Below are 115,343 nucleotides of genomic sequence, written 5' to 3' on the forward strand. Positions count from 1 at the left end.
ACGACGATATGGGAAAGCGGGCCTTCAACGCTACGGGTTCCATGGGTTGTCCTATGCCTTCCTGATGAAAGAACTGGCCAGAGTCGGAAATCCAGGCGAAGCGAGCGGACGTCTTATCCTTGCCCATTTGGGAAACGGTGCCAGCATGGCAGCGGTCAAGGAGGGTCAGCCTGTCGATACGACGATGGGATTCACCCCTGCCTCCGGCCTGCCGATGAGCCGTCGGTCTGGAGATCTCGATCCTGGGCTGATCTCGTACTTGGCGCAGACAGAAGGCATGACCGTGGAGCGATTCCACAAGATGGTCAATGCCGAATCAGGCCTGCTGGGCATCTCCGAACTGAGTTCCGATATGCGAGACCTTCTTGCACAGGAGCACGGGGATCCACGCGCCGCTGAAGCGGTCGAGTTGTTCTGTTATCACGTCAAAAAGGCGATCGGCGCGTTGGCTGCGTCATTGGGTGGATTGGACACCTTGGTCTTTACGGCCGGGATCGGAGAGCATGCGCCTGTTATTCGTGCACGCATCTGCATCGGTTTGGAATTTCTTGGAGTCGCTTTCGATGAAGATCGCAATGAAGCCGGTGCGCCCGTTATTTCTACCACCGACAGCAGGGTGACGGTCCGTGTGATGCATACGGATGAAGAATGCGAGATTGCGCAGTCTGTTGTGCATGTGCTCAATTCAATCCCCAATGGGTAAAGGAGACATGGTGCAGAAACGAACAAAAATGATCAGCCCGGATGTGCTCAGGAAAACGGATGCGTACTGGCGAGCGGCCAATTATCTGTCGGTCGGCCAGATCTACCTCTACGACAATCCTTTGCTCAGGAAACCGCTCACCCGCGCCCATATCAAACCTCGTCTGCTCGGCCATTGGGGCACTACGCCAGGTTTGAATTTCATCTATGTGCATTTGAATCGGATCATCAAGGAGCATGATCTCAATATGCTCTATATCGCCGGGCCTGGACATGGTGGACCCGGGCTTGTCGCGAATGCCTACCTTGAAGGGACCTACAGCGATGTGTATCCGGAGATTTCGCAGGACGAACCGGGCCTGAAGCGACTCTTCAAGCAATTCTCATTTCCTGGCGGTATTCCCAGCCACGTGGCACCCGAAACGCCCGGTTCGATCCACGAGGGCGGCGAGCTGGGGTATTCCCTGTCTCACGCCTATGGGGCGGTGTTCGACAATCCGGATCTGATTGCGGCCTGCGTGATCGGTGACGGTGAAGCAGAAACTGGTCCGCTGGCGACCAGCTGGCATTCCAACAAATTCCTTAATCCGATCACTGACGGTGTGGTTCTGCCCATCCTGCACCTGAATGGGTACAAGATCGCGAATCCGACCGTTCTAGCCAGGATCAGCGACAGTGAGCTGGAACAGCTCTTCCGCGGGTACGGCTATCGTCCCTATGTTGTCGAAGGCAGAGACCCCGTCGCCATGCATCGGCTTATGGCGACAACGCTCGATGCGATTGTGCAGGATCTCACACACATCAAAGCAGCTGCCCATCGGACCGGGACCAACAAGCGGCCGATTTGGCCGATGATCGTGCTTCGGACGCCCAAGGGATGGACCTGTCCGAAGCAGATTGACGGCAAGCGGACGGAAGATTACTGGCGATCTCATCAAGTGCCGATGGGCGACATGGATAAACCGGCTCATATCAAGATTCTTGAACAATGGATGAAGAGCTATAAGCCGGAGGAGCTGTTCGATCAAGTCGGCCGATTCAAACCGGATCTGGCTGAGTTGGCGCCCAAGGGGAACCGGCGCATGAGTGCTAATCCCCATGCGAACGGCGGTCTGCTTTTGAAGGATTTGCGTTTGCCGGATTTCCGTCGCTACGCCGTCACGGTGAAGAAACCGGGTGCTGTCGAGGCCGAGGCGACGCGTATGATGGGGGCATTTCTCAGAGAGACGATGAACCTCAACGGAGAGCGTCGGAACTTTCGTCTGTTCAGTCCTGACGAGAACAACTCCAATCGTTGGCAAGATGTTCTGGATGTCACCAACCGCGCCTGGATGGCGGAGCGCTATCCGTATGATGACCACTTGGCCTCGGATGGTCGGGTGATGGAGATGCTGAGCGAGCATCAATGCCAAGGGTGGCTGGAGGGCTATCTGTTGACGGGCCGACACGGCTTCTTTTCCTGTTACGAAGCTTTCATCCACATTATCGACTCGATGTTCAACCAACATGCCAAGTGGCTCAAGGTCTGCAACCATATCCCCTGGCGACGGCCGATTGCCTCGTTGAATTATTTATTGTCTTCCCATGTCTGGCGACAAGACCACAATGGGTTCAGCCATCAAGATCCCGGGTTCATCGATCATGTGGTGAATAAGAAGGCCGAAGTGATTCGTGTCTACCTTCCACCCGATGCCAATACCCTGCTGTCCGTCACCGACCATTGCCTGCGCAGTCGCAACCATGTGAACGTGATCGTGGCGGGCAAGCAGTCGGCGCCGCAATGGCTCGACATGGACGCCGCCGTGAAACACTGCACCGCCGGTATCGGGATCTGGGAATGGGCCAGCAACGATCGAAACGGCGAGCCGGATGTGGTCATGGCTTGTTGCGGCGATGTTCCCACGATGGAGACATTGGCTGCCGTGTCCTTACTAGGGACGTATCTGCCGGATGTGAAGGTCCGGGTCGTCAATGTAGTGGATCTCATGAGACTGCAGCCGCAGACCGAACACCCGAACGGATTGTCCGACAAGGATTTCGATGCTTTGTTCACGATCGACAAACCCATCATCTTTGCCTTTCACGGCTATCCTTGGCTGATTCACCGATTGACCTATCGGCGAACGAATCACAAGAACCTGCATGTGCGGGGATACAAGGAAGAAGGGACAACGACGACGCCTTTCGATATGGCGGTCATGAACGATCTCGATCGGTTTCACCTCGTCGCTGATGTCATCGACCGTATCGGCCTACGTGGCTCGCAGGCCGACTATACCAGGCAGGCCCTCCGTGACAAACGCATCGAACATAAACAGTACATCGCCGAACATGGGGAAGACATGCCGGAGATCAGGCAGTGGAAGTGGATGGGGAGCGGGACGGCGAGGCGGAAGGCACGGGCATAGTCGGGTGTTGGTTCATGTGACTTCCTCTTCCCATGTTCCATCGTCATCCACGCGAGCTCGCATCGTGAGAAAAAGGAAGTGTCACTTTCGGAAACTCACGTCTGCGGGAGCTCCACCCGTAGATTCGCCTCATGCCACCGTTTTACGAGGACATAGGTACACGTCTGATCAAGTCGCCCAGCGTATGCCTGGCTGACTTTCGTTCACGCACCGGGATTGGTTTTGACGAGTCCCTGCCGGTATCCCCTATGCGATCCGCCTCCTCTGCTCGCATCAAAAACATGTGAATTTCGATTTAAAGTATGCTATCGAAGGAGCCTTCAGAACGCTGAACGGGGCTCGGACGAGCGTGATGAAGGAGGGTGAAAAGACATGGGCCGGCTAGTCTCGAGGTATGTATGGAGTGTGGGAGTAGGGTGTCTGGTTCTTCTGCTTGCTGGCCACGCGTGTGGGGATGAGCCAGATCCTAAGAATTCCGATGCGAGTCAGGTGCACGCCGTGATCGACTGTCGGTATGATCACCATGACGAGGGGGAGACGAGCGAAGCCTTCCCGTCCGACGACGTCTTCCGCCCCTTGATGGCGGATCCGAAGCAACCGCAGTTCTTTGCCATTTGGCAACAATCTCGTCCGCGAGCGGGAGGTTCATCCTTTAGTCTCGGGTCGGTGGCCATCGGAGAGAACTTCGGCTTTTACACGAAGCGGAAAGGCTGCAACGGATGGCAAGTGGGGTTGCTCACCGGTGTCTTTGCGCAGTTCAACTTGGATGAGAGGAACGCGGCATTGATCAACACGGATTTTAACGTGGGGATCCCGCTCACCTGGCGCTCGGGGAATTGGTCGGCGAGGCTTCGCTACTATCACCAAAGCAGTCATCTCGGCGACGAATTTTTGGGCCTTCACCCGGAAATCAAGCCGTCGAGTTTCATCTTGGAGGAGGCGGAAGGGATTCTGTCTTATGACTACCGATGGCTTCGCCTGTATGGAGGAGCGGCGGTGCTCGTCCACCGCGAGCCATCGACGATCGACCGCACCCGAGTCCAATGGGGATTCGAGGCACGGGCGCCGTCGATGCGGACCAGAATCTTGGAGCCGTTCCTCAACCGCTTGGTCGTGACGCCCGTGATATCGGGGGATTTCAAATCACATGAGGAACTGAGCTGGATCATCAACACCAACGTCCTCGGCGGATTCGAATGGTCTCGCACGGGGTCGCGCCGGCGTTTTCGAATCATGGCGACCTATTTCCATGGCCATAATCCGTACGGGCAATTTTATAATCAAAAGATCGAGTCGATCGGCGTTGGGGCGTATTTCATGTTTTAGCCCAATGCGGGTCGGCGTCCATATTTGATTGGAGCAGTGCCATGAACAATAAAGTTTCTTTCTCTATCTGGTATGTGCTGTTGGCCATGATGGCCGTGGTGCTTGTGCATGACCTCATTCATGCGCTCAATAAGGTCGAAGAACTTCCCTACAGCGAATTTAAAAAACTGGTGACGGACGGCAAGATCGCTGAAGTCTCGGTTGCGAGCCATGTGCTGACCGGAAAACTGAAACCCGAGGGTGAGTCGAAAGAGCAGAAATCTTTTGCCACCGTGCGGGTTGAGGATCCGGACTTGGTTCGTGAACTGAATCAACATGGCGTCACCTTTACCGGTGTGATCGAATCCACCTTTTGGCGCGATGTGCTGTCGTGGGTGGTCCCGGTTGCGCTGTTCGTTGGAATTTGGTTCTTCATCCTGAAGCGATTCGGACAGGCTCAGGGAGGGTTCATGCAGGTCGGCCAATCCAAGGCCAAGATCTACATGGAGAAGGACATCAAAGTGACGTTCGCAGACGTCGCCGGTGTGGATGAGGCCAAAGAAGAACTGCGTGAAGTGATTGAGTTTCTCAAGACGCCGGAGAAGTTCACCAAGCTCGGCGGCAAGATTCCCAAGGGGATCCTCCTCGTCGGTCCGCCCGGGACCGGCAAGACCTTGCTTGCACGTGCCGTAGCTGGTGAGGCAGAGGTACCGTTCTTCAGCATCAGTGGGTCGGAGTTTGTCGAGATGTTTGTGGGGGTGGGCGCGGCGCGGGTGCGTGATCTGTTCGAACAGGCCAAGGGCAAAGCGCCCTGCATCATCTTCATCGACGAGTTGGACGCCCTTGGGAAGGCTCGGGGCGTGGGTCCTATGGCGCATGAAGAGCGCGAGCAAACGCTCAACCAACTGTTGGTCGAAATGGACGGCTTCGATCCTCGAGTCGGCGTGATCCTCATGGCTGCGACGAATCGTCCGGAAATCCTTGATCCCGCATTGTTGCGCGCAGGGCGCTTTGATCGCCATGTCACCGTGGATCGCCCGGACAAAAAGGGGCGTCTGGATGTGCTCCGTGTGCACGCCAAGAAGGTGGCCTTGAGCCAGGAGGCCGATTTGGAACAGATTGCCGCCATGACCCCTGGTTTCTCAGGGGCCGACTTGGCGAACGTGATCAACGAAGCGGCATTGTTGGCAGTCCGACGTAGTAAGGATCAGGTGGGGCTCCCTGAACTCCAAGAGGCTGTGGAGCGGGTCATCGCAGGATTGGAAAAGAAGAATCGGGTCCTGAACAAGATGGAAAAGGAACGGGTCGCCTATCACGAAACCGGTCATGCGCTGGTGGCCCTTTCCATTCCCGGCTCCGACCAGGTGCAGAAGATTTCTATTATTCCTCGGGGTGTCGCAGCGCTCGGATACACGTTGCAGCTGCCAACAGAAGACCGGTTTCTGATGACGAAATCGGAATTGGAGAATAAAGTGGCGGTGTTACTCGGTGGGCGGATTGCCGAAGAAACGATTTTCGGTGAGGCCTCCACGGGAGCACAGAACGATCTCGTCAAAGCCACTGACATTGCCAAAAGCATGGTGAAAGCATACGGCATGAGCGAGAAACTCGGCACGATTACACTCGAACGAGAGCGACAGGCACAGTTCCTCCAGTTGCCTGTTGCGTCTGAAAAAGGTGACTATTCCGAAGCGACCGCCCGTGAAATTGATTGCGAAGTGCGTCGGATCGTCGATGAGCAGTATGGACGTGTCCGACAATTGCTGGAAGACAAGAAGGCCATGCTGCAACAAGGGGCCGCGCTGTTGTTGGAGCGCGAAGTGATTACGGGCGCGGAGTTGAGGGCCATCATGGAGAATGCCTGACCCGAACAAGAGGACTTCTCCTCTCCGCAGTTGACGCTGCTTGTCACGGACTTCATACTGAATTGTCCTAGGTCGTTGAATCACCCGATGGAGTCACGTGGAGCGACAGGCAACCATCTCCGTGGAAGATAATGTCGTCTACTGCCGAGGTGCGTGGACGCTTCCGAACTTGTCTCATCTCGAGCAGAGGGGGCGAACCATTCGATGGCCGGATACGTCAACCGTCCTCTACGATGCCGGTGAAGTGACCGCCATGGATACCGGTGGCGCGCTGATGTTGCAGCGTTACATCGACGGTGTACCGCACAGAGGGCAACAGACATCGCTCCAAGGGTTAAAACCTGAATTTGAACAGCTGCTCCAGAAACTAAAGGGTCAGTCGATTCAGGCCGGCCGTGACGCGGTCGCCCGTGGTAACGTGAGGTGGGCCGAGCGTCTTCTCCGTGCTATCCAGTCTCGGCAATCCTCCGCTGTTCGCGCTCTGGCCTTCATCGGAGAAAGTACGCTTGCCCTTTGCCGATCTATCGCACGACCTCAATCTATTCGGTGGAAATCACTGATGCGGTTCGTGGAACTGGATGGTGTGCGAGCTCTGCCGATCACCGGTCTCTTAACGTTCCTTGTCGGTGTCGTCATCGCCTATCAGGGCGCGGAACAATTGCGAAAGTTCGGCACGAACATCTTTATCGTGGATCTGGTCGGCATCTCGCTGTTGCGTGAAATCGCGCCGTTGATCGTCGCGATTCTTATCGCCGGCCGTTCGGGGTCCGCCTATACGGCTGAGATCGGGACCATGAAAGTCACGGAAGAACTCGATGCGGTGCGGACGCTCGGCATCTCGCCGATGAATCTGCTTGTGCTGCCGCGAGCGCTTGGCCTGATCATTGCCCTCCCTCTGCTCACTGTGTACGCGGATGCCGTAGGAGTATTCGGGGGCATGTTGATTGCCCTGGGAGAGCTCAATGTGAGTTTCGTTGAGTTTGTCTCTCGATTCGAGGAAGCCGTTCCTGTGCGACATTTGCTCATCGGATTGGGGAAGGCGCCATTCTTTGCCGCGCTCATCGCTTTGGTGGGGTGCTATCAAGGGTTTCAGATCAGGGGCGGTGTGGACGATGTCGGCCGACGCACCACCATTAGTGTCGTGCAGGGTATTTTTCTGGTGATTGTGTTCGATGCGATTTGTAGTATCCTGCTGAATTGGTGGGACCTCTAGCATGAGGATGGTGCAAAAGCCTTCCAGCTTTGTTCTCGTATCATTCAGCACCTCAACGTATCAACCGCGTACGCCTTGGTTTTTTGCCCACTGCGGCCTTGCTGGACAGACTCTTTCATCATCCACTGAGATTCTACGCTTCAACAGATGCAGATCGCGTGTGAGAGGGAGCTTTTGATGCCGTTGGCCACGAACATAGAGACGTCGATCATTGACGTGAGCCACGTCTCGACCAAGTTCGGACAGGCGGTGGTGCACGAGGACATCAGTCTGTCCATTCATCGGGGCGAAATTTTTGCGATTGCCGGAGGCAACGGGTCCGGCAAGACGACGTTGCTGCGAGAGATCATTGGTCTCATCGCGCCGTCAGCCGGAACGATTCGATTGTTTGGGGTAGACAGTCGCCGATTGGAAGCGGGCGATGGCCATCCGATCCACCGCCGATTCGGGGTGATGTTCCAGCAAGGGGGGCTGTTCAGTTCCCTCACGTTGGCTGAAAACGTCGCGGTGCCGTTGCGCGAGCATACGACGCTGAGTGAGGCCCTGATTCGTGATATTGTAGCGGCCAAGATTGCGATGGTGGAACTCCCGCCGGGGAGTGCTGGGAAATATCCTAACGAGCTCAGCGGCGGCATGAGGAGGCGGGCCGCGCTTGCTCGAGCGCTCGTCATGGACCCTGAATTATTGTTCCTCGACGAGCCGACGGCAGGGCTCGATCCGATCATCGCGGCGGGATTCGATGATCTGGTACTCTCCCTAAAGAAGCTCCTTGGGCTGACGGTGGTCATGGTGACGCACGATCTCGATTCGCTCTGGCAGATCACGAATCGAGTGACGGTTCTGGGTCAAAGGAAAGTGCTGGGAGTCGGAACGATGCAGGAACTCTTTCAATCAGATGATCCATACATCCGTCAATACTTTCAAGGCGAACGTGGACGCGCGGCACGCGAACAGGCGGTACGAAACGGTGAAAGGTGTGAAGCGTGACGCGTATCGCGTGGGGTAAGTCGGCGAAGAGTTCCGAGTTCCACGTTTCGGGTTTCTGGTATCGATATCTCGAAACGTGAAACTCGGAACCGGCAACCCAAAATCGAGATACCAAGAAGGCCTCTAGATGGAACCAAAGGTCAACTACATTCTCGTCGGTTTGTTCGTGGCGTTTCTGGGAGCGATGATCCTCGCTGGGATTTTATGGCTGGGAAAGAGCGACTATCGAGGGTCGTACGACCGGTACGAGGCCTATATGACGGAATCAGTTGCAGGGCTCAGTGTCGATTCCAGTGTGAAATATCGCGGGGTCGATGTGGGTCGGGTGAAGACCATTACGTTGCGTCCTGACAATCCAGAGGAAGTCCTGTTGACGCTGGACATCGTGCGAGGCACGCCGGTGAAGACCGATACCATTGCCGTACTAGAAACGCAGGGGCTAACCGGGCTTGCCACCATCAATTTGACCGGGGGAAGCCGTGAGGCTCCTTCGCTGCAGGCCCAAGCAGGGCAGACATATCCGGTGATCAGGACGGGCCCATCATTATTTGCCCGGTTGGACAAAACGGCCTCCCGTCTCCTTTCGGAAGAGGGGCTGGCCCAACTGTTGGCTGATCTCGATCTGGCGGCCAAAGGAGTGGCGAAAGTACTGGATGAAGACAATCGCACCACGCTGACGAAGACCATCAAGGATCTTGCGGATGTCGCTCAGACCATTGCCAGCCACAAGACCCAGATCGAGCAAAGCTTAAACGGCGCAGCCAGGAGCGCTGAGAATTTGGCCAGACTGACGACTTCGCTGAATGCCCAGGTTCCTCCCTTGCTCGCGGGGATCACCAAGAGCGTGAGCGCCATGGATGTGGCGACCGAGGAGCTTGCAAAGACCACGAAGACCGTGGGGGCGGTTGTCAGTGAAGCCCGCCCAGAGCTGCAGCAATTCACCAAGCGAACTCTGCCGGAAGCCGGTCAATTGGTGACGGAGCTGAGACAGCTCACCAGTACGTTAACGCGCGTGGCGCGGGAGTTGGAGCGAGAGCCAAGCTCGCTGGTGTTTGGACGAAAGACCCCTTCGCGAGGACCTGGGGAATGAGCCGGTTGAGGAACGGGAAGCTGTGAAGGGGGCAATGATTTCTCGTCGGGCCGTCCATGCGAGCTGTGTGTTATTGGTGCTGGTTACGAGTGGCTGCATCTCATTTCGCGGTGGATCTGAAGCGGCCCATACCTATCAACTGAGTCGTGAGGGAGGGCAGAGAGAGATTCATGCTGCCGACGGGGATAGTTCTGTCGTTCAGCTCAGTCCTCCGCAAGCCGAGCCGGGATTTGAAACCCCTCGGATGGTCTATCTTAAACGACCCTATGAGTTGGAATATTTCGCCACGAATCAATGGGCTGATACGCCAGCGAATATGTTTGCGCCTCTGTTGGCTCAGAGTTTGAGCCAGAGCGGTCTCTGGCGCGATGTCGTTCTCTTGCCAAGCATACTGCCAGGCGATTATCGACTCGATGTCTACGGGTTTGCCCTGCAGCAGGAGTTTCTTCAGCAGCCGAGTCGCGTCAGAGTGACGGCACTGGCTCAGTTGGTGGATCTCAAACAGTCGACGATTCTGGGGATGCAGCGATTTGAAGCCATCGAACCTGCACCGAGTGAGAACGCCTATGGTGGCGTGGTCGCCGCCAATCGGGCGGTGGCTGTGCTGCTTGATCAGATCACGACATGGCTCGGAGAATGTCTTCGACACTCGCCCGCCTGCCGTCGATAGCTTTGGCGCTGGCAACACAACGGAGGGATGGCTCCAGGCCTGTTACTCCCCTTGTCTCACGACGTCTAAATTCTGCGCGGCTACTGCAGCGTCCCATCCTTTTCCACAAGCGAGCAGACATACGCGAAGTGGTTCTGTGAATTGAGAACCCAAGCGGACCAGAATATTCCTGTTAAGTTCATTCTGGCCAAGGATGACCTCGCAATCGGATAACCCTCGGAGACCGATTCCCTGGGCCTTCAGCACCGCCTCCTTCGCGACCCAGTAACGGAAAAACATCGTTGCGCGCTGTTCTCTCGGTGCCTGCATGATCACGGCATGTTCGGAAGGAGCAAAGTAGCGTTCGGATAAGTTCGCAACATCGACTTCCGAACGAACCCATTCAAGGTCGATTCCGATCTCCTGGGCCTTCGTGACAGCAATGAGTGCACGGTTATGGGAATGAGACAAATTGAAGGTAATCATGGAATGCTCCGGTGCGGCCTTCTTGAGGAAAGGCTTGCCTGTCTCCGTACATCCCAGCGATACCACACATGGGCTGACTCCGAGGCATCGGCCTAGGACTGCTCTGAGGGCTCCATGAGCCAGGATGTAGTGCTGTCGGTCTTGCTCTCGAATCAACCGAATCGCACGGTGGCGCTCTGCTTCATCCAGCCACGAGAAACATCGCGCGACAGACCGTGACGACCCCTCAAGTTCAACGCCCCACAGATGAACCGCATGTCGCTCAAGGGTGATGGGATTCTCGAGTCGGGTGCCAGTGAGATGGTCTATCGACTGGAATGAGATCAGCACGTTGGAGTCCTAACAGGTTGTGGAAAACTGGGCTGTTGGCGACAAGGTAGCTGGAATGTTCCATGCAGCATACACCACAGTAACTTGAGGATGTCCCCAAAGGCCATCCAGCAAGGCCACAGCGAGCGAAGAGGCGAGACGTACATTTCGGTACGTTGAGCCTCTGGTCGCTGCGAGAACGCCGCTGGCGGACTTTTTCAGCATTCTGCAAAAGTTGCCTTCATCTTCACGGCATCATCAATGAAGGCGAGAACGTTATGCAGTCCTATCCGGCTGATGTCGCTGTGATAAGTATGGGGCACCTCAGGCCGTAGGTCAAAACTCTTTCGTGATCTCACTATCCTGTTTCAAGTATGCTTCGGTCTCTCAGTGTTCCCCTTGATGGTCTCACGGGCAGCCTTGTCCCTCGGCTTCTCGACATCGCTCAAGGTGAGCGTGAGCCTGGTTGAAGGGGCGATGGAGATCGGGCCTTTGAACGCTTCGTCAAGCTCAGAGCCGGCTTGTTGAAATGGTATGAGCCGTCATGAGTGATGCAAGTTACTCCTGTGATGCATCAGGGTAATGAGGTCAGTGGGTATGATGGAGATGGATCGTAAGAGAGATGGTTTTCAGGGAAGGGGTACTGTCAATCGAGTGTTGTGACAACATGAAGGCGGCTTGGAAAACGGGGATCAGTTTCGGATTGACATCAGGGGTCATTACCACCCTTGGGTTGATGGTCGGACTACACTCCGGCACGCATTCGCGCGCGATCGTGATCGGTGGCATTCTGACGATCGCTATTGCTGATGCCTTATCGGATGCGCTGGGTATTCATGTATCCGAAGAGTCCAAGAATACCGGCCCGACCAAGCAGATTTGGGAAGCTACGCTTGCCACATTCGCCGCGAAGTTTCTGGTGTCCGTCACGTTTGTAGTTCCCGTCATCGTTGGTCCGTTGGAGCAAGCGATTGTCATCAGCGTCGTTTGGGGACTATTCTTACTCACAGTTCTCAGCTTTTTCGTCGCTCGAGCACAAGGGATTGCTCCCTGGAGGGTCATCGGTGAGCATCTCTTCATTGCCCTGTGCGTCATTGTGCTGACACATGTGATCGGCGATTGGGTGAACAAGATGGTGGGAGCGGAATAACGGAGGTATGAGCCAGTGACGAGGCGCCCTCGGACGTTGAGATGGCTGGTGGTCTCCTTCGTGTGCCCTTTATTCATGATGCTCAGCCAATCAACGTGGGGGGCAGGCGAGGACGTGCCGCCTGAAATCGGTCGGCCGCATCGTGTCGTGCTACATCTGAATTTTGGTGATGAAAAAGTCCAACGTGGTGTGCTCAATAACATCAAGAATCTCTATCAGGAGTTTTCGCCGCAGAGTCTCACGGTCGAGCTGGTCGTGCATGGGGCTGGGCTTCCACTTCTCATTAAAAAGGGTACGCTCTTCAGCTGCGGAGCTGACTGAACTCCGGCAAGCTTACGGTGTGAATTACACTGCTTGTTCGAACACCATGAAGACCATGCATGAAGGTGACAAGAGAAGATTTGATCAATGAAGTCGGCGACACAGTGTCGGTAATGGTTCGATTGATGGAACGACAGGAGCAAGGGCGGGCCTATATCAAAGCCATGAAGAAGCTGACGGGTGTGAGCTGATAGCGAGACAAAAAGGAGGACGAATGGAATCAAAAAGTAAGGCCTATCTGTATCAGACCTCGGTGAAGTGGACGGAACAGCGCAAGGGCATGATCTCGTGCGCAGGGAAACCAGATGTGGAGGTGGCGACCCCGCCGGAATTCAAGGGGCATGAGAACATCTGGTCTCCCGAAGACCTCTTCGTCGCGTCCGCCAACGTCTGTTTGATGACGACGTTTCTCGCCGTCGCGGAACGAGCCGGCCTTGCCTTTTCCTCATACGAGAGTACGGCGGAAGGACAGCTGGAGTTAGTGGAGGGAAAATTCCAATTCACAGCGATCACTATCCGGCCTTCCATTACCTTGAAGCTTGGCGGTGATGCAGCCAAAGCGAAGGAATTGATCGAGAAAGCAGAACGCAATTGTCTTATTTCCAACTCGATGAAGGCGGAAATGATCTTGGAGCCGGTCATACGTTAGCAGACTGTCGAACAATAAGTCTGAGACCTTTAAACTTCAGCAGGTCAGCCATGACGTGCAGCTGATCACACTGCAGTTCGTTACCCTCCATCGGAGAAGGCACGCGGCTCGTGTCCCTGAAGAGAGATATCCGATAGCGTGTCCTCAGCCATGCGATCGAATCTTCCCTCCATCAGTCCTCACATGCTCCACGACTTTACCGTCTTCCAACTTGATGACCTGGTTTCCAAGATGGAAATACCGATCGTCATGAGTAATAACGATCACCGTTTTCCCTCGCGAGCGCAGGTCAGGAAGCAACGTCTTGTAAAAGACTTCCTTGTACTGCGGATCTTGATCCGCCGCCCACTCGTCAAACACGTAGATCGAGCGATCCTCCAGATAAGCCGATACCAGGGCCAACCGCTTTCGTTGCCCCTGTGAAAGGTCGAGGGTCGAAAAGGTGCGATCGGATACGGTGACTTTCTGATCCAAATGCAGCAATTGCAAGTAATGGGACATGAGCTTCTCTACCCGAGTATCAGAGTGACCGAGAAGCTTTTTGAAGAGGTAGAAGTCCGAGAATATAATCGAGAAGTGCTCACGGTACCATTCCCGATTGTCGTCGGTGATTATCGTACCGCCCAATTTTATGTCTCCCCTCGACGGCTGATACAATCCAGCAAGCACTTTCACAAGCGTTGATTTCCCACTTCCATTCCCTCCAATGACGAACACCAATTCACCAGGGGACAGCTCAAAACTGATCGGACCGAGCTTGAAGGGTGTTTCGGCGCCATCGCTCTTGGGGTAAGAAAACTCGACGTCGTTCCATTGCACGATGGGAGGGATTCCAGGATTTTGATCGACTATGTTCGTCGCCTGGAGGTTGTTGAGATCACCATCCAGTGAGATACCCAGGCGTTCGATATTTTCCAAGGCCACTTGGCCTCTCTCGAGAGTGGGTGCTATGTCAAGGACGCTCGAGATAGGACCCATCACATAGAGAACGGCCACGATGTAGCCTGTCAGGGCCTCAGGAGAATTAGTCTCGAACGATGGGAATAGAAATATGAGATAACCTATGAGGAAGTAGAACGAAACCTGGGTCCAGACTCCGAGGAGAGCTCGGATTCGCCTCTCTTTCAGATTGGTTTCTCGATAGTACTCTGCCGCTCCTCGCACTTCCTGATTAATAAACTCATTCCGCCGTGCCTGATTCATCATCAGTTCCTTCAAGCCATCAGTAAGAGCGCGAAAACGTTGAAACAGTTCGGCTCTGGCCTCTCGAGCTGCTTCAATGATCCTGCGGGTACTGGTGTGTAACCACTGATGTCCGAGGAGACTGATGATGGCGACTCCGGCCACCCCGAGAAATACACTCCAGGACAACCAGGCAAGGAAGATCCCGCATCCCAACACCAGAGCAAGATTCATGAGGAAACTCGGAAAGCATTGGATAGACCAGGTCACCCAACTGACGTCATCCGTCAATGTGACAAGAATATTGGCAGGCCCTCGTTCCTCGGAACGACGCAACGGTGCCCGCACGATCTTCGCGCAGAGCGACAGCGAAAGGTCCAAGATGGTGTCCTGCGCGAATCGGACGAGCAGTATTTGGGACACAACGCTCGCTATGATCTTGCCGGCAACAAGGCCAACAAACCCCAGTACGAAAAGGAGAGAATGATCAGAGGGATGATGAAGTACATGATTGATGAGCGCCAAGACTCCAGCACTCAAGAACCCGGACAGCATACCGACAGAGACCATGATCCAGGCCATGGATCTCGACCGCTGCGCGACAAAGCGGAGAAGGCGTCCAAATCGCATCACCCACTTGCCTCACTTTCATCAGAGGAGATTGGAAGTACACACCTAAATTGCTTCGGCTAAAGGATTTGGTTTGTTTTGAGTATCCTCGCCAAGGAAAGAGAGGAGATGTTTTGTCACTTCCTCAACATGTGGTGTGACGAGGAGCTGCCCTGAATTGATGGCTGCAATCTGCACCATCTTGCTTCCTTCGCCGCCAAACTCTGTCCAAACATGTCGGGTGTCCGTCACCGTTTGAGCGACATACCGATTTGACGCCACGAAGTTGAGAATCCGCCCAGGGTATTTGCGGACGTCATAGCGAGCCACAGCCTGGAGCGTGGATCGGGTCACTCGCTCGTCGTGGAATTCGACCATCAGCTCATTGTTATCACGGTTGGGTCGCGATAACGACATGAGTTTCTTGTAGTAATGCTGAAACACCGGAATCCAGTCTTTGGTCGGCAAACGGCTGAGCGCGAGGAGCGTGCGTATTCCCCGCCACAATACAAACAGCGGAAGCCCAGCCATCATCGGCAGTCGAATGCGATGTGGACGATACGTGGATGGATGCCAGGTATCCATCACTACCAGTGTGACAGGCTGCCCTTGTTCCAGGAGTTGCTGAGCCATTTCATACGCGATCAACCCACCCGTACAGCTCCCCAGGACGGTATAGGGGCCAGTTGGGCGGACGCGACGGATCTGTTCAACATAATGACTCGCCATCTCCGGTATCGAGGTGAAGGGCGCTTCTTTCCCATCCAATCCTCGTGCCTGTAACCCATAGGTAGGTTGATCCGGCCCCAATAATTTTGCCAACTGAGCAAAGACCAAGACATTACCCACTACTCCGGGCACCATGAATATCGGTGCCGCGACTCCGTTCGGCTGAATCGCGACCAGCGATTGCCATGGCGGCGTCCAGTGGTCCTGCGATAGTACCGACGCGAATTCTGCAATGGTCGGTGCTTGAAACAGCATGGCGAGCGGAAGGCGTCTTCCATACACTTGTTCAAGAAGATAGAAGAGGCGAGCCGCTTTGAGTGAATGGCCCCCAAGATCAAAGAAGTTGTCGTGGATCCCGACTTTTGAGACATCGAGTACGTGTTGCCACAAGGCCGTGAGTTGGATTTCGACTTGGTTACGGGGGCTACTGTGGCCTAGTTCATCTGAGAACGAGGAGGTTGGAGATGGTAATGCTTTCCGATCGATCTTGTTGTTGGCCGTCAGGGGCATGGCATTCAGAAAGACAAAGAAAGAAGGCACCATATAATCTGGAATCTCGGATCGCAGAAACGAACGCAGTTCCGCTTGACTTGGAACGGGTCCCTCTTGGCAGACGACATAGGCCGCTAGCTGCTTAATCCCTTGGCGGTCTTCCCACGCGATGACTGCCGCCTGGCGGATGGAGGGGTGGCGGTTCAGCGCAACCTCAATCTCGCCCAATTCGATCCTGAATCCTCTAATCTTGACCTGGTTATCGATTCGACCGAGATGCACGATATGTCCATCGGACCGATACCGAGCCAGGTCTCCCGTTCGATACAGTTTTGCGAGAGGCCCCGGGGAAAAGGGATGAGGGATGAACCGCTCCTGTGTCAACTCAGGCCTACCTCGATAGCCACGGGCCAACCCATGACCACCGATATAGAGCTCCCCGGACACTCCGATAGGAACAGGCTGGAGGAATTGATCCAAGATATATACGTCTGTGTTGGCGATCGGTCTCCCAATGGTGATCTCCTGATCGGTCCGTCCGATTTTCTCGATCGTGGACCAAATCGTCGTTTCAGTCGGACCATACATGTTCCACACGGCCAGGCTTCGATCCAACAATGATGTCGCCAGATCAGGGGGAAGTCCTTCTCCTCCGCAGAGTACCGTCACGTTTTTACCGCCCAGCCATCCCGCCTCGATCAACATGCGCCATGTGGCGGGTGTCGCTTGCATGATTGTCGGCTGTACCGACTCACAGAGGCTCCGTAGCTCTCGTCCGTCCGTTGCTGCGGCTCGACGGGCAATCTCGACACGGGCCCCCACCAACAACGGAACATAGAGTTCCAGGCCGAAGATATCGAAAGAGATGGTCGTCACGGAGAGCAGGACATCTTGAGCGGTACACCCTGGCTCGTGCAGCATCGACCATAAGAAATTCACCAACGCCTGGTGTGGAATTTCCACACCTTTGGGATGTCCAGTCGATCCTGATGTATATAGGACGTACGCCAAATCTTGCGGCGTGGCGATGGGGGCAAGATTGTGGCTGGACTCTTGCGCGATGCGTTTCTCTTCGCGGTCAAGGCACAGCAAAGGAGAAACGTGCCCATCAAACCGATCGGATAGCTTGCTCGTGGTCAGCACGACGGCGACTGATGCATCCTGGACCATAAACCGAAGGCGATCTCGCGGAAATTCGGGATCGAGAGGGACGTAGGCCGCACCGGTTTTCAACACGGCCAGTAACGCGACAACCATCTCCAGGGATCGATCGAGACCAATACCCACCGTCGCCCCAGGCTTAGCACCCCGCGTTTGAAGATGGCGTGCCAGCTGATTAGCCCAGGCATTAAGTTGACCGTACTGCAATACCGTCTGTCCCATTGAGACAGCTACGGAGTCAGGCGTCTTCTCGGCTTGAGTTTCGAACAACTGAGGAAAACACTCAGACTTCGGATACTCTCGTTGCGTACGGTTCCAAGCCAGTAGCATCTGTCGGCGTTCGGCCGCCGTCACTGTTGGCAGCTCAGACAGTTTGCAATGGGGATTGGCCAATGCGTGCTGGAGCAGAATCTTATACTGTCCCAACATCCGTTCGGCGGTCTGAGGCTCAAAGAGGTCGGTATTGAACGTGAGGTAGGCTTTTCGGGAGAACTCTGTCTCGATCGTCAAGCTTAGGTCGAATTGTGCGGCCTGGGTCTCCACCTCGAATGGGACCCAGCTCAACCCCTGGATGTGAATCTCCCTGATCGGCGCATTGGGGACGTTGAAGAGGACCTGCACCAGGGGGGCAGAGCTCTGGTCGCGAGAGGAGTGCATCATCTCGACCAACTTGTCGAATGGAAAGTCCTGATTGGCATAGGCTTCGAGCGCTGTATCACGCACCTGTGCCATCAATTCGATGAACGTCGGATTGCCGGAGAGGTCGGTACGCATGATGAGCGTATTGACAAAGGAGCCGATGATCGACTCGATCTCGGATTGAGTTCGGTTGGCGATAGGCGAGCCTACGGCGACATCGGTTTGGCCGGAATAGCGACTCAAGAGAATCTGGAAACAGGTCAACAGGGTCATGAACACCGTCGCATTGTGTTCCGCGCTGAATTGTTTTAGTCGTTCGATCAACGATGCGGGCAACTCCAGCATGCGATGGGAGCCGGTAAAGGTCTGCGTCGCAGGTCGTGGATGATCCGTCGGCAACGAAAGCTTGGAAAGCCCTGCCAGCTTCTTCTGCCAATAATCCGATTGCATGCGGAGCCGGTCATCGGTCAGACAACGGCGCTGCCATACCGCATAGTCTATGTACTGAAGGGCGATCGGTTTCGCTAAAGGAACGTCTCCTCGGCAAAACGCATTGTAGAAGAGGGCGAACTCATAGCCGATGATTCCGAACGACCATTGGTCTCCGATGATATGATGCATCGTGAGCACCAACACATGATCATCGGGCTCGATCTCAATCAGAAAGAACCGTGCGAGAGGACCTTGCTCAAGATTAAACGGCCGATTCGCTTCCTGCTCGACGAGCCCAGCTGCCCGCTGCTGGCGTTCTGCTGACGGGAGATGCGTGAGGTCCACTTCGACCCAATGAGGTGGGCGAAAGGGCTGAATGATTTGGACAGGCCCCTCACCCTTCATCGTAAACGTCGTTCGAAATACGTCATGTCGGCTACAGATGGCGTCGATCGCCCTCCGGACCGCCGCTTTGTTCAGTCGTCCCATCTGCCGCGAGGCAAACGACATGTTATAGGCCGGACTCTCAGGAGCTAGCTGATACATAAGCCACATGCGTTGCTGAGAATAGGACAGGGGGATTGGTTGATCTCTAGGCACCGGAATGATCGGTGGCAGTGCGGGTGACCGCCGTTCCTTTTGGCACAATCGCATCACTTCTTCGGCTAGTGCTGAGATCGTTGGTCGCTCAAAGAGCGAGGAGAGAGGCAGATCAATCTCGAAGAGCTCGCGTATCCGGGAGACGAGCTGGGTCGCCAGCAGCGAGTGGCCTCCCTGTTCGAAGAAATTGTCGTGGATGCTCGCCTTCGGGACTTCAAGCACAGACTTCCAGAGCTCGGCCAACGCCTCCTCTACACGATTCCTGGGAGCGATCGTTGCTGCCGCTTGACCGGTCATGTCTTTAGGCGCGGGAAGCGCGTGTCGATTCACTTTGCCGGTGGGACCGAGCGGCATCGCGTCGAGCCACAAAATGACGGATGGAACCATATAATACGGCAATCGCTCGACAAGATACCTCCGAACCTGTTCAATCTGTTTTCTGAGCGACGACTCCCCGGCGACATAGCCCACTAACCGAGGTTGGTTTGGTCTATCCTGGCGAAGCAGTACCACGGCGTGATGGACCCCCGGAAAGTTACTCAATACAGATTCGATTTCTCCCGGTTCGATCCGAGCGCCGTGCAGCTTGACCTGTTCGTCTATACGTCTAAGGATTTCCACATTACCATCGGTGCGATATCTAGCGAGGTCACCGGTCCGATACAGCCTGGTATTGGCCACGTAGGGATTCGTCAGAAACCGTTCTTTGGTCAACTGCGGCTGGTTGACATAGCCGCGGGCCAGGCACTCTCCCGCGATATGGAGTTCTCCCGGGACGTTGATCGGCATCGGCTGCAGACGCTCGTCCAGGACATAGAGCTGCATATGATCGATGGGTTTCCCGATCGGGACTCGGGCCCCTGTTTCTTCGCGCGTCGTTTGATACACACTGCACCAGGCCGCGGCTTCCGCCGGTCCATACTCGTTGTAGAGCGTGGCACGAGGTAGGAGCTGGTAATGTCGTCGGAGGAGTTCAAGGGCCAGGCTTTCTCCGGCCGTAACGACCAGACGGAGCGATTCCAACTGAGTACTCGATGCCTCACCAAGGACGGCCTGATACAAAGAAGGGGCCCACATGATATGTGAGATCCGATGGCGCTCGATGAGTGCTGCAAGCTCCGTTGGGTCGCGATACGCAGTTTGCAATGGGATGATCAATTGTCCACCCTGCAGCAAGGTCCAGAATATTCCCGTCACAGATCCGTCGAAATCCAGAGAGAAGGTCAGCAAGAACCGGGAGACTGGTTCCGAATAGTACTGCAGCCTGGCATTAAGAGAGGTCACCAGACTGCTCTGAGTGACGGCGACACCCTTCGGTCGTCCCGTCGAATCCGAGGTATAGATGATATAGGCCAGTTGATCCGGGGAGATGGGCAGTGCGAGGTTTTCCTCTTCTGGTCCACCCACGGCTGCTATCGCGAGGGTGTCCACATCACAGATTTGTCCGCGGTAGCTCTGTAGGCGGTTACGAAGGTGTGTCTGCGTGACGACGATGGACACGTGCGCATCTTCCAGCATGAGCTGAAGACGATGGCTGGGAAAGGATGGATCCAGGGGAACATACCCTCCTCCGGCTTTGAGAATGCCCAAGAGGCCTACTACGGCATCCACCGAATGTTCAGCACAGAGACCCACCGGACAATCTGCATCAACTCCTAATTTCCGAAGCGCGTAAGCGACTCGGTTCGCTCGACGGTTCAAGTCTTGATAACTGATGGACTGTTCTCCGCAGGAAACGGCGGGCGCATAGGGAGTACGTTCAACCTGCGCTTCGAAGAGTGCATGGATACCCGAGGGCGTGGGAGGTGCCTCGTTCCACGTCAGGTGAATGTTTCGCCTCTCCTCGACGGTCAGCAAGGAAAGCTGGTCAAGACGGGCCTCAGGTTTCTTGAGAAATTCTTCCAGAAGAACCTCAAGCTGGCCCAACATGCGGTCGATTGTCGCGTCGGCAAAAATCGTCGAATCATAGAGAAAAGCTAAGTCCAACTCGCCTGCCTTGTTGACCACGATCAAAGCAAGCTCGAACTCGGACGCCGTCGGCTCCCATGGAAGCGGGGTGATCTCAAGATCTTTGAAGCTGAACGTGGACAATGGGTCGTCTTCGCTCACGATCATCGCATTGAACAGTGGGGACAGTGACCTCTCACGCTGTAGCGACAGTGCCTCAATCACTTCTTCGAACGGGAGATCCTGATGGTCATAGGCCTCTCCCACTACACGGCGGATCTTCGTCAACAGCTCCTGTACGGTCTGCCCATCAGAAAATTGAGCCCGCAATGCCACGGTATTGACGCAATATCCCATCATCCCTTCGAGTTCTCTCCGGCGCCGACAGGACACGATCGATCCAATCACTACATCCGGCTCACGTGTATAGCGATGGAGCCACGTCGCAAAGACGGCGTACACAACCATGAACGTCGTGAGGTTCTGGTGTCGGCAGAAAAGAGCGAGGCGGGCGAGAAGGTCCGAAGGCAGCGATCGTGACCGCAGGTTTCCCTCGAAGGTGCGCGCCTGCAATCGCGGACGATCAGCCGGGAGTTCAGCGGGAGGGATGGCTCCGTTCAACTGCCGGGTCCAGTAGGTTCGATCGACTTCACGAAGGCCTTGACCAAGTCTGGTTCTCTGCCAATCGGCATAGTCCCTGTACTGAAGCGCCACTGTAGGAAGTCTGGCCTCTTGACCATTGGCACCGGCTTCCCAGAGAAGGGCGAGTTCCTTCCAGAATATACGGAGCGTCCATCCATCTGCGACAAGACGGTGAAAGGTGAGCGACAGGATGTGTACGTTCTGCTCAATTGTCAGCACAGTCAGCCTGAATAGGGGACCTTGTCGTAGGTTAAATGGCCGGCTCCTCTCCGCTCGTAGGAATTGCCGCACCTGAAGATTCTGCTCCGCGGGATCCAATCCTAGGAAAGTGTTCCGTTCGACCATTACGATCGGCTCAGAAGATACTTCCGCAAATCCCTCACCTCGATCCGATCCGAAGCGAGTTCGAAGAATTTCGTGGCGACGGGCGATTTCCTGTACGGATCGCTCCAATACATCAGGGCTGACTAATCCCCGCATACGCACCGCCATGGAAATGTGATTGATGGCGCTCCCTGGATATATCTGCTCCAGGAGCCACAGCCGTTGCTGTGCGTAGCTGAGGAAATCCCTAGATTGTCTTGGGCAGGCAGAAGAGGGTGGGACGAGTAACATCCTTGCTGTCCCGTTACCACTTGCGCGTGCGTCTTGCTCTGTGTCCGAGCCCGCATTATCTGGATTCGTGCGTAGCTCACCGATCCGAGCAGCCAGAGCGGACAATATCGGATACTCAAATAGCGTGCTCAGGGGTAGTTCGACTTCGAATGTCCCGAGAATGCGCGCGACACTCTGTGCCGCGAGCAGCGAATTGCCTCCGAGTGTAAAGAAGTTTGCATGGCGATGCGGAGGATCACATCCAAGCACCTCTTGCCAGATATCCGCCAATCTTTTCTCGACGATGGTTTGTGGGCTCTCGTTCGGTAACCCATCGTCATCAGATTGCGGACTCTGGGGCAGCGTGCTCGATGCGACGACAGTGAGGTGGCCGGACTCAAAAGCTATTCGACAGGCGCCCCGCTGAATTTTTCCACTGGAGGTTCTTGGAATTGTACCGGCTCGTATGAGCACGACCGTGTGGACTTCCAGTTCATGCTCGTCAGCCAATGCACGACGGATGGAGCCAATCACGTCCGGCAGGTCTGGTTCTGCCACCTGAGGCTCGATCTCATAAACCAGCACCACCCGCTCGCCGGTTTTGCCTTCCACTGAGAAGGCCGCTCCACCTCCACGCCTCACGCCGGGATGCGCCGATTCGGCTGTCCATTCCAAATCATGGGGATAGTAGTTACGTCCTCGCACAATGATCAGGTCTTTGAGCCGTCCGGTGAGGAACAACTCTTTGCGATGGATGAATCCCAGATCGCCGGTCCGTAAAAAGGGACCCTCCCCCGACCCAGCGAGCGTAGCCGCAAATGTAGCGTCGGTATCTTCTGGCTTGCCCCAGTAGCCGGCACCGACTCCGGTTCCGGCCACCCACACTTCTCCCACAACATCCGACTGACACTCGACGAGTGTCGTCGGATTCACAATCCGTACACGAGTCGCCTCGACAGGTTCTCCACAACCGACCAAGGTTCGAGTTCCCAGTCCCGATGAGTGAGCCTCTTTGACGATTGAACCGGTCAATGCGTCAGTCTCAACGTGCAAGAAACTTGGCTCCGCTCCGGCACGCTTCATTGTCACCAAGAGTGTGGCTTCCGCAAGTCCATATCCAGGGGTAAACGCCGTCCGCCGGAATCCCTGTGGGCCAAATGTGTCGAAAAATCGCCGGACCGTACCAGGATGAATGGGTTCGGCACCGCAACTGGCGACCATCCAGGTGCTCAAGTCGGCCCGCCACTCTTTCTGTTGTCGCACGGCTCTAAGGCAAGCTTCATAGGAAAAATTCGGTCCACCGCTGTGGCTGATCCCAAACCGAGCTACTGCTTCGAGCCAACGTAACGGCCGTCTGAGAAATGTAACCGGTGACATCAGATACGCCGGAATGCCGGCGTAGAAGGGAGCGAGGATACCGTGTACCAACCCATAGTCGTGGAAATACGGCAACCAGCAAAGAGACCGACTCTTGTCGGTTACGTTCCCGGCAAGACTCATGGCCTTGCAATGAGCGAGAACGTTGGCGTGACTAATCATGACGCCACGTGGAGTGGCGGTCGATCCGGACGTATATTGCAGATAGGCAAGGGCGGTATTCGTAGAACGTAACAGCTCATCCGAATCAGCCTGCTCGTAGGGATGATCAGTCGCCATCCACTTGATCTGAGCAATCTTCTTCTCGATCGACAGCTCAGATGCCTGGGCCTCGATGGTTGAGGTCGTGAGTACAAGCGATGCCCGCGCATCGTCAATGATGGAACGGAGTCGCGGTAGGCTATGTTTGTGCCTGACGAGATCAGGGAGGGGTGCAGGGACTGCCACGAGACCGGCACAGATGCATGCCCAAAACGCACATGCGGCATCAAACCCCTGTGGGTAGAGCAGAAGAGCTCTGGTTCCTTGTGGGACCTCCCGTGCGAGCTGGCCCGCAAGCGACTGCACCGTGCGTTCGAGTTGCGCATAGGTCAGTTGATGCTCAAGTTCGAGGTTATCGCGAATGAGAGCATAGGCGAGCTCATTCGGCCGTTGCCGACATCGAAACCGGAAGAGGTCATGAAGGTTGTGAATCGTCCGGAGGGAAAGTTTAGACATGGATATCAGACATGGACTGTCCCTGAACATCTACGGATAACCGTTATCGGCTATCCGTCTGCCTATGAGTACAAAAGTAGGATGTTTGGTCATCATTGGAAAGAAATTCTCACATTCCGACCGGATCGATAGGTACCATCCATCATGCCCGAATAATGGATCATTGCAAGGCATCGCACAGTCAGAGCCGTGCGATATTGCACGGATCGTATTATATACAACAAAGAAAGACGTTTGTAGCATCCTGGGTCACTGGGCGATAACACCTGTGGTATTTGTCACCAGTTCAGTTTCCCGTTTCCAGAGTCATATTAGTGAAAGTCATGTAAGTCTTTGAATAATAATGATAATTATATCTCAATGCGTAGGGAGAAAATGGCACACTCATCGCAAGGCTTCATCGTCCAAGAGGGTAAGGCATGGCTACCATGGGACGGATGGCGCTGTTGTGGGGAGTGCTAGTTTGGACATCGGCAGTGGGATTCAGCCATCTTGGAATCAAAGAGTTTACGACTTCAACCAAGGGTGGTGATGCAGTCACCGGACGGGAGATCTACGTCAACACCTGCATCCTCTGTCATGGAATCGACGGGAAAGGTGTACGAGGACTACAGTTCGTTCCGCCTCCGGCAGACCTCACAACGCTTGCCGTTCAGAGTCGGCTGGATGGGACGTTGTTTCGGCGAATTCACGACGGCAAACCGAACACGGTTATGGGTGCTTGGAAACATGCGCTCTCGGACGAAGAAATCTGGGATGTGTTGGCTTATGTGCGCACATTTAGGATCGAGTCTCCTGGGCAACCATAAAGATGAATCCAATAGCTGGAAGGTGTCTCATATAGGCCAGTTACGGAAAGAGGATAGTTGTCCTTAGATTGAGATGAGGAGGGATTGACGTGACATGTAACGTGGGGGGAATCGAACGACCAATACGTATTGGAGCGGGGGTACTGGCGATAATGGCCGGCCTCTTTGCGGGGCTTTCGGGTGCGATGTCAGGAATAGTGCTTGCGGTGGGGGTGATTCTATTGCTGACCGGGGCAGTGGGGTATTGCCCGCTGTTCACATTGCTGGGGATTAATACCTGCTCTCCTGTGTCCAGCTCCAAGAAATGAGGTGGAATCGATGAGCCGACTGGTTGCCGCCGGGGCCGTGCTGGTGTGTACGCTGGTCGGGGTGATCAGTTGTGTCCCGCCTCCACGGGTGACGGGGAGTGAGGAGGGGACTGGTCGCTCAAGCACGGCGTCGCCGGTCGACGCGTTATTTGCTCCGCCGTCGCCTGAAACGATTCCCGGTAATTTGAGGGGCGAGCAGATTCGCTTGGGCTACGAGATGGTAGTCAATACACAAGTGTACGGAAAACGGTATATCGGCAATGCGCTCAACTGCACGAATTGTCATTTGGACGGAGGGCTTAACCCGAATGCTGCATCATTCGTCGGCATCAGTACACTCTATCCGCAATATCGTGAGCGAGCCGGCCGTCAGATGACATTGGCCGATCAGATCAACGAGTGTTTCGAACGCAGTATGAATGGGAAGCCTCTTCCGCCAGACAGTGTGAAACTGACGGGTATCGTGGCCTACATCGAATGGCTTTCGCAGAATATGCCCTCCGGTAGCACAGTGCCGTGGCGAGGTATCCCGCGCCTGACTTCGACTCATCAACCGGACCCTATCAATGGCAAGAAGGTCTTTGAGAAAAAATGTGTCTTCTGCCATGGTTCCGACGGACAAGGCACCATGGCGGCGCCGCCCGTGTGGGGACCGCGTTCATACAATATTGGCGCTGGAATGGCGCGGGTCAGCGTGGCGGCTGCCTTTATCAAGGCCAACATGCCGAGAGGTTGGGGGTGGACGGTGACGGACGATGAAGCTCTCGACGCGGCGGCCTATATGAATACGCAGCCTCGACCTGACTTTCCCGACAAGATTCATGATTGGCCGAAGGGGGGTAAGCCGGCGGACGCACCCTATTGATACGAACGAGAGGCGTGAAGCGTAAGGGAGAAGGATTTCAAGTTTCACGGTTCAGGTTTTTGGTTTCTGCACAACTTGAAATCTGGAATTCCATACGGTCGGTTTCTAATTTCGAGAGCGGCCCGATGAAACTTACAGCGACCTTTCACGGCGGGACACGGTACGACATTGTGAGCGGGAAGCATCGAATCATCACCGACCAGCCGGTCGAGGATGGAGGGCAGGATGCCGGTATGGGGCCTGTAGAGCTCTATGTAGGGTCCGTCGCAAGTTGTGTTGCATACTTCGTCGGACAATTCTGCGGGCGACACGGTATCGCCCGAGACGGCTTGTCTGTCGAGGCGGAATGGGCGATGGCGGAGGGGCCACATCGTGTTGGCCGTGTCGACATTGCGATTCATCTTCCCCACCGCATCACGGCAGATCAACGGGAGCGACTGCTGAAGGTCGCCCACGGGTGTACGGTGCATCAGTCGATCTCCGTGACGCCGAATATTGGGATCAAGTTAAACCCGCATTCACACCAGAGAAACCATGATTTGTGAGGCGGGAAGCGATACTCAGTCGGACCAGTAAGTACGACAGCTGATCCATTGCATCGATCGTTGGCCAATACACTTCACGAACAACAAAAGACGGAGGGTTGCAACATGGCGACATTCATTATCTCGGGTAGCCGAGGAACCGACGACCCTACCATGGCAACCTTGCCCTTGATGGCCGCCAAGACAGCAAAAGAGCAAGGACACGATGTGGTGTTGTGGCTCTGGAACGAAGCGGTGACGTTGGGGCGGAAGGGCGTGGGGGATCATGTCATCGGCGTGAATTTGACGCCACTGAAAGATCTGCTTGCCGCAGTCCAGGCGGCTGGTGTGCAGATCTGGGTCTGTGGGGCCTGTGCGGTGGCTCGTCAGGTCAATGCGGCGGATCTGGTGGCTGGTGCTTCTATCAAAGGCATGCCGGACTATATCAAGGCCGTGGCAGAGCGAGATCGGAACGTGATGTTTTGATTCTTTGGGCCAAGGAGGTTTCTCATGGCAGCGAGTGGAGAATCGTCAAGGAAGTCACGAGATCGCAAGGAGCAAGCGGATTCAGAGGACATCGACGACCTCGTGCCGTCCGCATCCGGTACCGATGCAAGCGAGTTGGAGACGATTCCCACGAAGGTGCCGAGGGAGGGAGACGGGTACCGGGTTCCGCGCAGCACCTTGATCTCTCAGGGGCTCGGACGCATCGGTGACCCAGGCTATGCCTTGACGGCGGATGATCTTCGAAGGGTCAATACAAGAAAAGGGTTTCTGAAACTCCTTGCAAACAAAGCCGTCGATATCGAGGAAGTGCGCAAGACCCTGCTATACGAACAGGACTTACGACAGTTGCAGGTTGAATTGGTCAGGCTGCAGCGATGGATTCAGAGCAACGGGGAGCGCATCGCTATTTTGGTCGAAGGACGGGATGCGGCTGGAAAAGGCGGTACGATCCGACGGTTCACCGAGCATCTGAATCCTCGCGCGATGCGAGTCGTGGCGCTGCCGAAGCCGACCGATGCAGAACGGGGCCAGTGGTATTTCCAACGCTATATTCACCAGCTGCCGAACAGAGGTGAAATCGTGTTCTTCGACCGGAGTTGGTACAACCGCGCTGTGGTCGAGCCGGTGATGGGATTCTGTACAAAAAAAGAGCACCAGCGATTTCTTCAGCAGGTTCCGGAATTCGAGCACATGCTCTATGAAGACGGGGTCACCATCATCAAGTTCTGGTTCTCCATCTCCAAGGATGAACAAGCCAGGCGATTTGAAGCGAGGCGGCAGAATCCGCTCAAGCAGTGGAAGCTGAGTCCGGTCGATGAAAAAGCGCAGGAACTGTGGGACGCCTATACCCGTTGCAAAGAGGAAATGTTCAGCAAAACGCACTCGACCTTTAGCCCCTGGATCATCGTGCAAGCGAACGACAAGCAGGCTGCGCGACTGGAAAGCTTGCGGTATGTCCTGAATCTGCTGCCGTACAAAGGAAAGGACGAAGCTCAGATCAGGTTGACACCTGATCCGAACGTCATTACTCGATTCCACCGCAAGATGGTGGAGCTGGATCTCTAACGCCTGAAAGACAGTTGTGGTATGACCGAAAGGGACTCTGGAATGAAGATGAGACTGTTCGCGTTCATCGCCGTCGTGATGTGTGTTGAGATCACGGCTTGGGCTGCGGAGCGGCACATGATGCAACCAGTCGTACCTGCCGATAAATTGGCTGAAGCAAGAGCGCTGAGGAATCCCTTGGCTCACTCTTCCGAGGTGATTGAGCAGGGCAAGTCGGTCTACAACGGCAAGGGTGGCTGTGTCACCTGCCATGGAATAGATGGAGACGGCAAAGGGCCGGGAGCTGTCAGTATGAATCCCGCGCCGCGTAACTTTCAGCATCATGGTTTTTGGCGCCATCGTACCGAAGGGGAAGTCTTCTGGGCCATCAAATATGGTTCACCTGGGACCGCTATGATTGCATTCGGTTCGGTCTTGTCCGACGAGGAGATCTGGGCTCTTATTCAATATGAGCGCACCTTCGCGGGAAAACACGGACCGGGCATGATGGGGCATGGAGAGGGTATGGGACCCATGATGGGTTCGGATGGCGGTATGGGGGGGAGAGGCGGAATGGGGCATCGAGGACGAAGAGGTGGATCGGATGAATAATGGCCTAGGTGTGTAACGGCGGTGCCGGACAATGCAGACGTCGGAGCTATCAACAACCATCAATGGGGAGGAAGTGCGATGACCACGTTGGTGAGGCCAGGAGTTCCTGTCGGAGGGTTCAAGACTGTCGGGCAGATACGTGCGACGAACCGGCTTGTGTTTCGTCGTGATCAGAATGCCATGGGAATTGCGGTTGAGCTGCTGAGCACCCACACGCCGGGTGCACCGATTGTCGACGAAGGGGGCGACTTTGTCGGCTTTATCAGCGAGTTCGATATTCTTCGGGCGCTGGAGGCGGGGAAGGATCTCAACTGTCTGAAGGCCGAAGATGTGATGGCCAAAGAGCGTATCGCCGTGACCGATGAGACAAGTGTCGATGAGGCGGTGAAGCTCATGGAGGATAAGCGGCTCCTGAGCCTACCGGTGAGAAAGAATGGGAAGGTTACGTACTCGATCACACGCCATGATCTCTTGAGGGCCTGGATTGGGCTGGGAGTGTCCATCGAAGATCAAGCTGGCTGAAGCCGCAGGCTCCCGGTCATTTACGTTGGTTGCTCGCGGGTAGCGAAGGGCGGAAGGGAGCATGCCTTCTAAAAATCGAGATGACCTCGGTCGCACGTATCATGGGTCTAACGCTGGAGGTACTGGTCATGACGAAGTTGAAGAGCCTATGGATCGCTGGAGTTGGGGGAGCCGCGTTGATCGTCGCGATGACCGCGTTCCCGAGTTTTGTGGCCGAGGGCCAGGCGATGATGATGCATGGTGGCCACGATCAGGCTGAAGAGGAGGACCATGGGGGGCACTATCTCAAACATCTGCTGAAACATGCCAAGGAGATCGGCCTGACGGCAGAGCAAATCGGCAAGCTGAAATCCGTGCAATTGGATTTCAAGCGAACAGAGGCTCGGTTGGAAGCTGATACGAAAGTCGCCAAGCTCGAACTGCAGGCCTTGTTGGAAGATGAGAAGACGGATCTCAATACAATACAAGCGAAAGTCGATCAACTGAAGAAAGCGGAAGCGGCTTGTCTCTTCACGGCCATCAAAAGTAAGCGCAACGCCATGGTCATCCTGACTCCAGATCAACGAGAAAAAGAACGTGCTGTCCATGAGCAAATGATGAGTGGTGGTCAGCATGGGGCTGGAGGTGGAGGGATGGGCCATGGTGGGATGATGGGTGGCATGATGGGATCCATGGGAAGTGGCAGTCATGGACAGAGCAGCGGTGATCATGGGAGTGGAGGAGCCGGCGGAGGGCAACAACATCAACATTGATGCTTGGGGTAGCTTGGTGGTGCCGAGATGTTCTGTGAGAAGAGAAGGGTATACATGCATGGACGTATTCTGATGAGTATTCTGGTAGTCGCCTTGACTGCCTCGTGGGCTCTGGCTCAGAGCCACTCTGGAAACACGAAGAGCGGGGAGCGAATCTTCCAACAGCACTGTGCTGGTTGTCACGGAGCTACTGGCGATGGGCTTGGGCCTGAGATCAAGGAATTGATCGTGCCTCCGGCAAATTTCCGTGCCGTGAAGTCACGGACCAAGACCGATATGGACCTCTATCTCGCGATCAAACAGGGAGTGCTCTTCAGTCCGATGCATGGGTGGGCGGATCGGTTGTCCGAGCAAGAGATTCGTGATGTCCTCAACTATATTCGTATGTTGGCTCCTTTCCACCCTCTCGGATAGCTCTGGTCCATCTCTGCCCCCGAACGTAACGTTGGTCAGCGAGGCGGAGTCGTCGTCGTGAGATCTTATGTTTGGGGGTGGTATTCCGACTGGTTCGTTTAGTAAGCTGTGGCCGTTGTGCCGTGACGAGCCTCGTCCGGCATCACGCGGTGGCATAAACGAACCATGTGTTATCCAGGGAGGGTCGACCATGACGACTCGTAACGATGAGGATTCAGGATTGGCGGTGGCGCTGGCATTTCTCGGCGGAGCCATGATGGGGATCATGACGGGGTTTCTTTTGGCTCCAAGGTCCGGCGAGGACACGCGGCGAGAGCTCAAAGGCTATGCAAGAAAGACGGAAGACGACGTGATTGAGAAAGCCAAAGAGGCTCGGGCGGCGCTTGATGACGTCATTAACCGGGGCCGACAATTCGTCGATGAACGCCGGGCTGATGTTGAAGCGGCGTTGCAAGCCGGCAAAGACGCGATACGAGAGCGGAGAGAGCGATAAGCGCGTCGGTTCTTCGGAATGGGCGAGAACGAAATAGAATGACGGTGTCGGTGCGGGTACGACGGGGGAATCTATGAGCGAGCACAACACGATCACGGCATTGTACGCGGAGGATCATGACCGGCTGGATGAATTGTTCAAGACCTTTCAGGCATCGAAACGATCGGATTTTGCCAAGGCGAAGGACGCGTTCAAGGAGTTCAAAGTCGGGCTCCAGCGGCATATCATCTGGGAAGAGGAGCTGCTGTTTCCAATGTGGGAAGAGAAAACCGGGATGATTGAAGACGGGCCGACACCCGTAATGCGATTTGAGCATGAACAGATCAGGCAGCTGCTGGACGCGATTTATCGGAAAGTGGAGAGTCAGGATCTCAATAGTGATCAAGAGGAGCAGTTGCTGCTTAACCTCTTGGGTTCTCACAATCGGAAGGAAGAGCGGGCGCTCTATCCTGCCATTGATAACGTCACCAATGCGGACGAGCGCACCACGATCTTCAACACCATGAAGACGATTCCGGAAGATCGGTACAATGCCTGCTGCAGTGGGCACTGATGGGTTATATGAACCCGGGCTGTCTTGTTTGTTCAGGCTATCTGGTTTGGTGTATTGATTGACTCAGGGAAACAAAGTGGTCGATGCAACAAGAGAGACCAAGCAAACCAAATGAAGAAGAAAGCCTGGTTAAACGTAGTCAGTGTCCTGCTCGCGGGTTGGGTGGGAATGGAGACAGCGCCCCTAGCCGATGACGCCTGGGCAGAACCTTTGTCCAGCCAACCGAGCGGGAAACTAAAGGGTAATATCCTGCGGGGGCGAGACATCTTCAACGGGAAGGGGGTCTGCTACTACTGTCACGGTGTCGACGGGTATTTGTATCGCCTACCTCGCCTGGAAGCCGATACCGCCAAGCTCATCGCGAAGCTGAATCCGCCCCCCTCGGATTTGCGCAACCCCGACGTGTTACATTTGAAAACCAATCAGGAACGAGCCCGCGCCATCCGAGAAGGCCATCCCGGCACCGGCATGTTTCCTGACACCACCATGACCGACCAAGACCTCGCCGACACGTTGCTCTACCTCGCCCTCATCAGAAAAGACCCGCATCCGGAGCAGTAGACCCTGGTCAGAGATTCATTTCACCTATTTCACCGCAGGTGTGGATAACAAGGCTCTGTGTGGACGGGGCAATGGATCTGGCCCATTCGGTTTCATTTGTGCAGGAGTGGGTATTGTCTAGAAACGGAGGCTAACTTATATTACGTGGCCATGAATATTTATTATATTCTTGCCGTTGCTTTTGGAGCAGCGGCTTTATTCTGCGGGTACAAGGGCTCCACCATAGACTCACAGAATAGTGCTGAAGACGCCAAACGCAATGCTCAGCAGCAGACGGAATAAATTGAAGGTCAGCTTAAAGATTTAGGCAATAAGATTCAGGCACTTCATTCTAGCTCGATCCCATCCGACGCTGAAAAAGACGTAAGGCAGGTCCAGAACGAATACAATTTCATCGCTGAAGCGCGTTTTATGGAAATCTGCCTATAGAGGTGGAGCAACACAAAGGTCGTAGTGCTACCAAGACAATTCAGCAACTTGAAACAACGCGCCAAGTTGAGTCGCACGTTCATAGGTTAGAGGCAGTTGTCAAAGACCTTGTATCAGTCTTCAATACCAGGAACCCGAGCAAGCCCATAACGCTTAGGTTCTCAGAATTCCCGGTCGATCTCTTCGATTCTGATGCAAGGGGAAATATCAAACTCTATTGTCGTTCGCTCCAGATTCTCACTGAGCCATCCGTTTCGTGTGGTATCCGGACGGGACGCCTGCTCTAGAATTCACTCGGCTTATATCTCAAGATAATCCTGGGAAAGACAGGGAGTTCTTCATAACGAATGATTCTATTCGGCTCATACTATGGGTGGGAATTTTAGGCCGTCATTAAATCAGAGCATCTCAGAAGATCTAAAACACCGTGTCACGAAAGATATTCCACAAGCCGCGGTGCCGATGGAGAATTTCGATCAAACAGCAAAGGCAATACTTGAAACTGTAATCAAGCACCAACTTTTTCAGCAATCGATCAAACGGTGATTGATTAGGTGGTCATATTCAGGGAGCTGACGCCTCTCTGGGTACTCACCTCTCATCTCATCTGGTAAGTCTGTTAACCACTCGTATCCTCGCATCCACGATTCGGCAGCCTTGGCCTGGCGGAAGGGCGAAGATCGGGTTTAGATCGATCTCGCTAATTTCTGGAATCTCTTCGACAAGGCGGGAGATCCGCAACAAGGTTTCTTCCAGAGCTTCTAGATCGGCCGGTGGTTGGCCTCGATAGCCGGTCAGCAGCCGATAGCCCTTGATTGCCCGGATCATTTCTGTGGCGTCACGGTCGGTGAGCGGCGTGATGCGGAACTGCACATCGCCGAGAATCTCGACGTGAATCCCTCCGAGGCCAAACGCGATCAAGGGTCCGAATAGGGGGTCCTCAGTAACCCCGATCATGACTTCCACACCACCGGTAACCATCGATTGCACGAGCACACCCTCCATGGCGTCGAGCTGGTTGGCTTCCATGAGTCGCGTTTTAATCGAGTCGAATGCCTTGCGCACCGCTTGTTCGTCCCTGAGATTCAGTTGCACTCCGCCGATTTCGGTCTTGTGCACGATCTGATGAGAGGCTAGTTTGACAGCAACCGGATAGCCGGCGCGACGAGCCAAAACGCCAGCTTCATAAGCTGTCTTCGCCACTCCACCTGGCTGAACGGGGATCTTCATCGCGCTCAGGACGTTCCTAGTTTCGTCCGTCGTCAACCAACCGACGCCGCGTTGAGATAGTGCAGTGGAACAAGTCGTTCGTACGGCGGCAAGATTGAGATCGTCGAAGTCGGGCACCATGCCGGTCGGCTGTCGGCGCCACTCCGCGTACATCATCGTTTTACCGAGCACGAGGGCGGGGGTCTCCGGCAATTGGTAAGCGGGGATAGTCTCTGTTTGAGAGTGAAACGTTCGGTCGCGATCACCTTCGGCCATCCAGCTGATGAACACGGGCTTGGCCTTGGCGCCCGCGTTTCGACCATTTTTAATTCCAGACATGATGCCGCGAGCGATATCGGCTGTGTCCGTGACGGTCACAGCCATATACAGAATGATCAACGCGTCGATCTCATTCGCCAGAAGGAGGGTTTCGATTCCCTTGGCGTATTGATCCGGTGTGGCGGAAGCGATCAAATCGACGGGATTGATTAGCGCGGCGGCCGACGGAAGAAAGGGAGCGAGCGAGGCCTTGGTGTGGGAGGACAATTCCGGAACCACCAACTCGTATTGCTCGCACGCATCGGTACAGAGAACGGCCGGCCCTCCCGCGTTCGTGATGATTCCGACTCGCCGTCCGAGTGGGAGAGGTTGATTCGAGAGACCGGCTGCCACGCTGAGCAATTCGTCGAGTGATTCGGCACGAATGACGCCGGCTTGATGAAACAACGCATCGACGGCCGCATCGCTGGCTGCCAGCGCGGCTGTATGAGAACTGGCCGCTCGTCGCCCCGATTGTGATCGTCCAGCTTTGACCGCGACGATCGGTTTACGGCGACTCACGCGCCGCGCGATGCGGGCGAATTTTCGAGGATTGCCCAGGGACTCCATGTAGAGGAGGATGACATTGGTGGATGGGTCTTCTTCCCAATATTGCAACAGATCGTTGGTGGATACATCGGCCTTGTTCCCCACACTCACAAAGGAAGAAATGCCCACATGAAACCGGTGTGCGCCGGCAAGAGTCGCAACCCCGATGGCGCCGCTTTGCGACGACATGGCCGCGCGACCTCGAGGAGGAAAATGCGCGGTGAAGGTGGCATTTAGTTGCACGTGAGGGTCCGTGTTCAAGATTCCGAAACAATTGGGCCCGATCATGCGCATACCGTATTGCCGGATCTTACCAACCAGCCGTTTTTGGTGCTCCGCCCCTTCGGTTCCCACTTCGGCAAAGCCTGCCGTAATGACCACCAATGCCCGGATACCTTTACCCGCGCACTCATCGACGACGGACAACATGTGTTCTCGCGGTACGGCGATGATGGCGAGATCCACTGACTCAGGGATCGCATGGATTGACGGATGAACAGGGACGCCGGCGATCTCAGAGGCATACGGGTTGACCGGATAGATGGCACCCTGAAATTGATTGGTTCGAAGTGCATCGAGGAGCCGATAGCCGATGCTCTTGAGATCGCGCGATGCACCGACCACTGCCACGGATTGTGGGTGAAAAAAAGGCCGGAGTGATGCGGTGGTAGCGAGCCGTTCTCGAACCTCGACACGGGTGACCGTCGTTTCCGTCGGAATCAACGACAGCTCCACTTCCATGTCTTCGCCTTCGTACGCTTCATGGGAAGTAAACCCCGATTCTCGGAAGACTTCGCGCATGGCCAGATTATCGGCATGAGTGACCGCCCACAGGTGAGTAAAGCTGTGTCGAATAGCGATCAGAGCCAGTCGTTCCAGCAACAGCGTCCCCAGGCCTTTGCCATGGAATTCGTCGTCCACCGCCATGGCCACCTCGGCGGTGTGTATATCCTTCGCCCAGTAGGAGCCCACAGCAATAACGCGCTGCCGCCCTTCCCATGTTCGTGTCACGAGCAGCGTGAGTTGCGAACGAGGATCGGAAGAATCACACAAACCGGCGACGGCGTCAGCCGACGGTATGCTTTCCGAGAAAAACCGGTGACGTCTGGATTCGGGTGACAAGCGGCTGACGAACTGCTGCAGTAGTGTCGCATCAGCCGGTTTGGCCGGTCGGATGGCGGCGGTCGACCCGTCCCGCATGATGAGCGAGCCGGACTCGGTGTGGTCGATCTCCAGCTGTGGAATATAGTGGGGACGGACCAGTCTCATTGTATGCCTATGCTCCAGACCATGAAACTATCATCCAGAGTGCATATCCAGTTATACAACTCGAGAGAACCATAGTATTCCGCGATCGGCAACTGTTGCATCGTGAGGATCTGTTGTAGAGAATGCGGGGAGCCCGGCGCTACAGAACAGCTCAATCATATTGAGATGCCGGAGAGGACACGATCGCTCTCATGCCGTTGTCAGCCGAAAGCATTCGGACGTCACCGAGCACTAGCTGCTGAGGTCCTGCGGCGAGACCGACCTAATGTAGGACAACACATCCAGCATTTGCTGATCCGTCAGCTTCCCTCGAAAGCCGTGCATGGGGCTGAACAGCACGCCGTTCGAGATAGCCACCAGGAGTTCCCAATCGGTCTTGGAACGACTTTTGGGGGATTGGAGATTGGCCGGCGGGATGACTAAGTCCTTGCTGTCTGGACCGTTCCCGTCGAGTTTGACCCCATGACAACGGAGACACTGTTGCTCGTACACGTGTTGCCCAGCCTTCGCATCCCCTCGGATCACTTGAGCGAAGACCACAGAAGTTGAGACGGAAATGAGTGCCATCGCGAGGATCAGTATCGTCTTCATCTTCAATCCTTTCACCGTAGGACCAGTACCGGACAGGTAACATGATGCACGACCGCGTGGGAGACGCTCCCTAAGAGGAAGCGGGAGATTCCTTTGCGCCCGTGAGAGGTCACGACCACCAAATCCTTATCCTTCGCCTCCTGTTCGATCACGGCGGCGGGATTCCCCTGGACGACCTTTGTCGTCACTGTATGTTGAGCGCTCACAAGTTTGCCCGCAGTCGATTGCACGAGTTCCCCCGCGTAATGTTGCACATCCTCCACCCAGGCACTGATTTCCGGTCCGGCATAGGGCTCATTGACTCCGATCGGGACGACGGCGTGGAGCACCAGCAGTTCAACGGGATTGGCGAATGGATGCTGCGTGAGCCATCGGACGACACGGTCGGCGTCGTCTCGATCCTCAATGGCGACGAGCACCCGTTGAGCCTTGCGGGAGGCTCCCTTGAGGATTAACGTCGGACGGGAGCTGTGCATGAGTACCCGATGGGAGACGCTGCCAAGAACGACTTCGGACAGACGGCTTCGCCCTCGGGCACCAATCACGACCAGATCGGCCGAGAGGGTACTCGCGCTATCGAGGATGAGCTGAGCGGGATTGCCGATTTCATTGACTTTCCTGATCGGTGTGATCTCCGCCGGGACCATGGCCGCAGCGCGCTCCAGCAATTGACGACCCGACTCGACCATCGCATGGCGGAAATCATCGTACCCTTGCACGTTACCGGCTTGGGCCACGAACGGATGCTCGAGAATCCCTAATTCGATGCCGTGGATCAACGTGACATCGGTGGGATGATACAGTTGAAACGTCTGGGCAACTGCAGCGAACGCCTGATCTGACCAATCGACGCCGATGACGACTCTCATCTTGTGACCTTTCCCATCCGATCTTTACAATAACGGATGTGGTGCCGTCCCGAACGGAAGCACGCGCGGTGATTCACCGAGATTGCCACGAAGACGCCACGCTCCCTCTTCGCGGACGAGGTAATGTATTTCTTCATACCAACTGTCGATGGGGACATAGAGACCACTGGTTTTCGATCTCGCCCGGAGATGGCCGGTACAGGTGGCCTCCAGCACTGCATCGCGACCCGCTCCGACCGTGGTCATTTTTGTGAAGAGGTTGTAGTGAGGGGAATACATAGCCATGACCTTGTCGAGGTCGTGGGCCTTGATGGCCTCCTCCGCCTGCTCAAAGGTGCTGAGCACGGCTGTGAGCGTTGGCTGGTCGACTTCGATGACTGAACCGGTTGGAGGAACGACGATTTTTGCCTCGGCTGTTCCCATACCCGCAAGGAAGGCGACGGTGACTGTCAGATGGGTGATGGTCCATGCTGTTGTGCCTCTCACGATTGTGTTACCTCCTTCCGGTATCGATGCGCTTCGAGAACATGAGACTAATCTATTTCATCTCGTCCATGTGACGCGCACAAAATCTTCATCCTTGTCGTAATGCAACTCCAGCTCACCGTGATAGGCGTGCTTCAGGGCTTCACCGATGCGTCTCGGTAAATGGCTGTCAGTCGTGGAAATAACGAGGCCTTCGGGCTTGGTTTCGATCGACATGATTCGAGACAGAGGGTGTTCATGCTTTTCTGTTTCTTCCTCATTCTTCACCAGGCCGATCACTTGTTCAGGTTGCTCATCCTTAAAGGAGCCTTTGAGGGTAACGAGGCCCTTCGGGTACTTGTCGCGGATTCTCATGCAAGCCGGGCAGATGATCTCATCAGCGTCCGCCGGTTTCGTGCCCCAAGTCCACCGTCCCTTATGAAACAAGGCCCCGCATTCGGTACAGACCGTCGGTTCCGTGAGTTTTCCACGCAGCTTATAGGTATCGTGCTGATACTCCTGGACGGTCCGATCGTGTCGAGCTCCCAGACTCGCCGGTGTCTTGGTCTTCGCGGTCATGCGTGCTCCTTTAGTGTGGCGGTGAGGCCGTTGCAGATGGCGCCCGTTCCTTCCATGCCAACAGCGATTCATCCGCCAAATTTAAATACTCCACCACATCGTGATCGCTGACCTGCGCAAAGTCGATATAGTGATTGCCTACGGCCCAGAACGGTTCTGGTGTAGCCAGGACGACTAACTCATCCACCTGTCGGCGGGCTTCTTGGATGGTGTCCGGTGGGCCAACCGGAATGGCGCCGATCAAGCGACCTGGCTTGAAGTGTCTGATAGATTGGGCGGATGCAAAGAATGTGGACCCGGTCGCGATTCCATCATCCACGAGGATCACGATGCGGTCTGTGAGTGTGGGAAGATGTCGGCCCTGACGATAGAGAGCCTGCCGTCGGGCGATCTCTTGTTGTTGGACATGCACCATAGCCTCGATGTCCTTGGGAGAAAACCCATAGGCTGCCATAGCCGAAGAGTTCAGATGGACGGCTCCTCTTTCCCCCACTGCACCCAATGCGAATTCAGAGTTGTCCGGCGCGCCCAGCTTTCTGGTGATGAAGACGTCCAGCGGGAGGTGCAGTCCCAAACTAAGTTGGTATCCAACTGCCACCCCTCCACGAGGGAGTGCCAGAATGAGCGCTGCTGGGTCTTCACGGTACTGGATCAGTCGGTCAACGAGCCGTCGACCGGCCTCTTCACGATTCCTGAACATCTCACAAGCCTTTGTGTGTCCGGTTCAACCAATCAACCTTTCAATCTATGCAAGACCGCTCGTCATGCCGATACCGATCAGAAACATCGCCATGAAGATCAGCATCAGCATGAGCAGCAGATGATGGTGCGGCTCGCCTTCTTTGTGATCCCAATGGACGTCCCACGGAATCTCAAGGTAACGGGGATGGCGAAACATGGCGTCCTCCTTATCCGAACAAGGCTCAAGGGGATATCACGATCGAGTCATCAGCAGTAAAGAATTGTCTCTTAGCCTCAACCTGAGCCTCGCCCTCTCCCTTTACGACACCTTGACTTCGATCGCTTTGGGTTTGGCCTTTTCAGACTTTGGTAAATGGACTTTCAACACGCCGTCCTTGTACTCGGCATTGACCTTGGACCCGTCGGCATCTTCGGGGAGGGTAAAGCTCCGCATGAAACTGCCATAGGCTCGCTCGACGCGGTGATATTTTTTGCCTTTTTCTTCCTTCTCGTATTTCCGCTCGCCACTGATTGCAAGCACATCGTCATGGACATTGATCTTGATCTCTTCCTTCTTCATCTCGGGAAGTTCCGCCTTGATGACGTATTCCTTCTCATCTTCTGAAATATCCACCAACGGCGCCCATTCAGCAACCGAGATGGACTCCTTCTTATCGGTGCTGGCTGGACTTGGTGTACGCCCGAAGTAGCTTGAGAGTCGTTTCTCCATCTCTTCGAGTTCCTTGAAAGGATTCCATCGTGTCGTCGGTTCCCATCGTGTCAACGCGCTCATGACCAGTGCCTCCTTGTGAATGATATGGGCTATTGAATCTCCTCTATACCCAGCTCTGTGCATCGACGGTGCCAAAATGGTCGGAAGGGACATCGGCAGACTCTCTCTCAAAAAATACAGGGAGTTTGATCGCTGTGGATGGCAGCCGTAAAAAGGCAAGCAATTGAACTGTGGCATTACGGGGCAGTGGCATCTAAGAGGCTGTCGCCCCTTTCGCCATCCTGGAGAGCGAGATCTCAGAAAAATGAGTGCCCCCTCTGCCGAATCCTTTTTCAGTCCGGTGGCTCGGCCATCAGATCGGCACTAAAACTCTGAAGAGCATCGTCACGAGCGCTGCAAAGTTTGCTGGCATCAGGCCCTTCGTCAGTGGCATGGCCGTAACGGCGTCAAAAACTTAACAGCGCACGACATTCTGATCCGCAGTCCGTCCATGCGCGGAGTCGCCGAGGAGGTACCAGGCGCCTACAAGGATGTCAGCGAGGTGGTGGACGCGGCGGATGGCGCGAAGCTGACGAAGAGGGTAGCCAGGCCGGAACCGCTCGTGTATGTCAAGGGGTAAAAAGTGCGTGCCTCCTTGATGAGGTAAAGAAGTTGGAGGCTGTTTTCCTGACGAGTCACACGGCCGCTTAATGCTGTGGTGATGACAATGTCCTCAATACGTACGGAAGAGACTGGTACAGAGGGCGACGACTCTGGACGTTCCGATCCTAGGCGTTTTTCTAGTCATGCATGCCCGTATTACTGGAGCATCACTCATCCAGCTGTTCGGCGGTTTGGTGCTCTTGTTTGGTCTCTGTGATAAGGCCTACAATTGCGACCTCGCTCATGGCATCGAAAATTACCAAGAAAAATCCACAACAACCACGCGCTCGCGTGCGAAACCTCATCGCTTCTCCGCGGCGTAGTGCCGTATCGTTGTCCGAAGAAGAGCTGTTTGCCAAGGCATTCCGTTTGAGTCCCCATCCAATCGGCATCACCGAGCTGGAGTCGGGGCATTGTCTTGAAGTCAACGATGCGTGCTTAGAGATCTTTGGGTTCCGACGCGACGAAGTGGTGGGCCACACGACGTTGATACTGGGGATTTGGCCTGATCCTCAAGAGCGGGTCCGCTTCATCGATCGGCTGAAATCCGAAGGGACGGTTCGGAATCTCGAAGTCTCCATGCGGATGAAAAACGGGAACCTGCGCCAGTTTCTCATCTCGACAGAATTGATCGCTCTCAATGGGAAGCAGTGCCTGCTGACCATGGGTAACGACATCACCGAGCGGAAGCAGGCGGAAGAAGCATTGCGTCAGAGTGAAGAACGGTGGCAGCTCGCCGCAACAGGGACAACTGATGGGATATGGGACTGGGACGTTGCTGGGCATACTGTGTTCTTATCCGCGCGGTGGAAGCAGGTGCGTGGCTACTGCGAAGCAGAGATCGGTGTGGATGAGACTGAATGGTCGTCTCGGATCCATCCGGAAGACCTCTCACGGGTGATGGCAACGGTGCAATCCTATTTCAACAAGGAGATCCCCACGTTTGAATGCGAATACCGTACAAGGCGCAAGGACGGAACTTATTACTGGGTCAACGACCGCGGGGTTGCCGTCTGGGACGCACAAGGTCGAGTGGTGCGCATGGTGGGATCTGAAACGGACATCACCGAACGCAAGCGGGCCGAGGCGGAGTTGCGGCACAGCGAAGAGCAATTTCGGACGGTCGTGGAGTCGGTTCCGAACGGAATCCTCTCGGTGGATGGTGGGGGTCGGATCGTCCTTGTCAATGGGCAGATCGAGCGACAGTTCGGCTATCGCCGAGAGGAACTCATCGGCCACCCTGTCGAAATGCTGCTGCCTGGGCGCATTCGCAAGGACCATGCCGGTTTGCGGGAAACGTATCAAGAGGCTCCGGAATTCAGATCAATGGGCCGCGGGCGCGACCTCTATGGGCTGCGCAAGGATGGAAGCGAGCTTCCCATCGAAATTGGGCTGTGTCCGGTCGAGACGATCTCAGGGACGATGGTGCTTGCCTCGGTCGTGGACATTACCGAACGCAAGCAGCGTGAGCATGCCCTCGCCGAGCAGCGCCGCCTGTACAAGACGGTCACCGACAATGCGGTGCTCGCGCTGTTCATCATGGACGATCGCCAGCAATGTGTGTTCATGAATCCCGCCGCCGAGGCTCTCACTGGCTTCGCATTAGCGGAGGTCATCGGGCGCCCGCTGCATGATGTCGTTCACCACACCCGTCCTGACGGTTCGCATTATCCTCTGCGTGAGTGCCCGATCGATCAGGCTTTTCCGAAGAACGATCTCGAGCAGGGCGAAGAGGTATTCGTCCACAAAGACGGCCACTTTTACCATGTCGCCTTTACGGCCAGCCCGATTCGCAATGAACTCGGCCAGCCGGTCGGCACAGTCATCGAGGTGCAGGACATCACCGAGCGCAAGCGGGCGGAGAGTGCCCTGCGCGAAAGCGAGGAACGGCTGCGGTTGTTCGTCGAGTACGCGCCCGCGGCTATCGCCATGTTCGACGAGGAGATGAAATATCTCGCGGTGAGTCGGCGGTTTCTGAACGATTATCACGTCGCGGAATCGGATGTGATCGGGCGGTCACATTACGACGTGTTCCCCGACATTCCCGACCGTTGGCGTGAATACCATCGGCGCGGTTTGCAGGGCGAGGTGTTGCGGGAGCAGGAGGATCGGTTCGAGCGGGCCGACGGTACGATTCAGTGGCTGCATTGGGAGATTCATCCCTGGTATGGCCACGGCGGCGGAGTCGGCGGCATTTTGATCTTTGCGGAAGACATCACCGAGCGCAAGCGGGTAGAAGAGGCGCTGGAGCAAAGCCGGGAGGACTTGGACCGAGCCCAAGAGGTCGGACAGATCGGCTGGTGGCGACTCGATACCAGGCGGAACGTCCTCACGTGGTCCGACGAAAATCATCGCATCTTCGGCGTGCAGAAAGGGACGCCGTTGAGCTACGAGAGTTTTCTGGCCGTCGTCCATCCCGATGACCGGGAGGATGTGGACAGGCAATGGCAGGCGGGGCTGCGGGGTGAGCCGTACGACATCGAACACCGTATCGTGGTGGAAGGGCAGGTCAAATGGGTGCGCGAGAAGGCCTATCTGGAATTCAACAAGGCCGGCGCGCTCTTGGGCGGCTTCGGCATCACCGAGGACATCACGCAGCGCAAAGAGGCCGAAGCGGCGTTGCAGGAGAGCGAAGAACGCTTCCGCACTATGGCTCAGGCGGTTCCCAGCTTTCTCTTCGAGACCGATGCGGCGGGCTGGAATGTCTGGACCAGCGAGGGCTGGTGTCGGTTCACCGGGCAGACGCCGGAGCAAGTCGCCGGGCATGGCTGGGCTAATGCGCTGCATCCTGACGATCGAGCGGCAAATATCGATCGTTGGGTGCAATGTATGAAGGATGGCGTACCCTTCGAGGCGCAGCAACGGTTGCGGCGCACCGACGGGACCTATGCATGGGTCATTGCCCGGGCGTTGCCGGTGCGCGACGACCAAGGAACGATCCGTCGTTGGGTCGGGTCGGTCACGAATGTGGATGACATTGTGCTCGCGCGGGAGGCGCTGCGCGAACGCGAAGAACGTTTGCGTTATCACGTGAGCAATGCCGGTCTGGCCGTCATCGAGTGGGACGTGCAATGGCAGGTCACCCGCTGGGAAGGCGAAGCCGAACGGATGTTCGGCTGGACCGCCCAGGAGATGCTTGGCAAGCGACTGCCTGATTTGAAGCTAGTTTATGGCGACGATATTGCCCGCGTGCAGCAGGTGATGGCGCAACTGAGGGACGGCGTCACGCGCACGCTGGTGTCCCACAATCGGAACTACACAAAGAGCGGCGGCGTCATCCATTGTATCTGGCACAACTCCGTGTTGCTGGGCGGCGAGGGCCGCCTGTCTTCCGTGCTGTCGCTGGTGCAGGACAATACGGCACAGGTCGAAGCTGAAGCGGCGCTGCACGAACTCAACCAAACACTTGAGCAGCGCGTCACTGAGCGCACGAGGGCGTTACGAAAAGGCGAGGAGCGGTTTCGCACATTTCTCGGTAATGCGCCGAATGTTACGTTCATGAAGTCCTCTGATGGACGGTATCTGTATGTAAATCGCCGATTTGAGGAGGCATTCCAACTCGAGCAGAACGAGATAGTCGGCAAGACGGATATGGAGCTGTTCTCGCGAGAACAGGCTGAGCAGTTTCATAACCATGATCGCGCTGTATTCGATGCAGGAAAAGCCGTGGAATTCGAGGAGACAGCGCTCTACGCCGACGGTCGCCATACGAATATCGTCCTCAAGTTTCCCGTGCGAGATGGAGCGGGGCACGTCTACGCGATTGGAGGAATCGTCACCGATATTACCGATCGCAAAAAGATCGAGCTGGCGTTGCAGCAGAACCAGCGGGTCCTCCAAGAACAACGACAAGAACTGCAACGGCTCACCGAACAATTGTTCACGGCTCAGGACGGCGAACGCCAGCGGATCGCGCGCGATTTGCACGATGACTTCAGCCAGCGGCTGGCTGCACTGGTGCTCGATGTGGCGGCACTCCAACGGCATCCGCCGCTCTTGCCTGAGGTGCTCGGTAAAACCTTGGAACCGGTTCGAGCAGAATTGACGCAGCTCTCGAACGATCTCCACACCTTAGCTTACCAGCTGCACCCGTCCTTGTTGAAACATGCGGGGCTGCAGGCGGCCATCGAGGACCATATCGACAAGGCGATCGAGCGGACGGGACTCAGTATCACCTTGAAAACCAACGACCTTCCCGCTTCGATCCCGCTTGATTGGTCCACCTCCCTCTTTCGCGTGTTCCAGGAGAGTCTTCAGAATGTCGTGAAGCATGCGAAGGCCACAGAGGTGTTGGTCAGGCTGAGCGGCTCGTCGAGAGGGATCGGCCTCTCCGTGGTCGACAACGGCAAGGGATTCGATGCGCGCGACAAGAGCGGTCGTCAGAAGGGGATAGGGTTGATCAGCATGCAGGAGAGGCTGCGGTTGATGAACGGATTTCTCAACATCCATTCCAGGCCGGCGGATGGGACCAAGGTCTGTGCCTGGATTCCATTCCAGGAGAAGACACCGTGACGCGTCCTCGTATCTTGATGGCGGATGACCATTCGCTCGTGCTGGCCGGCCTCCGAAGACTGGTTGAGGAGGAAGGGGACGTGGTCGGCACCGTCGAAGACGGACGGGCCTTGATCGAGGCAGCGCAAAGGCTGCGGCCGGACCTCATTCTCTTGGACATTTCCATGCCACTGCTCAATGGCCTGGACGCAGCTAGACAACTCACGAAACTGGTGCCGGACAGCAAGATGATTTTCTTGACCATGCATGCCACCCCCACCTATGTGACTGAGGCCTTTAAGGCCGGGGCTGTAGGCTACTTGGTTAAACAGTCCGCGGAGGCGGAGCTCAAGCAGGCCATCCAGGCGGTCCTGAAGGGTCAGCACTATATGACGCCGTCGGTGACCAAGGATACGTTGGGGACGAAGCTCCATCCATCCGAGGGTCCTGCGTGTAAACGGCCTGTGACCACCCTCACCGAGCGTCAGCGGGAAGTATTGCAACTCATCGCGGAGGGGAAAGGCACCAGGGCGATCGCCTCCATGTTGCATATCTCCATCAAGACCGTGGAATTCCATCGGACCAGGATCATGGAGGAGCTGAATCTTCATTCGACTGCTGAGCTCACCAGATATGCCGTCAGTGAGGGCTTGGTGAGTCTCTGAACAGTCCCATCGTTTGTTCGTCGCCTGGTTTGGTCACGCACTCCAGTAATATTTCGTCACGTATCTAGGCTTTGCCTAGTATTTCTCTGCGATTCGTTCACCTACGATGCGCCGCATGGGATGTGAACTTCACACAGGGGGAGGTGTCCTATGGTATTCCCGGCCATCATTGTGCGTGTCCACCATGCGTTAGAGCAGCTCGGCACCGATTGTTCCATGGAAGAGCTGGTAACCCTCTGTCCGGAACTCACGTGGAACCAAGTGTTCCTCGCGATCGATTACTTGAGTCGAAACGGGCAGATTCACGTGACACTGGATGGCGACAGGACCTATAGGGTGCAAGCCCATCACGCCGACACTTTCTCGGCTTCCTCAGCGGTGCCGGCGTCTTTGTAAACATTCTGAAAATTTCGCTCTGGACTAGGGAATTCCTAGGTCTGCCCAAAGTAGGAATAGTGCTAGAGTTCAGCTTCCACACAGTCTCACGAGAGATGTAGCCGGAGTATCTCGATGGAAAAATGTCAACACGTGTCAAGAGACGAACATTCGACGATCGAAGAAGCGGAGGTGTCTATGGAAGCCCACATGATTCAGGAAACTGGTCGGAGACCCAGTAGCACCACCTTGCACGCGTTCTGCACTCACCAACGGGTCATCGATGACGTCCTGACCAAGGGCGGCAAACGGACCGGCAAGGTTCGATGCCTTGAATGCGGGACCATCTTCGACGATCCCTACATGGGGCTGAGGTGAATGTGACCTGTGTGCGCTGGATCCTTGTTTCGCTTGGTGGTGCCTCTCTCAAAGACATCATTTTTAAGAGTTTAGTGTCGTCGTTTCAATTTGGTGACCCTGAATGGCATTCAAACTGCCCCCCAAACATCCCCGTTCCAAAGCGAAGCGAAGGACTGATGAACCAGAAGGGAGAGAGTCATGAAAGTTATCATTCGTTCTCCAGGTGGCCAGCTTGAAGAAGTGGTTCTTGAATGCCCCGGCTTGACCTGGAACCAGGTCTTCTGTGAGCTGGACCGTATGAGCCGAGCAGGACAAGTCCAACTGACGATGAAAGGTCCTGGCCACTACGCGGTATCACACTCAACATCATGCACCTCCCTCATATAACGATCAAGGAAGGAGAGATGGGGTAATGAAGCCACTCGTCGCGGATAAGTCACGCAGGAAGAAGCACTCTGAATCTATTCAAGGTCGGGAGCCGGCTGTGCTCCGGAAGGAATCGATTCATAGCCAACCAGTTTCGCCTCCTGATGATATACAAGCTCGTATCTCCGACCATGCCTATGAACTCTACGCCGAACGTGGCTATCGACAGGGGTATGCGCTCGAGGATTGGCTGGAGGCGGAGCGAGCGATCCGCGGTCCCGAACGCAATGCGTAGCAACGTCTGGCTCGGTTGTGCTGTTTGGGCTATCCAGAATAAGAAGGGAGTGTCCATGAAACAACGAGTGGCTACCATGTTCGGGGTTATCATATTGTTGGTGGTCGGAACCCTCACTGTCGGAGGAACAACCTACAGTGACAGGAAAGAGAAGATCGGCAAAGCTGAGATGGCCGCCGCTGCCAAGGTGACGATTGAGCAGTCTATTAAGACCACATCGGAGAAAGCTTCGGGCAAGATCATCAAAGCCGAACTGGAAAAGGAACATAACAAGCTGGTCTGGGAAGTCGAGGTCGTGACGGTAGAGAACAAGACGATGCAGATGAGCTCTTCCCGTCTTGTCTGAAAAGGGGAGAGTCCGCACCATGGCGAATGGGCATGACTACCGATGAAGTAGACGGTTTGACCCGAAGGCGGTTGATTAGTCGTGGTGCAGTAATTGAAGGACGGCGAGGGATCGTGCCTCGATCTCGTAGGGCTCGCCTCCTTTGATGGGACGGACCTTCTTAAGATGGAAACTACTCGCAGACGTGTCGAGTAAGGGCCGCCAGCGGACACCGCGCTTGTGTGCCGGAAGGGTAAAGGGAAGCGGTGTATGGTGGGCGTTGAGCAGAATCAGGAGCGTATCGTCGATGATGGGCCGGCCCTTTTCATCGGTTTCGGCGATCGCATCGCCGGCCAGACGCAAGGCAAGTGATTGGGCATACCCGGCGTCCCAGTCCTTATCGGTCATCTCTTTCCCGTCCGGCCGGAACCAGGCCAGATCTTTGACTTCCGATCCGCGAAGGCGTCGGCCTTGAAAAAACCGCCGGCGTCGCAGGACCGGGTGTTCCTTGCGGAAGGCAATCATGCTGCGAACGAAAGTCAGTAGATCGCGCTGAGCCTGGTCCAACGTCCAGTCGTACCAACTGATCTCGTTATCTTGGCAGTAGGCGTTGTTGTTGCCTTGTTGCGTCCGACCGATCTCGTCACCTCCGCAGATCATCGGCACACCTTGTGAGAGTAAGAGCAGCACCATGAGGTTCCGCTTTTGGCGCTCGCGGAGTTCGATGACGGCCGGATCGTTCGTCGGGCCTTCCACATCGCAATTCCAACTGAGATTATCTTCGGTCCCGTCACGGTTGTTCTCGAGATTGGCCTCATTGTGTTTGGAGTTGTAGGAGACCAGATCGTGCAACGTGAATCCGTCGTGCGCCGTGACGAAGTTCACGCTGGCAAACGGACGCCTGCCGCTTCCTTCGTAGAGATCGCTGCTGCCCGTCAGTCGGTAGGCCAGCTCGGCCATCTGCCCCCCGTCCCCTTTGACATAGCGCCGGATGGTATCCCGATATTTCCCGTTCCACTCGGCCCAACCGACGGGGAAATTACCGACCTGGTAGCCGCCCTCGCCGACGTCCCAGGGTTCGGCGATCAGTTTGACTTGGGACAAGATAGGATCCTGATGGAGGATGTCGAAGAAGGCGCTCAGCCGGTCGACCTCGTGCAGCTCCCGCGCCAGCGCTGAGGCAAGGTCGAAGCGAAAGCCGTCGACATGCATGTCCATCACCCAGTATCGCAGGCTGTCCATGATGAGTTGGAGGGTGCGTGGGTGTCTGACGTTCAGCGTGTTTCCACAACCGGTGTAGTCCATGTAATGCCGTGCGTCACCCGGTACCAGCTTGTAATACGAAGCGTTGTCGATGCCGCGAAAGCACAGGGTCGGGCCGAGATGATTGCCTTCGGCGGTGTGGTTGTAGACGACGTCCAGAATGACTTCGATCCCCGCGCTGTGGAGGGTTTTGACCATCGTTTTGAACTCGCGCACATAATGTCCTTGGACGGGAGAGACCGCATACCGGATATCCGGCGCAAAAAATCCCAGAGTGTTATAGCCCCAATAATTCGTCAGTCCGCGATCCGAGAGCTGCCGGTCGCGGACAAAGTGGTGTATCGGCAGGAGCTCGACCGCCGTAATGCCGAGGTCAACCAAATAGTCGAGCATGGCCGGAGTGGTCAGGGCTGCATAGGTTCCGCGCATGTGTTCCGGGACATCTGGGTGTCGGGCGCTTATGCTCTTGACGTGGAGCTCGTAAATAATGGTTTTGTCCCAGGGCGTTTTGAGCCGGTGATCGCCTCCCCACGTGAAGGCCGTATCGATGACGACGCACTTGGGCATATTCGCCACGTTGTCTCGGTCATCAAGAGAGAGATCGCCATCGGGGTCGCCGATTCGGTAACCGAACATGGCGTCCGTCCATCCGATGCTACCGGCGATGGATTTGGAATAGGGATCGATGAGCAGTTTGTTGGGATTGAACCGATGTCCTTCCTCGGGCTCGTAGGGGCCGTGTACGCGATAGCCATAGTGTTGGCCAGGCCAGAGCCCCGGCACATACACATGCCAGACCTGGTCGGTGCGTTCCTCGAGGCGAATTCGATGGGATTCCTTCGGAGCGTCCGGCCCGTCAAACAGACACAGTTCCACCGCCGTCGCGTTCTCGGAAAAGAGCGCGAAGTTGATACCCTCTCCGTCCCACGTCGCACCCAGGGGATAGGGATGACCGGGCCAGGTTCGTAGAGATTGTCCTGCCACCATGGCGTTTCCCCCTTTCCGTCCGATAGCGCGACCTCACCTTAACGATCGTCGCGTGTTTGCGCAAGTCGGGCTCCATGTGGAAGCTTGAAGAAGCAATCTACCAGTGACATAGAGCATTTCATTCAGGCAGACTGTGAACGAGGTTACGGGGTGAATACGCACGCTGACAAGACCTGGCGATTGGATCTCGGCGCGAACTGCGTCGGTTCATCGGCTGTGCGGTTTCGCGTGTGGGCTCCCCGCGTAAACCAGGTTTCCGTGCACGTACTCAATCAAGAAGGTCATGATCCGCTTCCGATGGAGTCGCGGGGGCAAGGTTATTTTGATCTCACGGTCGAGGGTGTTCGAGCAGGCGATCGCTATCGCTATGTCTTGGACGGCGACAAGGTTCGGCCAGATCCGGCATCCCGGTTCCAACCGGACGGTGTCCACAAGGCTTCCGCCGTGGTCGATCCCGACGCATTCGACTGGACGGATCGTGGATGGACAGGACCCGTGCTCAAAGATCTGATCATCTACGAACTCCACACGGGGACGTTTACACAGACCGGCACGTTCGAGGCGATCATCCCTTACCTGGAGTATCTCAAGCAGGACGTGGGGATCACGGCCATCGAACTCATGCCTGTCGCGCAGTTTCCAGGCACACGGAACTGGGGCTATGACGGGACCTACCTATATGCACCCCATTCAACCTATGGCGGGCCGCAGGGGCTCAAGACGCTTGTCAATGCCTGCCATGTCGCCGGGCTGGCGGTCATCTTGGACGTGGTCTATAACCATCTTGGTCCCGAAGGAAATTATTTGGCCGACTTCGGTCCTTACTTCACCGATCGCTATCGCACGCCCTGGGGTCATGCAATCAACTACGACGGATCAGACAGCGACGAAGTCCGGCACTTCATGATCAGCAATGCGTTGTATTGGGTGACCGAATACCACATCGATGCGCTTCGGTTGGATGCGATCCATGGGATGTACGATTTCAGCGCCACCCATATTCTCCAAGACTTGGCCGAGGCGGTGCACGATCAAGGGGGGCGGCTCGGGCGACGGATCTTCGTGACCGCAGAAAGCGCGCTGAATGACACGCGGGTCATCACGCCTCCAGGGCAGGGCGGGCATGGACTCGACGGACAATGGAACGATGACTTCCACCACGCGCTCCGGACCGTACTGACGAAGGAGCGGGCCGGGTATTATCAAGATTACGAAGGACTGAAGCCTCTGGCGACGGCGATGCAGGAGGGGTTTGTCTATACCGGTCAGCATTCACGGTATCACAGGCGTCGTCATGGGAACTCGTCGAAAGGCTGCGCGCCATCCCGATTCATCGTGTTCACACAAAACCATGACCAGATTGGAAATCGGGCGTTCGGTGATCGCCTGAGCACCCAGGTGCCCTTCGAGGCGCTCAAGGTCGCGGCCGCAGCCGTCCTGCTGTCCCCCAATATTCCGCTCCTCTTCATGGGGGAAGAGTCAGGCGAGACCGCGCCGTTCCTCTACTTCATCGACCATGGTGACCCGGGGTTGGTCGAAGCGGTGCGCCGCGGACGGCGGGCGGAGTTTGCGTCGTTTGCGTGGGAGGGAGAGATTCCGGATCCTCAAGACCCGCTCACTTGTGAACGATCGCGAGTTCACATCGACGGTCCGTTGGATCCTCGTCGAGCTGCCCAGCTGAGGTGGACCAGACGGTTGATTGAGCTTCGGACTGCGATACCATCGCTGGGAACCGGGGGCAGCCCATCCGAACACCACGTCAGGGCCTACGAACAGGATCAGGTATTGGTCATCCATCGCCGGGGGGACCGAGGACCGGACGCCCTGTTGATCTTGAGCTTCAACGGCGAACGGACGTCAGTTCTCCTGCGAGAACCGGTGGGAGACTGGCGTCTTCGGCTGGAGTCAACGGGAACGGAGTTCGACGGTGGCGGGCGGGAACGTCTTCAGCAGAGGCTGGTTATCGCGTCGGAGGGCGTGACTCTCCCTCTTCCGGCCTATGCCGTTGCGGTGTTCCTGCGGGAGGCTTGATCCCTTCATCATTATGACTGATACGTTCTCAATGGAGCCTCGCGTGCCGGTGTCCACGTACCGGGTGCAGCTCAATCGAGCCTTTCCGTTCAAAGCGGCGACCGCGATCGTTCCGTATCTATCTGCCTTGGGTATTACGGACTGCTATACCTCGCCTTATCTGAAGGCGACACCCGGTAGTGAGCATGGCTACGATGTGGTGGATCCCACCATGCTGAATCCCGAACTCGGCACTGAAGACGAGTATCGAGAATTCATCCGCGCGCTGCACGCACACGAGATGGGCCACATCCTCGACGTCGTGCCGAACCACATGGGGATCGGACGGTCAGCGAATGCCTGGTGGTTGGACGTGCTTGAGAACGGGCCAAGCTCGAGCTTTGCGCATCTGTTCGATATCGACTGGCATCCGGTCAAACGAGAATTGGAGAACAAGGTGCTCCTGCCGATCCTCGGTGATCTCTACGGAACGGTCCTGGAGAATCAGGAAATTGTCCTCGTCTATGAGGAGGGACGGTTCTTCATCAAATACTATGACCATCGGCTGCCTGTGGGGCCGAAGTCCTCGGCGATGATGCTTACGCATCGGCTCGATGAACTGATCAACGAGGCGGGGGCCTCGTCCCCCCATGTGCAAGAGTTGCAAAGCATCGTGACGGCGATGCGCAATCTTCCCTCAAGTACTGAAACTGATCCCCAACGTGTGGAGGAACGGAACCGGGAGCGAGATATCATCAGGCAGCGCCTCGCCACCTTGGTGCGGGACGGCGAGACCGTCGCGAGATTTCTCGACGACAACGTCCGGATCTTCAACGGGACAAAGGACGATCCGCGCAGTTTTGATCTGCTCGATGCCTTGCTCAACGACCAGGTGTATCGACTGGCCGACTGGCGGGTGGCGGCGGAAGAAATTAATTACCGGCGGTTCTTCGACGTCAACGAGTTGGCCGCCGTCCGGATGGAGAATGATGCGATGCTCCAGGCGTCGCATGTCTTGGTATTTCGGCTCGTGAAAGAAGGTGCGGCAACGGGGCTGCGTATTGATCACGTGGACGGCCTTTCCGATCCGGGCCGGTATCTCCATGAATGGCAGGCCTGGGCTCAACGCGAGTTGGGCCACCCGCTGTTCGTGGTGGTCGAAAAGATTCTCGGCAAGGACGAGCCGCTGCCCGAGAGCTGGCCCGTCTCCGGCACGACCGGCTACGATTTTCTGAACCTGTTGAACGGTCTCTTCGTGCAGACGACCCACGAGCGAGCCATGGACGAGACCTATGTCCGGTTCATCCGCCGCCGTATCTCGTTCGAAGACCTCGTCTATGAATCGAAGAAGCTGATCATGCAGGCCTCGATGGCCAGTGAAATCAATGTCCTTGGACACCAATTGAACCTGCTTTCCGAACGCGATCGTCGATCGCGTGATTTCACGCTGAACAGCCTCACGAATGCCATCCGTCAGATCATCGCCTGCTTCCCTGTGTACCGGACCTATATCACGGAGGGGCCGGAGCCTCTGTTGGATCGAGATCGCGCCTATATCCGTCTCGCCGTGGCTAGGGCCAAGCGACGAAACGCCGCTCTCAGCGGGCGTGTCTTCGACTTCGTCCGGTCCTTGTTGCTGAAGGAATGGGATGAGCGAACCAGTCAGGAGCGTCACGAACAGCTCCGGTTCGTGATGAAGTTCCAACAGATGACCAGTCCCGTGACGGCGAAGGGACTAGAGGACACAGCATTCTACCTGTACAACCGGCTGGCGTCGTTGAACGAGGTCGGGGGCAATCCGGAACGGTTCGGCGTCACGCTCGCGACCTTTCACAAGGACCTGCGGGAGCGCCAGGCGCGCTGGCCGTTTTCCCTCTCGGCCACCTCTACGCACGATACCAAGCGGAGCGAGGATGCGCGGGCACGTATCAACGTGTTGTCGGAGATCCCCAGAGAGTGGCGGGCCTGCGTGAACCGCTGGGCCAAACTCACCCGGAGGGACAAGATCGACGTGGAGGGACAACTGGTTCCTGATCGTAACGAGGAGTATTTGTTTTACCAGACACTCGTCGGTGTGTGGCCTCTGATGTCTCTGGATCATGCGCAGTACCGTACATTCTGCGAGAGGATTCAGGAATACATGAACAAGGTACTGAGGGAAGGCAAGACTCACACGAGTTGGGTCAATCCCGACCAAGGCTACGAAGAAGCGATGCGGCAATTTGTCGAATCGATTCTCGACCGGACCAGGCCCAATGCCTTTCTTGACGAATTCCTTCCCTTCCAGCAGCGGGTTGCGCACTGGGGGATGTGGAATGCGTTGTCCCAAGTCGTGCTCAAGACGACGGCTCCCGGCGTTCCGGATTTCTATCAAGGCTCGGAACTCTGGGATTTCAGCCTCGTTGATCCAGACAATCGTCGACCGGTAGACTATGACGTGCGCACGACTCTTGCGCAAACACTCCGGCGCGCACTCGCAGAATGCGGACCGGATCTGCGACCATTGGCTCGAACCCTGCTCGCTGAGCGTCTCGACGGAAGGATCAAACTGTACACAACAATGAGAGCTCTGAACTTCCGTCGGGAGAACCGCGCACTTTTTCATGATGGCGAATACATTCCGCTCGATGGGCGCGGGACCAAGCAAGAGCATTGCTGTGCCTTTGCCCGTCTTCACTTGGAGCAAGCCGTGGTGACGGTCGTTCCACGACTGATAGGATCACTGACCAACGATGCCATGACACCACCGGTCGGTTTGGATGTGTGGGGAGACACCTATGTGACCGTGCCATCCTGGAGATCGGATTCGACCTATCGTAATCTCTTCACCGGAGAAACGTTGTCGACTCAGACCGTCGGAGATCGCCAAATGTTGCCCATGGCGGAGGTATTGCGCGAATTTCCCGTCGCCCTGTTGGAACGCTTGACGTAGGAGAGAAGGAATCGCCATGCAACGTATTTTCACGGGAGATGTGGCAGTGATGCAGACGTGATCTTCCCGCCTTGTACGGGAAGGGGGCGTTCGTACGATGACACGGACATCCGTCAGGCAATGAGCAGGGATCGTGGCTGACGATAATCATCAAGTCTTCCCACTAGCTCACCTCCAACGATTGCTTGATGCGTTGAGCACGAAGGGGTATCGAATTGTCGGCCCCACAGTACGGGACGGGTCCGTGGTGTGGGAGACGATCCGGTTTGTGCTGGATCTGCCGATCGGCTGGCGCGATCAGCAAGAACCTGGTCGCTATCGGCTGGAACAGACCGGCTCCCAGGAAATTTTCGGGGTCGTCCATGGACCCCAATCGCTGAAGCCCTTCGTCTTTGCGCCGCGTGAGCCGTTGCTTCACATCGAACGGGCAGAAGGCGGATTTTCCGCACAGCCTCGCCTTCCTCAATCGGAAAAGATTGCGATCATTGGCGCTCGCGCTTGTGATCTTGCTGGGTTGGCCATTCAAGATCGGATTTTTCTCCACGGCGAGTATCGCGACACCTGCTATGCGGCCCGCCGCGAGGGGCTGTTCGTGATCGCGGTGAATTGCACCAGGGCGCTACCGACCTGTTTTTGCGCATCCATGGACACGGGCCCTCGCGCCAAGAACGGCTTCGATCTCACTCTGACGGAAATCGACGACCATCTACTGGTCGAAGCTGGAAGCGAGGCCGGGTCCGATCTTCTTTCTACTCTCTCTTTGTCTCCTGCTATACACAAAGCAATCGATGAAGCAGCAGCGCGCGTGGACGCGTGTGCACAAAGCCAAGTCCGCCGGCTGGATCATATTTGCTTGCCGCAGGCGCTCTATGATGCCCATGAGCATCCGAGATGGGACGACGTGGCGGCACGCTGTTTGGCCTGTGCGAATTGCACGATGGTTTGCCCGACCTGTTTCTGTCATACGGTCGAGGAGATACCGGATCTCACCCGGCAGCAGACCGAGCATGCCAGATTATGGGATTCCTGTTTCACGCAGGAGCACGGCTATATCCATGGGAAAAATATCCGTCCCACGATCAAGGATCGCTACCGTTTGTGGTTGACACATAAGCTGGCCTCGTGGATCGATCAATTCGGAACGTCCGGCTGCGTCGGCTGTGGTCGATGTATCACCTGGTGTCCGGTCGGGATCGATCTGACCGAAGAGCTGTCGGTGTTGCTGAAGCCGGGTGAACAGCAGTCAGCCATCAACCGTCAGGAAGAGGCGTCCGGCGAGTAGCATGACAGGGAGCAAATGATCAATCCTTACCTGATACATCCGGCCACCATCATAGAGAAGATCCGGGAAGCTGACGACATTCACACCTACCGGCTTCGGCTGAATGATGAAGAAACCCGTCGCAATTTTCGTTTCACCGCCGGGCAGTTCAACATGGTGTATCTGTTTGGTGTCGGGGAGGTGGCGATCTCAATCGTCTCAGACCCGGAGGAGCCGGAGAGGCTTGACCATACCATCAGATCTGTGGGGCGAGTGACCTCCGCGATCGCACAACGGCAAGTCGGTGAGGTTCTGGGAATCCGCGGTCCGTTTGGGAAGGGTTGGCCGCTGGAGGAAGCACGCGGCCATGACGTCGTCATCGTGACCGGCGGCCTGGGTTGTGCTCCAGTGGTGGGGGCGATCGACTATATGTTTCGGCGGCGTCGGCACTATGGTTCCGTCAAGATCATCCATGGTGTGAAGACATCGCGAGACTTGCTCTTTCATGAACGATTCGAGGCCTGGGGAAAACAGTCCGACACGGAAGTTCTGCTGGCCAGCAACCAACGGGATGAGGCCTGGCGTTACCATGTCGGCGTGGTGACGGACCTGTTCGAGTGTGTGACGCTGGATCCAGCGAAGACCATGGTTCTAATGTGTGGCCCCGAGATCATGATGCGCCTGGGTGTGCCGATCTTGATGAGACGCGGAATTCGAGCAACAGCCATTCATGTCTCACTGGAGCGACACATGGAGTGCGGAATCGGCCTCTGCGGCCATTGTCAGATGGGTCCGTATTTTCTGTGCAAAGACGGGCCGGTTATGCGCTACGACCGTATCGAGCCATGGTTAGGACGGGTGGGAGTGTAGTTTGTAAATCGTGAACCGTTTCGAGTTTCTGATTTCACGGCAGAGAGAGAAACCAGAAACGCGCAACTCGCAACACGAAACTTGTGGCCGAAGTGCAGGAGGAGGAACAGGTTGCCAAAGCGTGACGCGGAGAAAACTCGGCCCAAGCTTGGCGTCTTCAAATTCGCCTCCTGCGATGGCTGCCAGCTCAGCCTCCTGAATCTGGAGGACGAGCTACTTATCTTGGGCCAAACGTTGGATATTGCCTATTTCCCGGAAGCCTCCAGCATGATGAGTCCAGGCCCGTACGATCTTGCGCTGGTCGAGGGGTCGATCACCACGGAGGAGGATGCGCGTCGCATTCGGTCTGTGCGGAAGCAGGCCAAGGTTTTGGTCACGATCGGCGCTTGTGCGACAGCCGGCGGTATTCAAGCTCTGCGTAACTGGGGCGATGTGGAATCGTTCAAGCAGGCGGTGTATCCCAGCCCACAGTATGTTCAGAGCCTTAATACCTCCACCCCGATCGCGGAACACGTGTGTGTGGATTTCGAACTGTGGGGCTGTCCGATCAATAAAGACCAACTGCTTCGCGTCATTACCGATCTGGTGGCCGGAGTTCAGCCTCATGTCCCGACTGACAGTGTGTGCCTGGAATGCAAGCGGCGCGGGAATGTCTGCGTGATAGTGGCCAAGGGCATACCCTGTTTGGGGCCTGTGACGCGGAGCGGCTGTGGCGCTATCTGTCCCAGCATGGGACGGGATTGCTATGGCTGTTTCGGTCCAACATCGGGAATGCGGGCAGGGCCGGGCATTCCACCCAACACGGCCTCGCTTGCAAGCCACTTCCATAACGGGCTGCAACTGATTCCGGTCGAAGTTCTGCGGAGGTTTCGCGGCATCAATGGCCATGCGGAATCCTTCAAGCGTGAAAGTGAAGTGTGGGAGACAAAGAAGTAAGACCAGTGGGAAATCTGTTCAGGTAGTAGCCAAAACAGGCCAGCGCAGCAAGAGTCTAGTGACCATCTGCCCATGTTCAGAAGGGAGATCTACATGAAAACGAAGAACGGTACCCATTTCACGGCGATCGATCTCGGTTCTCTGTCGCAGCTGGAGCAATACAAATTTCAACACCCGATGTTGCCACGAGAAACTGAAGGCAAGATATTTCTGAACCGGTTACTGGGCTTGACGAGCGGTGAAATCTCCATCAATAAATTGCCCCCACGGACGTCAATGCCCTTCTACCACAAGCACCGTTTGAACGAAGAAATCTATGTCTTCTTGAAAGGTGAGGGAGAATTCCAGATTGATGGCAAGGTGCTACCGATTAGTGAGGGAACTGTCATTAGAGTGGCACAGAACGGAGAGCGCTGTTGGCGAAATATCTCTGAGACAGAAAGTCTGTACTACATCGTCATTCAAGCTCGCGCTGGCACTTATGACGGGTATGCCGTCGAGGATGGTGTAGGTGTTCAGAAGCGAGTGAGTTGGGTTGCAAAAGAGCCGGCCTAACTGATGAGTCAGGTAAGATCGACTGCAAAAGGATGTGCCGTAATGGCGTTTCACCAAGTTCTTCAAGGCGCGTGAAACACTAGATATCCTCTGAGACGTCTGTGGAGTAATCGAAGTGGAAGAGGAGAAACGTCGGACCCGGACTATTGCTATCGGGACGATCGCACGCGTGGAGGGCGAGGGCGCGCTTCGTGTCACCGTGAAAGACGGAACTGTCCAGGACGTGGAGCTTAGGATCTTCGAGCCGCCTCGGTTCTTTGAGGCCTTCTTGCAAGGGCGGCACTACGACGAAGTGTCGGACATCGTCGCGCGGATCTGCGGCATCTGCCCGGTTGCCTATCAGATGAGCGCCGTCCACGCCCTCGAACGGATTTTCGGCCTGCGCATCGACGGGCCGCTACGGGATTTGCGGCGGCTGATCTACTGCGGAGAGTGGATCGAAAGCCATGCGCTGCATATCTTCATGCTGCAGGCCCCGGACTTTCTTGGCTATGAGAGCGGCATCGCGATGGCGAAAGATCACGCAGCCGTCGTGACCCGTGGCTTGCGGATCAAGAAGGCCGGCAATGCGATCATGACGTTGCTGGGCGGCCGCTCCGTGCATCCAGTGTCGGTCAAAGTCGGCGGCTTCTCGCGGGTGCCGTTGCAGAGCGAACTGAGAGGATTAAGAGACGAACTCTTATGGGCACGCGATGCGGCGGGGGAAACTGTGCGTTGGGTTGCAGGGTTTAAATACCCGGAGTTTACTCCGGACTCTACATGTGTGGCACTGCGCCATTCCGATGAGTATCCGTTCAACGAAGGACGGATTGTGGCCGGCACCGGCCTGGATATTCCGGTTGACGAGTTCGAACGGCATTTCTCCGAGCATCAGGTCGCCTACTCCAACGCGCTGCATTGCACGTTGCAAGGTGCGCCCTATCTGGTTGGGCCGTTGGCCCGTGTGAACCTGAACCACAATCGACTGCCTCCGGCGGTCAGGCAGGTGCTGGCGGATACCGGCTTGTCACTACCGCTGCGCAACCCGTTTCATGGGATCGTCGCCCGCTCGGTCGAAATGCTCTACGCGCTGGAGGAGTCGCTGCGGTTGATCGATCGATACGAGCCTCCACCGGCGCCGTCGCTGCCGGTCACGGTCCGAGCCGGAATCGGTATGGCGTGCACCGAAGCACCGCGCGGGATCCTCTACCATCGGTACCGGGTGGACGGCGATGGTGTGATCCGCGAAGCCAAGATCGTGCCGCCAACTTCGCAGAATCAAGGCCGCATTGAGCAGGATCTGCGTCTCTTCCTGCCCCGTGTACTGGATCGTTCCAACGAGGAGGCGTCGCGTGCCTGCGAGCGGGTCATCCGCTGCTACGACCCGTGCATTTCCTGCGCGACGCATTTTCTGAAGTTGGAGATCAATCGGGATGTGTGATGGTCCTCCGGACAAGAGGGGTGAGAAACACGCGAGTGACGAGTCACGCAAGTCTCGCTTATCCAGCATTCGAATCATCGGCTTAGGGAACGAGTTCAGAGGAGATGACGCCGTTGGCCTTCTGGCTGCTCGCCGGATCCGAGAGCGAATCGGCAGTCACATTCAAGTCGTCGAGGCGGAATCGGCGGGAGTAGAGCTCTTGGACTTGATGAAAGACGCGCATACCGTGTTCTTGATCGATGCCCTATGCAGCGGGAAAGTTCCCGGCACAATCCATCGGCTCGATGTCTTGGCCGGCCCGATTGCGTCCAACCTGTTCCCACGGTCATCTCACGCGATCGGAGTAGGAGAGGTTTTGGAGTTGGCCCGTACATTGGGTGTCCTCCCAGCGACGGTCATCGTCTACGGGATTGAAGTTGGGAACACAGAACTAGGGCAACCCCTGTCCTCCTCGGTGGCTAAGGCGTTGGACCAAGTCGTGGACCAAATCGTTCAGGAGCGTGAGGCCTGTCGTGCATGAACTCCATTTGATGAGGCAAGTCGTAAAGGCTGTGGAAGCCAGATTGGACGGAACGGGAGATACCAAGCTATCTGCCGTACGACTGAAAGTCAGTGCGCTGTCGCATTTGCTCATTCACGATCACGCCACACTCCAAACAACATTCCGATTGGCTGCCCGAGGCACAAAGGCCGAAGGTGCCGCTTTAGAGATTCTCACCGTGCCGGGTGAAGCCTGGTGTCCGCAATGCCGGCGAGATGTTTCTGTCGAACACGGGCATGAAGTCTGTCCCGCTTGTGGAGAGCCGGTGATTGCAGTCTCAACAGAGTCGGACGTGATTGTCCACGAATTGGTCGTGCAAGAATGAGAAAGGCCCTTGCTCAGCGTGTACAGGTTACTGTGGAGGGGATGGTGCAAGGGGTGGGGTTTCGCCCGTTCGTTTACAGACTCGCCCATGAGCTGGGGATGACTGGTTGGGTAACTAACACCAGGAACGGGGTGTTGATTGAAATTGAAGGGTGCGTGGAAGCTGTTGAAACATTTCTCCACCGTCTGCGGGAAGACGCGCCCGCTTCTGCTTCTGTCGAGGCGATAAGCACCAGTATCATTCCTGTACAGGGCAACAGGAGTTTCTCAATCGCCGCGAGTCCTGAATTGGGACAACGTACTCTCGTCATCTCGCCGGATTTAGCTACCTGCGAGGACTGCTGTCGGGAACTCTCTGATCCACACGACCGACGGTTCCGATATCCCTTCCTGACCTGCACGCAATGTGGGCCTCGCTATAGCGTGCTCACAACGATTCCCTATGATCGGTCCAATACCACCATGATCGGGTTCACACTCTGCTCTGCCTGTCGTGCGGAGTATGAAACCGAAGCCGATCGCCGCTTTCATGCGGAACCGATCGCCTGTCCGATCTGCGGGCCACGCGTCAGCTTGTGGGATGAACACGGTCACGAGGTCGCCGGTGGTGAAGGGGCTTTGCAGCAGGCATCGGCTCTGCTCGAACAAGGATTCATCGTCGCTGTGAAGGGGCTGGGTGGGTTTCAACTCTGGGTCGATGCGCAATCAGAAGAAGCGGTTCAGCGCTTGCGCGATCGGAAACGGAGGCCGGGGAAGCCTTTCGCAGTCCTGTTCCCTTCGATTAAGGCGGTCAGACACTACTGTCAGTTGTCCGTGCAAGAGGAGGATCTGCTCTGTTCGCCGCAAGCGCCGATCGTTCTAGTGAATAAGCGTCAGGACGCGGCACTCGCCGAAGCAGTGGCACCGGGCAATCCTTATCTCGGTGTGATGGTGCCGGCCACGCCGCTCCATCATCTTTTGATGGCGTCGCTTCAGCGTCCCATGGTGGCCACGAGCGGCAACCGATCCGAAGAGCCGATTGTGACCGACGAGTGCGAGGCGCTGGTTCGATTGAAAGGGGTCGCCGATGTGTTGCTTGTGCATGACAGACCGATCGCAAGGCCGGTTGATGATTCGGTGGTGTTGGTGGTTCCAGACAATGTCCGAGCGGAAGACGGAGGACAAGGGGACACATCCACAGCTGATGTGATGATCCTCCGTCGGGCGCGAGGCTATGTGCCTCAGGTGATTCGCTGGAGTGATGGTGAGGTACAAGGAGACTCCAACGGCCCGATCCTCGCCGTCGGTGGACATCTCAAGAACACCGTCGCTCTTCTGACGGGCAATCGCGTTGCACTCAGCCAACATCTCGGAGATCTTTCTACCCTGGAGGCGGACAAGGCATTCCGGCAGGCAGTCGAGGATCTCCAAGAGTTGCTTCAGGTTACGCCACAGGCTGTCGCCTGCGATTTGCACCCGGACTATCGTTCGACCAGCTTCGCGCGAGAACTGGCTGCGACCGTGTCTGTTCCGATAGTTCCCGTGCAACATCACCATGCACATGTGGTCTCTTGTATGGCAGAACATAAACTCGACGGTGAGGTGCTGGGCATCGCCTGGGACGGTGCCGGCTATGGAACGGACGGCCGGATTTGGGGTGGTGAATTTCTGGTCGCGAGCTACCGGCGATTCAACCGGTTCGCACATCTCCGGCCCTTTCGGTTGCCCGGCGGCGAAGCGGCCATGCGGGATCCAAAACGATCCGCCGCAGCATTGCTGTGGGATTTGATGGGAGAAGTGATAGACGATCAGGCACTTCCATCCTGGAGCTTGACGAGCAATCAGCGTGCTCAGGTGGCAAGCGTACTCAGATCCGGCGTGGCATCCCCATGGACGACGAGCATGGGACGACTGTTCGATGCGGTGGCTTCGCTCACCGGCCTATGTTCTCAATCCTCCTTCGAAGGGCAGGCAGCCATGGCGGTCCAGTTTGCAGCGGAGCGAGGGTGGGAGGCAGGTGGGGTGCAAGGATATCCGATTGATCTGGTGCCGAGCGAGAGTTCCGATACAACGTGGATGGTTGATTGGCGTCCCATGATCAGCGCCCTGCTCGATGCCCTTCGCAAAGGTGTGAGGCGTGAAAAGATTGCCGCCCAGTTTCATGTGAGTCTTGCCGAAGTTATCGTACGGATGGCTCAGACAGCAGGATTGTCTCGCGTCGTGCTGACCGGCGGCTGCTTTCAAAATGGGCTGCTGTTGTCGCTCGCCAAACGGCGATTGGAAGAGGCAGGGCTCGAAGTGTATAGCCACAGGCTGGTGCCACCCAATGACGGAGGGCTGTCATTGGGGCAGGCAGTGATTGCGGCGCACCGATGACTAGCACATCTCGTGAGGGCCGCTTGTATCTGTTGCCGGGTTCCGGGTTTAGCGTTTCGAGACGACCGTGTTTTCTGACGCAATACTCGAAACAAGAAACCAGAAATTCGAAATTTGAACATGAGGAGAGACGATGTGTCTCGCAGTCCCAGGCCAAGTCCTGAACATCGCGGATGACCAGCTTCGGACGGCGACCGTGTCGTTCGGTGGTGTGACGAAATCCGTTTCGTTGGCTTTGGTGCCGGAAGCCGAAGTCGGCGACTACGTCATCGTCCACGTCGGCTTTGCGATCAGCAAGTTGGACGAGGAAGCCGCGCGACGGACGTTGGAAACCTACTCGGAACTAACGGCCTCAAGCTCTCCAGAGGCCACCGGTGGCTAGGAGCCAGTTAAGGCGGCTGATCCATTTGAACCTTCTTGCAGGTCAACATTCCGGCTCATAGAATGGCGCCGGCGAATGATCCCGAAGAATTAATGAGGGTTTCTCGGTGAAGGCTGATCTCAGAAGGCTCCCTGCGCTGCTCTTCCTTCTCACCGTGGGGTGTGCCACACCCATCACACCCGAACAAATCGCGAGTGCTGATTATGGAACGGTTCCCGTCTCCTCACTCTATCAGAAGGCGATACAAGATCTTGTGCAACAGGTGCTGCTTGAACCGTTTCCGGCTCGCTTTCGATTCATAGGAGACCCACAGAAAGGCTATGTGTATCTCTCAGGACGAAGGCAACCTCCTGTATTTGGGTACATCGTACAGGTGGGGATCAGTGCTAGGAACCTACGAGGTGACTATAGGGGGGAGGAACTGCAGCGATTCTTTATCAAAAACGAAACACTGTATCTCCTGAACAAGTCCGATCGGGCCGAAGTTGTGCCGTAGGACAGGGCGGCGGGAATCCCCTCCTGCTCCCTTCAACCCGCATTATCGAAAGGTTCAAGAGCGTCCATCGGAACCACACTCAGAGACCTCTCACTGACTACCCACCGTGATGAGAGCGTCTATCGACGGGTATCAGCCTGAGTTTACGCTCCTTGCGCCCCCGGTAGGAGCCCTCTTACAATACGGGGCTCTTACTTCTAGCGGGCTTGTCACCATGCCGTTTGCGCAGCGCTATCATTATCGGTTTCCGGTCTTTATCCTCGTCCGATACGAGCGGGGAAACGGAACTGGGTATGGCAGCGTCACGAATCTTTCTCGACAGGGATGGCGCCTATCTGGTTCGTTGCCACTAGAGCTAGGAGCTCTCTGCTCGCTGAACGTCAGGCTCCCGACGATGAAAGTGATCTCCGTGGCTGAAGGAAAAGTGCGATGGGTCTGCGGGGACGAATGCGGCATTGAAACACTTGTGATGGATCCCAGATCGCAAGAGCGATTGAACGCCTATATTCAGGACCGGGTCAAGGCACTCTGAGGAGAAGAAGATCATCCTGCAGGTGACCCTATGACAAGATCAAAGACAAGGTTGTGGCGAAACAAAAGTGGCCATGAATCCGATCGATGGGGGCGATGATCGGATAGAGATAAGGGCAGCGGGCGGGTCTTCAGAAGCTACGGACGACTTCTTGGTTTAGCTCTTGCCGTTCGGATAAGTGGGATGTTTCTCACGTCCGGAGACCTCGTTGGAATTCGTGACCGAGGCACCATTGAGGTACGTTGTCATGGAAGGTGGAGCAGACCTGTTTGGGTGAGAGTGTTGGGCCCGGGAGGGTCCAGCGAGAGCGCCACCCGGTGTACCGAATAGAAGGGGTATGGGATGGAGAGTGTTGGCACTGGCCTCTTGGAATCGCGACGGGGCTTTCTGTTTGGGACCATCCTGGTTTTTGTCGCAATCTTCGCCTGGATCGTTCTGGCGGGGTTTCTCGGGATTCCTACATGGACCCAATACCTCGCTCTCGCCGGAATTCTGGCTCAAGTCTTTCTGATTCATCGACGCGAGCGGGTACTCTATACAGGACGACGATGGCGCTTCTGGTACGCGCTGCTCATTGCGGGGTTTGCATGCGATCTCATGACAAGGCATCTCTGGATGCAAGGGCATGACACTGTCGCAGATCCTACCCAAGTCCGCGGGCGGCTCTTGGTCGGAGGGTTTCTCTTGTTCTATATCATGGTCTTGCCCGTTAGCCTCCGTCTGATCATTCGAAATCAGAAGTCCTGAGCGAGCGCCGAAGTCAATAGCGATCAGGGGCCAAGTAGATCTGGATAGCCATACCCAAGAAGGTCTTCATTGTGAGCGGGTGGCTGTACGACCACGCCTTCGGTTGCTGGGTTGAAGCGGGAGAGTACGCAAGCCGCCCTCCCGGAGAACGGCGTGGTCCGTTTAAGACCGATGTCGGATGTGTGGTGCTCGAGGTGTGTCATTCCTACCCGGGTGGCGGACGGAACGAGCAGCTAGTGGGGAGGAATACGGGGGGGTCTGAACGGGTTGGTCGCCGTTCTGAAACTATACTCTGACTCTGATTCAGACCTAAGTGGTAGACTGCCAAAATGCAGTTTGAGTGGGATCGTGAAAAGGCCAAGCGGAATCTTCAGAAACATGGGGTGTCCTTTGACGAAGGCGTCACCGTGTTTTATGATCCATTGACTGCGACATTCGACGATCCTGCTCACTCCGTCGGCGAGCGGAGATTCGTGACTATTGGCTACTCCAAGAACGGAAGGTTGTTAGTCGTCTCACACACTGAGCGCGGCAAAGCCGTGCGCATTATCAGTGCGCGACTTGCGACACGACATGAAAGGAAGCGACATGAGACGTAAACGTTCTGTGGAAAACGACGATCTTCGTCCGGAATACACCTTCGACTATGGAAAGGCAGTCCGAGGGAAATATTATCGGCGCCTTTTAAAGGAAGGAGCCAATGTCGTCGTTCTCGAGCCCGATGTGGCGAAGGCATTCCGCGATTCGACGGCAGTAAATGAAGCCTTACGTTCCCTCTTGAAGATTGCGCAGTCCTCTCGTCGCCTTAACACCAGGCCGGGCCGTCCGACACGAAAACGTACCGCCGCGTAGAAAGTCTGGATCCACCGATGGCTTTGTAGAATCCTTCCCATCCCAGCGAATTCATGATCGAAGTCTATCTGAATCCCAACAATCTGAGCGGGCGTGAACTGGCCGGCAAGCTCGGTGTGGCTGCTTCAACGCTGAATCGCATTCTTACGGGTACGAGCCGGATCAGCCCTGGAATGGCGCTATGCCTGTCCAAGGCGCTTGGCCGTTCTCCGGAGAGTTGGCTTGCCATGCAGTACAATCACGATCTCTGGTATGCCAAGCAGCATGTGAAGCTCGGCAAGGTCGGGAAAGTCCGGCTCACAGCGGCCTAGAAGATATGGCAGCTGAGTCAACGGATGGTTGAAAGAGGATACGGGCGAGCCTCAGGAACGAGCGGATCGACATGCTGAAATTGTGCTCTACCCCTTATTAACTTGCCGGTGATCTGCGGGGTCGTTAGCTGTCCAGACATGGGCATACACCAAACACCGACGCTCCAGCACTGGAACTACTTTCTCGCACTTGAGGACGATATCGTTCGGTTGTCTCGATACCTCGAACCAGCAAATGACAACTTCAATTGTTACTCTCTGGAATTGGCTCGTATCTTGTTTGCTGCTGCGTCGGAGGTTGACGTCGTTGCAAAGCGGTTATGCTGTGAACTAAACGCTGAGTCTATGGCCGACAGCATCACCAAGTACAAGGGTGAAATATTGGCGGCCTATCCGCAGGTGACGTCCGCCGTTGTCGAGATTCCCCGGTACGGCCTAACGCTCACTCCATGGGAACAGTGGAAAACCGAACGAAGTCCACTCTGGTGGCAGGCATATAACAACGTCAAACATCACCGCCACACGCATTTCTCTGACGCCTCATTGAAGCACAGTCTCAACGCCGTTGCTGGACTGTTTATTTTCCTGCTCTTCTACTATCGCGACGAAAGTCAAAACGGTAAACTAACGCCCAATCCAGCTATTCTTAGAGCCGGTACCCCTTTTCGCGTTGACAGGCTAATGTGGGAGCCAGGTGCATATGTTTATAAGTTAGTACCCAGTGGTGACGACTAGCGCCTCGTTCAATCGACCTTGCGCAGGACTCTCCCTAGTTGTGCCAAGAGTCAATCTAATATCCTTGATAATTACCAGCACAGTAGTCGTGTCCCGTTGAAACGCCAAGTATTATGCCGCTATGCTCGGAGCATTTAATGCTCTGTCATGTGGACGGAAATTGGCAGACTCGGCTTTTTTTCGAATCGCAGTAAGCACTGTTAGGCCGACCCATGCGCGATAAGATTCTCAGGTTTCTGCGATCGCGATCCACCAACAATAGCAAGCTCGATGCTGAGCAAGAAGAAGCTATGATGCAGACATTCCATGGTCTGCCAGATCCTCTAGAACGTGCGCAGATGTCACCAGAGAGGCTTGCCATTCTCTTGTCGGAACAGCAAACTGGCACACCAGCATACATCCTTATCGAACATGAGCTGGATCTTCGTATAACCTCAGTCCAATCAAACGCAACCATCCGATCCGCTAGGCTTGGCCTAATTGGGACATTGCTTGGCACCGTGATTGGTTGGTTTCTTGGAACGCTATCGCCAAAAGCAGAGCAGAGCCTCCGAGAGCAAGTTCTTCGCTGCGAGTGTGTTAGCCAAGCTCAGCAACCCTCATCTGGATTAAAACTTCAAGTGCGTTCCAGTACCGTCCCTTCAACCATAAGTGCTGATGGGAAACCAGCTGGAACCAAAGTTAAGAACGAAAAGGCTGATGGAAACGTCAAATGATAGGTTCGCTTGCACGTTGACTCAGACAGCGCTAACCCGTGCCTGCGGAATGATGCTAAAGAACGGAGTCGCAGGGGATCATCGCCATGAAGTACGTCGATGAATTTCGCGATCGCACGGTGGCGGCGGCGCTGGCGGAGCGGATCAAGAAGACGGTGCGTCGGCCTTGGACGATCATGGAGGTCTGCGGCGGGCAGACCCATTCAATTGTCCGGTTCGGCCTTGATAGCCTGTTGCCGAAAGAGCTCACGCTCGTCCATGGACCAGGCTGTCCGGTCTGTGTAACGTCCGTATCCCTCATCGACCAGGCTGTCTTCCTTGCATCCTTGCCAAACGTGATCTTCTGCTCCTTCGGCGATATGTTGCGCGTGCCTGGTTCACATGGTGACCTGTTTGGTGTGAAGGCGGCAGGTGGGGATGTCCGGATTATCTATTCGCCGTTGGATGCACTTGAACTTGCCCGCAAGCATCCGGATCACGAAGTGGTCTGTTTCGCTGTGGGATTCGAGACCACTGCACCGGCCTGGGCTATGGCGGTGGTGCAGGCGAAGCAGGCGGGCATCACGAACTTCAGTCTGTTGATCGCCCATGTGTTGGTGCCCCCCGCGATGGAAGCCATCCTGTCGTCGCCACAGAGTCGAATCCAGGGGTTTCTCGCTGCCGGTCATGTCTGTACCGTGATGGGTTATGAGGAGTACGAGGTCATCGCGCAGAAATATCGCGTGCCGATCGTCGTGACCGGGTTTGAGCCGCTCGACGTGCTCGAAGGTGTGGCCATGCTGGTCAGCCAATTGGAAGAGGGGCGGATCGAAGTCGAGAATCAGTACGTGCGATCCGTCAGTCGAGAGGGAAACCGACCAGCAAGAACTCTCGTCGACGAGGTGTTCGAACCAGCACCGCGAACCTGGCGCGGCATCGGGGAAATTCCCGCGAGCGGTCTGCGCCTCAGGTCTGCCTATCGCGCATACGATGCAGAGGTGAAGTTTCAGCATGAACTTGCGCAGCTCACTGAAGGGAAAGAGGACCCAGAATGCCAAAGTGGGCTGGTCCTCCAAGGCTTGCTCAAGCCAATGGATTGTGCTGCCTTCGGGGTTCGATGCACACCTGAACAGCCGTTAGGCGCGCCGATGGTGTCGAGCGAAGGGGCTTGCGCCGCGTATTACCGATACCGAGGGGCCAGTAAAGGGTAAGGGGTGAGCAGTGAAGATTGAAAGGGGTCTCGCGTCGGTTAAGAGTTGCGAGTTTCGCGTTTGGGGTTCCGGTAACTCGAAAGTCGAACCCCGCAACCAGAAACTTCGATCTCGGGATTGCGATACGAAAGACGACTATGAACAACAAACCATTTGAGCCAGCTTGTCCGCTGCCGCTCTCAACAAAGAGCACCATCCAGCTCGCACATGGTGGCGGCGGGCGGCTCATGCAGGAGTTGATTCAAGACGTCTTCGTGGGGGCTTTCCACAATCCCATGCTGGACTCCATGCATGACGGTGCGACTTGGCCGGTGGAGAAGGGCACGCTTGCCTTTACGACCGATTCTTACGTCGTGCGTCCACTGTTCTTTCCGGGCGGCGACATCGGGAGTTTGGCGGTGAACGGCACGATCAACGATCTGGCCATGTGCGGTGCGAAGCCGCTGTATCTCAGCGTGGGCTTCATCCTGGAAGAGGGGCTCAGTATGGAGGTGTTGCAGCGAGTGGTGAACTCCATGGCTGAAGCTGCGCGGGCGGCGGGTGTGTCGATTGTCACGGGAGATACCAAGGTCGTGGATCGCGGTAAGGGCGACGGAATTTTCATCAATGCGTCTGGCGTCGGACTGGTGCCGAGCGGTGTTCGTGTGTTGCCGACGTTGATTCAGTCTGGTGACGCGATTCTTGTGAGCGGCGATCTCGGGTCTCATGGCGTGGCGGTGCTCAGTGTGCGTGAGGGGTTGACGTTCGCCGGCAACGTTGAAAGCGACACGGCTCCATTACATGGAATCGTGGCCGATTTGATCGACAGCGGCATCGACATCCATTGCCTGCGCGATCTCACCCGTGGCGGGCTAGCAAGCGTGTTGAACGAACTGGCCGTTTCAGCGAAGGTCGGCATGACGGTGGAGGAGACGGCTATTCCGGTGAACGAGCCGGTGCGTGGAGCCTGTGAACTCTTGGGACTGGACCCACTTTATGTGGCCAATGAAGGACGATTCGTTGCCATGGTGCCTGAGCCACAGGCCGAAGCGGCTCTGGCTGTGATGCGGAGACACAAGGCCGCGAGCCAGGCAGCTCGTATCGGCACTGTTATGGATCGGTCTACTCCGCCGGTCGTGCTGCGAACGGTATTGGGCACGCAGAGGATTCTCGATCTTCTCTCAGGAGAGCAATTGCCGCGTATCTGCTGAGCTGTGACGGAAGATAGGGAGCCGATTCATTCGACTATAAAAACTTTCCGTCGTAGTCTGTGGCATTCCGCGACAGTGCTCAGCGAGTCTTCTGTGAAATTTTCCACACTCTCAAAGCGAGCTAGGGCCTCAGGTCTGATGAAGTCCTGTGCTTTCAATAGGTTCAAACTAAATTTCGACCTCACTGTGGCTCGCTTCAATGGCACGATGGTTGCCACTTCCTTTCTTCGTATGATGCGAGAGGGAAAGGTGATGTCTTCACGGAGTGTCCTCGTATTTCTGTTCCTGATTCTGCCATGTCTTCTGACTACGAACGCCAGCGCGGAGCAGAAGAGTAGCGAGAAAGTGCTTCGTGAGCATTACGACTTGCAAGAGGGCAAGCGTCTGTACGGGGAGTATTGTCGGTTTTGCCATGGAGACCAGGGAAAAGGTCAGGCATTCGACGTCACCCCTCCACCAGCAGATCTCACGAGTCCCGCAGTCCAGCGGAAGTCCGATATCGAGCTGACACAGACGATTCACGAGGGTGAACGAGGCACGGCGATGGGGTCGTGGAAATGGGCACTATCGAAGGAAGAGAAGCAGCATGTCCTGCTTTATATCCGTTGGTTGGCCCAACCAAGAGAGCAAATTCCAACTCCGTCACGATGACGAGATCTCGAGATGAGAGACGACGCAATGGCGATGACCAACCATGAAAAGCGGAAGATCATCATCCCGTGGATCGATCCGGAAGAACGAGTGACCGTACACTTTCTTGATGAGAAAGACCTGAACGCCGAGGTGACCGGTACTACCGAAGAGCTGGTCGATCTCTCGATTGAGACCAAGGTGCCTCATATGAGGCAGCGGATCTCGATACCGCTCAGGCTCGCGGAACTGTCAGAAGATCTTGCGCACTATACGCGAGACCCTGAACGACCGCTCAAACATCGGCGACTGATGCTGATCATCAACCAGAATCGACCACCCATCATCTATTAGAGGGAGCCTATGGTGGAAGCTGCGATTCGAATCAGGATGCACGGTGGTGTTCGGATAATTCTCAAATGCGTACGATGAGCAAGCCTTCAAGGCTAACAACAGTCTGTGATGTCTGCGTAACAAGGCGGAATGTCTTATTGTCCGAAGGAGTGACGTGACGATGAAGGTCGTGATTGGGATCGATGGGTCGAAATACTCGGAATGGGCGCTGGACTGGGTGGGGAGGATTCCCTTCCGTTCTGCGCCTCGGGTGACGGCGATCCATTCCATCGATCTTAATTCCGCTCGGGTACCTGCTCTCACATATCCATCTGTCAGTGGGTACGAACCAGATATGGGGGAGGTGATTCATCTGCTGGAAAGCCGAGCGAAGCAGGTGGAACTTGGTACGAAGAAACGGCTGGGTGAGTTGGGATTGACCGGCTCTGTCCGTGTGGAACAAGGGCCGATCGCACAAGCGCTGTTGAAGCATGCGGGAGATACCGCGCTGATCGTAGTAGGGAGTCGAGGCTTGGACGCCCTTGACCGCTTCATGTTGGGGAGTGTGTCGACCGCCGTGACGCTCCATGCCACGACGCCGGTCCTGATCGTCAAGGAGCCGCCTCATTCTCCTCGGCGGATCTTGTTTGCAACAGACGGGTCCGCCTCATCCGGGAAGGCACTCCAGTTTTTGCTCAAGCGGTTCAAGGCTACGGCCGACGGCAAGCCTCTCGTCATTCTCTTGGTGCATGTGATGCCCTTCTTGCGGTACATGGCAGTGAAGGAGGCGGGAGAACAACTGTTGGCTCAGGAAGCAGCCAAACTCGAGAAGGTCGGGTACCGAGTCAGGCAGTTCCCTCAGGTCGGACCGGCGGCTGAAGAAATTATGAAGGTTGTGAATCTCGAACAGCCGGATCTGATTGTGACAGGTGCAAAAGGGTTGAGTGCGGTAGCCCGTTTCCTTCAGGGCAGCGTCTCATTGAAACTCGTTCAGCAACCCGCTTGCTCAGTCCTTGTCGTCAGGTGAGCTTGACAGGCTGCTCATGCACACCCCTACGCCTCTAGATGCGTGCTCGTCCCGGTACGGAACGAGCACGCCACCCTTCGGACTTCGGCCGATTCAGGACTGTACCTCTCCACCTTGCCGCATCTTTCCCAACAAATACTTCTCCCTGCGTCACAAGGCCGCTGCACAAAGCGTTGGACACTTCCCTGAGAAAAACTAGGACGTGATCAGCTATGCACTCTTCTTGTAGATGACAAGGCCTCCGATTAAAAGGGCGAGCATGACCACGGCGAATATTAAGAGACTGCTTTCCATAACCCCTCCATTTTAATGAATGAAATGCCAGGTTTCCCCTGGGTAACTACGATACCTGCTGTCTTGTTCTGGCGCTGATTTCAGATCATTTCCCTGTTGCAAATTCATGCCGGCATACACAGATCTCATTCGCCCCTGTGACGGTACAGCAACTATTATGCGCGTCTAAAAATGTCGTAAAGATAGAGAGGATGGGCTCAGGGGCCGAGATAACACGGGGGAATGGGGAGAATATCCTCAGAGCTGTCTAGTTTCTTGCACAGGCAGGGGTCTTTAGTGGCATCCCATCATTGAAGCGTCGATGCGGATTCGTGCAGAGGAGGAACTAGCCGGATAGACGCTCTCGCCCATGGGTACCAGTGAGGTCCTGATCGGGTCCGATCGGGACGATACGGGTCGGATTGATATCGTCGTGTGTGATGTAGTAGTGCCGCTTGATATGATCGAAATTCACGGTCTCGGCGATGCCATCTGTTTGGTACAGGTCTTTCAGATACCCGAAAAGGTTCGGATAGTCGAGAATCCGCCTGACATTGCACTTAAAGTGTCCGTGGTATACCGCATCAAAGCGAATGAGCGTCACAAAGAGCCGCCAGTCGGTTTCCACACACTCCTCGCCGAATAAGTACCGTCTCGTGGCAAGCCGTGCATCGAGTTGATCCAGTGCCGTAAACAATCGCCGTGCCGCTCGTTCATAGGCCAGTTGAGATGTGGCGAACCCCGCTCGATACACGCCATCGTTCACATTCTCGTAGATAAAGCTGTTGAGCTCATCGATCTCTTGTCGGAGCCCATCCGGATAGAGGTCGGTCGGACTTTCAGTGAATCGGTTGAATTCACCGTTGAAGATTCGCATCAGATCGTCGTCGGAGTTGGTGACAATGCGTTGAGTGATCCGGTCCCAGAGTATCGGGACCGTAAAGCGTCCGATGTAGTGTGGGTCGGTCGCTTTATAGGCCTCACTCAGAAACGAAAATCCATTGATGGGGTCCAAGGAGTGCCCAGGACCTTCACGAAACGCCCATCCTCGCTCATCGCGAATCGGATCGACTACGGTCATTCCGATCACGGACTCGAGCCGCTTCAGTTTGCGAACGATGATCGTTCGATGGGCCCAAGGACAAGCCCATGACACATAGAGATGATACCGATCCGCCGCGGCTGGATAGCCGGAGCTGCCATTGGCGGTGACCCAGCTGCGAAAGGAATCGGCCTGGCGTTGAAATTCGCCGGCAGGCGATTGTTCATGTGGAAATTGGGCCTGGATTTCCATGTAGCGTTGACCCCTTTCAAAGTCAGTATCTCATATAACCCGATCAATAGCGCTAGGCTGTCCCTACAAGAGCTGTTGCATTTTGCTACAGCGTCTTCTTGGGACCGTGGCAATAGGCGACGAGAATCCGCCAATGGACCAGGAAAACCTCATGATTGGAGGGCACGCCCCGTGCGAGGAGACTGACTGGAAAGACAGGAGTTGTTCATGGGGGGATAGTCAAGTGGCACCATACAGCAGAGGACAGTTCTTACAAGCCAGTTGTCGAGGTCTGGGGATCTGTCTCGTCCTTGCGATAGGGTCGGCTTGTGAGAACAAGGCGATCGATACCACTTCCATCGCGCACAACCCGTCTCCTGCATCATCACGACTGTTGCGTCTGACCCCGGAAGAGTTATCCCGAATGCAGTTGGAGCTCTCGCCGGTGGCGCGGGGAGAGATCCTTTCCCATCGTGAATTTCCCGCCACCGTTCAAGCCAACCACAACGAATTGGCTGAGGTCACGGCCCTGATTCGTGGCCGAGTTGTGAGGGTTTATGTCGATGTCGGGCAAGACGTGAAAAAAGGCACGCTCTTGGCTCTGCTCCACAGCGTCGACCTCGGTGTGGCGGAGGGTGAATACCTCAAATCAGGGGCCAGGCTGGAGGAAGCAGAACGATCCCATGTGCGAGCCACAGAGTTGTATGAGAACAAGGCGGTCAGCCTTGCTGAATTGCAGCGGCGTGAGGCAGCCATGAAGGCCGCCAGGGCCGAAGCCCGTGAGACCAGGAATCGTCTGGAGCTGCTCGGTGTGCCGCGCGAAGAAATTAATAGGCTGGATCGCGAGCATACGATCAAGGCCGACATGCCCTTGCACGCACCGTTTGACGGCCGGGTCATCACACGAAACATCACGAAGGGAGAAGTCGTCGAAACAGACCAGAAGCTCTTCACCGTGGCCAATCTCACCGACGTATGGGTGATCGGTAACGTGCCCGAAAAAGACGTCCGATTCATCCGCAAGGACCAGCACGTCAACGTGGTGTTGGCGGCCTATCCCCATGCCCTCTTCACCGGGATCATTACCTATATTGGAGACGTCCTCGACCCAGCCACGCGCACCATGAGTCTGCGGGTTACAGTCTCGAACCCCGATCGATTGTTGAAGCCAGAAATGTTCGCCATCGTCAGTGTGATGTCCACATCAAGTCCAGATGCGCTGAGTGTCCCGCTTTCGGCTGTCCAGGATGGATCGACCGGCAAGATGGTCTTCGTCCAACAGGAGGCCGGCGAGTTCGAGGCACGGACGGTCAAGCTGGGGAACGAAGACGGGGATGTGGTCAGGGTATTGGAGGGGGTCAAGGCGGGGGAACAGGTCGTGACGAAAGGCTCCTTCGTCCTGAAGTCTGAAATGGAGCGACATAAAATCGAGCCCACGCCATGATCGTCTCCCTTCTAGCATTCTCACTGAAGCAACGGATTCTGGTCATCGGCCTGGCTTGTCTGTTGTCCGTCATGGGCGTATTTGCCTTCGAGTTGATTCCCATCGATGCCTATCCCGACGTGACCAATATCCAGGTGCAGGTACTGACCGAAGCCGCGGGTCTCTCGCCGGTGGAGGTCGAGCGCTTCATTACCTATCCGCTCGAACTTCAGTTGACCGGGCTGCCTGGATTAGCGGAGATCCGGTCTCTTTCCAAGTTCGCCCTCTCTCAAATCACCGTCGTGTTCAACGACAACGTGGATGTCTATTTTGCGCGGCAGTTGGTTCTTGAGCGGATCATGGCGGCAAAGGAGCGACTCCCGGAGGGGCTTGACCCAGTGATGGCTCCCGTCACCACCGGGTTGGGCGAGGTCTTTCACTACTATCTCGAAGGCCCTTCGACCCTTCGACAAGCTCAGGACGGTCGGCTCAGGACAGGGTCTGATGCGACGACTGATGCCATGGTCATCCAGACGGAGCTGACCGACCAGCGCACGTTGCAGGAGTGGGTCCTGCGTCCCCAGCTGAAGAGTGTCCCTGGGGTGATCGATGTGAACGGGATGGGTGGGTTTGTCAAACAGTACCAGGTCGTGGTCGATCCAGCCAAGCTGCGCAAGTTCGACATCACGCTCCACCAGATCTACGAAGCTGCGGTCAAGAACAATGCGAATGCCGGGGGTAATGTCCTGGAGCGGCATGCCGAACGTGCAATCGTGCGGGGCATCGGGCTCATCAAAACGGTGGGTGATATCGAGTCTATCATCGTCAAAGAAGTCGGTGGGACGCCGGTCTTCGTTCGCGATGTGGCAGAGGTCCGCATCGGCCACGCCGTTCGCCATGGCGCGGTCGTTCTCAACGGAGCGCGTGAAGTCGTGATCGGAACGGTCCTTATGCTTCGTGGAGGTAATGCCCGTCAGGTGGTTGAGGCCGTCAAAACGAAAGTGGCGGATCTGCAGCAGAGCAATACACTCCCGGCAGGGACGAAACTGATTCCCTTCTACGACCGTATCGAACTGGTGAATGCCGCCATCAATACGGTACGCGATGCGCTGCTCGAAGGGATTGTACTGGTGGTCTTTGTCTTTGTGTTCTTCCTGGGCCATGTCCGTAGCGCCATCATCGTGACCGTCACGTTGATCGTCACGCCGCTTGTGACCTTTATCGCCATGGAGCGGCTCGGACTTTCGGCTAACTTGATGACGCTTGGGGGGCTGGCGATCGCCATCGGTGAGATCGCCGACGGATCCCTGGTCATGGTGGAAAATGCCTATCGACACCTGGCCCAACACAGCGGGGCTTCGGAGGAAAGCAGACTCAGCGTCATTCTCCATGCCGCCAAGGAAGTCGGGCGGCCGATCCTGTTCGGCATTCTGATCATCAGCGTCGTCTTTTTGCCGCTTATGACCCTGCAAGGAATGGAGGGCAAGATGTTCGCGCCGTTGGCCTACACGCTGGTGATCGCGCTGGTAGCCTCGGTCGCGGTGACGCTGACCCTGTCGCCAGTGCTGGCCTCTCTCCTCTTGCGAGGAGACCATCCGAAAGAAACGCGCGTGACGCTCTGGATGAAACAACGGTATCTGCCGGTGTTGGAATGGACCCTCCGCCACCGCGGACTGATTCTGGCCGGCTCAACAGCGATCGTGTTGGGCAGTCTCACCCTTGTGCCGTTCGTGGGGCGGGAGTTTATTCCACTTCTTGAGGAAGGGTCCCTGACCCCCCAAGTCGTGAAGCTGCCGAGTGTGTCGCTCTCCGAGTCCATAGAGTTGGAGAAGCAGACCCAAAAAGCCATGTTGGAGTTTCCTGAAGTGAAGACGGCGGTGAGTAGGATCGGGCGAGCGGAAATTCCCTACCATCCGGAAGATCTCTATGAGAGCGATCCGATCGTGTCTCTGCACGACCGAAGCACATGGAAGACGGCCACGACTCAATCGGGATTGACGGACGCGATGAGGAAAAAGCTGGCGGAGATTCCCGGTATCTCCGTCCTCATGAGCCAGCCGATTCAAGAGCGGGTGGATGAGTTGATTTCCGGTATCAGGACCCAATGCGCCATTAAGTTGTTTGGAGACGATCTCGATGTGCTTCGCGACAAGGCGAAGGAGATTGCCCTGTTGATGCAACAGATCAACGGGGTGAAGGATATCAAGGTCGAACAGGTTGCCGGACAGCCCTATGTGATGATCGACATTGATCGGCAAAAGATCGCCCGTTTCGGCATCAACGTGGCTGACGTGCAGGAGCTCGTCACCACCGCGATCGGGGGGAGAGCGGCAACACAGGTCTATGAAGGCGAGCGCCGGTTTGAGCTCAGCCTGAGATTTCCGGAACCGTACCGAAATAGCGTGACAGCCATTGGAGAAATCCGCGTGAAAGCTGCGACCGGGGCGCTCATTCCCATGAGCGACTTGGCCAAGATCGACATGCGGGAGGGCCCGGCTCGTATCAGTCGCGAGCAGGTCAAGCGCCGCATCTACATCGGCTTTAACGTTGTCGGCCGTGATATCGGGGGTGTGGTGGATGAAGGGCGAGCAAAGCTGGCCGCGGTACTCCATTTGCCGGAGGGGTATAGCATCGTATGGGGCGGTGCGTTCGAAAATATGGAGCGGGCCAACGCACGATTGCTGATTGTTGTGCCGATTACACTGGCGCTGGTCTTCTTTTTCCTCTTTTGGGCATTTCATTCGTTGCGCGACGCAACCATGATCATCCTCAATCTTCCCTTTGCATTGATCGGCGGGGTCCTGTCGCTGTGGGTAAGTGGCCAGTATCTGAGCGTCCCGGCTTCTATTGGTTTTATTGAGCTGTTTGGACTCGCGGTGGGCAATGGGATCGTACTGGTCTCCTACATTAACCAGCTGCGCCATGAAGGACAGTCCATTGATGACGCGATTCTGGCTGGGTGCAGCCTGCGACTTCGTCCGGTTGTGATGACGATGATGACCACATTGCTTGGACTACTGCCGCTGGCGCTGGCCCAAGGGATCGGGGCCGAGGTGCAACGTCCGCTTGCCAGCGTCGTCATCGGTGGGGTTTTTACGTCGACGGCACTGACATTGGTCGTCCTGCCTACTCTCTACAGTGTATTTGCCGAACAGACGGTCAGGAAAGAGGAGGTGCCGGAATGGGTGTGAGGGGGGCAGGTGGGCAGATGAGTATTTTGTGGCGCCATGATGCGCTCGTAACTGGTTCAGCAATTTGAACAGATACTTGGTAATGCAGGCGGAGGCTACCGACTAATTGAGGTGCGCCATGTCGCCATCGAAATGCTCACCTCCCCACCTGTTTATGAGAGGGAAAGGAAAGATGGTTGGTGCTTGTTCCATACGCGCAGTTGCGGACCAACGAACCTGCCTGCTTGGGAAAGGTATGGAAGAGGGAGGTCGCACAATTGGAATGTGCTCCCTCAATGCGCGCAGTCGATGACCAAGGAGTCTGTCTGATGAACGAAACAGGAGTGCCGTCACAGTCAGGCACTAAACTTGTAGGTAGTCCTTAGCAAGTCTGCCAGGCCGGTCCGGGCTGAAGACCTTCGCTGGCAGGCGAGGCCGAATCCACAGGGCAATCAGTTAGAATGGGGAAGGGGGCGTTTATGAGACACGTGTTGGCGAGTATGACCTTGTTGTGCCTCTTTATCGGTTCGGGAGCTGCCGTGCAGGCTGCCGGGGCCGGAGATCAGGAATTCTCCAAGGGGGACAACTTATTGAAAAACAAACAGTACGTAGAGGCACGCACGGCGTTGGAGGCCGGTATCCAGAAGGATCCGTCGAATATCCAGGCACATTTCAATCTCGCCGAAGCCTGTCGAGCCCTTGAGGCTTGGACCTGCGCGGAGGAACACTACGAGGCTGCGCTGGATCTGGATGCCAAATCCGGGCCGACAAAATCCTATTTGCCCAAGACCAAAGCGAAGGTCTGGCGGTTACGGGAAGAGACAACGGCTTGGAGGCTCCTGCACGAAGCGAAGGCGTTGGTGGCCGGTGGAAAGATGAAGCAAGCCCAGGAGACGTTGGAAAGCGCCGATGAAATGGGCCTGAATAGTGAACAGCAGGCCCTTCACCAACAGCTCCAGGCCAAACTTCCGCGGTCTCTGTCTGGGGCGAAGAAACAAGTCTCTGCCGGGGCGTCCGGAGGGATGGGGGACGCTGATAACCTCGATCGGCAGATGGTGTTGGTCCCGGCGGGGACGTTCACCCGAGGGAGCACGCTCGGAGATGATGAAAAGCCGGTACGGCAGATTTATCTCAATGCGTTCCGGATCGACAAGTTTGAGGTGACGGTTGGGCAGTACGCCAGGTATTTGGACGCCACGGAAATGGAAGAACCTCCGGACTGGAGCATCATGAATCAACCGCAACATCTGAGACGTCCGGTCGTCAACGTCAGTTGGGAGGATGCGGTCAATTACTGCAAATGGGCCGGTAAGCGTTTGCCGACAGAGGCGGAGTGGGAAAAAGCGGCGCGGGGTACCGATGGACGGATTTATCCCTGGGGCAATGAAGCTCCGACCAGGCTCCACGCGAATTACGGGAGAAAGGATTGGGACGATCATCAGGCCTTGTCCCCGGTTGGATCGTTTGAGGCAGGGAAGAGCCCTTACGGGATCTATGACATGGCCGGGAATGCGTGGGAGTGGGTGTTTGATTGGTACGAGCATGATTCTTACAAGAAAAGTCCGGAGAAGAACCCTATCGGGCCGGCAAAAGGTGATGAGAAGGTCGTTCGCGGAGGGTCCTGGTTATACGTGACCGACTTTCTCCGGTCTGCGCATCGGTTCAATGCCCAACCGATGAATCGACAGTTCGGATACGGGTTCCGTTGCGCAAAGACGCCGTAGCTATTTGCAGCGAGGTGGCGATGTCCATGGGACGTCGGTGGAGCCTTGAGAGATGGGGAATTGCATGCCGTTCCTCAAGAGATGCCGCTCAGCGATATTTGGCAAAGCAGAGAAGGTCGAGGTGATCGTAGTGATCGGGGAGAATCGTCTCAGCCTTATAGCCAAGGCCCATGAAGAATTGAATGTTGCGAGGCGTACGCAGCATGGTGCAGGCGTAAAATTTATGTGCATCGATGGCTGCTCGTTCAATCTCACGGATCAGGGCTTTCCCGACGCCATGGCGCTGATGGGTGGGAAGCACCGAGAGCAACCGAATGACACAGACGCCGGCCACCGTCCAGAAGCGCACGGAACCGACGATTGCTCCTTGATCGCCTGCGACGAAAATGTGTTTCTCCCTCGCATCTTCTTTCAGGCTCTCGAGAGTTTCGGTCGTCCAGCCACTGACGGTGTAGACACCGACGTATTCGCCGAAGGCGGATTGTTGCACAGAGAGGATCGCTGGAAAATCTGCTTCAGTCGCTGGTCGAATATGCACCACGGCATGGCCTTTGGTTAGGGGACGACGTTCGACGTTCATAACGCAATGAGATGGGATTCGCAAGGGTGATTGGTCGATTACGAAACACCCGCAGCATGAGGCGGTAGGGTGGATTGTGCCAGGCTGTCGGGGTTCATACAAGGAGGGGAGGTTCTATGCTCAAGGAAGTGGCGGGGGACATTTTACAGTCGAAAGCAGAGTTGGTGGCGCACGGTGTGGCCCCGAACGACGGGTTCGCGAACGGTCTGGCGTTGTCCCTGAGGCAACAGTGGCCGGCCATGTATAAGGATTTCAGGCACTATTGCCAAACATTTACGCCCAAGGCCGGTGAATTATGGGCCTGGGCGGGTGCCGGTGGTGTGCGAATCGTGAGCCTATTTACTCAGGAGCCGGCTCCAAGCCATGGAGCCAAACCGGGGAAAGCTACGATCGAGAACGTCAACCACTGTCTCAAGGCACTCGCCAAGTTGGCTGAAAGCGAGAAGGTCAAGAGCGTCGCGCTGCCGCGTCTGGCAACCGGGGTCGGTGGACTGGATTGGAAGGACGTGAAACCGTTGATCGACAAGCATCTCGGCCACCTGTCCGTTCCTGTTTATGTGTATGCGGTCTATCAGCCGGGTGCACAGGCAAAAGAAGGATGATGGTGTCTTGACCGAGTGAAACGGTCCGGCCTTGTGTACGTTGGGCTTGGAGACCACTCCCATGGCAGTGATTGCTCCGGAGCTCTATGACAGGTTGGTCGTTCTACGACGAACGCTCCATCAGTATCCTGAGCTGAGTGGGCAGGAAACTCGGACGGCCTCAGCCATCGGCAAGTTTCTTCACGATTTTGGCATTCCTCACCGCATGAACATCGCGGGACATGGGGTCGTGGCCGACATTCCCGGGGATTCCGGAGTGCCTTGTGTGGTGCTCCGTGCCGACATGGACGCGCTCCCCATTCAAGAAGAAACCGGTCTCGAATTTTTGTCGGTACACCGTGGCGTCATGCATGCCTGCGGGCACGATGGTCACACGACGATGCTGCTCGGCGCTGCAGCGTTGTTGTCTCAAGAGCCAGACTTGCCGGCACCGGTACGATTGATTTTTCAACCGGCGGAAGAAAAGGGGACCGGTGCGATCGCCATGATTAAGGAAGGTGCACTCGATGGGGCTGGTCTCATCTTCGGTGGCCCATCTGGATCGGCATTACCACCCTGGGACTATTGTGGTGAGCGAGGGGCCGGTCAATGCATCGTCGGATAATTTTGCCGTTGAGATCATCGGGCAGGGAGCACATGGAGCCAGACCGCATGAAAGTATCGATGCGGTGGTGGTGGGGAGCCTCATGATCATGGCGCTGCAAACGATCGTCTCCCGTGAGGTCGATCCGGCCCGGCCTTCGGTTGCTTCGGTCGGCCAGTTTCACGCAGGAACTGCACCGAACGTGATTGCAGGACAGGCCAAATTGGAAGGAACGGTGCGGGCACAAGATCCGGCTGTCCGCCAACAGTTGCTCAACTCCGTACGCCGCATCGCCGAATCGATCGGGCAGTTACACGGGGCGAAGATCTCTGTCACGGTGATCGAAGGCACACCGCCGCTCACACCGGATTTCATCGTGGACGAGGACTCTGCCTCGTATCCGTCCGGCGGCGATTACCGACTTGAGCAGATGCAAGCCGAGGGCTATCCAGCTCTGCTGCGTATTGAACGAGGGCGAGTCAAGAATCGAGAAATCTTTGGGCCGATGCGATTGGACTACGGGTTCTTCAAGCTGCAAGCCCGCCGGACCAACTATTTCTTGGCCCGCTCCGGCACGCAGGTCGTCGGGGCGGTCGGCTATACCATGGACCAGGTTGAACACACCGTGCGGGTATTCGAACTCATTGCGTTGGCCGATGATGTCGTGCGCTTTCTTCTGGTCGAACTTGAGCGGACGTGTCGGGAGGAGATGGGGAGTGAATACATTGAAATCGACGTCAGTGCTTATGCGCCACGCATGCAGCGAACGTTGCTGGAGTTGAACTTCCTTCCGGTCGCCTATGTGCCCGCCATGGTGTTCTATCAGGTCGAACGACTCGACATCGTGAAAATGGTACGGCTGAACAAACGACAAGATTTGGGGCCACTCGGTCTGACCGGGCCCGTTCAAGCCGTGGCCGATGTCGTGATGCGCGGATTTTCGACGTGCGTCATCGCGCCTCGTATGGCGCGGGCGATCAAAGAGGTCCCGTTGTTTCATGGAATGAATACCGAACAGGCGACCAGGTTGGCCGGAGTGTGCACGGTGAAAAGCATGCGAAGAGGGAAGCGACTCTTTGCGGAGCATGATCCAACCGACCGGCTCTATGTGGTGCTTCAAGGGCGGGTTATCATCAGCGGCGGACCTTCTCCGGCCATCATGGGCACCATCCATACCGGAGAAACCTGCGGAGAAGTCTCTCTCTTGTCGGCCAGACCTCACTCTGCCACGGCGATGGCCGTGAAAGAGATCGAGGTCGCCGAACTTCCTCGGAAAGACCTGGAAGACCTCATTCGACGTCGTCCCGATATCGGGGTGATTATCTACAGAAACTTGGCCATCGGACTTGGAGACAAGCTCCTCCGCTCAGGAGAGTGGAAGCGGGATCAGGAGCGAAGTGCAGCTGGGCGCTTGTTACACTAGCCTGTTATGCAGCCTCACTGCCATATCGGTGAAGCTTGGAACCGTTCGATGCCTTTCGTCGTAGGAGGACTTGCCGATTGTGATGGATCACCTCATCGACGATCATTCCGCAGTTGACGCAACGCCAGGCGTGAACCACGGAGGATGAACCAGTTTGTACGAGAAAGCTGTCGTCATAGACCGCGAGCCCATTGCATCGTTGGCAATTCATCATTCATCTCCCGATTGTGTCATTCGCTCCACCTGTGGAGCTTGTTGTGGAATTCTCGGGTCAGCCGCACGATTGGCATGTTTCATACGTGTGGTTTGCAGCATAGCGATCCCATCTTGAAGGCCCAGCAGGTATCGTCCTCGAATTTCAGCGGAACAGAGCTGATAGTCGACGCTGTGGTCTCGATTCATCACCGCGTCTCGAAGCCCGTCCGCTTCGGCTTGCCAGGCATCCGCCTCCGGCTCACTCCGAGCCTGTCTCGATCGTTGTCGACACCATTCAATTCGCTCAGTAATAGGGGGCATCGGTTGTCCCATTTGTTCGGTCATAGGGGCGCAAGTCCTTTGTATCAAGGCTTTGAAGCAAGTTGAGTGCCATGAGGGACAACGATCGAGAGGCAGATTGGAATTGCTCCTGGGACTCGGTGGATTCATAAGTAAGTATAAGAGGTTATGGTGGTGGGGGCCGTTCGAGATGCTAGGCCAGGGGGATGTCATGGAAGCCGTAAAAGTGAAGGAGGTGAAGGCAAATGAATCTAGTACTTTAACGTAACGAGAGAGTCGGTTTGAAACGGCCGGTTCCCCCCTGAGAAAGGCTTCACGCGAAGGGATATGTTCCGAAAGCGATGGCCCTTTGCCATGCCTGGAATACGGATGAAACTTGAGCGGTGGGGGGGAGGGTTTTGACATCGTGACGGGGGTGACCTTGACGAGATGAGAAGTCTTTCGTACTGATCAGGGCCGTGCTCCTTCATAGTCGTATCAGCAATCGGGTATAGTGGTCGCCAGGGATTTCTGACAAGGTCCCGGTGGATGTTCTATTGAAAGAGTTAACAACCTTATCGTGAGACAAGGAGTCGAGATGGGTGAGCATGGGGGCGGGTCCGTGAAGGAGTTTATGCATCGCTATCTGGAGGTCGTCTCACAGAAGGCGACGGTTATGGCTGTGGCCGAACGAATGAGCATCAAGCGGATCGGCTGTCTATTGGTTGAGTCGGATGATCCCACCCGAGGGCCAATCGGTATTCTGACGGAGACAGATCTCGTGCGGAAAGTCCTTGCCGCGGGATTAGATCCCATGGCGACGGCGGCAAGTCAGGTGATGGTCAGTCCCATTCTGACGATCACAGGTGACCGTACCATGTTGGATGCCAGCCATGTGATGGAAACCAATCATATCCGTCACCTCTGTGTGGTGGAGGCCGGAGAGATTGTCGGGATCATCTCCGTGCGGGATCTGGTGCGATCGTTCGTGGATGTGGAGAGCGGCCCAGTCAGTGACCTTGAGAAGGTCTACCGTCCGTTGAGCGTTCTGATGGCAACCACATTCGCGACAATTCCGAGCGACGCGTCTCTTCTCACTGCGGCTCAGCTGATGTGTGAGAAACGGCTCGGATCCTTGTTGACCATTGAAGCGGGTGAGATCGTCGGCATCGTGACGGAGTGCGACCTGGTTCGGCGAGGGCTTGCGATCAATCGCGCAGCAGAGCACACGCATGTCAGTGCCGTGATGAGCTCGCCGCTGCTCAGCATTGATGTCAATCGTACGGTCCGCGACGCCAGTAAGGCGATGGCCGAACAGGGCGTGCGGCACTTAACCGTGACGGAAAGCGGGAAGATCGTCGGGGTGCTCTCGGTGCGGGATCTCGTGAAAATGGTCGCTGTTCGGGATCGTCCCAGGTTTCTCAGCAAGCCGTCATAGGAAATAGGGAATCATTCCAACAGCATCACGGCCAGCTGAGGAAGCCAGGGGAGCATCAGCACGCCGAGACAAATGGAAAGGGCAACGATCGAGGCCGCCAGTTCCTCATCGAGCTGCGTTTCTGCTGCGATGATCAAGGCGCTGACTGCCGAGGGCATCATGGCGATCAGGACCACGACTGCTCGTTCCACTCCCGTCAGTCCCAATATCCGCACGGTCGTCAATCCGAACAGGAGCCCGCCACCGATCCGTGTAGCCACACCCACTGTGGCCAGACGCGCCGTTCGCCGGATCGTGGAGAAACTGATCGAGAGACCGAGCACCAGACTGGCAAGTGGTGTCGTCGTGAAGTGCAATGGTTTGAGTAGCTCAATGAGCCGGAGAGGGAGATGCTGTCCTGACAATTTGATGGCGAGAATGCAAGCCAGGGCACATAAAGGCGGCGACAACAGGAAACGGATCGCAGCCGACCTACGGGTGGCAGTCTGAGTGCTGTGCCAAACCGCGAGACCGTAGAGGACGGTGAGGGTCAGCGTCGTTTGACCGAGATCGAAGAGCACGGCGTATGTCAGACCCTCTTCACCGAATGTGGCTAGAATGACGGGAAAGGCAAAATAGACGGAATTGATGGAGCTCGTGGCCAAGACGAACCCACCTTGCGTCTCACGTGAAAGTGAGAGGAGCCGGGCCAGCCGCCAGGAGCAGACGACCATCGGAAGCGTAATGAGGCAGGCGGCCAACGGGAGTTTCCACGCTGTCGATGTCAGAGCGACCGGATCAAGCGAGACGAGGATCGTCGCCGGCAGACTGACGGAGAACACAAAAGTGGCCAACCGTTCGGCATGCGCTTTGGTCAAGATGCCACGGGATCGGAGGAAGATTCCGACGACAAACGTGACGACGAAGACGTGAAGAGACAGAGGCATAGCGGTCGATGAACGAGAAGGACATGATGCCGTTCTCTCTGCGCGCGATGCAATGTCTTCTTGGATGGGTATTTCAGAGCGCTTGATTCTTCAGCACGTTAGACTTAGAAGAGAGGAACAGAAGAGGGACCAGGATCAGAGTAAGGGGCTCTGGCACACGGTCAGGCGAATGTGATGGCCCCCTTGTTTCGTCGATATACCTGATATGGCAAGCAAACCAGATCGTGCCGTACGTCTTTCCAAAGCCGCCATCGAGGCCCTGTGGCAGGGCAATGTGGTCGGAGCGATCAACCTCGTACGCAAGGAGCGGGGTATCGGGATGGCGGAAGCGAAGGAGCTGGTGGTCACCTACATCGGCACACAGCCGGCCCTTAAGAAGAAGATTGATCAGGTGCTCGCAACGGCCAAACGGAGATTCATCGGATGGATGGCGGGGGTGTTGATTGTGGCGGCCGGCATCGCCTATTTCCTGATGCAGGTGCGGTAAAGTCAGCGATCATGCGCAAAGATGATGGCCCGCTACCTGGTCCTCGCAAATCTCCACCAACTCGTTTGGGCCTTCCAATGTTCGTTGATTGTTCAGAGTCATAGATAGTGAGTGGCAGCCTTCTTCAATCAAGTGGCTAACAGGGCCTTATCGTGATACGAAGGTTAACTTCGGTAAGCAGAGGTTATGCAGTACGAGTATAACGAGTATATGTCATTGGAGGTATCTGATGAACGATCAGGACACACAACGAGCGGTGGAGATTCTGAACCGGATTATGGAGCATGAATTAGCGGGAGTGGTACGGTATACGCATTACTCGCTCATGATCTACGGCTATAACCGCATTCCAATCGTGTCGTGGCTGAAAAGTAATGCCGACGAGAGCCTTGCCCACGCGCATAAAGCCGGGGAACTAGTCACCTTACTCGGCGGCCATCCGTCGCTGAAGATTGGAACGCTGCTGGAAACCGAGAAGCATGATGTGGGAGATATTCTGCGGGAAAGCTTGGAGCACGAGAAGGGCGCTGTCGACGCCTATTACGAACTTCTGAAAATCTCCGAAGGAAAATCAGTCCTACTGGAAGAGTTTGCGCGAGAAATGATCGTCGATGAAGAACTGCACCTTGACGAGGTCAACAAGATGTTGCGGAAGTCAGGTGATGTTCGGCCGTTTCGCTCATAACCCTTCAGGCAATGGGAAAGACAGCGTGCCAATAACATGTGGTGCAGCATCTTATAGCAGGTGATGTGCTATCGCTGATGGAGGTGCCGATGCGCCGATATCGCAAGATGAATGTGGCGATTGGTCTTGGTCTGATCTTGTGCTCGCTAGCGGGGGTGAGGGCGGTGTGGGCCAAGGTGCAGGTGTTGCCGGAAACGGTGCTCTTTGTGGAGGGCAAGAAGATCAGTGGACACAACAGTTTGCTGCATCATCCGGTGGTGAAAGGGGTGGTTGCGGCATTTGAGCGGGCAGAGTCGGGGCTACAACAAGAAGAGATCGATACCCTCATGCAGTTTTATGCTCCGTCTTACGACTACCACGGGTTGAAACAAGCGGACGTCCGACGGGTTTGGGGCGAAGTATTCGAGCACTATAAGGCGCTCGAGTCGCTCCATTTGTTTTCCGATATCAAGGTACTGAACGTGGATGGGACGCTACGAGTAGAGGTGACCTGCACGGGCGGGTTGTACGGGACCGATGAACAGAGCAGAAAGCGAGTGACCATCGACAGCTGGTTCCGTGAAGTCCACTATTTGATAAAAGACGGTGAGAACTGGCGATTTCTGGGCAATGCCGGCGAAGTGCCGGCTGCTGCCCCCTTTGCATCGGCTCCACATCACCCGCTGTTTTAACAGGATGCTGAAAAAATCCGCATCCCAAATCGCACCAGGCACCCGGTTGCTCTCGTCACTGAGCAAGAAGGTAATGGCCTTGGCTGCAGCCGCATGTTAATTGGAACAGTCATCTTTCTCTGTCATGCATGAGCTGTCGGCCTGATCGACCAACCGTGGCAGTTGCTTTGAGTAGTATTCTGCCTTGTGTTCATTGCTCGCTTGTTTGGCAGTTTGAGCCGCCCCTGCCATCGCGCGATATCGATTGGGCTGTCGCTCAAGCACCTTTTCGAACTCAGCCAGAGCCTCGACCGGTTTGCCAGCACGTTTCAGTGCCGTGGCCAACATCTCGCGCGCGGGAAGAATCGGCCCCGGAGTGACGACACTTTTTGCACTCGCATCTTCACAATCTGCCGCTCGGCGCAAGATGGTCAGCGCTTCGTCGTGCTTCCCTTGCGCGAAGGCGATGAGTCCCTGTACGATTTGGACCTGTATGTCGATCTGATCGGCCCAGTACGTCAATCCCATTGCGGCTGCCGTCTCGCGAAGTTCGATCAACCGCTTCAGTTCGATGCTCGATTTGTCTAGCTCTCCGCTCATGGCAGAACCAACACCGCGGGTGAAAGCATTCACTGCTTCTGCCTGCGGATACTTCTTCCATGGATACGCTTCCTGCTTAGGAAAGAGCGGCAAATTCGCGGCCTCCTGCCAGTCTGATCGTTCAAGCGCGACCCTCGCGGGAATAGCGGCATAGGCGTAGGCAACCGCCACCTTATCGATGCCTGTTTTGGTTCGCTCCTGCTCCGCAATGGCTCGTGCCGCCCGCTCCTGATGTAACTGGAGATGGGCATAGACCATGTAGTCGGAGGCATGATGCCCATCATGCGTTATCGTATCGTCCGCCGTCGCAACCGCCTTACGGTTGGTATCGATCGACTCTTCCCAGAGTCCCATGAGCGTGAAGATATGCGAGGGCATATGCAGCGCATGAGGGGCGTCCGGGGCGATGGTCGCATACTTCCTCGCCGCCCCAATTCCGTAACGGGCCAGCGGTGGATAGTCATAGCTGTGGATGAGGTAATGTGCGACACCGGGATGATTGGGTTGCTTGACGAAGAGCGGTTCCAGCAACTTGGCAGCTTGGAGTTGATGAGTGAACCGCTTATCCGCAGGATCAAAATTCGCCGAAAGGAAGAGGGCATACAGGACCGTTGCCTCCGTATCTTCTGGATAGCGCTGCGCCAGTTGGGCCATCGCCGCTTCGAATGCGTCGGCCCGTTCGCGATAGTTCTGTTTTTTCAGACCATGAAACAACACCTCGAATGCTGCCACATACTCGCGCTCTCGCTGGCTCTTGAGCCCTGCCTTACGAGCAGCCTCAAGCAACGTCGGCCCTTCCGTCATCGCGTTCTCGGACAGAGAGACGGGCCAGACAAATGGGTTATCGAGCATCGCCAAAGCCTTAGCCAAATGAGCCATCCCGCAATGGGGATCGGCTTTGAGTACCCGGTCCGCCGTGGCCATGGCCTGTTGCCATTGAAACGAGTAGTAGTAAGCCATCGTCACATTGAACTGGGCCTGTGCCTCCGCATTACATTCAACTTGGAAATGCAGGTCGCCAAGCTGAGCCTCGTGTGTATCTGCATCGTGTGCGCTCACCGCCGGTGCTCCCGCAAGGGCAATGAGCGTCGATATTAGTGCCATGGTTCGCCCTATGATATTCATGATCACCTCGTTGAGTATCAATTCAGCTAGCCAGTCGACTGGTGATTCCGAGCTTTCCGTATCACGCCAAACCCTGTTTCATCTGGTCATACTGCTCTTTCCTGAGTTCTCCGCTGGCATAGCGACGATCAAGAATCTGTCGTGGAGTTTCGTGCCCATGGTGCCCGATCTTTCCACAGCCGGGCATCATCCCGCGCCGCCAGAGCATAATAGCCGTGCCGATCATCATGATGAAAAGCAGCAAGGGGAAGATCCACATCCATGTCATTCCCTGCCAGCAGGCTGTCCAGGCATTCATTGTTCCTCCCGCGCCGTTATAGGCGCTTCGCAGATACCGTTATCAGGATTTACTATTGTGTATCCCGCTTTCTTAAAGTTACGTGTCCATCCAACGGGCGGCGCATCAACGCCGTCCGCTGGATAAGCAGATAGTATTTATTGGGATTCGTAAATCCGGATCTCCGGTTCCGCCGCGAGAAAGGGCTTCAACTCTCTCACCACATCATTGCCGAAGAGAGTGCTTTTCAGATAGCTCTCGGCTGACGCTCGTGCAGTAAATCCGTGAAGCACCTGTACATCCTCCTCACGCACCAAGAGTTCCTTAGATTCCGCGCCACAAATCGTCGTGAGAAAGGGATTCTTATATTTTGTGTAGACTGCCGCCGCCTTCGCGCGATTCTCCGCCGGGATCTTCAATGTAATCTCCAGATACGCTTTGCTCATCATGGCCTCCTGTCAGTGTGCGCGGAATCGCCGCGCCGCCGCTCTCGTCATGAGAGCGTATGTTCAAGCTAACAGGTACGGCAGAATTGCGATGTTCTCTAGATAACAGTTCCGGAGCTTTTTTAAGAATCGATTAACTTGTCGATTTCCTTGATGTCCCGCACGCAGACATACTCGCGGCTGTATGCCAGCACCCCTTGGTCACGGAGTTTATTGAGCATCGTACTCACCACTGGTCTTGTCGCTCCCACGAGATCGGCCAACTCTTGTTGTGTGAGACGAAGATGTTGCCCAAAGCCATGAGTGCAACGGGTGGCAAAGCCTCCTGACAGCTCTCGGAAGATCTCGGCGAGCCGGGCCTCGGTTCGTTTGAACGCGAAGCTTTCGAGCCTGCGTTCCATCCGGCGATGGCGCTGCGCGAGCAGCGAGACACATTCCAAGGCGACAGCGGGATGGTGCAGTAACAGGCACTGGAACTCATCAATCGGCGCTTGCCAGATGGAGACAGCCCCAATTGCGCTCGCTGTGTCTTCGGCTTCAGCGGCACGACTCAGGGCGGCGCCAAAGAAGTCACCCGCTCCCAACACCGCCGTGGTGAGCGTCGTCCCATCGGGGCTGATCCTCGTGAGGGCTACCTGACCATGGAGCACGCAATAGACAGTTTTCCCGGGGTCGCCGAGCTGGTAAATGGCGCCACGGTGCCGGATCGCCACAATCCGAGCCGTCGGACAGTCCCGACGGAGATCTTCTGGTGGAATTCCTGTCAGAAGGGGACACCCTTTCAACTCTTCCGGCTTCTTCATCGCTTGTGCTACCTTTCATCGTGCTCTTGGCTTCGATTGATTGGCCGAACGATGTGTAAACAGCTGAAGATCGATATTTCAATGCGACCAGCTATGAAGCACAGAAAGACAGTGGGGAAAATAGATGGAGAACTCGTCACGTCACTGATAGCGTCTTCCTCGTTGAGGGACAACCGTCGAGAGCCTCGACGCTGGCGATCTCGCATCCAGTTCGCTCCAATTGGACTACGGGTCTCCTCACAGAACCAGTTTCAACTTTCGTCCCCCTGAAATAGTAAACCCATTCCGCTGGTAAAAGGTCAGAGACCGATCGAACTGCGGTAGAGGCGGTGTTGTCACTTCGAGACGTTTCCACTCCCGTCCCTCACCAATCAGTTTGGCCTCGGCCAGGAGTGCGGATCCTATCCCTTTCGAGCGATATGGCAATCGGACATAGAATTCCGGGATCGTTCCATACACACCTTCCGTGTACAGGGCATAGCTTTCATACAACGCCAGAAACCCAACCGGTTTGGAGTCTAGTTGCGCAAGCAAGACAGTGTACAAGCCCTGCTTCATCCATGACCGAGCTCGCTCCTCGGTTTCAGCATGATTAAATCCAAAGACCTTGTCGTTCACCGCTGCCATGATGTCATGCAAGAGTTCACCCACCATCGTGGCAACGGCATCTGCGTCGTGAATTTCAGCGCGAACAATATGGACGGTCATGGTGGTCTCCAGTGTCACGCTACGATCTGTGTTGAGTCTCGTCAATGACGAATCGGACCTTTGATAGTCCAAGTGTCTAAGAAGCTGGTTTCACTCCAATACGACAAAATCATTCAGCATGGGGCGCCTACCCAAGTTCTTGTGAGCCATGTGAGTACCTGGACTTTGTCTCGTACATAGAAGATAGTGGTTTTATGTGTCCGACCCACAGCCTTGTCGGGTGAACCGCTATGCCACGATTGATCGCGGTGCTTGGTGAGTATACGCCCTCGTATGGTCCGCACCAAGCGACCGATGCGGCTATTGAACATTCCAAAAAGTTTTTGGGCGTGGACATCGGCGTTGAATGGATCTCCACTCAAGCGATCGATGAGCGGGGTTTGAATGACTATTCAGGTCTGTGGATTGCGCCAGGCAGCCCTTACAAGAGTTTGGAAAAGACGTTACGCACGATTCAGTATGCGAGAGAGCACCGAGTCCCCTGCTTGGGCACGTGTGGCGGATTCCAACATATGTTGCTGGAATATGTCCGCAATGTGCTTAGTTTGAAGGATTCCGGCCATGCTGAATATGATCCCTATGCCTCGAACCTGTTTATTTCACGGCTCGCCTGTTCCTTGGCAGGTCGCGAGATGGAGTTGAATCTCGTAGCCGGCTCACAGGTGGCTGCTATTTACGGAGCGACATCAGTGAAGGAGCAATACTATTGCAACTTTGGGGTGAACCCTGAGTATGTTCCTCTTTTGAAGCAGGGGCCGCTCAATGTGTCCGGATCAGACGCGGAAGGGGAAGTTCGTGCCGTCGAGCACCCTGGTCACCCTTTCTTCGTCGGGACTCTCTTTGTACCTCAGCATCGGTCGACTCGTGAACGACCACATCCTCTTGTAACGGCCTTCCTGAAGGCTGTCTTGAAACGGGCAGAGACCTCGGTCAAGGATACAGTGGAGCACTGAAGTTCGTTCGCTTTCATACTCCAGCCCGCCTCCTCTGCGGAAGTACTTTGGGGACATGTGGAACAACCATTCCTTGACCGCCGCTACAAGGGAAGGCACATCCTTTGCGCCAGGTAATAGTCGGGTTGATCCTCGCCGTCTTGATCGTTGGGTTCACCCTTATGGGTTGCGTGGATAGAATGGTAGAACCCTCGGACGTGTTCGGCGACGTCCATCGAGGAGAGACCTACAGTTCTGCGTCAAACATGATCGACGACTGGTACGCGGTCGAAGTGATCGATACACAAACCTTTGCCATCAACGAACCGAAATCCTCGCAGTACAACACGTCGTATCTCCTCGTCGGAGAGACTCGATCTCTCATGTTCGATGCGGGGAGCGGCGAGCGTCCGGCCGGTTCTCGATCCATGCGCGAGGTGGCGGAGCTGTACACAGGCAAGAAGCCAATCTCACTCATCCTCTCCCACTTTCACTACGACCACATCTCTGATGCCGCTGCGTTTGACGGCGTGACTCTTATCGACCGCCCGGACATCCATACCACAATCAAAGACGGAGTCTATACGATCGGTCCATTGGAGTCGCACGGGATGGATTGGCGACCGCTCAAGGTTGCGCATCTTGTCGCGGATGGTGAGGCCCTCGATATTGGAGGCCGGACCGTCGAGGTCTTCAACTTGCCAGGGCATACCACGGAGTCGATCGTGCTGTTCGATCGGCATCGCAACCAGGTCTTCACCGGTGATTTCGTCTACCGACATCTGAGCGGCATCATCGCCTTTGCATCGGGGTCCGATCTGACGGCGTACAAGGAGAACAGTACGCGGTTGTTACACCTCACCAATGCCGACACGCTGTTCTTCGGCGCACATGGCATCCCACGGTTTGATCGCGACTGGCTCACGCTGTTCGATCGTGAACTGGACAAGATTGTTAAGGGCACAGCCACGTACCGGTATGCGGCCCATTATCTAGCTTCAGGCATCCCCTGGCGGGTCTATCAGAATGGTGATCTGTCCATTTATACGACGCCCCTGGTTGATCCCCCGGTCTTTTGGTCAAAATGGATATGGCTGCTCGTCGTGACCATGGGCCTCCTGTTCTTGTACCCGCTGTACCGAATCGTGGCGCCTTGTTTCTAGACGACAGATAGCCATGGCTATGCAATTGGATCAGGTTGTTCCATTCGGTCGCTCTCTCGATGAATATCGGGCGATGTTCTCCTTGTCTCTCGAGGATCTGACCAAAACTATCGTCGACGTGGCCGGTGGTCCGGCAAGTTTCAATGCCGAGATGCCGGCGCTGGGGAAACGTGTGATCTCTGTGGATCCGTTGTACACATTCTCAGTCGCTGAAATTGAGCAACGGTTCTATGCCATCGTTGATGGGATTGTCGGGCAGATCAAAGAGACGCCGGGTGATTGGGTCTGGAGGTTCCACCAATCACCCGAGCAGCTGCGAGCGCACCGCACTCAGGTACTCACGCGATTCCTCGCGGACTACGAACAAGGAAAAGCAGACGGTCGGTACGTCATCGGCGAGCTTCCACGATTGGATTTTTCTGACGCACAGTTTGAGCTCGCCTTGTGTTCACATTTTTTATTTTTATACTCGGATCACTTCTCGTACGAGTTTCACCGTGCCGCTCTCTCCGAGTTGTTGCGAATCGCGGAAGAAGTCCGGGTGTTTCCCCTGCTGACCCTCGCCCTGAAGCCGTCTCCCTACCTCGCACCGCTTCTTGAGGACTTCGCACGCGCCGGCTATCACCATGAAATCCGCCCCGTGTCCTACGAACTCCAACGCGGTGGAAACCAGATGCTGTGCATCACGCGGGCAGATGCCAGGTAATGGCCGGATGTCGTTCCAGGCTGTTATGGAATAAACCCCCTGCTCATGTTCTTCCCGCTGTGCAGCGACAGAACCAGCCATCGACAAGTCTATCATCGGCAGCACTGTTTCACTTTGATACATTCGAGACTATTGAGTACAGGCGTCACCTATCTGCACTTGTACGCATGTTTCGAAGAGAGTAGCCTGTGTTCTTGAGACAGAGTCAGGCTATTCATCGACGCGATGAGCCTCTTTCCCACACAGAGGCAACCGCTCCTCATGCAGCTGTTCAGGCGTAGGCATACGGGTGTTGGCTGCGACGGTACGTAGGTTTGCAGTGGATCAGGGAAGGACGTGAACCTCCTCTCTCCAATTTCAAGGAGGACCATCATGGCCACCTCCCAACTGAATATCACAGCGAATACGCCGCTCGGCGCTACGGTTGTGCCTGGTGGCGCCACGTTCCGCACCTGGGCGCCGATGGCGCTGGAAGTCTACATCGCACTGGGCCATCCGACGGGTACTGCGCCCAGAGCTTTCCCCAAACGGGTAGGCGACTTGCTCGTGAAAGATGCCCATGGCTATTGGGCCGGTTTTGTTCCCGGCGTGAAGGATGGAGATCTGTACCGCTTCTACGTGGTCGGAACCGGGAGCGAAGGCTTCAAGCGTGACCCGTATGCACGCGAACTGGAGTTGAACGGCTATCCCGATTGCAACTGTATTGTCCGCGACCCGACCGGCTATCCATGGCACGACGAGGGGTTCCGCCCGCCGGGTTTCAATGATCTCCTCATCTACCAGTTTCATATCGGGGTGTTTTACGCGAAGGATAGCGCCGGCAACGACATTCGCCGTCACCGCATCGGCAAGATTCTGGACGTCGTGGATCGGATCGAATATTTTGCCGACCTCGGGGTGAATGCGGTTATGCCGCTGCCGTTTCAGGAATATCAGGGGGAGAACAGCCTTGGCTACAATGGCACCGATCTGTTTTCACCCGAGATGGATTATTCCGTTCCTCCTGAAGATCTTGCGCCCTACCTCGGTCGTGTCAATCGCCTACTGACGGTCAAGGGATGTGCTCCGATGACGGCTGCTCAACTGACCGGCCAGATCAATCAGTTCAAGGCTTTTATCGACCTCTGCCATCTGTATGGCATCGCGGTGATTACGGATGTCGTCTATAACCATGCGGGCGGCGGATTTGACGATCAAAGTCTCAAGTTCTACGACCGGCAGCCGTACACGACCGACAACAACAGTCTGTACTTTACCGATCAGGACCATGCCGGTGGGCGAGTCTTCGCGTTTTGGAAGCGCGAAGTCCGACAGTTCCTGATTGATAACGCTAAGTTTCTGCTGGAGGAGTATCACGTGGATGGGCTGCGTTACGATCAGGTCACGGTGATCGCGGAAAGCGGTGGGTGGTCCTTTGCTCAGAACCTGGCAAGCACGCTACGGTTCGTCAAGCCGAGTGCCGTTCAGATTGCCGAATACTGGGGGGGTGAACGGTGGAAAGGTATCGCCGCTCCTCCGTATGGCATGGGCTTCGACATCGGCTACGGTGACGCGCTTCGGGACAGCCTACGTACGGTCATTGGGGAGTGTGCAGGAGGTCGGGATGCCCACGTTAATCTCGAACTCTTACGCGATGCCCTGTACGTCACGCACAAAAGCCCTGGCCGTTGGACCGTGTTGCAATGCATCGAGAATCATGACTTGTTGTACGTCGATCACGAGGGTCGCGACCGTCAACCACGCATCGCCGCCCTCGCGGATCCGACCGACGCGCGGTCCTGGTATGCACGCAGTCGAGCCAAAGTCGCGACCGGTCTGTTGCTGACCGCTCCAGGTGTCCCGATGATCTTCATGGGTCAGGAATTTCTCGAGGACAAGTATTGGACGGATTGGCCCGGGCGGCCGGAGTTGTTGATCTGGTGGGCTGGTCTTGAAGGCCAAGACAAACACATGTCGGATCAACACCGCTTCACGCGCGATCTTCTGTGGCTGCGGCGAAAGCATCCGGCGCTTCGCGGAGAAGGGCTCAACGTGTTCCATGTGCATCATGACAACCGGGTGATCGCGATGCACCGTTGGGTGCCTGGTATCGGGCGAGACGTGGTTGTCGTGGCCAGCCTGAATGAGCAGACGCTGTTTCACTACACTCTTGGGTTTCCCGACGGAGGGCACTGGAACGAAATCTTCAACAGCGATGTCTACGACCAATGGTTCAACCCCCATGCACAGGGCAACCCCGGGGGCGTCGACGCGGACGGATCGTCATGGGACGGAATGCCGGCTTCAGCCGGTCTTACCTTGCCCGCGAACAGCCTGCTGGTGTTCACACGTGATGGTGGAGATTTCTGAACAGAGGGGCAGCTGAGTGCTCAAGGAAAGCGGGCTGAAGAACCAGGTTTCCTCTCGGTGAATACACCCGGCTGACAGGTTTTCTCCCGGGTGCCGATACGTCACAGGCTTGGAGGGGAAATACATCCTTATCCAGAGAACGTGTTCATCGTGAGTTGACCCATAATTCTTTACCGGAGGACGTAGCCGTATGATCGATGTGGGGCGTTTCTATGAAATGCAGGCACTGCAGTATCTTGACGATCGAGATCGATCTCGTGTCGGAGTCGAGATCGTCGAGCATTGGGCACGATCGCTCCCGTTTGGTACTTCCGTGGTCGAAATCGCCTGTGGCGGGGGGTATCCCATTACACAGGTCCTCGTGGAGTCTGGGCTTGCGGTATGGGCGATCGATACCTCGCCCACGTTGCTGAAGCAATTTCGATTGCGCTTTCCCACGATTCCCACGCAATGTGCGTCGGCTCTTGACGGTAACTATTTTGGACGGACATTCGAGGCAGTCATCTCCATCGGCCTCCTGGCTTTTCTTCGCGAAGACGAACAGTTGTCCCTTCTTCATCGGGTATCGGAGATCCTCGAGCCACGAGGGCGTTTTCTTTTCACCGCGCCTGTCGAAACAGGAACTTGGCAGGATGTCACGACCGGCCTCGAATGTTGGTCGCTCGGTCGCATCGCGTACACGCGCGCGCTCCAGCATCTCGGCTTTCGTGTGATCCGAACGCATGTCGATGAAGGTGAAAATAATTACTATGAAGCCGAAAAGCTCGGTGGTGCTGCGTCGAAGCGTTGGCCTGTCATGGAGGCGTATGAATTTTGAGGATCTGTCAGACACGGACATTCTCGAGATCGCCACGCCGATCATGGACAATCTGATGGAGGCATCCACTCGAATCGATTACGAGGCGCACGTCAGGGATTTCAGTGATCGGATAAAGAACATTGTGACGAAAGAGTATCTGCAAAAAGTGTGTCGGCAGTATCAGACGGAAAAAGGATTCTTCGCTGATCGTCAGCTAGTCGCGGTGTTCAAGCGGCCTGAGTCGGCAGCCATCGTTTGGAAACAGCGTTTTACCAAAGCCAAAGGCGAGTTTGTGGCTGAAATGGTATTAGTCCATCAAAATGGTCGATATCTCTGCGATCATGTCATGGTGTTCTAAAGATGTGAGTATTTCGTTCACGCTGTGAAGCCTAACAATTCAATCAACCGGACGTACTGTTGGGAGTACGCAAGTGAAACATGCTTGCGTGCCATTTCAATACCTGTTCGTGGGTGAGTTCTCTCGTGAACGACTGTTTTCCAATGCCATGAAGCTGATCTCCTGCACTTACGAGTCCCACGCCTCGGCAATCCTTGAAATCTTCAACGACGTCATTGCCAACTCGACGGCGCTCTACGACTATCGCCCTCGTTCCATTGACAGTATGGAGCCTTGGTTCAAGTTGAAAATCAATGGCCGGTTCCCCGTGATTGGGGCCGTCGATGAATCAAATATCCTGCTCGGCTTCGCCAGTTACGGCACGTTCCGTGCCTGGCCGGCCTACAAGTACACCGTGGAGCATTCGGTCTATGTCCATCGTGACCATCGCGGTCATGGCATTGGATCGGCTCTCATGAAGCAACTGATCGCAGCAGCAGCCGACCAACAGTATCACGTGATGGTGGGTGGGATCGATGTTGCCAATGCCGCGTGCATCGCCATGCACGAACGGCTGGGCTTCGTCCATGCCGGCACGATTCGTCAGGCAGGGTTCAAGTTCGGTCGCTGGCTGGACCTCGCATTTTTCCAATTGGTCTTACCCACGCCTAGGGATCCTGTGGACGGTTAATCTTGTGTTTATGAGATCCTTGGCTAACCGCGCTTGTTGGGGGCTGATAAAAATGGAAGCGCACGTGCGGAATGGATCACATCTCAATTAATCACCGTTACTTGTGGAATAGTCGTTTCGTACGAGAGCAGCTGAATGCAAATGCTCTCTCTGAAGGGGCCACATTTGCCTACTTCCTCGTCATTATGGCGTTCGATTGGCTGCAGTTCACATTCGTTGCGACGATGCCCAGTGCAGATGTCAGTCTATGGTCTGTCGTCGGTTCTTGGGCCACGTTTGTGATCACAGTCGCCGGCCTTATCTACCTGTACATACGAAACGGAGGCTCCACCGGAAGGGAGTTCCTGCACCGCTACTTTCCTCTATCGGTGACGGTAGGCTGGAAGTTCGTCATGGCCACGGCTCTCGTCATATGGCTTGTCGATTGTGTGCTTTCCGGAACAAGTACAGAGGTTCGTGGGTGGACTTCAACCCTCGCTCTCATGGCACTCAACGTCGGGATGTTTTGGCGTATCGGAGCCCACTTCGCAAGCCTGGCTGGCCGATGACTGAGCAGTCTAACGCAGTTATCGAACAGGCAGCTTACGGTAAGCCGTGTGTGCCCGTGTGAACGTTTAGTTTTTCGTTGAATTCAAGCTGCGATGGAGCAGCCCGTTAGGCCTTCAGTGGTCGACTATGCACCTCTTGCTTCAACCTCCTTTTGTGGCCATGCTCATTACCATCTCCGCTTGGCTCATCCATTCCCGACTCGGTCCTTGGCCAACGGTTCTTTATATGCCAATCCTCGGAGGTGGCCTGGTTGTGGCTGGTGTTGCCTTCATGATGTGGGCGCGCATCCTCTTCACGTCTAGAAGGACCACCCTCTTTGTCGGCAAAGTGTCCTCACATCTCGTATGCGAAGGTCCCTTTCGATTTTCGCGTAACCCCATGTATGTTGGAGTCCTCGTGTCATTGCTCGGCGTAGCCCTGTGGGTTGGGACATCGCCTATGTACTTGGCCACGCTCGTTACATTTTTGTTCCTCAACTTCTTTCACATTCCACGCGAGGAGCAGATGTTGCGTGAATCATTCAGCGAGCAGTACCTTGTCTATTCCAAGGACGTTCGCCGTTGGCTCTAACGACCATCATCGCACTTCCGCTAATTGTCACGTTTCTCACCCTCTCGCTCTGGCATGTGTATTGGTTGTTGGGTGGTCGCGTCGGACTGGATGCCGCCATCCCGGAAATCGATGGCAAGCCGGTGTTTCAGCCGTCGGCTGTGGCCACGTTCGTGGTAGCGGTTGCATTGGCGCTGTGTGCGTTGCTGCTTGCAGCGACCGCTGGTCTCGTTTCACTCCCATTCCCGAACATGTTGTTGATATGGCTGACCCGAGGCCTAGCTGTCTTGCTGCTGTTACGTGCGATCGGAGATTTCCGACTGGTGGGGTTCTTCAAACGGATCCGGGGTACTCGCTTTGCCCGTTTGGATACGGCGGTGTACTCCCCGCTATGCCTTCTCTTGGCCATCGGGTCGTCTATCATTGGGTTCATGTCGTAGTCGCATCGTCAGGGAGGTTCAGTGATGGTCGAGGCCACAAGCCAACCGGTTCGGTATCAAACACAGCTCACGAGCGGAACGCATTCCATCTTCTCTGACACCACGCGCGACATGGGAGGCAGCGAGTCAGGGTTTCGTCCCCATGACCTGCTTGAGGCAGCGCTGGCGGGTTGCATGAATATCACGCTACGCATGTATGCTGAGCAACATGGCCTTGCGCTGTCTGGTGTGACGGCCAGAGTAAGTCTGGACCGTAGCAATCCGGAGGAGACCATCTGTGAGTACGAGGTCGAGCTCCAGGGATAGCTGTCAGAACAAGACCGTGCGCGTTTGCTCGATGTTGCAGGGAGGTGTCCGGTTCGCAAGACTCTCTCGAAGCGCATCGGATTCCGGGTGGGATGAAACTCCCGCGAGCCAGCTAAGGTGCTCTTGCCGGCTCCGGAGGCTCCTACAATCGCCACGAGCTTACCGTGCTGAATTTCCAAGGTGATTCCCTTCAGGACAGGCAGTTCTTAGGCCCCCATCGAAAATGATTGATGGAGATCATGTTCAGTGATGAGGTATGAGGACTAAGGACTGAGGCTTGAAGTATTGGGGCGGGAATGAGGACTCAGTCCTCTGTTCTTAATTCTCAGTCCTGCGAATCTATTCATACCGTAATGCGGTGACTGGTTCGAGTTTTGCGGCTTGATTGGCCGGGTAGATCGTCGCCACAAAGCTGATCAAGATGGCGGAGCCCGCCACCAGGAGCACGTCTTCCGCCAGCACATGAACCGGAATGGTCGAGATTTCGTACACAGTCGGGTCGAAGGTCCAAAACGTTTGAACCAGCCAGAGAAAGGCATAACCCAACGGAATGCCGATGGCCGTCCCTGCGAAGCCGATGATCAGCCCATTCAGTATGAAAATCCGCCGGATGCTGCGTGTTGTCGCGCCCATCGTCTTGAGAACGGCAATTTCTTTTTGTTTCTCTCTCACGATCATCATCAATGTGCTCACGATGTTGAACGAGGCGACGATCGTGATGAGGACGAGGAGCAGAAACATGATCGTCTTCTGCAGCTTCAGGGACGAGAAGGTGTTGCGGTTCATCTGCATCCAGTCTCTGGCCCCGTGGCTGAATCCCAGTGCCTGTTCGATCTGCTGGGCGATTTCTCCGGCGCGGAACACATCCGTCACCTTGACCTCGATCCCGGTGACGCTTGCGCCCAGGTTGAACAATCTCTGTGCCTCGCCGAGGTCGATATAGGCAAGCGAAGAATCGTAGTTGTACATTCCCGAAGAGAACAGACCCACCACGGCGAATGGTCGCATCTTTGGCACCACGCCCATTGCGCTGATTGGCCCGGCGGGAGAGACGACGTTGATCGTATCGCCCACGGACACTTCCAGTTTGAGCGCCAGTTCTTTGCCTAGAATAATGCCTGGTCTTTCAACGGCGCGCGGTTCACCTTGAGGGGCATCGGTCGGCACCTGCTTCACTTTCACTGGAGTGAGCAGGTCGAGCAATTGTCCCGCTGTGATATTCTTGGCCAGTTCGGTGACAGTGGCTTCTCGTTTCGGATCGATCCCACGCAAGATGATGCCTTGGACTCCGCGTTGCGTGGTGAGTAACACCTGGCGGAAGACGAATGGTGTGGCTGCGACAACGTCCGGTACTGTCTGGAGCCTATCGGTGAGACGGTCATAGTCGGTCATGTGTTCCTTGATTCGCTCTTGGACGATGATATGGGCTGTGGTGCCGAGAATCTTGCTCTGAATGTCCTCCAGAAACCCGGTCATGATGCCGACCGCACCGATCAGTGCCGCCACTCCCAGTGTGATGCCGGCCACCGACACGAACGTATTCAGTGAAATCGTCCGATTGCGTCGCTTGGCGCGCAAGTAACGAAGGCCAATGAAGATTTCATAGGGTAGGGCCACTAGTTTTCCTGCCAGAGGTGGGGGGGAGGACTCTATCATGGGTGGAGGTTTTATTCTTGAACACCATCTATGACACAGACATAGGTGACAAGATTGCCATAACATAATAGGGGATTGAGCACAACTAACCACAATAAGGGATTCTGACCCCACGCCGGATTCACGTCATTGTGGAAGGCAACGGTCGGGGTGAGGTGCTGCTATCTCGCCTGCTCACCTGGCGATCGATGTCCCTATCTCTTACGGAAGATTGAGAATCTGAATCGTTGCGGCTTGAACAATCACGTGGCGTGGGTAGTCACTTTTCAGGACATGCACGGTTCCCGTGAGGCGGACAGTCTCTCCTTCCCTTGGCAACATATCCATCGCAATTGGGCTACACGATCCTAAGACTTCTATCGGTAGTGAGCCGGTCTCATCGTCCAGGGTGAATGTCGCTCGACCATACACCAGCACGCAGCGCTTTTTGCTGGTTCTTGGAGAAGTTTCCGGGATGATTTCGATGTTGCTCGCCACACCTTGCACGGTCACCATGTGCTGTTGATAGGACGCGGCTTGTGGCAAGAGCAATGTTTGAATGGACACGTATTCAGGCTCACCAGCATCAGCCATGGTTGGAGTAAATAGAATGCCGCCAATGAGAAGACTGCGCATCATCCAGTGATGAACCGCCATGAACCCTCCCTGTCTTAAGTCTAGCTGAAGCTTCTCCTCTCTGCAGAGGTGAGTGCTCAAGTCCCCCGACTTCTGAAATGGTAAAGAGCAGCGCGGTCCTGTCGTGGGGCTCGCTCAAGCCACTGGAGGAGCCCCTCAGGTGGATTGGGAGACTCGCGTGGCTGATTTGTGAACGAGACAAAAATGAGGGCATCAATCTGCTCACCGCCCGCAAGAGTTTCCGGTAACACCGGTCCGCTGTTCCCCGAATCTCGTGCGCAGGGTCCCTGATCGATCACCGTCAGTCCGCCAGACTCATCCTCCACACGTATCCTATAAGCGGCTGCAAAACCGCACTTGATCCAGTTCGGAACCTGAATAATGGATTGTACGACGCCTCGGATCCGTACGATTCGGAACTGATAGTGTCCGGGGTCAGACAGAATCGCTTGAATGGATGTCACTGCATACGAGTGTAAGGCAGGCGGTTTCGAACGAGGAAAGGGCTCTGCGGAACTGATGCTTGTCGTCGCGATGGACAGCAGGACCATCAGCACAGGGACGGTGTACCGCGTCAGGATGAGCATATCTCAAGTATAGCGCAGCCACATCGTGCGCGATCTTGCGCACTGGGGGCCTCCTGCCTGCGATCAGAGTCCTTGCGCGAGTCTCACTGCCTACCACGAACAAAAGGAACTATCGCCACCACACCGCAGCGTGATGATCTTGTACTCCGGAAGCGCCAACAGCTAAGACTACTGTTCTTCACAGCCGCACGGTGACGGCTTTCACCTCGGTGTAGAGTTCCAGCGCGTCGTGGCCCATTTCCCGGCCCCAGCCCGATTGTTTGTAGCCGCCGAACGGCAGGGCAGCGTCAAAGATGTTGTAGCAGTTGATCCAGACCGTGCCGGCCCGCAGTTCCGCCGCGATACGGTGGGCCTTGCCGATGTCACGGGTCCAGACCGCCGCGGCCAATCCGTAGATAGAGTTGTTCGCAGCCGGAAGGACTTCCTCCACATCCGTGAAGGGCATCGCACAGACGACCGGCCCGAAGATCTCCTCCTGCATGACCTTCATGTCCTGCTTAGTGTCGACGAGGACGGTCGGTTCCACGAAGTAGCCCTTGTCCCCGAGTTTGTGTCCGCCCACCACGGCCTTCGCTCCCTGAGAAAACCCAGACTCCAGATAGCTGAGGACGCGCCGCTGTTGTTCATTCGAGACGAGTGGACCCATTTGAGTCGTGGGATCCATCCCCGGACCGACTTTGATCTTCGTCGCATTGGCTGCGACTCCTTCGACCACTTGGTCGAAGATGCTCTTTTCGATGAAGAGACGAGAACCGGCGCAGCAACATTGGCCATGGTTGAAGAAAATCGCGCTGGAGACTCCGGGGATGCAGGCTTCTACGTCGGCGTCTTTGCAGACGATGTTGGGTGATTTCCCTCCCAGCTCGAGTGACACCTTCTTGAGATTACCGGCCGCTGCGCCGAGGATGAGCTTGCCTACCTCGGTGGAACCGGTGAAGGCCACCTTGTCGACATCCGGGTGTGCCGCCAGGGCGGCGCCTGCCGTTTCACCGAACCCAGGTACGATGTTGACGACGCCGTCCGGGAATCCCGCTTCGCAGATCAGTTCACCCAGTCGCAAGGCCGACAGCGGCGTCTGCTCGGCCGGCTTCAAGACCACGGTGCAGCCAGCGGCGAGCGCTGGTCCGAGCTTCCAGGCCGCCATCAGGAGGGGGAAGTTCCAAGGGATGATTTGCGCCACGACGCCCACCGGTTCACGGAGGGTATAGGCCAGATACTTGGCGCCCGGGGTGTAGGGCACGGAAATGGGAATCGTGTTGCCTTCGATTTTGGTCGCCCAGCCTGCCATGTACCGGAAGAGATCTACCGCGAGTGCCACATCCGCGACTCGAGCCACCCCAACCGGTTTCCCATTATCCAGCGATTCAAGTTGGGCAAACTCCTCTGCATGGGACTCGAGTAGGTCAGCGAGCTTCCAGATCAGTTTGCCACGTTCGGAGGCCGTGAGCTTCCGCCAGGGTCCACTCTCAAAGGCGGTTCGTGCTGCCTTGACCGCATGGTTTACGTCGACATGATCACCTTCGGCCACCTGAACGAGGGTATCGCCGGTGGCGGGGTTATAGGTGGCAAATGTTTTTCCCGAGGCGGCGTCGCGCCATTGGCCGCCGATCAGCATCTTGCGGGGGGTGCGGATGAACGATTGGACTTGTTCGTGCAAGGGGATAGGCGCAGTGACGGTCATCATGATGATCCTCCGTTTCGACTCCTCATCGAAGGTGAGGTCTGTGGGGGTTGTGGGGTACGGACCTATTATATAAGAACTGGCCGGGGTAGAGTCGAGGGCGTTGGCCTTCGGCGCTCGGCTTACAATGACAGCGCGGAAATCTATGGAGACGGGACGAAGTCTTTTCTGGTACACTCCCCACCACTATGGCGAACGAAATTCAATGGGAGGTTGATCTTCCCAAGAAGGCAATGGAAGCGCTGTTGCAGGGTGACCGCAATAAAGCAATCGAACAGGTTCAGCTTGAGCGAAACCTCAGCCGAGAAGATGCTCGGGAACTGGTGGCATCGTTCATTCTCTCACAACCGTCGATGATGGCGAGCATGAGAATGGTGGAGAGCCGCGCAGGAACCCATTGGGGGCTCTTGCGGTGGTTTATCTTGCTCCAAGCGATTGCGGTTGCGATCGGCTACTTCCTCTTTTTCCGAGATCAATGGTAGGCATCCAGCCGCGCGCCTCCTTGTGATCGGATCCTCACACCTTGTCGGGTAGCCTGTTCCCGACTGTGGGGTGTGTCCTGCCGCTTGCTCTCTATCCGGAGACATGACCCCGGCCATTCCAGGGCTCGTCTTGGCTGTCACTGCTATGGCCATCGTCCCTAATCGGGGACAAGAATCTTACGTTATGGAGATCGAAGCGCCGAATTGATTGGTGCCCTTGCCTTGTTGGTTGCCGCTTCTATCTTTGCCTGATCGGCTGGGCGGATCGCAGAGAAAATCGATATTACGGCGACCTTTATCGGAACCTCATTGGTGGTAATTACGACATCATTGCCGGAGCTGGTCGTCTCGATTGCAGCGGTTCAATGAGGGGCTTTCGATCCGGCTGTTGGAAATCTCTTTGGCAGCAACGCCTTCACTCCAGCGGCGTTTTTCTTTGCCGATCTTGCGTATCAGCAGGGAGGGATATTGAGCGCCGTCAGTTCCACCCATACTCGCATGTTGCATTTGGCCACCATGGTTCTCCGCTCACGTGGCATTACGCTACAGCGGACAGTATAAAGATGCCCCATAGGTCGTGATCCACTTGGCATGCCCCCTGCTGAGATATTGAGAGGGTGAGACGCATGGGAACGACATTGCAGGCACCACGTGGGATAGTCGACGTGAGAGCTTGGTATGCCAAGCCGGCTGAAGCTCTGGTTGATGAACTCCGGACAGATCTTCACAGCGGCCTGCCCATTGATGACGTGGCATGCCGGCGAGCACAAGATGGTCCCAACGAATTACCCGAAGCTCCGCCTCCCTCCTTGCTGAAACTCTTTCTCTCGCAATTCGCCAGCCTCATCGTGTGGGTGCTGATCGGGGCGGCCATTGTCTCCGGCTTGTTGGAAGACTGGATCGATGCGGCGGCAATTCTGGCCATCGTCTTTCTCAATGGGATACTGGGATTCGTGCAGGAATTCCGAGCCGAGCAATCGCTGGCGGCATTGCGCAAGATGTCGGTCACAATGGCCCGCGTCATCCGGGCCGGTACGCTGCAGTCTGTTCCGGCTCGAGAACTCGTCAGGGGAGACATAGTCGTTCTTGAAGCAGGCGACCGAATTCCTGCCGATGCCCGCTTGTTCTACACCACGAATTTTCAGGCTCAAGAAGCCTCCCTCACCGGCGAGTCGACACCAGTCCAGAAACAGGCGGAGCGCCTTGAGGCGGACGAAGTCCCGTTGGCCGATCAACGCAACATGGTGTTTATGGGCACTGTGGCCGTCTCCGGTAAGGCCCGTGGGCTGGTCGTCGCGACCGGTGTGGGTACGGAACTAGGTCGGATCGCCGCTCTGATCCAGAAGGCCGCTGAGGCGGAACGTGCCGAAACTCCGTTGCAGCGACGATTGGAACAATTCGGTTCGACTCTCCTGTGGCTTGCGCTCGGTGTTGTGGCAATTGTATTCGTGCTCGGCTTTCTCCGGGGGGAACCGTTGGTGGAGATGTTTCTCATCTCGGTGAGCCTCGCAGTCGCAGCTGTGCCTGAGGGGCTTCCCGCCATCGTCACGATCACCCTAGCTGTGGGTGTTACCCGTATGGCCAAACGACATGCATTGATTCGGAAACTCCCTGCCGTCGAGACACTCGGATCCGCCAGCGTGATCTGCACCGATAAGACCGGCACATTGACGAAGAACGAAATGACGGTGACGAAGTTAGTCGTCGACAATGAAACGTTCGAAGTAACGGGCGAAGGGTATGAACCGGTGGGTGAGATTCGAGAATGCAGTATTGAGCCAAGAGTCCTGGGTGCGGAGTTTTCAAACCAAGGGCGCGGTTATCACTCTGGTGACTCAGCACTTCCCCTTGGTCTACGCGATCTTCTGACTGCGGCCGTGCTGTGTAACGGTGCGACATTGCAACAACAGAATGGGGCTTGGCGGATCATCGGTGATCCAACAGAAGGGGCGCTGCTCGTTGCCGCGGAAAAGGCCGGTCTTACGAAGGCTGAACTGGAGGGCCAATCGCCGTTGGAGAGGGAAATTCCGTTCGATGCCGAACGGAAGATGATGACGATCATTCGCCGTACAGAACACGGTCGTATGGCGTACAGCAAAGGAGCCCCCGATGTCTTGTTGAAGCACTGTGCCGCACGTCTTACGCGAGAAGGACGGACCGAGGCACTTGATGAAGAACATCGGCGGTTGATCGGTGCAGCCAACGCGTCGTTAGCCCAACAGGCTCTCCGGGTCCTGGGCGTTGCCTATCGGCCTCTCGGCCAGCAGGTGAATGCGGAGGAAGAGGTTGAGCGCAATCTGATTTTTCTTGGTCTCTTCGCGATGAAGGATCCCTTACGGCCGGAAGCCACTGAGGCCGTGCGTCTTTGCCGACAAGCCGGCATCAGAACAGCCATGATCACCGGTGATCACAAGGAGACAGCGGTCGCGATCGCGCGTGAGCTGGGCTTACAGCGCAATGACGACATGGCCTTGTCCGGGGCTGAGCTTGATGGTTTCACCGACGAGCAATTGACGCAACAGGTCGAGCACGTGACGGTGTATGCCCGGGTATCCGCCGAGCATAAACTCCGGGTCGTCCAGGCCTGGAAGCGGAATGGGGCGATCGTCGCGATGACCGGCGATGGGGTCAACGATGCGCCGGCGATCAAGGCTGCCGATATCGGTGTGGCGATGGGGATGGCCGGCACCGATGTGACCAAGGAAGCGTCGGACATGGTGGTGACGGACGATAACTTTGCCTCGATTGCCGCTGCGGTCGAGGAGGGGCGAGGCATCTTCGACAACATCAGGAAGACGGTACATTTTCTCCTGTCGTGCAACGTGAGCGAGGTGCTCGTCATGCTGTTTGCGACCCTGTTCGGCCTGCCGCTTCCGCTCCTGCCGATTCACATTCTCTGGATGAATCTCGTGACCGACGGTTTCCCAGCCCTCGCCCTGGCGGTCGATCCGAAAGCGCCCGATCTGATGCAGCAGTCACCACGACAAGCCCAGGCACGCTTACTGGATGGTGGCAGACTCTGGACCATCGCCGGTGAGGGGCTGATGTTGGCGGTCATCGCACTGAGCGCGTTTTCGTATAGTCTGTTTGTTTGGCAACAGCCGATCGATCAGGCACGGACCGTCACGTTTACCGTGATGGTTGCCGCGCAGTTGGTGCATGCCTTTAATTGTCGGAGCGACCGCTGGTCGTTATTTCATGTAGGGGTGACGACTAATCACGCCCTCCTCTGGGCCGTGGTTGCGTCTCTGGTTCTACAAGTCGGCATTCTGACCATTCCGATCGTGGAACCCATTTTTAAGGTTGCGCTCTTGCCGATCGAGGATTGGGAGCTGATGGTGGCCATGGGGCTGCTCCCGCTGGCCGTCGTTGAAGGAATCAAGTGGGTGAAACGATGGTGAGGGACGAAGGCTTCAGTGCCGTTCATCACGTTCGGTAGAAACTGGAGTCCCAGGTCTGTAAAGACAAGAACGAGAATCAGCGCTTGCAATGTGGGACGCCTTTTTGTTTAGGTTACATGACCGGACGAAAAGAACTCATGAGCCGACCAGCCGATCAGTTGGGCGTTGAGGAGACCAGGGCCTCTCGTGAGAGTGAACCCAGCGTAGTGGGTACTGATACGATGTCTGAGGCGACGATCTCTCCTCGCATTCCTTCTCAGAAAAAGGAGCTGCGCCTTCTCGCTTCGCTGTTTACCCTGGAGTTGTCTCTCGCCGTCGTGGTGATCGCGTTGTATATGAAGGGGGCGAGACCGTTTGAGGTCTTCCTTTCCACCATGCCTGGCAGGGCGTTGATCGTCGCCATCCCCGTGTGTGTCCTTGCCGGGATCGTCATTGCTCTTCAGTATGTGGCTGCCCGTCGGGCATCATCACGTCACTTCCGCTTGGTCGTGGGACTCAATCTTATGACGGTGATCGTGGGGCTGTTCATGGGGGAAGTCACCGTGAGGCTCGGTGTGCACAGTTCCAGTGAAGGAGAGGTATTTGGAACGACGGTCCTGAAGCCGAAAAGCTGGGAAACGGTTTCAGCTGAATATCAGAAGATGCTTGATCAAGCTTCCGGTGACCTCACCTATCTTGAGTATGATGAGGTGATGGGATGGACAGTTGGACGGAATAAACGAAGTACCAACGGGCTGAACGCGTCCAGTGCTGAAGGAATCCGTGCCCCACATCAAGGCGTGTCGTTTGCCGAGGTGACTGGGAAGACTAGGATTGCTCTGGTCGGCGATAGCTTTACCTTCGGAGAGGAGGTGGGGTATGAGGACACATGGGGGTATCAGCTCGAACAGGCATTAGGGCCGAAGTTTCAAGTCTTGAATTTTGGGGTAGGGGGCTATGGCGTAGGCCAGGCCTATCTCCGGTATGAGAAGGACGTCCGCCAATGGAACCCGAAGGTGGTGATCTTCAGCCTCATCTCCCATGACGTCAAGCGCACGACGTGGGTCTATCCGTTTTTAGCAATGCCGAACTGGAACATGCCGTTCTCGAAGCCGCGCTTTATTCTACGAGACGATCAGCTTGTTCCCAAGAATCTCCCCCCCCTTTCGCCCGACGAGATCTTTCACCGGAAATCGATGTCTCGGCTTCCCTTCATGATGTATGACGAAAGCTACAGGCCAAGCGAGTGGCAGCACAGATTCGTTGATCGTTCCTATCTGGCTCGTCTGGTCGTCTCCATGTTTCCTCAGTGGACAGCCGAGAACCCCGATTCCTCAGCGGAGATGCGGCTGTTGGTCAATGCCAGGATTCTCACGGAGTTTGTTCGGTCTGCAACCCAGGCCGGAGCGATCCCCCTCATTGTTTATCTCCCGAGTCGCGGAGAATTGGGGCAAATGAGCGAGACCACGCCTCTTGCCAAGCAGGTGGTGCAAAAGGCAGGCTTTTCATACCTCGATCCAAGCCCCTGCTTAGCTCAGCTCGACCCTACTGATCGGTACTTGATGACTCACTATTCGCCACAGGGCAATGCAGCCGTCGCAAAATGTCTTGCTGACCCAGTTCGTGAAGCACTGGCTCATGCTTCTGCTGGATAGAGTCTGTCGGGAGCATGTATGGTGCCGATTCTAGGATCCTGAGTCTGGCCATGTTGGTGTGGCTGAAGGAAGGGTCTTACTTCGGAACCTGCTCTCGAAGGAATTCTTCGCCGTTGCACCTGGCATACAGCAATGTGAGTCGCCGCAACTGTTGTTCCTAAGACACCATGAGTATGCCGCTACTTTGGGAAACTCCCTTTCCACATTCGCTCAGGCTCCTCTCCTCTGTCGGCACTCACTGTGCCGGGTTCAAGGCCAATTAGGGTGAGCAACAGTGCTCACACCCAGCTACTCTTTAAACGAACCACGCGGGGCCGGTGTCTGTGGTTAGGACAAGTGAGCAGTGGACGGAGTAGTAGATCGGATTCCGAACAACTTATTCTGATCCGAAAAGGGGAGGGATTGCAGAAAACTGAAAGGATGAATTACCGTATGGTTGGAAATGTGCAACTGAAAGAAGAACAAACGGTAGTTTTGTACCAGAGTGAGGATACCGAGGACAACGGACAAAACGAGCGCTGAGCACACATATTTGTCCAATGCTCCTTCTGCGTCACTGCAGGCAGAATAGGGAAAGCGACGATGCAAAATACGCTCAGGAAGAGCCACGTCATTGTTGATCGGACAGCAACAGTGAGCCGCCTGGAAGAAGTGGTGGCCACGTCGGATGAGTTCGATCAGGTTGTATCGCAGGCCTTGCCGATTTTGCTGGATCGGGCAGCGGGTTACACGAAGCGATTCTTACGAGAAACCGGTCAGTGGAACGACGATATCGAGCATGAAAAGTTTGCCTTGCGTTGGGGATCTGAATATTTGGAGCGTTTTCTCGTCTGTGGACGAACAGAAGTTCCGTGTCGGCCGTTATTCCTGTTTGATTCGCTGGTGGCGAAGCAGCATAGCAAGCCGGAGCCGTTTTGTTATCACCCGGATCTGCTGAAGCCGCTTGGGCGGTTTCTCGATGGGTTGGTCGCGCGGGCGGTGGTCAGTCGAGATGCCTTGATCGCGCTGTACCATCATTCTTATGGCTGGGGTGCAGGGGATGTCATTGCCGTAACCGGGCTCAATGGGCTTGAGAGCCAACGCATCTATAAGAATTTTCGTCGATGGCGTGAGAGCGGCTGGCAGCGCACGATGGACGAAATGGGCTTGACGAAGACGGAACTGGCTGAGCTGGAGAATCAACAGCAACGCCATCGACAGCGGTTCAACAGCGAAGCAGAACGACTGATTCGCGTGGCACAGGGGCACTATCGGAAGAGCGAGCCGGATCACTACCCCTGTTTATCGCGATCTCAATGGAGCGAAATGTTCGCTCAGGGGTACGGGTGTGATTATCGGATTTGGCATTTGGTGCTTTGTTTAGACTGCATGCAGACGGCCTGGGGATTGGGATCCAGCGGGTCGTCGGCCGGTGAAAAACCGCGCTTGGAGTTGCAGGTGCGACCGTAACGGGTGAACGCCCTGCCCCAACGGTCATCGGTATACCTGCAAAGATGTCATACGGACAGAGACGCGAGGGAGGATATATGGTTCAGGAAGAGGATCTGGAGCGCTATCGATCGCAGCTCCTTGACTCGATAAGTGAGCGACCGAGCCACGTAGGTCGTGGCCTATTGGATTTTATACAGGTGTATATCAATGAGCGGCGCGTGGGTGAACTGAAAGGAGCGGAGACCGAGGCGACACTGCATGTGCACGGTGTCGATCATATCGAGACGGTACAGCTCCGCACCGAAGACGGACGATTGCTGGGGGGGGTAGTCGCTCCTGAATCCGGGTTTCGGACGAATCGGGTGCAGCTTTCAGCGCATAGCGTCGAACTCTGCGTTCAGAATACAGTGCAGGGGGGGGGGCTCAGTGCGGTGTTCATTCCTGCCCCAGGTTTCTGGAGTCGAATCTGGAACAACTTCGCCGACGTTGCAGATAGATGGATGGTCAGGCGTCCGCAGACCACGATGGCGTATGGATTCCGAACGGTGGCCTTTACGCAGGCACTCCTGGCGGTTGCCGTCGTCGGTTTGGTCGCTGATCGCACCATGATCTGGATCGCACCAGAGCATGCCGTGACGCCGACGGTGCAGGCAGAAGCGCTTCGTACGGCCTCCATCGGCGAAATAGAACAGCTGGCCAAACAACTCCATGAGCTGAGGTCGATGCAAACGAAGGTCGGCGAAGCGCTTCAGTCTCAAGAGAAGGGGATGACGTTGCTTCATCAAACCATGGCCAGACTTTCGTCGACGCAGGAATCTGTGGCCTCCAGTGTCGTGATGGTGAAGGAAGAGATGGAGAAGAGGCAGGAAGGCCCGGAGCGTGAGGCGGATCGTCCGGCCCAGCTTCCTGCTGGGAAGGGGTTGGTGGATCAAGAACAGTTTGAAGTGGCGATTCACGGTCTTGCCGCCGACAACGAGCGCTTATCCAAGCAAATCGCCGGTCTGGAAGAGCACAACCGCACGCTGACGGCCAAATTGCAAACGGCGATTGTGCACGTCGCAAAAGCGGCTGAGCAAAATTCGGAACGTATGGTGGCGCGTGAGATTGATGGTGCCAGAAAGCATCAGCTATTGCCCGTCGCCGATAGCCGTCAGAGTACGTCGATGCAACCGTTTCTCTTCTGGGTGACCTTCAGCGAAGGAACGACTCAGGAAAGTATCGATCAATGGGTGAATGGGATGAAAGGGCATAAAGGAGCCCTGAACGAAGGTTGGCAAGAGGTGCAGATCATTCCACCCCCAGTCCCGCCCGATCTCTTCCTGGAGCAAATCAGGGGCGACAAAATCATCAAAGAGGCCCGCCTCAATCACTAGGCCAATATTCGTACGTGACCGTCACGGCGGCCTTCTGGTGGCCAACCATGAGTTCGACGAGGAGTCAAGTGACCCCAGAGTGGACATAATGGTGCCGAGCTCATGAACTTTTGTCCGTTGAGTCAGGAACGAGGTGCTGAGTAAAGTAACATGACGCTCATGAGTTGCGGGAAACAGCGAATGATCGGCGGTTCATGGATGCATGTAACAGGTCGAATTCTATTTTGAACAATCAACCGGTCTCCATTCACCTCACAAACTGACGGATGACGCAGTCATCCAGTCGATGATCAGTGTAAGAAAGGACAAGACATGAGAATCGCGCAGGTGTCGCCGCTGTGGGAAAGCGTTCCACCCAAACTGTATGGGGGGACCGAACGAATTGTGTCGTACATTACTGAAGAATTGGTCGCGATGGGGCATGATGTGACACTGTTCGCCAGCGGCGATTCGGAAACGAGTGCCAAGCTGGAGGCCATCTGCCCGCAGGCGCTGCGGTTGAACACCGGGATCTTCAACCGGGATGCTCCGCTGATTATGCAGCAAGAACGAGCGCTCGGTGTGAGCGGCAACTTCGACATCGTGCACTCCCATCTCGATTTTCTTGGGTTTCCGGTTGCGCGTCGCAATGCGGTCCCCATGGTGACCACCTTACACGGGCGCCTGGATCTCCCGGAGTTGGAGCCGATCTTTCGTGAGTTCATCGAAATGCCTCTGGTCTCCATTTCGGCTTCCCAGCGACGACCGCTTCCTTGGGCCAACTGGGCTGGAACCATCCACCATGGATTGCCGCGCAATCTCTACGGTTTCCATCAGAAGAGTGATGGGTATCTCGCGTTTCTTGGCCGTATCTCCCCTGAAAAGCGCCCTGATCAGGCGATTGAAATCGCCAAGCGCTCAGGTATCCCATTGAAAATGGCGGCAAAAGTCGACCCTGCAGATCGGGTGTATTTTGAGGCGGCGGTTGAGCCATTGCTCAATCACCCGTTGATCGAATTCGTCGGGGAGATATCCGATGCTGAAAAGAATGATTTTGTCGGAAACGCTATGGCGTTGGTCTGTCCCTATGATTGGCCGGAACCATTCGGACTGGTGTTGATTGAAGCCCTCGCCTGTGGAACGCCGGTACTGGCGTATCGACGGGGATCCATTCCCGAAATTATCGATCATGGAGTGACCGGTTTCGTGTGTGAAACCGTGGATGAGATGGTCGAGGCGGTGGGACAGGTGCCTCTCATTGACCGTCGGCGCTGCCGGGCGGCGTTCGACGAGCGGTTTACTGCCGACCGGATGGCGCGTGACTATGTCGCGTTGTACGAGCGGATTCTCGACGGGGTGGCCGTGCAAGCTGGGGCGCATAAGGTGAATGAAGGGAGCCGACATGTCTGATGCAGCCGTTGACTCACAAGAGGCTCACTCTACGGCCCGCCGTGGCCATGGGTGGGAATTAGTCAAAACGAAAAACTTTGGATTCCTGTTCGCCGGTCAGACGATCTCTCAGATCGGAGACAGTCTTAATAAAGTAGCGTTGCTCTGGTTTGTCTATGAGATGACCGGGTCGGCGCTCAAGATGACGGTAGTGGGACTGCTGCAGACGCTTCCTCCCTTGCTCTTTGGGCCATTGATCGGTGTGTATTTAGATCGCGTTCGCAAGAAGCCGGTCATGATCGGCGTGGATCTCCTTCGGACTTTGATGGTCCTCCTGATTCCGGTGCTCTATGCGATGGACGCGTTGACGCTCGACCGACTCTATGTCCTCGTATTTGCCACGGCGATCTTTTCAACGGTCTTTGGGCCGGCTTTGACCTCTGCGGTGCCGTTGATCGTGGCAAAGGATCGATTGGTGGCGGCCAATGCGCTCATGCAAACGACGACCAACGTAGGACTGCTCGTCGGACCGGCCGTCAGCGGGCTGGGGATTGCGCTCATCGGGGCGCAAAACGTGCTCTATGTTGATGCCGCGACGT

Annotated in this window: 110 protein-coding genes and 2 pseudogenes (2 of these 112 cut by a window edge); 85 read left to right on the top strand and 27 right to left on the bottom strand. The window is 55.9% G+C overall.

Annotated features, from left to right (window positions below; translation table 11 throughout):
* The 8 genes from ACYX34_RS11685 to ACYX34_RS11720 all read left to right on the top strand — a co-directional run.
* Positions 1-703, top strand: partial view of an acetate/propionate family kinase gene (locus tag ACYX34_RS11685; protein WP_462076738.1) — the 3' portion only. The gene continues 515 nt to the left of window position 1, outside the view; only the last 703 of its 1,218 coding nucleotides appear in the window; the start codon falls outside the window, past its left edge; it ends in the stop codon at positions 701-703.
* Complete coding sequence (locus ACYX34_RS11690; RefSeq protein ID WP_462076739.1) at positions 696-3,110, top strand: phosphoketolase family protein; 2,415 nt, start codon at positions 696-698, stop codon at positions 3,108-3,110. The genes ACYX34_RS11685 and ACYX34_RS11690 overlap by 8 nt, the downstream gene beginning before the upstream one ends.
* 372 nt (positions 3,111-3,482) lie before the next feature.
* Positions 3,483-4,436, top strand: a complete 954-nt coding sequence (locus tag ACYX34_RS11695) for a DUF1207 domain-containing protein (protein ID WP_462076740.1) — start codon at positions 3,483-3,485, stop codon at positions 4,434-4,436.
* Positions 4,437-4,477: 41 nt separating this feature from the next.
* Positions 4,478-6,280, top strand: coding sequence for an ATP-dependent zinc metalloprotease FtsH (gene ftsH / locus ACYX34_RS11700; RefSeq protein WP_462076741.1), 1,803 nt, complete (start codon positions 4,478-4,480; stop codon positions 6,278-6,280).
* Between the two features lie 97 nt (positions 6,281-6,377).
* The gene (locus ACYX34_RS11705; RefSeq protein WP_462076742.1) at positions 6,378-7,493 is read left to right on the top strand and encodes an MlaE family ABC transporter permease; all 1,116 of its coding nucleotides are present in this window, start codon (positions 6,378-6,380) and stop codon (positions 7,491-7,493) included.
* A 177-nt stretch (positions 7,494-7,670) separates the two neighbouring features.
* Positions 7,671-8,480: an ABC transporter ATP-binding protein gene (locus tag ACYX34_RS11710; RefSeq protein WP_462076743.1), complete on the top strand. Its 810-nt coding sequence runs from the start codon at positions 7,671-7,673 to the stop codon at positions 8,478-8,480.
* 127 nt (positions 8,481-8,607) lie between these two features.
* On the top strand, positions 8,608-9,570 hold the full coding sequence (locus ACYX34_RS11715) for an MlaD family protein (RefSeq protein ID WP_462076744.1): 963 nt from the start codon (positions 8,608-8,610) through the stop codon (positions 9,568-9,570).
* A gap of 34 nt (positions 9,571-9,604) precedes the next feature.
* Complete coding sequence (locus ACYX34_RS11720; RefSeq protein ID WP_462076745.1) at positions 9,605-10,240, top strand: ABC-type transport auxiliary lipoprotein family protein; 636 nt, start codon at positions 9,605-9,607, stop codon at positions 10,238-10,240.
* A 42-nt stretch (positions 10,241-10,282) separates the two neighbouring features.
* On the opposite strand, the gene ACYX34_RS11725 is transcribed toward ACYX34_RS11720, so the two are convergent.
* The gene (locus tag ACYX34_RS11725) at positions 10,283-11,035 is read right to left on the bottom strand and encodes a 4'-phosphopantetheinyl transferase family protein (protein WP_462076746.1); all 753 of its coding nucleotides are present in this window, start codon (positions 11,033-11,035) and stop codon (positions 10,283-10,285) included.
* A gap of 646 nt (positions 11,036-11,681) precedes the next feature.
* On the opposite strand from ACYX34_RS11725, the gene ACYX34_RS11730 reads away from it, so the two are divergent.
* From ACYX34_RS11730 to ACYX34_RS11745, 4 genes are all read left to right on the top strand, one after another.
* Positions 11,682-12,164, top strand: coding sequence for a VIT1/CCC1 transporter family protein (locus tag ACYX34_RS11730; protein WP_462076747.1), 483 nt, complete (start codon positions 11,682-11,684; stop codon positions 12,162-12,164).
* 75 nt (positions 12,165-12,239) lie between these two features.
* Positions 12,240-12,485 carry a DsrE family protein gene (locus ACYX34_RS11735; RefSeq protein WP_462076748.1) on the top strand — a complete coding sequence of 82 codons (246 nt, stop codon included), beginning with the start codon at positions 12,240-12,242 and terminating at the stop codon, positions 12,483-12,485.
* A gap of 59 nt (positions 12,486-12,544) precedes the next feature.
* The gene (locus ACYX34_RS11740) at positions 12,545-12,676 is read left to right on the top strand and encodes a hypothetical protein (protein WP_462076749.1); all 132 of its coding nucleotides are present in this window, start codon (positions 12,545-12,547) and stop codon (positions 12,674-12,676) included.
* A gap of 23 nt (positions 12,677-12,699) precedes the next feature.
* A complete protein-coding gene (locus tag ACYX34_RS11745) occupies positions 12,700-13,134 on the top strand; it encodes an OsmC family protein (protein WP_462076750.1) in 435 nt (144 codons plus the stop codon).
* 144 nt (positions 13,135-13,278) lie between these two features.
* On the opposite strand, the gene ACYX34_RS11750 is transcribed toward ACYX34_RS11745, so the two are convergent.
* Positions 13,279-14,946 (bottom strand): cyclic peptide export ABC transporter, encoded by a 1,668-nt coding sequence (locus tag ACYX34_RS11750; protein WP_462076751.1) that lies wholly within the window; start codon positions 14,944-14,946, stop codon positions 13,279-13,281.
* Between the two features lie 45 nt (positions 14,947-14,991).
* Positions 14,992-24,255: an amino acid adenylation domain-containing protein gene (locus ACYX34_RS11755; RefSeq protein ID WP_462076752.1), complete on the bottom strand. Its 9,264-nt coding sequence runs from the start codon at positions 24,253-24,255 to the stop codon at positions 14,992-14,994.
* A gap of 419 nt (positions 24,256-24,674) precedes the next feature.
* On the opposite strand from ACYX34_RS11755, the gene ACYX34_RS11760 reads away from it, so the two are divergent.
* From ACYX34_RS11760 to ACYX34_RS11820, 13 genes are all read left to right on the top strand, one after another.
* A complete protein-coding gene (locus ACYX34_RS11760) occupies positions 24,675-25,064 on the top strand; it encodes a c-type cytochrome (protein WP_462076753.1) in 390 nt (129 codons plus the stop codon).
* Between the two features lie 89 nt (positions 25,065-25,153).
* Complete coding sequence (locus tag ACYX34_RS11765; RefSeq protein WP_462076754.1) at positions 25,154-25,372, top strand: YgaP family membrane protein; 219 nt, start codon at positions 25,154-25,156, stop codon at positions 25,370-25,372.
* Positions 25,373-25,382: 10 nt separating this feature from the next.
* Entirely contained in the window at positions 25,383-26,237 is an 855-nt protein-coding gene (locus ACYX34_RS11770) for a c-type cytochrome (protein ID WP_462076755.1), read from the top strand.
* Positions 26,238-26,362: 125 nt separating this feature from the next.
* Positions 26,363-26,782, top strand: a complete 420-nt coding sequence (locus ACYX34_RS11775) for an OsmC family protein (RefSeq protein WP_462076756.1) — start codon at positions 26,363-26,365, stop codon at positions 26,780-26,782.
* 105 nt (positions 26,783-26,887) lie between these two features.
* Positions 26,888-27,247, top strand: coding sequence for a DsrE family protein (locus tag ACYX34_RS11780; protein WP_462076757.1), 360 nt, complete (start codon positions 26,888-26,890; stop codon positions 27,245-27,247).
* Positions 27,248-27,271: 24 nt separating this feature from the next.
* Complete coding sequence (ppk2, locus tag ACYX34_RS11785; protein ID WP_462076758.1) at positions 27,272-28,333, top strand: polyphosphate kinase 2; 1,062 nt, start codon at positions 27,272-27,274, stop codon at positions 28,331-28,333.
* 42 nt (positions 28,334-28,375) lie between these two features.
* The gene (locus ACYX34_RS11790) at positions 28,376-28,924 is read left to right on the top strand and encodes a c-type cytochrome (protein WP_462076759.1); all 549 of its coding nucleotides are present in this window, start codon (positions 28,376-28,378) and stop codon (positions 28,922-28,924) included.
* Between the two features lie 78 nt (positions 28,925-29,002).
* Positions 29,003-29,446 (top strand): CBS domain-containing protein, encoded by a 444-nt coding sequence (locus ACYX34_RS11795; RefSeq protein WP_462076760.1) that lies wholly within the window; start codon positions 29,003-29,005, stop codon positions 29,444-29,446.
* A 128-nt stretch (positions 29,447-29,574) separates the two neighbouring features.
* On the top strand, positions 29,575-30,198 hold the full coding sequence (locus ACYX34_RS11800; protein ID WP_462076761.1) for a Spy/CpxP family protein refolding chaperone: 624 nt from the start codon (positions 29,575-29,577) through the stop codon (positions 30,196-30,198).
* A gap of 54 nt (positions 30,199-30,252) precedes the next feature.
* Positions 30,253-30,612: a c-type cytochrome gene (locus ACYX34_RS11805; protein WP_462076762.1), complete on the top strand. Its 360-nt coding sequence runs from the start codon at positions 30,253-30,255 to the stop codon at positions 30,610-30,612.
* Positions 30,613-30,802: 190 nt separating this feature from the next.
* Entirely contained in the window at positions 30,803-31,105 is a 303-nt protein-coding gene (locus ACYX34_RS11810) for a YtxH domain-containing protein (protein WP_462076763.1), read from the top strand.
* 73 nt (positions 31,106-31,178) lie between these two features.
* On the top strand, positions 31,179-31,658 hold the full coding sequence (locus tag ACYX34_RS11815; protein WP_462076764.1) for a hemerythrin domain-containing protein: 480 nt from the start codon (positions 31,179-31,181) through the stop codon (positions 31,656-31,658).
* Positions 31,659-31,769: 111 nt separating this feature from the next.
* Positions 31,770-32,219 carry a c-type cytochrome gene (locus ACYX34_RS11820; RefSeq protein WP_462076765.1) on the top strand — a complete coding sequence of 150 codons (450 nt, stop codon included), beginning with the start codon at positions 31,770-31,772 and terminating at the stop codon, positions 32,217-32,219.
* A 1,032-nt stretch (positions 32,220-33,251) separates the two neighbouring features.
* On the opposite strand, the gene ACYX34_RS11825 is transcribed toward ACYX34_RS11820, so the two are convergent.
* From ACYX34_RS11825 to ACYX34_RS11860, 8 genes are all read right to left on the bottom strand, one after another.
* Positions 33,252-35,993 carry a bifunctional acetate--CoA ligase family protein/GNAT family N-acetyltransferase gene (locus ACYX34_RS11825; protein ID WP_462076766.1) on the bottom strand — a complete coding sequence of 914 codons (2,742 nt, stop codon included), beginning with the start codon at positions 35,991-35,993 and terminating at the stop codon, positions 33,252-33,254.
* 231 nt (positions 35,994-36,224) lie between these two features.
* A complete protein-coding gene (locus ACYX34_RS11830; RefSeq protein WP_462076767.1) occupies positions 36,225-36,584 on the bottom strand; it encodes a c-type cytochrome in 360 nt (119 codons plus the stop codon).
* Positions 36,585-36,595: 11 nt separating this feature from the next.
* Positions 36,596-37,453, bottom strand: a complete 858-nt coding sequence (locus tag ACYX34_RS11835; protein WP_462076768.1) for a universal stress protein — start codon at positions 37,451-37,453, stop codon at positions 36,596-36,598.
* A gap of 24 nt (positions 37,454-37,477) precedes the next feature.
* Positions 37,478-37,939, bottom strand: coding sequence for a hypothetical protein (locus ACYX34_RS11840; protein WP_462076769.1), 462 nt, complete (start codon positions 37,937-37,939; stop codon positions 37,478-37,480).
* 57 nt (positions 37,940-37,996) lie between these two features.
* Positions 37,997-38,497: a BCAM0308 family protein gene (locus tag ACYX34_RS11845; protein ID WP_462076770.1), complete on the bottom strand. Its 501-nt coding sequence runs from the start codon at positions 38,495-38,497 to the stop codon at positions 37,997-37,999.
* A 10-nt stretch (positions 38,498-38,507) separates the two neighbouring features.
* Positions 38,508-39,197 (bottom strand): phosphoribosyltransferase, encoded by a 690-nt coding sequence (locus tag ACYX34_RS11850; protein ID WP_462076771.1) that lies wholly within the window; start codon positions 39,195-39,197, stop codon positions 38,508-38,510.
* Positions 39,198-39,242: 45 nt separating this feature from the next.
* Entirely contained in the window at positions 39,243-39,395 is a 153-nt protein-coding gene (locus tag ACYX34_RS11855; protein ID WP_462076772.1) for a hypothetical protein, read from the bottom strand.
* 102 nt (positions 39,396-39,497) lie between these two features.
* Positions 39,498-39,971 (bottom strand): Hsp20/alpha crystallin family protein, encoded by a 474-nt coding sequence (locus ACYX34_RS11860; RefSeq protein ID WP_462076773.1) that lies wholly within the window; start codon positions 39,969-39,971, stop codon positions 39,498-39,500.
* Positions 39,972-40,320: 349 nt separating this feature from the next.
* On the opposite strand from ACYX34_RS11860, the pseudogene ACYX34_RS11865 reads away from it, so the two are divergent.
* The 7 genes and pseudogenes from ACYX34_RS11865 to ACYX34_RS11895 all read left to right on the top strand — a co-directional run.
* A pseudogene (locus ACYX34_RS11865) lies at positions 40,321-40,530 on the top strand (RtcB family protein); the annotation flags it as partial.
* Between the two features lie 266 nt (positions 40,531-40,796).
* The gene (locus tag ACYX34_RS11870) at positions 40,797-45,065 is read left to right on the top strand and encodes a sensor histidine kinase (RefSeq protein WP_462076774.1); all 4,269 of its coding nucleotides are present in this window, start codon (positions 40,797-40,799) and stop codon (positions 45,063-45,065) included.
* Complete coding sequence (locus ACYX34_RS11875; RefSeq protein WP_462076775.1) at positions 45,062-45,709, top strand: response regulator; 648 nt, start codon at positions 45,062-45,064, stop codon at positions 45,707-45,709. Before ACYX34_RS11870 ends, ACYX34_RS11875 begins: the two co-directional genes overlap by 4 nt.
* 150 nt (positions 45,710-45,859) lie before the next feature.
* Positions 45,860-46,105 carry a hypothetical protein gene (locus ACYX34_RS11880; RefSeq protein ID WP_462076776.1) on the top strand — a complete coding sequence of 82 codons (246 nt, stop codon included), beginning with the start codon at positions 45,860-45,862 and terminating at the stop codon, positions 46,103-46,105.
* A gap of 114 nt (positions 46,106-46,219) precedes the next feature.
* A complete protein-coding gene (locus tag ACYX34_RS11885; protein ID WP_462076777.1) occupies positions 46,220-46,462 on the top strand; it encodes a hypothetical protein in 243 nt (80 codons plus the stop codon).
* A gap of 394 nt (positions 46,463-46,856) precedes the next feature.
* Positions 46,857-47,105: a DUF2934 domain-containing protein gene (locus tag ACYX34_RS11890; protein WP_462076778.1), complete on the top strand. Its 249-nt coding sequence runs from the start codon at positions 46,857-46,859 to the stop codon at positions 47,103-47,105.
* 55 nt (positions 47,106-47,160) lie between these two features.
* Positions 47,161-47,451, top strand: a complete 291-nt coding sequence (locus ACYX34_RS11895) for a PepSY domain-containing protein (protein ID WP_462076779.1) — start codon at positions 47,161-47,163, stop codon at positions 47,449-47,451.
* Between the two features lie 75 nt (positions 47,452-47,526).
* Here ACYX34_RS11895 and glgX read toward each other — a convergent pair whose 3' ends face one another.
* A complete protein-coding gene (glgX, locus tag ACYX34_RS11900) occupies positions 47,527-49,680 on the bottom strand; it encodes a glycogen debranching protein GlgX (RefSeq protein ID WP_462076780.1) in 2,154 nt (717 codons plus the stop codon).
* A 150-nt stretch (positions 49,681-49,830) separates the two neighbouring features.
* On the opposite strand from glgX, the gene treZ reads away from it, so the two are divergent.
* The 24 genes from treZ to ACYX34_RS12020 all read left to right on the top strand — a co-directional run bounded on the left by treZ (position 49,831) and on the right by ACYX34_RS12020 (position 72,025).
* Positions 49,831-51,711 (top strand): malto-oligosyltrehalose trehalohydrolase, encoded by a 1,881-nt coding sequence (gene treZ / locus ACYX34_RS11905; RefSeq protein WP_462076781.1) that lies wholly within the window; start codon positions 49,831-49,833, stop codon positions 51,709-51,711.
* A 43-nt stretch (positions 51,712-51,754) separates the two neighbouring features.
* Positions 51,755-54,622 carry a malto-oligosyltrehalose synthase gene (gene treY / locus ACYX34_RS11910; RefSeq protein WP_462076782.1) on the top strand — a complete coding sequence of 956 codons (2,868 nt, stop codon included), beginning with the start codon at positions 51,755-51,757 and terminating at the stop codon, positions 54,620-54,622.
* A gap of 133 nt (positions 54,623-54,755) precedes the next feature.
* The gene (locus ACYX34_RS11915; RefSeq protein ID WP_462076783.1) at positions 54,756-55,904 is read left to right on the top strand and encodes a 4Fe-4S dicluster domain-containing protein; all 1,149 of its coding nucleotides are present in this window, start codon (positions 54,756-54,758) and stop codon (positions 55,902-55,904) included.
* Between the two features lie 15 nt (positions 55,905-55,919).
* The gene (locus ACYX34_RS11920; protein ID WP_462076784.1) at positions 55,920-56,753 is read left to right on the top strand and encodes an FAD/NAD(P)-binding protein; all 834 of its coding nucleotides are present in this window, start codon (positions 55,920-55,922) and stop codon (positions 56,751-56,753) included.
* A 111-nt stretch (positions 56,754-56,864) separates the two neighbouring features.
* The gene (locus tag ACYX34_RS11925; RefSeq protein ID WP_462076785.1) at positions 56,865-57,689 is read left to right on the top strand and encodes an NADH-quinone oxidoreductase subunit B family protein; all 825 of its coding nucleotides are present in this window, start codon (positions 56,865-56,867) and stop codon (positions 57,687-57,689) included.
* Between the two features lie 93 nt (positions 57,690-57,782).
* Positions 57,783-58,244, top strand: a complete 462-nt coding sequence (locus tag ACYX34_RS11930) for a cupin domain-containing protein (protein ID WP_462076786.1) — start codon at positions 57,783-57,785, stop codon at positions 58,242-58,244.
* 115 nt (positions 58,245-58,359) lie between these two features.
* Positions 58,360-59,664, top strand: coding sequence for a Ni/Fe hydrogenase subunit alpha (locus ACYX34_RS11935; RefSeq protein ID WP_462076787.1), 1,305 nt, complete (start codon positions 58,360-58,362; stop codon positions 59,662-59,664).
* Positions 59,657-60,184 carry a hydrogenase maturation protease gene (locus tag ACYX34_RS11940; protein WP_462076788.1) on the top strand — a complete coding sequence of 176 codons (528 nt, stop codon included), beginning with the start codon at positions 59,657-59,659 and terminating at the stop codon, positions 60,182-60,184. Before ACYX34_RS11935 ends, ACYX34_RS11940 begins: the two co-directional genes overlap by 8 nt.
* Positions 60,177-60,530, top strand: coding sequence for a hydrogenase maturation nickel metallochaperone HypA/HybF (locus ACYX34_RS11945; RefSeq protein WP_462076789.1), 354 nt, complete (start codon positions 60,177-60,179; stop codon positions 60,528-60,530). Before ACYX34_RS11940 ends, ACYX34_RS11945 begins: the two co-directional genes overlap by 8 nt.
* On the top strand, positions 60,527-62,884 hold the full coding sequence (gene hypF, locus ACYX34_RS11950; protein ID WP_462076790.1) for a carbamoyltransferase HypF: 2,358 nt from the start codon (positions 60,527-60,529) through the stop codon (positions 62,882-62,884). The genes ACYX34_RS11945 and hypF overlap by 4 nt, the downstream gene beginning before the upstream one ends.
* Before the next feature lie 133 nt (positions 62,885-63,017).
* Positions 63,018-63,266: a HypC/HybG/HupF family hydrogenase formation chaperone gene (locus ACYX34_RS11955; protein ID WP_462076791.1), complete on the top strand. Its 249-nt coding sequence runs from the start codon at positions 63,018-63,020 to the stop codon at positions 63,264-63,266.
* Between the two features lie 106 nt (positions 63,267-63,372).
* Positions 63,373-63,762, top strand: coding sequence for a hypothetical protein (locus ACYX34_RS11960; protein ID WP_462076792.1), 390 nt, complete (start codon positions 63,373-63,375; stop codon positions 63,760-63,762).
* A gap of 109 nt (positions 63,763-63,871) precedes the next feature.
* On the top strand, positions 63,872-64,294 hold the full coding sequence (locus tag ACYX34_RS11965; protein ID WP_462076793.1) for a PilZ domain-containing protein: 423 nt from the start codon (positions 63,872-63,874) through the stop codon (positions 64,292-64,294).
* A 342-nt stretch (positions 64,295-64,636) separates the two neighbouring features.
* On the top strand, positions 64,637-65,041 hold the full coding sequence (locus tag ACYX34_RS11970) for a hypothetical protein (RefSeq protein ID WP_462076794.1): 405 nt from the start codon (positions 64,637-64,639) through the stop codon (positions 65,039-65,041).
* 329 nt (positions 65,042-65,370) lie between these two features.
* Positions 65,371-65,640, top strand: coding sequence for a BrnT family toxin (locus ACYX34_RS11975; protein ID WP_462076795.1), 270 nt, complete (start codon positions 65,371-65,373; stop codon positions 65,638-65,640).
* On the top strand, positions 65,630-65,893 hold the full coding sequence (locus tag ACYX34_RS11980) for a hypothetical protein (protein WP_462076796.1): 264 nt from the start codon (positions 65,630-65,632) through the stop codon (positions 65,891-65,893). The genes ACYX34_RS11975 and ACYX34_RS11980 overlap by 11 nt, the downstream gene beginning before the upstream one ends.
* Positions 65,894-65,946: 53 nt before the next feature.
* Positions 65,947-66,204, top strand: coding sequence for a HigA family addiction module antitoxin (locus ACYX34_RS11985; protein ID WP_462076797.1), 258 nt, complete (start codon positions 65,947-65,949; stop codon positions 66,202-66,204).
* A gap of 138 nt (positions 66,205-66,342) precedes the next feature.
* The gene (locus ACYX34_RS11990) at positions 66,343-66,939 is read left to right on the top strand and encodes a hypothetical protein (protein WP_462076798.1); all 597 of its coding nucleotides are present in this window, start codon (positions 66,343-66,345) and stop codon (positions 66,937-66,939) included.
* A gap of 212 nt (positions 66,940-67,151) precedes the next feature.
* On the top strand, positions 67,152-67,655 hold the full coding sequence (locus ACYX34_RS11995) for a hypothetical protein (RefSeq protein ID WP_462076799.1): 504 nt from the start codon (positions 67,152-67,154) through the stop codon (positions 67,653-67,655).
* Positions 67,656-67,741: 86 nt separating this feature from the next.
* Positions 67,742-68,845: a hydrogenase formation protein HypD gene (hypD, locus tag ACYX34_RS12000; RefSeq protein WP_462076800.1), complete on the top strand. Its 1,104-nt coding sequence runs from the start codon at positions 67,742-67,744 to the stop codon at positions 68,843-68,845.
* A gap of 137 nt (positions 68,846-68,982) precedes the next feature.
* Positions 68,983-70,035, top strand: a complete 1,053-nt coding sequence (gene hypE / locus ACYX34_RS12005) for a hydrogenase expression/formation protein HypE (protein WP_462076801.1) — start codon at positions 68,983-68,985, stop codon at positions 70,033-70,035.
* A gap of 252 nt (positions 70,036-70,287) precedes the next feature.
* Positions 70,288-70,686, top strand: a complete 399-nt coding sequence (locus ACYX34_RS12010) for a c-type cytochrome (RefSeq protein WP_462076802.1) — start codon at positions 70,288-70,290, stop codon at positions 70,684-70,686.
* Positions 70,687-70,698: 12 nt separating this feature from the next.
* Positions 70,699-71,019: a hypothetical protein gene (locus ACYX34_RS12015; protein ID WP_462076803.1), complete on the top strand. Its 321-nt coding sequence runs from the start codon at positions 70,699-70,701 to the stop codon at positions 71,017-71,019.
* Between the two features lie 160 nt (positions 71,020-71,179).
* Entirely contained in the window at positions 71,180-72,025 is an 846-nt protein-coding gene (locus ACYX34_RS12020) for a universal stress protein (protein WP_462076804.1), read from the top strand.
* Positions 72,026-72,644: 619 nt separating this feature from the next.
* Here ACYX34_RS12020 and ACYX34_RS12025 read toward each other — a convergent pair.
* The gene (locus ACYX34_RS12025) at positions 72,645-73,592 is read right to left on the bottom strand and encodes a glutathione S-transferase family protein (protein WP_462076805.1); all 948 of its coding nucleotides are present in this window, start codon (positions 73,590-73,592) and stop codon (positions 72,645-72,647) included.
* A gap of 403 nt (positions 73,593-73,995) precedes the next feature.
* Here ACYX34_RS12025 and ACYX34_RS12030 point away from each other — a divergent pair, with 403 nt between their 5' ends.
* The 3 genes from ACYX34_RS12030 (at position 73,996) to ACYX34_RS12040 (ending at position 79,888) form a co-directional block, all read left to right on the top strand.
* A complete protein-coding gene (locus ACYX34_RS12030; protein ID WP_462076806.1) occupies positions 73,996-75,015 on the top strand; it encodes an efflux RND transporter periplasmic adaptor subunit in 1,020 nt (339 codons plus the stop codon).
* Entirely contained in the window at positions 75,012-78,185 is a 3,174-nt protein-coding gene (locus tag ACYX34_RS12035) for an efflux RND transporter permease subunit (protein WP_462076807.1), read from the top strand. The genes ACYX34_RS12030 and ACYX34_RS12035 overlap by 4 nt, the downstream gene beginning before the upstream one ends.
* A 458-nt stretch (positions 78,186-78,643) precedes the next feature.
* Positions 78,644-79,888, top strand: a complete 1,245-nt coding sequence (locus ACYX34_RS12040; protein WP_462076808.1) for an SUMF1/EgtB/PvdO family nonheme iron enzyme — start codon at positions 78,644-78,646, stop codon at positions 79,886-79,888.
* 88 nt (positions 79,889-79,976) lie between these two features.
* Here the strand turns inward: ACYX34_RS12040 and ACYX34_RS12045 are convergent, their stop codons facing one another.
* Positions 79,977-80,468 carry a GNAT family N-acetyltransferase gene (locus ACYX34_RS12045; RefSeq protein ID WP_462076809.1) on the bottom strand — a complete coding sequence of 164 codons (492 nt, stop codon included), beginning with the start codon at positions 80,466-80,468 and terminating at the stop codon, positions 79,977-79,979.
* A 116-nt stretch (positions 80,469-80,584) separates the two neighbouring features.
* Between ACYX34_RS12045 and ACYX34_RS12050 the strand changes: the two genes are divergently transcribed.
* The 3 genes from ACYX34_RS12050 (at position 80,585) to ACYX34_RS12060 (ending at position 83,076) form a co-directional block, all read left to right on the top strand.
* Complete coding sequence (locus tag ACYX34_RS12050; RefSeq protein WP_462076810.1) at positions 80,585-81,070, top strand: macro domain-containing protein; 486 nt, start codon at positions 80,585-80,587, stop codon at positions 81,068-81,070.
* 61 nt (positions 81,071-81,131) lie between these two features.
* A complete protein-coding gene (locus tag ACYX34_RS12055; RefSeq protein WP_462076811.1) occupies positions 81,132-81,674 on the top strand; it encodes a M20 metallopeptidase family protein in 543 nt (180 codons plus the stop codon).
* Positions 81,577-83,076 carry a cyclic nucleotide-binding domain-containing protein gene (locus ACYX34_RS12060; RefSeq protein ID WP_462076812.1) on the top strand — a complete coding sequence of 500 codons (1,500 nt, stop codon included), beginning with the start codon at positions 81,577-81,579 and terminating at the stop codon, positions 83,074-83,076. Before ACYX34_RS12055 ends, ACYX34_RS12060 begins: the two co-directional genes overlap by 98 nt.
* 210 nt (positions 83,077-83,286) lie before the next feature.
* Here the strand turns inward: ACYX34_RS12060 and ACYX34_RS12065 are convergent, their stop codons facing one another.
* On the bottom strand, positions 83,287-83,616 hold the full coding sequence (locus ACYX34_RS12065; protein WP_462076813.1) for a hypothetical protein: 330 nt from the start codon (positions 83,614-83,616) through the stop codon (positions 83,287-83,289).
* Positions 83,617-84,148: 532 nt separating this feature from the next.
* Between ACYX34_RS12065 and ACYX34_RS12070 the strand changes: the two genes are divergently transcribed.
* Entirely contained in the window at positions 84,149-84,988 is an 840-nt protein-coding gene (locus ACYX34_RS12070) for a CBS domain-containing protein (protein ID WP_462076814.1), read from the top strand.
* Between the two features lie 11 nt (positions 84,989-84,999).
* Here ACYX34_RS12070 and ACYX34_RS12075 read toward each other — a convergent pair whose 3' ends face one another.
* A complete protein-coding gene (locus tag ACYX34_RS12075) occupies positions 85,000-85,914 on the bottom strand; it encodes an AEC family transporter (protein ID WP_462076815.1) in 915 nt (304 codons plus the stop codon).
* 205 nt (positions 85,915-86,119) lie between these two features.
* Here ACYX34_RS12075 and ACYX34_RS12080 point away from each other — a divergent pair, with 205 nt between their 5' ends.
* From ACYX34_RS12080 to ACYX34_RS12090, 3 genes are all read left to right on the top strand, one after another.
* Positions 86,120-86,401, top strand: a complete 282-nt coding sequence (locus tag ACYX34_RS12080) for a hypothetical protein (RefSeq protein WP_462076816.1) — start codon at positions 86,120-86,122, stop codon at positions 86,399-86,401.
* Positions 86,402-86,630: 229 nt separating this feature from the next.
* Entirely contained in the window at positions 86,631-87,086 is a 456-nt protein-coding gene (locus ACYX34_RS12085; protein WP_462076817.1) for a ferritin-like domain-containing protein, read from the top strand.
* Between the two features lie 89 nt (positions 87,087-87,175).
* The gene (locus tag ACYX34_RS12090) at positions 87,176-87,757 is read left to right on the top strand and encodes a hypothetical protein (RefSeq protein WP_462076818.1); all 582 of its coding nucleotides are present in this window, start codon (positions 87,176-87,178) and stop codon (positions 87,755-87,757) included.
* Positions 87,758-87,853: 96 nt separating this feature from the next.
* On the opposite strand, the gene ACYX34_RS12095 is transcribed toward ACYX34_RS12090, so the two are convergent.
* From ACYX34_RS12095 to ACYX34_RS12115, 5 genes are all read right to left on the bottom strand, one after another.
* On the bottom strand, positions 87,854-89,461 hold the full coding sequence (locus ACYX34_RS12095) for a tetratricopeptide repeat protein (protein WP_462076819.1): 1,608 nt from the start codon (positions 89,459-89,461) through the stop codon (positions 87,854-87,856).
* 61 nt (positions 89,462-89,522) lie between these two features.
* Positions 89,523-89,759, bottom strand: a complete 237-nt coding sequence (locus ACYX34_RS12100; RefSeq protein WP_462076820.1) for an SHOCT domain-containing protein — start codon at positions 89,757-89,759, stop codon at positions 89,523-89,525.
* A 137-nt stretch (positions 89,760-89,896) separates the two neighbouring features.
* Positions 89,897-90,184: a hypothetical protein gene (locus ACYX34_RS12105; RefSeq protein ID WP_462076904.1), complete on the bottom strand. Its 288-nt coding sequence runs from the start codon at positions 90,182-90,184 to the stop codon at positions 89,897-89,899.
* Positions 90,185-90,306: 122 nt separating this feature from the next.
* Positions 90,307-90,987: a Crp/Fnr family transcriptional regulator gene (locus tag ACYX34_RS12110; RefSeq protein ID WP_462076821.1), complete on the bottom strand. Its 681-nt coding sequence runs from the start codon at positions 90,985-90,987 to the stop codon at positions 90,307-90,309.
* 237 nt (positions 90,988-91,224) lie between these two features.
* Positions 91,225-91,695, bottom strand: coding sequence for an N-acetyltransferase family protein (locus ACYX34_RS12115; RefSeq protein WP_462076822.1), 471 nt, complete (start codon positions 91,693-91,695; stop codon positions 91,225-91,227).
* A gap of 230 nt (positions 91,696-91,925) precedes the next feature.
* Between ACYX34_RS12115 and ACYX34_RS12120 the strand changes: the two genes are divergently transcribed.
* From ACYX34_RS12120 to ACYX34_RS12170, 11 genes are all read left to right on the top strand, one after another.
* Positions 91,926-92,648 (top strand): CTP synthase C-terminal region-related (seleno)protein, encoded by a 723-nt coding sequence (locus ACYX34_RS12120; protein ID WP_462076823.1) that lies wholly within the window; start codon positions 91,926-91,928, stop codon positions 92,646-92,648.
* A gap of 104 nt (positions 92,649-92,752) precedes the next feature.
* Positions 92,753-93,790, top strand: coding sequence for an MBL fold metallo-hydrolase (locus tag ACYX34_RS12125; protein WP_462076824.1), 1,038 nt, complete (start codon positions 92,753-92,755; stop codon positions 93,788-93,790).
* A gap of 13 nt (positions 93,791-93,803) precedes the next feature.
* Positions 93,804-94,496, top strand: coding sequence for an SAM-dependent methyltransferase (locus ACYX34_RS12130; RefSeq protein ID WP_462076825.1), 693 nt, complete (start codon positions 93,804-93,806; stop codon positions 94,494-94,496).
* 372 nt (positions 94,497-94,868) lie between these two features.
* A complete protein-coding gene (locus ACYX34_RS12135) occupies positions 94,869-96,845 on the top strand; it encodes an alpha amylase C-terminal domain-containing protein (protein ID WP_462076826.1) in 1,977 nt (658 codons plus the stop codon).
* Positions 96,846-97,035: 190 nt separating this feature from the next.
* Complete coding sequence (locus tag ACYX34_RS12140; RefSeq protein WP_462076827.1) at positions 97,036-97,662, top strand: class I SAM-dependent methyltransferase; 627 nt, start codon at positions 97,036-97,038, stop codon at positions 97,660-97,662.
* On the top strand, positions 97,652-98,002 hold the full coding sequence (locus ACYX34_RS12145) for a hypothetical protein (protein ID WP_462076828.1): 351 nt from the start codon (positions 97,652-97,654) through the stop codon (positions 98,000-98,002). The genes ACYX34_RS12140 and ACYX34_RS12145 overlap by 11 nt, the downstream gene beginning before the upstream one ends.
* Before the next feature lie 148 nt (positions 98,003-98,150).
* On the top strand, positions 98,151-98,672 hold the full coding sequence (locus ACYX34_RS12150) for an N-acetyltransferase family protein (protein ID WP_462076905.1): 522 nt from the start codon (positions 98,151-98,153) through the stop codon (positions 98,670-98,672).
* A 71-nt stretch (positions 98,673-98,743) separates the two neighbouring features.
* A complete protein-coding gene (locus ACYX34_RS12155) occupies positions 98,744-99,220 on the top strand; it encodes a hypothetical protein (protein ID WP_462076829.1) in 477 nt (158 codons plus the stop codon).
* A 226-nt stretch (positions 99,221-99,446) separates the two neighbouring features.
* Positions 99,447-99,791: a methyltransferase family protein gene (locus ACYX34_RS12160; protein WP_462076830.1), complete on the top strand. Its 345-nt coding sequence runs from the start codon at positions 99,447-99,449 to the stop codon at positions 99,789-99,791.
* Complete coding sequence (locus ACYX34_RS12165) at positions 99,782-100,210, top strand: DUF3995 domain-containing protein (RefSeq protein WP_462076831.1); 429 nt, start codon at positions 99,782-99,784, stop codon at positions 100,208-100,210. Before ACYX34_RS12160 ends, ACYX34_RS12165 begins: the two co-directional genes overlap by 10 nt.
* Positions 100,211-100,234: 24 nt before the next feature.
* Entirely contained in the window at positions 100,235-100,516 is a 282-nt protein-coding gene (locus ACYX34_RS12170) for an OsmC family protein (protein WP_462076832.1), read from the top strand.
* 107 nt (positions 100,517-100,623) lie between these two features.
* Here ACYX34_RS12170 and ACYX34_RS12175 read toward each other — a convergent pair.
* The 5 genes and pseudogenes from ACYX34_RS12175 to ACYX34_RS12195 all read right to left on the bottom strand — a co-directional run.
* Positions 100,624-100,719: pseudogene (locus ACYX34_RS12175) on the bottom strand (ATP-binding cassette domain-containing protein); the annotation flags it as partial.
* 136 nt (positions 100,720-100,855) lie between these two features.
* Positions 100,856-102,133 carry a lipoprotein-releasing ABC transporter permease subunit gene (locus ACYX34_RS12180; RefSeq protein WP_462076833.1) on the bottom strand — a complete coding sequence of 426 codons (1,278 nt, stop codon included), beginning with the start codon at positions 102,131-102,133 and terminating at the stop codon, positions 100,856-100,858.
* Positions 102,134-102,373: 240 nt separating this feature from the next.
* The gene (locus tag ACYX34_RS12185; RefSeq protein ID WP_462076834.1) at positions 102,374-102,808 is read right to left on the bottom strand and encodes an OB-fold nucleic acid binding domain-containing protein; all 435 of its coding nucleotides are present in this window, start codon (positions 102,806-102,808) and stop codon (positions 102,374-102,376) included.
* Between the two features lie 56 nt (positions 102,809-102,864).
* The gene (locus ACYX34_RS12190; protein ID WP_462076835.1) at positions 102,865-103,374 is read right to left on the bottom strand and encodes a hypothetical protein; all 510 of its coding nucleotides are present in this window, start codon (positions 103,372-103,374) and stop codon (positions 102,865-102,867) included.
* Between the two features lie 178 nt (positions 103,375-103,552).
* Complete coding sequence (locus tag ACYX34_RS12195; protein WP_462076836.1) at positions 103,553-105,058, bottom strand: aldehyde dehydrogenase family protein; 1,506 nt, start codon at positions 105,056-105,058, stop codon at positions 103,553-103,555.
* Positions 105,059-105,243: 185 nt separating this feature from the next.
* Here ACYX34_RS12195 and ACYX34_RS12200 point away from each other — a divergent pair, with 185 nt between their 5' ends.
* Together ACYX34_RS12200 and ACYX34_RS12205 are read left to right on the top strand one after the other, a co-directional pair.
* Complete coding sequence (locus tag ACYX34_RS12200) at positions 105,244-105,537, top strand: hypothetical protein (RefSeq protein ID WP_462076837.1); 294 nt, start codon at positions 105,244-105,246, stop codon at positions 105,535-105,537.
* A gap of 276 nt (positions 105,538-105,813) precedes the next feature.
* Complete coding sequence (locus tag ACYX34_RS12205) at positions 105,814-105,906, top strand: hypothetical protein (protein WP_462076906.1); 93 nt, start codon at positions 105,814-105,816, stop codon at positions 105,904-105,906.
* Here the strand turns inward: ACYX34_RS12205 and ACYX34_RS12210 are convergent.
* A complete protein-coding gene (locus ACYX34_RS12210) occupies positions 105,865-106,044 on the bottom strand; it encodes a hypothetical protein (protein WP_462076838.1) in 180 nt (59 codons plus the stop codon). The two genes, ACYX34_RS12205 and ACYX34_RS12210, sit on opposite strands and share 42 nt — an antisense overlap.
* A 119-nt stretch (positions 106,045-106,163) precedes the next feature.
* On the opposite strand from ACYX34_RS12210, the gene ACYX34_RS12215 reads away from it, so the two are divergent.
* From ACYX34_RS12215 to ACYX34_RS12240, 6 genes are all read left to right on the top strand, one after another.
* Complete coding sequence (locus ACYX34_RS12215; RefSeq protein WP_462076839.1) at positions 106,164-108,938, top strand: cation-translocating P-type ATPase; 2,775 nt, start codon at positions 106,164-106,166, stop codon at positions 108,936-108,938.
* Between the two features lie 137 nt (positions 108,939-109,075).
* Positions 109,076-110,572 carry an SGNH/GDSL hydrolase family protein gene (locus tag ACYX34_RS12220; RefSeq protein WP_462076840.1) on the top strand — a complete coding sequence of 499 codons (1,497 nt, stop codon included), beginning with the start codon at positions 109,076-109,078 and terminating at the stop codon, positions 110,570-110,572.
* 582 nt (positions 110,573-111,154) lie between these two features.
* The gene (locus tag ACYX34_RS12225; protein ID WP_462076841.1) at positions 111,155-112,021 is read left to right on the top strand and encodes a hypothetical protein; all 867 of its coding nucleotides are present in this window, start codon (positions 111,155-111,157) and stop codon (positions 112,019-112,021) included.
* A 77-nt stretch (positions 112,022-112,098) separates the two neighbouring features.
* Complete coding sequence (locus ACYX34_RS12230) at positions 112,099-113,376, top strand: hypothetical protein (protein WP_462076842.1); 1,278 nt, start codon at positions 112,099-112,101, stop codon at positions 113,374-113,376.
* Positions 113,377-113,688: 312 nt separating this feature from the next.
* Positions 113,689-114,765 (top strand): glycosyltransferase family 4 protein, encoded by a 1,077-nt coding sequence (locus ACYX34_RS12235; RefSeq protein ID WP_462076843.1) that lies wholly within the window; start codon positions 113,689-113,691, stop codon positions 114,763-114,765.
* Positions 114,758-115,343 carry the beginning of an MFS transporter gene (locus ACYX34_RS12240; RefSeq protein WP_462076844.1) on the top strand. It continues 737 nt past the right edge of the window, so the window shows 586 of its 1,323 coding nt (coding positions 1-586); its start codon is at positions 114,758-114,760; its stop codon lies beyond the right edge, outside the window. The genes ACYX34_RS12235 and ACYX34_RS12240 overlap by 8 nt, the downstream gene beginning before the upstream one ends.

This window comes from Nitrospira sp. CMX1 (assembly GCF_054902215.1).

What these genes read in the sequence shown, in the direction of transcription:
- ACYX34_RS11835 (WP_462076768.1), bottom strand. Translation starts at nt 37,453, where the DNA reads ATGAGAGTCGTCATCGGCGTCGATTGGTCAGATCAGGCGTTCGCTGCA.
- ACYX34_RS12140 (WP_462076827.1), top strand. Translation starts at nt 97,036, where the DNA reads ATGATCGATGTGGGGCGTTTCTATGAAATGCAGGCACTGCAGTATCTT.
- ACYX34_RS12065 (WP_462076813.1), bottom strand. Translation starts at nt 83,616, where the DNA reads ATGACCGAACAAATGGGACAACCGATGCCCCCTATTACTGAGCGAATT.
- ACYX34_RS12085 (WP_462076817.1), top strand. Translation starts at nt 86,631, where the DNA reads ATGAACGATCAGGACACACAACGAGCGGTGGAGATTCTGAACCGGATT.
- ACYX34_RS12215 (WP_462076839.1), top strand. Translation starts at nt 106,164, where the DNA reads ATGGGAACGACATTGCAGGCACCACGTGGGATAGTCGACGTGAGAGCT.
- ACYX34_RS11815 (WP_462076764.1), top strand. Translation starts at nt 31,179, where the DNA reads ATGAGCGAGCACAACACGATCACGGCATTGTACGCGGAGGATCATGAC.
- ACYX34_RS11775 (WP_462076756.1), top strand. Translation starts at nt 26,363, where the DNA reads ATGAAACTTACAGCGACCTTTCACGGCGGGACACGGTACGACATTGTG.
- ACYX34_RS11975 (WP_462076795.1), top strand. Translation starts at nt 65,371, where the DNA reads ATGCAGTTTGAGTGGGATCGTGAAAAGGCCAAGCGGAATCTTCAGAAA.
- ACYX34_RS12130 (WP_462076825.1), top strand. Translation starts at nt 93,804, where the DNA reads ATGGCTATGCAATTGGATCAGGTTGTTCCATTCGGTCGCTCTCTCGAT.
- ACYX34_RS11750 (WP_462076751.1), bottom strand. Translation starts at nt 14,946, where the DNA reads ATGCGATTTGGACGCCTTCTCCGCTTTGTCGCGCAGCGGTCGAGATCC.
- ACYX34_RS12150 (WP_462076905.1), top strand. Translation starts at nt 98,151, where the DNA reads ATGAAGCTGATCTCCTGCACTTACGAGTCCCACGCCTCGGCAATCCTT.
- ACYX34_RS12160 (WP_462076830.1), top strand. Translation starts at nt 99,447, where the DNA reads ATGCCAATCCTCGGAGGTGGCCTGGTTGTGGCTGGTGTTGCCTTCATG.
- ACYX34_RS11895 (WP_462076779.1), top strand. Translation starts at nt 47,161, where the DNA reads ATGAAACAACGAGTGGCTACCATGTTCGGGGTTATCATATTGTTGGTG.
- ACYX34_RS12190 (WP_462076835.1), bottom strand. Translation starts at nt 103,374, where the DNA reads ATGCTCATCCTGACGCGGTACACCGTCCCTGTGCTGATGGTCCTGCTG.
- ACYX34_RS12040 (WP_462076808.1), top strand. Translation starts at nt 78,644, where the DNA reads ATGAGACACGTGTTGGCGAGTATGACCTTGTTGTGCCTCTTTATCGGT.
- ACYX34_RS12105 (WP_462076904.1), bottom strand. Translation starts at nt 90,184, where the DNA reads ATGAGCAAAGCGTATCTGGAGATTACATTGAAGATCCCGGCGGAGAAT.
- ACYX34_RS11740 (WP_462076749.1), top strand. Translation starts at nt 12,545, where the DNA reads ATGAAGGTGACAAGAGAAGATTTGATCAATGAAGTCGGCGACACAGTG.
- ACYX34_RS12075 (WP_462076815.1), bottom strand. Translation starts at nt 85,914, where the DNA reads ATGCCTCTGTCTCTTCACGTCTTCGTCGTCACGTTTGTCGTCGGAATC.
- ACYX34_RS11770 (WP_462076755.1), top strand. Translation starts at nt 25,383, where the DNA reads ATGAGCCGACTGGTTGCCGCCGGGGCCGTGCTGGTGTGTACGCTGGTC.
- ACYX34_RS11715 (WP_462076744.1), top strand. Translation starts at nt 8,608, where the DNA reads ATGGAACCAAAGGTCAACTACATTCTCGTCGGTTTGTTCGTGGCGTTT.
- ACYX34_RS12145 (WP_462076828.1), top strand. Translation starts at nt 97,652, where the DNA reads ATGAATTTTGAGGATCTGTCAGACACGGACATTCTCGAGATCGCCACG.
- ACYX34_RS11955 (WP_462076791.1), top strand. Translation starts at nt 63,018, where the DNA reads ATGTGTCTCGCAGTCCCAGGCCAAGTCCTGAACATCGCGGATGACCAG.
- ftsH (WP_462076741.1), top strand. Translation starts at nt 4,478, where the DNA reads ATGAACAATAAAGTTTCTTTCTCTATCTGGTATGTGCTGTTGGCCATG.
- ACYX34_RS11885 (WP_462076777.1), top strand. Translation starts at nt 46,220, where the DNA reads ATGGAAAAATGTCAACACGTGTCAAGAGACGAACATTCGACGATCGAA.
- ACYX34_RS12015 (WP_462076803.1), top strand. Translation starts at nt 70,699, where the DNA reads ATGAGAGACGACGCAATGGCGATGACCAACCATGAAAAGCGGAAGATC.
- ACYX34_RS12090 (WP_462076818.1), top strand. Translation starts at nt 87,176, where the DNA reads ATGCGCCGATATCGCAAGATGAATGTGGCGATTGGTCTTGGTCTGATC.
- ACYX34_RS11965 (WP_462076793.1), top strand. Translation starts at nt 63,872, where the DNA reads ATGAGAGCGTCTATCGACGGGTATCAGCCTGAGTTTACGCTCCTTGCG.
- ACYX34_RS12195 (WP_462076836.1), bottom strand. Translation starts at nt 105,058, where the DNA reads ATGATGACCGTCACTGCGCCTATCCCCTTGCACGAACAAGTCCAATCG.
- ACYX34_RS11930 (WP_462076786.1), top strand. Translation starts at nt 57,783, where the DNA reads ATGAAAACGAAGAACGGTACCCATTTCACGGCGATCGATCTCGGTTCT.
- ACYX34_RS12025 (WP_462076805.1), bottom strand. Translation starts at nt 73,592, where the DNA reads ATGGAAATCCAGGCCCAATTTCCACATGAACAATCGCCTGCCGGCGAA.
- ACYX34_RS12135 (WP_462076826.1), top strand. Translation starts at nt 94,869, where the DNA reads ATGGCCACCTCCCAACTGAATATCACAGCGAATACGCCGCTCGGCGCT.
- ACYX34_RS12055 (WP_462076811.1), top strand. Translation starts at nt 81,132, where the DNA reads ATGGCAGTGATTGCTCCGGAGCTCTATGACAGGTTGGTCGTTCTACGA.
- ACYX34_RS11695 (WP_462076740.1), top strand. Translation starts at nt 3,483, where the DNA reads ATGGGCCGGCTAGTCTCGAGGTATGTATGGAGTGTGGGAGTAGGGTGT.
- ACYX34_RS12010 (WP_462076802.1), top strand. Translation starts at nt 70,288, where the DNA reads ATGTCTTCACGGAGTGTCCTCGTATTTCTGTTCCTGATTCTGCCATGT.
- ACYX34_RS11760 (WP_462076753.1), top strand. Translation starts at nt 24,675, where the DNA reads ATGGCTACCATGGGACGGATGGCGCTGTTGTGGGGAGTGCTAGTTTGG.
- ACYX34_RS12220 (WP_462076840.1), top strand. Translation starts at nt 109,076, where the DNA reads ATGAGCCGACCAGCCGATCAGTTGGGCGTTGAGGAGACCAGGGCCTCT.
- ACYX34_RS11755 (WP_462076752.1), bottom strand. Translation starts at nt 24,255, where the DNA reads ATGTCTAAACTTTCCCTCCGGACGATTCACAACCTTCATGACCTCTTC.
- ACYX34_RS11855 (WP_462076772.1), bottom strand. Translation starts at nt 39,395, where the DNA reads ATGTTTCGCCATCCCCGTTACCTTGAGATTCCGTGGGACGTCCATTGG.
- ACYX34_RS12170 (WP_462076832.1), top strand. Translation starts at nt 100,235, where the DNA reads ATGGTCGAGGCCACAAGCCAACCGGTTCGGTATCAAACACAGCTCACG.
- ACYX34_RS11800 (WP_462076761.1), top strand. Translation starts at nt 29,575, where the DNA reads ATGACGAAGTTGAAGAGCCTATGGATCGCTGGAGTTGGGGGAGCCGCG.
- ACYX34_RS11880 (WP_462076776.1), top strand. Translation starts at nt 45,860, where the DNA reads ATGGTATTCCCGGCCATCATTGTGCGTGTCCACCATGCGTTAGAGCAG.
- ACYX34_RS12115 (WP_462076822.1), bottom strand. Translation starts at nt 91,695, where the DNA reads ATGACCGTCCATATTGTTCGCGCTGAAATTCACGACGCAGATGCCGTT.
- ACYX34_RS11690 (WP_462076739.1), top strand. Translation starts at nt 696, where the DNA reads ATGGGTAAAGGAGACATGGTGCAGAAACGAACAAAAATGATCAGCCCG.
- ACYX34_RS11710 (WP_462076743.1), top strand. Translation starts at nt 7,671, where the DNA reads ATGCCGTTGGCCACGAACATAGAGACGTCGATCATTGACGTGAGCCAC.
- ACYX34_RS12050 (WP_462076810.1), top strand. Translation starts at nt 80,585, where the DNA reads ATGCTCAAGGAAGTGGCGGGGGACATTTTACAGTCGAAAGCAGAGTTG.
- hypF (WP_462076790.1), top strand. Translation starts at nt 60,527, where the DNA reads ATGAGAAAGGCCCTTGCTCAGCGTGTACAGGTTACTGTGGAGGGGATG.
- ACYX34_RS12210 (WP_462076838.1), bottom strand. Translation starts at nt 106,044, where the DNA reads ATGCAACATGCGAGTATGGGTGGAACTGACGGCGCTCAATATCCCTCC.
- ACYX34_RS11980 (WP_462076796.1), top strand. Translation starts at nt 65,630, where the DNA reads ATGAGACGTAAACGTTCTGTGGAAAACGACGATCTTCGTCCGGAATAC.
- ACYX34_RS11920 (WP_462076784.1), top strand. Translation starts at nt 55,920, where the DNA reads ATGATCAATCCTTACCTGATACATCCGGCCACCATCATAGAGAAGATC.
- ACYX34_RS12155 (WP_462076829.1), top strand. Translation starts at nt 98,744, where the DNA reads ATGGATCACATCTCAATTAATCACCGTTACTTGTGGAATAGTCGTTTC.
- ACYX34_RS11860 (WP_462076773.1), bottom strand. Translation starts at nt 39,971, where the DNA reads ATGAGCGCGTTGACACGATGGGAACCGACGACACGATGGAATCCTTTC.
- ACYX34_RS11810 (WP_462076763.1), top strand. Translation starts at nt 30,803, where the DNA reads ATGACGACTCGTAACGATGAGGATTCAGGATTGGCGGTGGCGCTGGCA.
- ACYX34_RS12110 (WP_462076821.1), bottom strand. Translation starts at nt 90,987, where the DNA reads ATGAAGAAGCCGGAAGAGTTGAAAGGGTGTCCCCTTCTGACAGGAATT.
- ACYX34_RS11720 (WP_462076745.1), top strand. Translation starts at nt 9,605, where the DNA reads ATGATTTCTCGTCGGGCCGTCCATGCGAGCTGTGTGTTATTGGTGCTG.
- ACYX34_RS11970 (WP_462076794.1), top strand. Translation starts at nt 64,637, where the DNA reads ATGGAGAGTGTTGGCACTGGCCTCTTGGAATCGCGACGGGGCTTTCTG.
- ACYX34_RS12095 (WP_462076819.1), bottom strand. Translation starts at nt 89,461, where the DNA reads ATGAATATCATAGGGCGAACCATGGCACTAATATCGACGCTCATTGCC.
- ACYX34_RS12100 (WP_462076820.1), bottom strand. Translation starts at nt 89,759, where the DNA reads ATGAATGCCTGGACAGCCTGCTGGCAGGGAATGACATGGATGTGGATC.
- ACYX34_RS12035 (WP_462076807.1), top strand. Translation starts at nt 75,012, where the DNA reads ATGATCGTCTCCCTTCTAGCATTCTCACTGAAGCAACGGATTCTGGTC.
- ppk2 (WP_462076758.1), top strand. Translation starts at nt 27,272, where the DNA reads ATGGCAGCGAGTGGAGAATCGTCAAGGAAGTCACGAGATCGCAAGGAG.
- ACYX34_RS11805 (WP_462076762.1), top strand. Translation starts at nt 30,253, where the DNA reads ATGCATGGACGTATTCTGATGAGTATTCTGGTAGTCGCCTTGACTGCC.
- ACYX34_RS11730 (WP_462076747.1), top strand. Translation starts at nt 11,682, where the DNA reads ATGAAGGCGGCTTGGAAAACGGGGATCAGTTTCGGATTGACATCAGGG.
- ACYX34_RS11830 (WP_462076767.1), bottom strand. Translation starts at nt 36,584, where the DNA reads ATGAAGACGATACTGATCCTCGCGATGGCACTCATTTCCGTCTCAACT.
- ACYX34_RS11890 (WP_462076778.1), top strand. Translation starts at nt 46,857, where the DNA reads ATGAAGCCACTCGTCGCGGATAAGTCACGCAGGAAGAAGCACTCTGAA.
- ACYX34_RS12020 (WP_462076804.1), top strand. Translation starts at nt 71,180, where the DNA reads ATGAAGGTCGTGATTGGGATCGATGGGTCGAAATACTCGGAATGGGCG.
- ACYX34_RS11990 (WP_462076798.1), top strand. Translation starts at nt 66,343, where the DNA reads ATGGGCATACACCAAACACCGACGCTCCAGCACTGGAACTACTTTCTC.
- ACYX34_RS11940 (WP_462076788.1), top strand. Translation starts at nt 59,657, where the DNA reads ATGTGTGATGGTCCTCCGGACAAGAGGGGTGAGAAACACGCGAGTGAC.
- ACYX34_RS11995 (WP_462076799.1), top strand. Translation starts at nt 67,152, where the DNA reads ATGCGCGATAAGATTCTCAGGTTTCTGCGATCGCGATCCACCAACAAT.
- ACYX34_RS12080 (WP_462076816.1), top strand. Translation starts at nt 86,120, where the DNA reads ATGGCAAGCAAACCAGATCGTGCCGTACGTCTTTCCAAAGCCGCCATC.
- ACYX34_RS11820 (WP_462076765.1), top strand. Translation starts at nt 31,770, where the DNA reads ATGAAGAAGAAAGCCTGGTTAAACGTAGTCAGTGTCCTGCTCGCGGGT.
- ACYX34_RS11850 (WP_462076771.1), bottom strand. Translation starts at nt 39,197, where the DNA reads ATGTTCAGGAATCGTGAAGAGGCCGGTCGACGGCTCGTTGACCGACTG.
- ACYX34_RS12225 (WP_462076841.1), top strand. Translation starts at nt 111,155, where the DNA reads ATGCAAAATACGCTCAGGAAGAGCCACGTCATTGTTGATCGGACAGCA.
- ACYX34_RS12060 (WP_462076812.1), top strand. Translation starts at nt 81,577, where the DNA reads ATGGGGCTGGTCTCATCTTCGGTGGCCCATCTGGATCGGCATTACCAC.
- ACYX34_RS12120 (WP_462076823.1), top strand. Translation starts at nt 91,926, where the DNA reads ATGCCACGATTGATCGCGGTGCTTGGTGAGTATACGCCCTCGTATGGT.
- hypD (WP_462076800.1), top strand. Translation starts at nt 67,742, where the DNA reads ATGAAGTACGTCGATGAATTTCGCGATCGCACGGTGGCGGCGGCGCTG.
- ACYX34_RS11735 (WP_462076748.1), top strand. Translation starts at nt 12,240, where the DNA reads ATGATGCTCAGCCAATCAACGTGGGGGGCAGGCGAGGACGTGCCGCCT.
- ACYX34_RS12045 (WP_462076809.1), bottom strand. Translation starts at nt 80,468, where the DNA reads ATGAACGTCGAACGTCGTCCCCTAACCAAAGGCCATGCCGTGGTGCAT.
- ACYX34_RS11825 (WP_462076766.1), bottom strand. Translation starts at nt 35,993, where the DNA reads ATGAGACTGGTCCGTCCCCACTATATTCCACAGCTGGAGATCGACCAC.
- ACYX34_RS11845 (WP_462076770.1), bottom strand. Translation starts at nt 38,497, where the DNA reads ATGACCGCGAAGACCAAGACACCGGCGAGTCTGGGAGCTCGACACGAT.
- ACYX34_RS12235 (WP_462076843.1), top strand. Translation starts at nt 113,689, where the DNA reads ATGAGAATCGCGCAGGTGTCGCCGCTGTGGGAAAGCGTTCCACCCAAA.
- ACYX34_RS12070 (WP_462076814.1), top strand. Translation starts at nt 84,149, where the DNA reads ATGGGTGAGCATGGGGGCGGGTCCGTGAAGGAGTTTATGCATCGCTAT.
- ACYX34_RS12030 (WP_462076806.1), top strand. Translation starts at nt 73,996, where the DNA reads ATGCAGTTGGAGCTCTCGCCGGTGGCGCGGGGAGAGATCCTTTCCCAT.
- ACYX34_RS12185 (WP_462076834.1), bottom strand. Translation starts at nt 102,808, where the DNA reads ATGGCGGTTCATCACTGGATGATGCGCAGTCTTCTCATTGGCGGCATT.
- ACYX34_RS11790 (WP_462076759.1), top strand. Translation starts at nt 28,376, where the DNA reads ATGAAGATGAGACTGTTCGCGTTCATCGCCGTCGTGATGTGTGTTGAG.
- ACYX34_RS11780 (WP_462076757.1), top strand. Translation starts at nt 26,888, where the DNA reads ATGGCGACATTCATTATCTCGGGTAGCCGAGGAACCGACGACCCTACC.
- glgX (WP_462076780.1), bottom strand. Translation starts at nt 49,680, where the DNA reads ATGGTGGCAGGACAATCTCTACGAACCTGGCCCGGTCATCCCTATCCC.
- hypE (WP_462076801.1), top strand. Translation starts at nt 68,983, where the DNA reads ATGAACAACAAACCATTTGAGCCAGCTTGTCCGCTGCCGCTCTCAACA.
- ACYX34_RS11795 (WP_462076760.1), top strand. Translation starts at nt 29,003, where the DNA reads ATGACCACGTTGGTGAGGCCAGGAGTTCCTGTCGGAGGGTTCAAGACT.
- ACYX34_RS12230 (WP_462076842.1), top strand. Translation starts at nt 112,099, where the DNA reads ATGGTTCAGGAAGAGGATCTGGAGCGCTATCGATCGCAGCTCCTTGAC.
- ACYX34_RS12200 (WP_462076837.1), top strand. Translation starts at nt 105,244, where the DNA reads ATGGCGAACGAAATTCAATGGGAGGTTGATCTTCCCAAGAAGGCAATG.
- ACYX34_RS11985 (WP_462076797.1), top strand. Translation starts at nt 65,947, where the DNA reads ATGATCGAAGTCTATCTGAATCCCAACAATCTGAGCGGGCGTGAACTG.
- ACYX34_RS11745 (WP_462076750.1), top strand. Translation starts at nt 12,700, where the DNA reads ATGGAATCAAAAAGTAAGGCCTATCTGTATCAGACCTCGGTGAAGTGG.
- ACYX34_RS11870 (WP_462076774.1), top strand. Translation starts at nt 40,797, where the DNA reads ATGGCATCGAAAATTACCAAGAAAAATCCACAACAACCACGCGCTCGC.